At 52.1% G+C, this 115,343-nt stretch carries 97 protein-coding genes, 1 tRNA gene, 1 pseudogene and 1 riboswitch (1 of these 100 running past the window's edge); of the genes and pseudogenes, 50 read left to right on the forward strand and 49 right to left on the reverse strand.

Annotated elements, in window-relative coordinates; translation table 11 throughout:
- Window positions 1–66 precede the first annotated feature (66 nt).
- Both SH580_RS20015 and SH580_RS20020 read left to right on the forward strand, forming a co-directional pair.
- Window positions 67–142: transfer RNA gene (locus SH580_RS20015), tRNA-Thr, on the forward strand.
- Between the two features lie 205 nt (window positions 143–347).
- The gene (locus SH580_RS20020; RefSeq protein ID WP_319832587.1) at window positions 348–1,271 is read left to right on the forward strand and encodes an SRPBCC family protein; all 924 of its coding nucleotides are present in this window, start codon (window positions 348–350) and stop codon (window positions 1,269–1,271) included.
- 11 nt (window positions 1,272–1,282) lie between these two features.
- Here SH580_RS20020 and SH580_RS20025 read toward each other — a convergent pair whose 3' ends face one another.
- The 3 genes from SH580_RS20025 to SH580_RS20035 form a co-directional block, all read right to left on the reverse strand.
- A complete protein-coding gene (locus SH580_RS20025) occupies window positions 1,283–2,602 on the reverse strand; it encodes an alkaline phosphatase D family protein (RefSeq protein WP_319832588.1) in 1,320 nt (439 codons plus the stop codon).
- Window positions 2,603–2,648: 46 nt separating this feature from the next.
- Window positions 2,649–3,470 (reverse strand): hypothetical protein, encoded by an 822-nt coding sequence (locus SH580_RS20030; RefSeq protein WP_319832589.1) that lies wholly within the window; start codon window positions 3,468–3,470, stop codon window positions 2,649–2,651.
- Between the two features lie 80 nt (window positions 3,471–3,550).
- Entirely contained in the window at window positions 3,551–4,270 is a 720-nt protein-coding gene (locus tag SH580_RS20035; protein WP_319832590.1) for a hypothetical protein, read from the reverse strand.
- Window positions 4,271–4,551: 281 nt separating this feature from the next.
- Here SH580_RS20035 and SH580_RS20040 point away from each other — a divergent pair, with 281 nt between their 5' ends.
- From SH580_RS20040 to SH580_RS20115, 16 genes are all read left to right on the forward strand, one after another.
- Window positions 4,552–5,655: a M42 family metallopeptidase gene (locus SH580_RS20040; protein ID WP_319832591.1), complete on the forward strand. Its 1,104-nt coding sequence runs from the start codon at window positions 4,552–4,554 to the stop codon at window positions 5,653–5,655.
- Window positions 5,656–5,658: 3 nt separating this feature from the next.
- Window positions 5,659–6,111: an ATP-dependent zinc protease family protein gene (locus SH580_RS20045; RefSeq protein ID WP_319832592.1), complete on the forward strand. Its 453-nt coding sequence runs from the start codon at window positions 5,659–5,661 to the stop codon at window positions 6,109–6,111.
- Window positions 6,112–6,210: 99 nt separating this feature from the next.
- Complete coding sequence (locus SH580_RS20050) at window positions 6,211–7,404, forward strand: RimK family alpha-L-glutamate ligase (protein WP_319832593.1); 1,194 nt, start codon at window positions 6,211–6,213, stop codon at window positions 7,402–7,404.
- On the forward strand, window positions 7,394–8,464 hold the full coding sequence (locus SH580_RS20055) for a succinylglutamate desuccinylase/aspartoacylase family protein (protein WP_319832594.1): 1,071 nt from the start codon (window positions 7,394–7,396) through the stop codon (window positions 8,462–8,464). Before SH580_RS20050 ends, SH580_RS20055 begins: the two co-directional genes overlap by 11 nt.
- Before the next feature lie 10 nt (window positions 8,465–8,474).
- Window positions 8,475–10,610 (forward strand): heavy metal translocating P-type ATPase, encoded by a 2,136-nt coding sequence (locus SH580_RS20060; RefSeq protein WP_319832595.1) that lies wholly within the window; start codon window positions 8,475–8,477, stop codon window positions 10,608–10,610.
- A 559-nt stretch (window positions 10,611–11,169) separates the two neighbouring features.
- On the forward strand, window positions 11,170–11,823 hold the full coding sequence (locus SH580_RS20065) for a cytochrome c3 family protein (protein WP_319832596.1): 654 nt from the start codon (window positions 11,170–11,172) through the stop codon (window positions 11,821–11,823).
- Window positions 11,824–11,840: 17 nt separating this feature from the next.
- A complete protein-coding gene (locus SH580_RS20070; protein ID WP_319832597.1) occupies window positions 11,841–15,254 on the forward strand; it encodes a TAT-variant-translocated molybdopterin oxidoreductase in 3,414 nt (1,137 codons plus the stop codon).
- Between the two features lie 26 nt (window positions 15,255–15,280).
- Window positions 15,281–16,780 carry an NrfD/PsrC family molybdoenzyme membrane anchor subunit gene (nrfD, locus tag SH580_RS20075; RefSeq protein WP_319832598.1) on the forward strand — a complete coding sequence of 500 codons (1,500 nt, stop codon included), beginning with the start codon at window positions 15,281–15,283 and terminating at the stop codon, window positions 16,778–16,780.
- Window positions 16,780–17,310 (forward strand): DUF3341 domain-containing protein, encoded by a 531-nt coding sequence (locus SH580_RS20080; RefSeq protein WP_319832599.1) that lies wholly within the window; start codon window positions 16,780–16,782, stop codon window positions 17,308–17,310. The genes nrfD and SH580_RS20080 overlap by 1 nt, the downstream gene beginning before the upstream one ends.
- Window positions 17,311–17,319: 9 nt before the next feature.
- Complete coding sequence (locus tag SH580_RS20085; protein WP_319832600.1) at window positions 17,320–17,973, forward strand: c-type cytochrome; 654 nt, start codon at window positions 17,320–17,322, stop codon at window positions 17,971–17,973.
- A gap of 4 nt (window positions 17,974–17,977) precedes the next feature.
- The gene (locus tag SH580_RS20090; RefSeq protein WP_319832601.1) at window positions 17,978–19,249 is read left to right on the forward strand and encodes a hypothetical protein; all 1,272 of its coding nucleotides are present in this window, start codon (window positions 17,978–17,980) and stop codon (window positions 19,247–19,249) included.
- A 5-nt stretch (window positions 19,250–19,254) separates the two neighbouring features.
- Window positions 19,255–19,566, forward strand: a complete 312-nt coding sequence (locus SH580_RS20095) for a hypothetical protein (protein WP_319832602.1) — start codon at window positions 19,255–19,257, stop codon at window positions 19,564–19,566.
- A gap of 9 nt (window positions 19,567–19,575) precedes the next feature.
- Entirely contained in the window at window positions 19,576–19,797 is a 222-nt protein-coding gene (locus SH580_RS20100) for a hypothetical protein (protein WP_319832603.1), read from the forward strand.
- A 98-nt stretch (window positions 19,798–19,895) separates the two neighbouring features.
- Entirely contained in the window at window positions 19,896–21,362 is a 1,467-nt protein-coding gene (locus SH580_RS20105) for a cbb3-type cytochrome c oxidase subunit I (protein WP_319832604.1), read from the forward strand.
- Window positions 21,362–22,039 (forward strand): cbb3-type cytochrome c oxidase subunit II, encoded by a 678-nt coding sequence (locus SH580_RS20110; protein ID WP_319832605.1) that lies wholly within the window; start codon window positions 21,362–21,364, stop codon window positions 22,037–22,039. Before SH580_RS20105 ends, SH580_RS20110 begins: the two co-directional genes overlap by 1 nt.
- Window positions 22,039–22,794, forward strand: coding sequence for a c-type cytochrome (locus tag SH580_RS20115; RefSeq protein WP_319832606.1), 756 nt, complete (start codon window positions 22,039–22,041; stop codon window positions 22,792–22,794). Before SH580_RS20110 ends, SH580_RS20115 begins: the two co-directional genes overlap by 1 nt.
- 209 nt (window positions 22,795–23,003) lie before the next feature.
- On the opposite strand, the gene SH580_RS20120 is transcribed toward SH580_RS20115, so the two are convergent.
- From SH580_RS20120 to SH580_RS20130, 3 genes are read right to left on the reverse strand one after another with little or no spacing between them, the layout of a single operon-like run.
- On the reverse strand, window positions 23,004–24,569 hold the full coding sequence (locus SH580_RS20120; RefSeq protein WP_319832607.1) for a glycerol-3-phosphate dehydrogenase/oxidase: 1,566 nt from the start codon (window positions 24,567–24,569) through the stop codon (window positions 23,004–23,006).
- 57 nt (window positions 24,570–24,626) lie between these two features.
- Entirely contained in the window at window positions 24,627–26,135 is a 1,509-nt protein-coding gene (gene glpK / locus SH580_RS20125; protein WP_319832608.1) for a glycerol kinase GlpK, read from the reverse strand.
- Between the two features lie 31 nt (window positions 26,136–26,166).
- On the reverse strand, window positions 26,167–26,913 hold the full coding sequence (locus SH580_RS20130; RefSeq protein ID WP_319832609.1) for an MIP/aquaporin family protein: 747 nt from the start codon (window positions 26,911–26,913) through the stop codon (window positions 26,167–26,169).
- Between the two features lie 267 nt (window positions 26,914–27,180).
- Between SH580_RS20130 and SH580_RS20135 the strand changes: the two genes are divergently transcribed.
- On the forward strand, window positions 27,181–27,957 hold the full coding sequence (locus SH580_RS20135; protein WP_319832610.1) for a DeoR/GlpR family DNA-binding transcription regulator: 777 nt from the start codon (window positions 27,181–27,183) through the stop codon (window positions 27,955–27,957).
- Window positions 27,958–27,960: 3 nt separating this feature from the next.
- Here the strand turns inward: SH580_RS20135 and SH580_RS20140 are convergent, their stop codons facing one another.
- A complete protein-coding gene (locus SH580_RS20140) occupies window positions 27,961–28,989 on the reverse strand; it encodes an alkaline phosphatase D family protein (protein WP_319832611.1) in 1,029 nt (342 codons plus the stop codon).
- A 160-nt stretch (window positions 28,990–29,149) separates the two neighbouring features.
- Between SH580_RS20140 and trpS the strand changes: the two genes are divergently transcribed.
- A complete protein-coding gene (gene trpS / locus SH580_RS20145; RefSeq protein ID WP_319832612.1) occupies window positions 29,150–30,211 on the forward strand; it encodes a tryptophan--tRNA ligase in 1,062 nt (353 codons plus the stop codon).
- A gap of 12 nt (window positions 30,212–30,223) precedes the next feature.
- Here the strand turns inward: trpS and SH580_RS20150 are convergent, their stop codons facing one another.
- On the reverse strand, window positions 30,224–30,931 hold the full coding sequence (locus SH580_RS20150; protein ID WP_319832613.1) for a hypothetical protein: 708 nt from the start codon (window positions 30,929–30,931) through the stop codon (window positions 30,224–30,226).
- 131 nt (window positions 30,932–31,062) lie between these two features.
- On the opposite strand from SH580_RS20150, the gene SH580_RS20155 reads away from it, so the two are divergent.
- The 3 genes from SH580_RS20155 to SH580_RS20165 are packed head-to-tail and all read left to right on the forward strand — an operon-like array spanning window position 31,063 to window position 33,254.
- Window positions 31,063–32,292 carry an aminotransferase class V-fold PLP-dependent enzyme gene (locus tag SH580_RS20155; protein WP_319832614.1) on the forward strand — a complete coding sequence of 410 codons (1,230 nt, stop codon included), beginning with the start codon at window positions 31,063–31,065 and terminating at the stop codon, window positions 32,290–32,292.
- Window positions 32,293–32,310: 18 nt separating this feature from the next.
- Window positions 32,311–32,793, forward strand: coding sequence for a hypothetical protein (locus tag SH580_RS20160; RefSeq protein WP_319832615.1), 483 nt, complete (start codon window positions 32,311–32,313; stop codon window positions 32,791–32,793).
- Window positions 32,787–33,254 (forward strand): metallophosphoesterase, encoded by a 468-nt coding sequence (locus SH580_RS20165; RefSeq protein ID WP_345786235.1) that lies wholly within the window; start codon window positions 32,787–32,789, stop codon window positions 33,252–33,254. The genes SH580_RS20160 and SH580_RS20165 overlap by 7 nt, the downstream gene beginning before the upstream one ends.
- Before the next feature lie 29 nt (window positions 33,255–33,283).
- Here the strand turns inward: SH580_RS20165 and SH580_RS20170 are convergent, their stop codons facing one another.
- Entirely contained in the window at window positions 33,284–33,805 is a 522-nt protein-coding gene (locus SH580_RS20170; RefSeq protein WP_319832617.1) for a hypothetical protein, read from the reverse strand.
- Window positions 33,806–33,980: 175 nt separating this feature from the next.
- Between SH580_RS20170 and SH580_RS20175 the strand changes: the two genes are divergently transcribed.
- A complete protein-coding gene (locus SH580_RS20175) occupies window positions 33,981–34,745 on the forward strand; it encodes a PEP-CTERM sorting domain-containing protein (RefSeq protein WP_319832618.1) in 765 nt (254 codons plus the stop codon).
- Window positions 34,746–35,146: 401 nt separating this feature from the next.
- Here the strand turns inward: SH580_RS20175 and SH580_RS20180 are convergent, their stop codons facing one another.
- The 6 genes from SH580_RS20180 to SH580_RS20205 all read right to left on the reverse strand — a co-directional run bounded on the left by SH580_RS20180 (window position 35,147) and on the right by SH580_RS20205 (window position 42,104).
- Complete coding sequence (locus SH580_RS20180) at window positions 35,147–35,830, reverse strand: hypothetical protein (protein ID WP_319832619.1); 684 nt, start codon at window positions 35,828–35,830, stop codon at window positions 35,147–35,149.
- Window positions 35,831–36,116: 286 nt separating this feature from the next.
- The gene (locus tag SH580_RS20185; RefSeq protein WP_319832620.1) at window positions 36,117–37,151 is read right to left on the reverse strand and encodes a helix-turn-helix domain-containing protein; all 1,035 of its coding nucleotides are present in this window, start codon (window positions 37,149–37,151) and stop codon (window positions 36,117–36,119) included.
- Between the two features lie 97 nt (window positions 37,152–37,248).
- Window positions 37,249–37,611, reverse strand: a complete 363-nt coding sequence (locus SH580_RS20190) for a hypothetical protein (protein ID WP_319832621.1) — start codon at window positions 37,609–37,611, stop codon at window positions 37,249–37,251.
- Entirely contained in the window at window positions 37,611–39,341 is a 1,731-nt protein-coding gene (locus SH580_RS20195; protein WP_319832622.1) for a glycoside hydrolase family 52 protein, read from the reverse strand. Before SH580_RS20195 ends, SH580_RS20190 begins: the two co-directional genes overlap by 1 nt.
- A gap of 7 nt (window positions 39,342–39,348) precedes the next feature.
- On the reverse strand, window positions 39,349–39,975 hold the full coding sequence (locus tag SH580_RS20200; RefSeq protein ID WP_319832623.1) for a DOMON domain-containing protein: 627 nt from the start codon (window positions 39,973–39,975) through the stop codon (window positions 39,349–39,351).
- 71 nt (window positions 39,976–40,046) lie between these two features.
- Window positions 40,047–42,104: a sodium:solute symporter family protein gene (locus SH580_RS20205; protein ID WP_319832624.1), complete on the reverse strand. Its 2,058-nt coding sequence runs from the start codon at window positions 42,102–42,104 to the stop codon at window positions 40,047–40,049.
- A gap of 208 nt (window positions 42,105–42,312) precedes the next feature.
- On the opposite strand from SH580_RS20205, the gene SH580_RS20210 reads away from it, so the two are divergent.
- Window positions 42,313–44,349, forward strand: coding sequence for a beta-galactosidase (locus tag SH580_RS20210; RefSeq protein ID WP_319832625.1), 2,037 nt, complete (start codon window positions 42,313–42,315; stop codon window positions 44,347–44,349).
- 7 nt (window positions 44,350–44,356) lie between these two features.
- Here the strand turns inward: SH580_RS20210 and SH580_RS20215 are convergent, their stop codons facing one another.
- The 6 genes from SH580_RS20215 to nagB all read right to left on the reverse strand — a co-directional run bounded on the left by SH580_RS20215 (window position 44,357) and on the right by nagB (window position 50,376).
- Window positions 44,357–44,728 carry a DUF4010 domain-containing protein gene (locus SH580_RS20215; RefSeq protein WP_319832626.1) on the reverse strand — a complete coding sequence of 124 codons (372 nt, stop codon included), beginning with the start codon at window positions 44,726–44,728 and terminating at the stop codon, window positions 44,357–44,359.
- Entirely contained in the window at window positions 44,710–45,612 is a 903-nt protein-coding gene (locus SH580_RS20220; RefSeq protein ID WP_319832627.1) for an MgtC/SapB family protein, read from the reverse strand. Before SH580_RS20220 ends, SH580_RS20215 begins: the two co-directional genes overlap by 19 nt.
- Before the next feature lie 73 nt (window positions 45,613–45,685).
- On the reverse strand, window positions 45,686–46,039 hold the full coding sequence (locus tag SH580_RS20225; RefSeq protein WP_319832628.1) for a hypothetical protein: 354 nt from the start codon (window positions 46,037–46,039) through the stop codon (window positions 45,686–45,688).
- A 144-nt stretch (window positions 46,040–46,183) separates the two neighbouring features.
- On the reverse strand, window positions 46,184–47,032 hold the full coding sequence (locus SH580_RS20230) for a PIG-L deacetylase family protein (protein WP_319832629.1): 849 nt from the start codon (window positions 47,030–47,032) through the stop codon (window positions 46,184–46,186).
- Window positions 47,033–47,061: 29 nt separating this feature from the next.
- Window positions 47,062–48,453, reverse strand: coding sequence for a hypothetical protein (locus SH580_RS20235; RefSeq protein ID WP_319832630.1), 1,392 nt, complete (start codon window positions 48,451–48,453; stop codon window positions 47,062–47,064).
- A gap of 12 nt (window positions 48,454–48,465) precedes the next feature.
- The gene (gene nagB, locus SH580_RS20240) at window positions 48,466–50,376 is read right to left on the reverse strand and encodes a glucosamine-6-phosphate deaminase (RefSeq protein ID WP_319832631.1); all 1,911 of its coding nucleotides are present in this window, start codon (window positions 50,374–50,376) and stop codon (window positions 48,466–48,468) included.
- 59 nt (window positions 50,377–50,435) lie between these two features.
- Here nagB and SH580_RS20245 point away from each other — a divergent pair, with 59 nt between their 5' ends.
- Complete coding sequence (locus SH580_RS20245; protein WP_319832632.1) at window positions 50,436–51,350, forward strand: helix-turn-helix transcriptional regulator; 915 nt, start codon at window positions 50,436–50,438, stop codon at window positions 51,348–51,350.
- 15 nt (window positions 51,351–51,365) lie between these two features.
- On the opposite strand, the gene glsA is transcribed toward SH580_RS20245, so the two are convergent.
- The 3 genes from glsA to SH580_RS20260 all read right to left on the reverse strand — a co-directional run bounded on the left by glsA (window position 51,366) and on the right by SH580_RS20260 (window position 55,627).
- Complete coding sequence (glsA, locus tag SH580_RS20250; protein WP_319832633.1) at window positions 51,366–52,472, reverse strand: glutaminase A; 1,107 nt, start codon at window positions 52,470–52,472, stop codon at window positions 51,366–51,368.
- A 109-nt stretch (window positions 52,473–52,581) separates the two neighbouring features.
- Window positions 52,582–53,355, reverse strand: coding sequence for a M90 family metallopeptidase (locus SH580_RS20255; protein ID WP_319832634.1), 774 nt, complete (start codon window positions 53,353–53,355; stop codon window positions 52,582–52,584).
- 91 nt (window positions 53,356–53,446) lie between these two features.
- Complete coding sequence (locus SH580_RS20260) at window positions 53,447–55,627, reverse strand: TonB-dependent receptor (protein ID WP_319832635.1); 2,181 nt, start codon at window positions 55,625–55,627, stop codon at window positions 53,447–53,449.
- A 66-nt stretch (window positions 55,628–55,693) separates the two neighbouring features.
- Window positions 55,694–55,808: riboswitch (TPP riboswitch) on the reverse strand.
- Between the two features lie 113 nt (window positions 55,809–55,921).
- Between SH580_RS20260 and SH580_RS20265 the strand changes: the two genes are divergently transcribed.
- Window positions 55,922–56,263 (forward strand): zinc ribbon domain-containing protein YjdM, encoded by a 342-nt coding sequence (locus tag SH580_RS20265; protein ID WP_319832636.1) that lies wholly within the window; start codon window positions 55,922–55,924, stop codon window positions 56,261–56,263.
- A 37-nt stretch (window positions 56,264–56,300) separates the two neighbouring features.
- The gene (locus tag SH580_RS20270; RefSeq protein ID WP_319832637.1) at window positions 56,301–57,101 is read left to right on the forward strand and encodes a nitrilase-related carbon-nitrogen hydrolase; all 801 of its coding nucleotides are present in this window, start codon (window positions 56,301–56,303) and stop codon (window positions 57,099–57,101) included.
- A 14-nt stretch (window positions 57,102–57,115) separates the two neighbouring features.
- On the opposite strand, the gene hrpA is transcribed toward SH580_RS20270, so the two are convergent.
- The 6 genes from hrpA to SH580_RS20300 all read right to left on the reverse strand — a co-directional run bounded on the left by hrpA (window position 57,116) and on the right by SH580_RS20300 (window position 68,913).
- On the reverse strand, window positions 57,116–61,000 hold the full coding sequence (hrpA, locus tag SH580_RS20275) for an ATP-dependent RNA helicase HrpA (protein WP_319832638.1): 3,885 nt from the start codon (window positions 60,998–61,000) through the stop codon (window positions 57,116–57,118).
- Complete coding sequence (locus SH580_RS20280; RefSeq protein WP_319832639.1) at window positions 60,997–61,959, reverse strand: acetylxylan esterase; 963 nt, start codon at window positions 61,957–61,959, stop codon at window positions 60,997–60,999. Before SH580_RS20280 ends, hrpA begins: the two co-directional genes overlap by 4 nt.
- Window positions 61,960–61,975: 16 nt before the next feature.
- Complete coding sequence (locus tag SH580_RS20285; RefSeq protein WP_319832640.1) at window positions 61,976–64,894, reverse strand: FAD-binding and (Fe-S)-binding domain-containing protein; 2,919 nt, start codon at window positions 64,892–64,894, stop codon at window positions 61,976–61,978.
- A gap of 158 nt (window positions 64,895–65,052) precedes the next feature.
- Window positions 65,053–65,538, reverse strand: a complete 486-nt coding sequence (locus SH580_RS20290; protein WP_319832641.1) for an AP2 domain-containing protein — start codon at window positions 65,536–65,538, stop codon at window positions 65,053–65,055.
- Between the two features lie 190 nt (window positions 65,539–65,728).
- Complete coding sequence (locus SH580_RS20295; RefSeq protein WP_319832642.1) at window positions 65,729–68,059, reverse strand: ATP-dependent DNA helicase; 2,331 nt, start codon at window positions 68,057–68,059, stop codon at window positions 65,729–65,731.
- Window positions 68,059–68,913: a hypothetical protein gene (locus SH580_RS20300; RefSeq protein ID WP_319832643.1), complete on the reverse strand. Its 855-nt coding sequence runs from the start codon at window positions 68,911–68,913 to the stop codon at window positions 68,059–68,061. The genes SH580_RS20295 and SH580_RS20300 overlap by 1 nt, the downstream gene beginning before the upstream one ends.
- A gap of 54 nt (window positions 68,914–68,967) precedes the next feature.
- Here SH580_RS20300 and SH580_RS20305 point away from each other — a divergent pair, with 54 nt between their 5' ends.
- The 8 genes from SH580_RS20305 to SH580_RS20340 all read left to right on the forward strand — a co-directional run bounded on the left by SH580_RS20305 (window position 68,968) and on the right by SH580_RS20340 (window position 75,386).
- On the forward strand, window positions 68,968–69,906 hold the full coding sequence (locus SH580_RS20305) for a UDP-glucuronic acid decarboxylase family protein (RefSeq protein WP_319832644.1): 939 nt from the start codon (window positions 68,968–68,970) through the stop codon (window positions 69,904–69,906).
- Window positions 69,907–70,006: 100 nt separating this feature from the next.
- Window positions 70,007–70,177 carry a 50S ribosomal protein L33 gene (rpmG, locus tag SH580_RS20310; protein ID WP_154000792.1) on the forward strand — a complete coding sequence of 57 codons (171 nt, stop codon included), beginning with the start codon at window positions 70,007–70,009 and terminating at the stop codon, window positions 70,175–70,177.
- 131 nt (window positions 70,178–70,308) lie between these two features.
- A complete protein-coding gene (locus SH580_RS20315) occupies window positions 70,309–70,779 on the forward strand; it encodes a hypothetical protein (protein ID WP_319832645.1) in 471 nt (156 codons plus the stop codon).
- 24 nt (window positions 70,780–70,803) lie between these two features.
- Window positions 70,804–71,154: an arsenate reductase family protein gene (locus tag SH580_RS20320; RefSeq protein ID WP_319832646.1), complete on the forward strand. Its 351-nt coding sequence runs from the start codon at window positions 70,804–70,806 to the stop codon at window positions 71,152–71,154.
- A 42-nt stretch (window positions 71,155–71,196) separates the two neighbouring features.
- Window positions 71,197–71,850 (forward strand): MazG family protein, encoded by a 654-nt coding sequence (locus SH580_RS20325; protein ID WP_319832647.1) that lies wholly within the window; start codon window positions 71,197–71,199, stop codon window positions 71,848–71,850.
- 14 nt (window positions 71,851–71,864) lie between these two features.
- Complete coding sequence (locus SH580_RS20330) at window positions 71,865–72,581, forward strand: M48 family metallopeptidase (protein ID WP_319832648.1); 717 nt, start codon at window positions 71,865–71,867, stop codon at window positions 72,579–72,581.
- Between the two features lie 112 nt (window positions 72,582–72,693).
- The gene (locus SH580_RS20335) at window positions 72,694–73,515 is read left to right on the forward strand and encodes a hypothetical protein (RefSeq protein WP_319832649.1); all 822 of its coding nucleotides are present in this window, start codon (window positions 72,694–72,696) and stop codon (window positions 73,513–73,515) included.
- Complete coding sequence (locus tag SH580_RS20340; protein WP_319832650.1) at window positions 73,512–75,386, forward strand: ATP-binding protein; 1,875 nt, start codon at window positions 73,512–73,514, stop codon at window positions 75,384–75,386. Before SH580_RS20335 ends, SH580_RS20340 begins: the two co-directional genes overlap by 4 nt.
- A gap of 22 nt (window positions 75,387–75,408) precedes the next feature.
- Here SH580_RS20340 and SH580_RS20345 read toward each other — a convergent pair whose 3' ends face one another.
- Genes SH580_RS20345 through ffh form a run of 3 tightly spaced genes read right to left on the reverse strand, consistent with a single transcriptional unit; the run spans window position 75,409 to window position 78,298 of the window.
- The gene (locus tag SH580_RS20345) at window positions 75,409–76,473 is read right to left on the reverse strand and encodes a tRNA dihydrouridine synthase (RefSeq protein WP_319832651.1); all 1,065 of its coding nucleotides are present in this window, start codon (window positions 76,471–76,473) and stop codon (window positions 75,409–75,411) included.
- Window positions 76,474–76,483: 10 nt separating this feature from the next.
- Window positions 76,484–76,927, reverse strand: coding sequence for a bifunctional nuclease family protein (locus SH580_RS20350; protein ID WP_319832652.1), 444 nt, complete (start codon window positions 76,925–76,927; stop codon window positions 76,484–76,486).
- 6 nt (window positions 76,928–76,933) lie between these two features.
- Window positions 76,934–78,298 carry a signal recognition particle protein gene (ffh, locus tag SH580_RS20355; protein ID WP_319832653.1) on the reverse strand — a complete coding sequence of 455 codons (1,365 nt, stop codon included), beginning with the start codon at window positions 78,296–78,298 and terminating at the stop codon, window positions 76,934–76,936.
- A gap of 178 nt (window positions 78,299–78,476) precedes the next feature.
- Between ffh and SH580_RS20360 the strand changes: the two genes are divergently transcribed.
- Window positions 78,477–79,112 (forward strand): 7-cyano-7-deazaguanine/7-aminomethyl-7-deazaguanine transporter, encoded by a 636-nt coding sequence (locus SH580_RS20360; RefSeq protein WP_345786236.1) that lies wholly within the window; start codon window positions 78,477–78,479, stop codon window positions 79,110–79,112.
- 561 nt (window positions 79,113–79,673) lie between these two features.
- Here SH580_RS20360 and SH580_RS20365 read toward each other — a convergent pair.
- Window positions 79,674–81,257 carry an MFS transporter gene (locus tag SH580_RS20365; RefSeq protein ID WP_319832655.1) on the reverse strand — a complete coding sequence of 528 codons (1,584 nt, stop codon included), beginning with the start codon at window positions 81,255–81,257 and terminating at the stop codon, window positions 79,674–79,676.
- A 236-nt stretch (window positions 81,258–81,493) separates the two neighbouring features.
- Between SH580_RS20365 and SH580_RS20370 the strand changes: the two genes are divergently transcribed.
- On the forward strand, window positions 81,494–81,682 hold the full coding sequence (locus SH580_RS20370) for a transposase domain-containing protein (protein ID WP_319832656.1): 189 nt from the start codon (window positions 81,494–81,496) through the stop codon (window positions 81,680–81,682).
- A gap of 44 nt (window positions 81,683–81,726) precedes the next feature.
- Here the strand turns inward: SH580_RS20370 and SH580_RS20375 are convergent, their stop codons facing one another.
- The 3 genes from SH580_RS20375 to SH580_RS20385 all read right to left on the reverse strand — a co-directional run bounded on the left by SH580_RS20375 (window position 81,727) and on the right by SH580_RS20385 (window position 83,186).
- Window positions 81,727–82,434 (reverse strand): hypothetical protein, encoded by a 708-nt coding sequence (locus SH580_RS20375; protein ID WP_319832657.1) that lies wholly within the window; start codon window positions 82,432–82,434, stop codon window positions 81,727–81,729.
- Between the two features lie 84 nt (window positions 82,435–82,518).
- Window positions 82,519–82,929, reverse strand: coding sequence for a hypothetical protein (locus SH580_RS20380; protein ID WP_319832658.1), 411 nt, complete (start codon window positions 82,927–82,929; stop codon window positions 82,519–82,521).
- Window positions 82,926–83,186, reverse strand: coding sequence for a hypothetical protein (locus SH580_RS20385; RefSeq protein ID WP_319835041.1), 261 nt, complete (start codon window positions 83,184–83,186; stop codon window positions 82,926–82,928). Before SH580_RS20385 ends, SH580_RS20380 begins: the two co-directional genes overlap by 4 nt.
- Here SH580_RS20385 and SH580_RS20390 point away from each other — a divergent pair.
- Window positions 83,088–84,077, forward strand: a pseudogene (locus tag SH580_RS20390) (IS110 family RNA-guided transposase). The gene SH580_RS20385 and the pseudogene SH580_RS20390 sit on opposite strands and share 99 nt — an antisense overlap.
- A gap of 653 nt (window positions 84,078–84,730) precedes the next feature.
- On the opposite strand, the gene SH580_RS20395 reads toward SH580_RS20390, so the two are convergent.
- Complete coding sequence (locus tag SH580_RS20395) at window positions 84,731–85,981, reverse strand: hypothetical protein (RefSeq protein ID WP_319832659.1); 1,251 nt, start codon at window positions 85,979–85,981, stop codon at window positions 84,731–84,733.
- Window positions 85,982–86,379: 398 nt separating this feature from the next.
- On the opposite strand from SH580_RS20395, the gene SH580_RS22090 reads away from it, so the two are divergent.
- The 6 genes from SH580_RS22090 to SH580_RS20420 all read left to right on the forward strand — a co-directional run bounded on the left by SH580_RS22090 (window position 86,380) and on the right by SH580_RS20420 (window position 99,713).
- On the forward strand, window positions 86,380–86,646 hold the full coding sequence (locus SH580_RS22090; protein WP_345786208.1) for a GIY-YIG nuclease family protein: 267 nt from the start codon (window positions 86,380–86,382) through the stop codon (window positions 86,644–86,646).
- A complete protein-coding gene (locus SH580_RS20400) occupies window positions 86,624–86,749 on the forward strand; it encodes a hypothetical protein (RefSeq protein WP_319832660.1) in 126 nt (41 codons plus the stop codon). The genes SH580_RS22090 and SH580_RS20400 overlap by 23 nt, the downstream gene beginning before the upstream one ends.
- Window positions 86,750–87,190: 441 nt before the next feature.
- Entirely contained in the window at window positions 87,191–90,778 is a 3,588-nt protein-coding gene (locus tag SH580_RS20405; RefSeq protein ID WP_319832661.1) for a hypothetical protein, read from the forward strand.
- Window positions 90,775–92,787 carry a hypothetical protein gene (locus tag SH580_RS20410; protein ID WP_319832662.1) on the forward strand — a complete coding sequence of 671 codons (2,013 nt, stop codon included), beginning with the start codon at window positions 90,775–90,777 and terminating at the stop codon, window positions 92,785–92,787. The genes SH580_RS20405 and SH580_RS20410 overlap by 4 nt, the downstream gene beginning before the upstream one ends.
- Before the next feature lie 38 nt (window positions 92,788–92,825).
- Window positions 92,826–96,248 carry a hypothetical protein gene (locus tag SH580_RS20415; RefSeq protein WP_319832663.1) on the forward strand — a complete coding sequence of 1,141 codons (3,423 nt, stop codon included), beginning with the start codon at window positions 92,826–92,828 and terminating at the stop codon, window positions 96,246–96,248.
- Between the two features lie 27 nt (window positions 96,249–96,275).
- Window positions 96,276–99,713: a hypothetical protein gene (locus tag SH580_RS20420; protein WP_319832664.1), complete on the forward strand. Its 3,438-nt coding sequence runs from the start codon at window positions 96,276–96,278 to the stop codon at window positions 99,711–99,713.
- A gap of 55 nt (window positions 99,714–99,768) precedes the next feature.
- On the opposite strand, the gene SH580_RS20425 is transcribed toward SH580_RS20420, so the two are convergent.
- The 3 genes from SH580_RS20425 to SH580_RS20435 form a co-directional block, all read right to left on the reverse strand.
- Entirely contained in the window at window positions 99,769–100,185 is a 417-nt protein-coding gene (locus SH580_RS20425; RefSeq protein WP_319832665.1) for a hypothetical protein, read from the reverse strand.
- A 277-nt stretch (window positions 100,186–100,462) separates the two neighbouring features.
- Window positions 100,463–100,894, reverse strand: coding sequence for a Holliday junction resolvase RuvX (ruvX, locus tag SH580_RS20430; RefSeq protein ID WP_319832666.1), 432 nt, complete (start codon window positions 100,892–100,894; stop codon window positions 100,463–100,465).
- A gap of 34 nt (window positions 100,895–100,928) precedes the next feature.
- On the reverse strand, window positions 100,929–102,020 hold the full coding sequence (locus SH580_RS20435; RefSeq protein ID WP_319832667.1) for a mannose-1-phosphate guanylyltransferase: 1,092 nt from the start codon (window positions 102,018–102,020) through the stop codon (window positions 100,929–100,931).
- Window positions 102,021–102,209: 189 nt separating this feature from the next.
- Here SH580_RS20435 and rnhC point away from each other — a divergent pair, with 189 nt between their 5' ends.
- The 4 genes from rnhC (at window position 102,210) to tsf (ending at window position 105,246) form a co-directional block, all read left to right on the forward strand.
- A complete protein-coding gene (gene rnhC, locus SH580_RS20440; protein ID WP_319832668.1) occupies window positions 102,210–103,199 on the forward strand; it encodes a ribonuclease HIII in 990 nt (329 codons plus the stop codon).
- A 167-nt stretch (window positions 103,200–103,366) separates the two neighbouring features.
- Window positions 103,367–103,561 (forward strand): HesB/IscA family protein, encoded by a 195-nt coding sequence (locus tag SH580_RS20445; RefSeq protein ID WP_319832669.1) that lies wholly within the window; start codon window positions 103,367–103,369, stop codon window positions 103,559–103,561.
- 177 nt (window positions 103,562–103,738) lie between these two features.
- Window positions 103,739–104,617: a 30S ribosomal protein S2 gene (gene rpsB / locus SH580_RS20450; protein ID WP_319832670.1), complete on the forward strand. Its 879-nt coding sequence runs from the start codon at window positions 103,739–103,741 to the stop codon at window positions 104,615–104,617.
- Between the two features lie 35 nt (window positions 104,618–104,652).
- Window positions 104,653–105,246 carry a translation elongation factor Ts gene (gene tsf / locus SH580_RS20455; protein WP_319832671.1) on the forward strand — a complete coding sequence of 198 codons (594 nt, stop codon included), beginning with the start codon at window positions 104,653–104,655 and terminating at the stop codon, window positions 105,244–105,246.
- A 138-nt stretch (window positions 105,247–105,384) separates the two neighbouring features.
- Here the strand turns inward: tsf and trxA are convergent, their stop codons facing one another.
- The 8 genes from trxA to SH580_RS20495 all read right to left on the reverse strand — a co-directional run bounded on the left by trxA (window position 105,385) and on the right by SH580_RS20495 (window position 114,015).
- Complete coding sequence (trxA, locus tag SH580_RS20460) at window positions 105,385–105,702, reverse strand: thioredoxin (protein ID WP_319832672.1); 318 nt, start codon at window positions 105,700–105,702, stop codon at window positions 105,385–105,387.
- A gap of 23 nt (window positions 105,703–105,725) precedes the next feature.
- Complete coding sequence (locus tag SH580_RS20465; RefSeq protein ID WP_319832673.1) at window positions 105,726–106,337, reverse strand: hypothetical protein; 612 nt, start codon at window positions 106,335–106,337, stop codon at window positions 105,726–105,728.
- Between the two features lie 44 nt (window positions 106,338–106,381).
- Window positions 106,382–106,648, reverse strand: a complete 267-nt coding sequence (locus tag SH580_RS20470; protein WP_319832674.1) for a hypothetical protein — start codon at window positions 106,646–106,648, stop codon at window positions 106,382–106,384.
- Window positions 106,649–106,654: 6 nt separating this feature from the next.
- Window positions 106,655–107,431: a segregation and condensation protein A gene (locus SH580_RS20475; RefSeq protein WP_319832675.1), complete on the reverse strand. Its 777-nt coding sequence runs from the start codon at window positions 107,429–107,431 to the stop codon at window positions 106,655–106,657.
- A gap of 18 nt (window positions 107,432–107,449) precedes the next feature.
- A complete protein-coding gene (gene lptD, locus SH580_RS20480) occupies window positions 107,450–109,606 on the reverse strand; it encodes an LPS assembly protein LptD (RefSeq protein ID WP_319832676.1) in 2,157 nt (718 codons plus the stop codon).
- A 139-nt stretch (window positions 109,607–109,745) separates the two neighbouring features.
- The gene (locus tag SH580_RS20485) at window positions 109,746–111,038 is read right to left on the reverse strand and encodes an SGNH/GDSL hydrolase family protein (RefSeq protein ID WP_319832677.1); all 1,293 of its coding nucleotides are present in this window, start codon (window positions 111,036–111,038) and stop codon (window positions 109,746–109,748) included.
- 140 nt (window positions 111,039–111,178) lie between these two features.
- Window positions 111,179–112,744 carry an FAD-dependent oxidoreductase gene (locus tag SH580_RS20490; RefSeq protein WP_319832678.1) on the reverse strand — a complete coding sequence of 522 codons (1,566 nt, stop codon included), beginning with the start codon at window positions 112,742–112,744 and terminating at the stop codon, window positions 111,179–111,181.
- Between the two features lie 104 nt (window positions 112,745–112,848).
- On the reverse strand, window positions 112,849–114,015 hold the full coding sequence (locus SH580_RS20495; protein ID WP_319832679.1) for a substrate-binding domain-containing protein: 1,167 nt from the start codon (window positions 114,013–114,015) through the stop codon (window positions 112,849–112,851).
- Window positions 114,016–114,205: 190 nt separating this feature from the next.
- Between SH580_RS20495 and SH580_RS20500 the strand changes: the two genes are divergently transcribed.
- A protein-coding gene (locus SH580_RS20500; RefSeq protein ID WP_319832680.1) for an FAD-dependent oxidoreductase crosses the window boundary here: on the forward strand, window positions 114,206–115,343 show its 5' end (the start). The gene runs 1,217 nt beyond the window's last position; the window shows 1,138 of its 2,355 coding nt (coding positions 1–1,138); its start codon is at window positions 114,206–114,208; the stop codon falls past the right edge of the window.

The raw sequence follows: 115,343 nt of genomic DNA on the forward strand, positions 1-115,343 counted from the left end.
ACTCTCCTTTTGCTTGCATTCCTGGGAATCCGTCACAAATTTCGAACTTTAGATTTTTAATGGCAGGCCGAAGTAGCTCAGCTGGTAGAGCAACTCATTCGTAATGAGTAGGTCGTCGGTTCAAATCCGATCTTCGGCTCCATTTATGATAAAAGTCTTTGGTGATCGTCGGATCTTTGTGGGCCGGAGACTGTTTTTAATGATATTTGAGGCTCGGGGGGATCATGCTGCTAGGTTGGGTGGTTTTGTTGCGGCGTCTGTATTGGTGTATTGGAATTGCACTTGGGGCATTTCTCGGCCTGACTGGGGTGCCATTTGTGAAATGTTAATGTTGGAGAGGATCGAGTATGCCCAAACTGATGATTGAACGTTCTGTTGTGATTGAGGCTCCGGTGGAGCTGGTTTATGCGCTGGTATGCGATTTTCAACGATGGCCGGAGTGGTCGCCTTGGTTGAGTGCGGAGAAGGACGCTGCATTGTCTTTTGGCGATGATGGAAAATCGTATGCCTGGGATGGCGCGATTGTGGGGCGCGGTGAGATGCGAATACAGAATGCGCAAGTGAATGAATCTTTGCAGATGCAGTTGTCTCTCTTGAAGCCTTGGAAGTCGCAGTCGGCAGTCAGTTTTCGTTTTTCAGAGGAGAATGGCGGCACGCGTGTGGTCTGGCGGATGGAGGGCTCCTTGCCGTTTTTCCTGTTTTTTATGAGGCCGATGATGGAGACTTTGATTGGTATGGATTACGAGCGGGGGCTTGCGATGCTCAAAGACCTCGCGGAGCTCGGTGCGGTGCCGAGCACGATTGAGTTGCTTCCTGGGCAGACGCGAGAAAGCTGTCGCTATGTGGGGCTGGTGCGGACCTGCTCTTTGGCCGAGATGCCGGATTGTATGAAAACTGATTTCGGGCGCTTACAGGCTTTCTTTGAGGCGAATCAGCTGAGTTTGAGTGGAGGTGCTTTTTCGATCTATTCGAAATGGGATCTTTCCAAGGCAGAGGTGGAGTATTCTGCATGTTTTCCGGTGGCTTCCAAACCGGATGCTTTGCCAGCTGAGTTTGTTTACCGTGAGATGCCGCAGGTGGATGCCTATGTGGTGGAACATACGGGTGCGTATCGAAACCTTGGTAATGCGTGGTCGGCGGGCATGTTGCGCGGACGCCAGAAGGTGTTTAAGCAGAGTAAGAAAGTCTTCCCCTTCGAAGTGTATGTGACCGAAATCGACTCTGTGCCGGAGTCGGAGATCGTGACCCGGGTGTATTTCCCACTTGCTTGAATCCGGGGCTCTTAGTTGGCGGGCTGTAGTGAACTGGCGGGGATGTCGCGGCTCCAGAGCTCGTTGCCTTCCATGCTCATGACTCGAATGGTGAGAACGCGTTCTTCTTCAGGGCCGCTGAATTCGATCAGTGCAAAGTGGCGCTCAAAGGTGCTGCTACCGGGCTGGCGGAAGAAGTTGAGTTCGTCGGCGTTGTCACCTGGGCGAGCGGTAAGGGGGCCGACGGTTAAGTCGTAGAGGTTGTAGCTGTTGGCGTGTACTAAGCGGGTGAGTTCTCCGTAACTTTTGCCACCGCTGATGAAGAATAGGCCGGCAATGCGTTCTTCGCGCAGCATTTGTAAGAATTCGGTGTGCTCGCTCTCTGCGTAACTGAGGTTGCTGCGAGAGTCGGCGGGATTTAAAATTGGAGCGCCCGCGATGATGACTTTGAAGGTGGCAGTGCTCTGGATGAGTGCTTGGCGTAGCCAGGTAATTTGTTGTTGGCCGAGGATTTGGATACGGGTGGATGCATCGGGTGTATCGTTGCGGTAGCTGCGCACGTCGAGCATGAAGAAATCAACGTCGGCATAGCGAAACTGGGTGGCGACACCTTCAAGCTGGTCGACTGCGATGGGGCGTGGCCAGTAGGCTTCGAAACTGGCCTCGGCGATGGGGCGAGTGGTGCTTTGCTGGCCACCCTGTGGTGCGCCAAAGTCGGTTTCACTCCATGTTGCATAATGGGGAATGCTCTGGAGCAGGGCTTGGAGTTGTGGGATGGAGCGCGCATGGGCGAAGCGCTTTAAGTAGCCGCTGCGTGTGGTCCAATCGCTACGCCGGAGGTGTGCGGTGTTGCCGGCCCATACCATTAGGCTGGGCTGGGTATCTGCAATTGTGGTGAAAATATCGTAACCGCCACCGAGTGTCTGGTAGGGAGGCTCGAAGCCATCTTGGATGGCGTAATGGGCTCCGCCGACTGCGATTTTAAAATTGGGGGGTGGGCTGCGGTCGAAGTAGTTGGCCGGGCTGGTGAATTCTGCCGGACTGCTGACGAGTTCGCCATTGAGCTCGACGCGGTAACTGTAAGTTTGGCCGGGCTCAATCTGATCCAGAGTGGCGACGGCGGTGTGGGCATTGTCGGTATCTGTCTCGATTGGATTGCTCCAAACGAGCGAATCTTCATGTCCGTTTGCAGCATAAGCGATCCGCACGGTGGACGGCGCATCGGCCTGCACCCAGATCTTGGCCTCGCGCATCTCCAGATGGCTGAGCATGGGGCCATTGACTAGACTCGCATGAGTTGTGGCAGTGATGAGGCTGAGAATGAGAAGACAATTAGAAAAAATGCGGTACATTGGCATGGGATGAAACAGATACATTGGGGGTATCTATCGCGCGAGGTCAAGAAACCTTGATCTTGGCGTGGCGTGCGAAATGGAGGGTGTTGACCACACGGGCCACGAGTGGTGGCTGCGTCATCGGAGCGGTTCGAATGCCCTTTAATATATTGCCCAATAGTTGTTCGCGATCATCAGGTTCGGGTAAATAGCGATGGCGGACTTCGACCAGTTCGGGGCGTAGTTCTAGCCAGAGTGCTTTTATTTCGCTGACTCGGGGGAATGTGGCCACGCGGTTACTCAGTGCCTTGTTGGCACGCAAGTTTGGTGATTGATCCATCGAAATGCTGATATCTTCGAGGCATTGGCGTTCTTCGGCGGTCAGAGATTGCCAGCTAATGCCGCAGAGTTCACAGCGCGCTTGCGAGAGTAGGGAATGGAGCGCGCGCGGACGAATGCGCATGACCAATGCGACCCAGCGCAGGGGCCAGTTTTCGAATTCGTAGGCGATAAAGGCGAAACGGTTCTTGGGGGCCAGCAGTCGCAGTTTTGTGACCAGTGCTTCGGGCGATGCGAGGGGTCCGTTGTCGGGGGCATTATCCAGTAATGCGCTGGCAAGCATGAACTCGAAGTCCGAGACGCGCTCTGCGTAGGGCAGGTGCTGCCACAGTGCGGTAAAAACTTGCTCCACCCGGGCAAAACGTGTCGTGGGAGACTCGCGGAGGCAGCCTCCGAAGTAGACCAGTGAGAGGTCCAAATAATTCGCCGCGAGTGCGAGGTAGGCTTCAGTGTCGCCGGTTTTGGCCAACTTCAGATGCGCACGGCTGGCCTTGCGTTCAGGCGTCGCATGGGTCAACCGGAAGAGGTAGCTTCGTAGGGAGCTCATTACAGATCCATGTCGGGCATGTCGGGTATGTTAGGCATCTCAGGCATGTCGGGCATATTTGTCTATTGTCCAGACGGCGACTAGTCTTGATCACCCGGGCGGCGTTGGCACTCATGCCGGCAGTCGCCCATGACTCGTATCCAGAGCTCACGCAGGTCGAAGAGCCGGATCCGCGCTTCTGTGCGGAAACCATTGACCAAGGCCTCGTTGGGGTGAGTGAGCTGGTTGAGCAGGTGCAAAGTTTGATTCAGCGCGCTCAAGCTGTTCTTGAGATGGCAAATCGAGAGGCCGAAATCGCCGAGATCCAGGGCTTGGATCGAGAGTAGCACGTTCATTTCCGCCTGGTGCAGGCTATTGGCATAGTCCCAACTGAGCTTGGGGGAAATGGCGTATTCACTGTGCACCATGAAGTGCTCCCAGCTTTGGTGTAAGTAGCGATAGAGTGAGCGCGTGACCACGAAGACCGGGTGGCGGTGCAGCGTATAGGGCGCGCCTTCATTCTCATCGCCCTCATCATCGTCGTTGAGCGCGTTGGAGGGCTCGTCGTCGGAGTCCTGTGGGTTTTCCATGAAGCTGAACTCGTCGGTCATGGAGATGTCTTCCGCATCCCAGCCCATCAGAGACGCGACTTCGTCGAGGTGATTGGGCTTATCTTTCACGCTATTATAAATGCTGAGAAAGCGCACAGTATCTCGGTCGGAACCTTTTAGATAGTTTCGCCACTGGGACTCGCTCCAGTATGGTTCACTGGAGAATTCATCCCAGTCGCCTTCAGAATGGTCGAAATTTGGATCGCTCATAAGCAGCGGACATTCCGCATGGTGCTGAAATTTGCTCGTTTACTATTAAAAATCAACCCCCTTTTACGCATCCGGGACGCTTTTAATTGCTCGATTCAAGCTGGCTATAACGAAGCTGCTGGAAGTCAGTGGCTTCTAGAAATATTAGGTTAGGTATTTCAGGGGCATGATTCGCGCTGTAGCCGGAATACCGGGCTTGAGCGGGGGGCTCTCCTGGAATCTGGGGCATTTTTTATGCTAAATGATTTTGCTATCCGAAAACGAAGCGTAACAGTAGCCGTATGCCTAAAAAGAAAACTGCGAAGAAAGCCACCACTAAGAAGAACAAAGCTTACCAAGCTCCTGAGTTTTTGGTTGATCTGCTGGATGCACGATCACCGACTGGCGCAGAATATGAAGCGCAAGCAGTGGTCGATCGGTATGTTGAAGACGAAGTCGATGCCTACCGCCGCGACACTATGGGGAATCGTTTTGCGACGGTGAATCCGGAGGGAGACCCGAAACTGCTTTTTGCGGGGCATATTGATGAGCTGGGACTGATTATCACTTATATTAATGATCAGGGCTTTCTGTATTTCGACACCTTGGGCGGTCACGATAAGTCGATGATCTCGGGACGTCGTGTTTCAATTTTGACCAAGAACGGCATCGTCAAGGGGGTGACGGGGAAGCGGGCTATTCATTTGATGAGCCCAGAAGATCGTAAGAAGGTGCCAGAGACGCATGAAATCTGGATTGATATCGCGGTGAATAGTCGCGAAGAGGCCGAAAAGGTGGTCGGTATCGGAGATACCGCGGTGTACGATCAAAGTTTTGAATTGGTGCGTGGCAGTGTGGGCGTCGCGCGTGCCTTCGACGATAAGGCGGGTGCGTATGCGGTGATGGAAGCCGTGCGCCGCTTGGCGAAAGGCAAGCTGGAAGCACGGGTGACTGCGGCCGCCACCACGCAAGAGGAAATCGGCACTCGCGGGGCAATGACGGCGGCATTTTCTGAAAATCCAGACTTTGCGATTGCGGTGGATGTGGGGCACGCAACGGATTCGCCCGATTGCGATCATCGTAAATATGGCAGCTTCAAGCAGGGCGGTGGCCCGATCGTTTGTCGCGGTCCGAATATCAACCCAGTTATCTTCGAGCACATCATCCGTGCTGCGGAGAAGAATAATATTCCATACCAAGTCGAAGCCGATCCACGGCCGACCGGCACGGATGCGCGTGCGATACAAGTGGCTCAAGCTGGTATTGCCACAGGTTTGCTTTCGATCCCGCTGCGATATATGCACACACCGAGTGAAATGGTGGACCTCGAAGATATCGAGCACACAGTGCAGCTATTGGTCGCCGTGGCTAAGTCGCTGAAAAAGGGTGAGCGTGGCATCTGGTAAGTTGTGAGCACGAAGAAGCTTAAAATCATCGGCTGGAAGGAGACGGTCGACCTGCCGGATTGGGGAATCGAAGCGATTATTGCTAAAAGTGATACGGGTGCGCGGCGCTCGGCGCTGGACGTGAGCCATGTGGTGGAGCTGCCGGGGAATCAGATCCAGTTTGATATCGTGTTGGATCGTAAAGATCGCTCACGCACCAAGACGGTGGTGGCCCCCATCGACCATCAGACTCATGTGCGCTCTAGTAATGGGGAGCAACATGAGCGCTATTTTGTGCGCACAAACGTGGTGATTCATGGCCGCTTAAAGGAGGTCGAGTTCAGTCTGGTGTCGCGCGAGAGCATGGTCTGTCGCATACTTTTAGGACGAAAAGCGCTGGAAGGTGATTTTCTTGTCGATTCTTCGCAAAAACACGTCACAGGTCCACGCAGAAAAGTCCGTGATTTGGACGAATGAGTTTACTTTCCGGCTTTCGGCGGTTGTCCCTAACCGCCCACCGTCAGCGTTTGATACTATAGGCGATCAGGGACAGTCGTCGCTACTTAATCCGCATATATGAATATCGCTATCCTCTCTCGTGGTCCCAGACTATATCGGACGAAACGTTTACGTGAAGCCGCACTCGCGCGCGGACATAAGGTACGTATTTTTGACACACTTAAATTTGGCCTTTATTTACGGCAAGGCGAGCCGGACGTGACCTATGCGGGCAAGCCGATCACGCACTACGATGCGATTATCCCCCGCATCGGCACCTCGGTCACCTTTTACGGTACTGCGGTGGTGCGCCAGTTCGAGCAAATGGGCACTTTTTGCCTGAACACGGCCGAATCCATTCTAGCGTCGCGCGACAAGCTGTCCTCGATGCAGGCACTCAGTCGCCATGATATCGGGATTGCGGAAACTGCCTTTGTGCGCAATCAGAAGGATATCTTACAGGCGATCCAAGAGATGGGCGGCGCTCCGGTAGTGATCAAGCTGCTCTCCGGCACGCAAGGTGTAGGCGTGATTTTGGCCGAGTCCAATAAAGTGGCCGAGGCGATTATTGAGACGCTCTCCAGTGTGCAACAGAATGTGCTGGTCCAAAAGTTTGTCTCCGAGTCCAAAGGGCGGGACATCCGCGCTTTCGTGGTGGGCGACCGTGTGGTGGCTGCAATGCGGCGAACGGCTGTGGGGCAAGAATTCCGCAGTAATGTACACCGCGGTGGAAAGACTGAAGTGGTCAAACTCGACGAAGCTTACGAGCGCACCGCAGTGCGAGCGGCACAGATTCTAAACCTGAAAGTCGCGGGTGTGGATATGCTTGAAGGCAAAGACGGGCCGGTGATTATGGAAGTCAACTCTTCTCCAGGCTTGGAAGGCATTGAAGGGGCCACTGGTTTGGATATAGCCGGTGAAATTATCCAGTTCACTGAAGAGCAAATCAAGTTCGGTAACTTTAATATCCGCGAGCGCCTTTCGCTGACTAAGGGCTATACCGTGACTGAATTTAACGTTGCGCCCAATGCACCGATTGTGGGGCAAACGATCGAGTCCAGCGGCTTACGTGAGCGTGATATTGTAGTGTTGCGCCTCTCACGTGGCGGCGAGCAAATCGCGAATCCACGTAAAGAGCGTGAGATTATGGAAGGCGACTGCCTGCTCTGCTATGGCAGCCAGATAGCCTTGAGCACCTTTTTGCCGGAACGCTTGGCCAAGAAAAAGCGGCGTAAGCTGAAGAAGATGCCCACGGAAGGAGGTGCTTCGTAGTATGGCGCGTGCGCAGACATTTTCGATCGCGGGTGAACGCGTGCGTCCGGGGGAGTCCAAGGATGTGCGGCTTGAAATTTCGGAGACCTACACAGGAGATAAAATTTGTATCCCTTTACGCGTGATGCGGGCGAAGAAGCCCGGGCCGACTATTTTTATTACCGCTGCCATTCATGGCGATGAGGTCAATGGCACTGGTATCATTCACGATTTTCTTTTTGGCGAGACTGTCGCTTTAAAGTGCGGCACTTTGGTGCTGGCCCCGGTGGTGAATGTTTTCGGTTTCGAAACACACGAGCGCTATTTGCCCGACCGCCGGGATCTGAATCGTTCCTTCCCCGGTTCCAAGAAAGGGAGTCTGGCGGGGCGCATTGCAAACACCTTGATGACGGAGCTGGTGGATAAATGCGATTATGGTATCGACTTACACACCGCCGCAGCTCAACGCACGAATTTTCCCAACATACGAGCCGATTTGACAAATCCCGATGCGCGGCGCTTGGCGGAGGCCTTCGGCTGCATTATGGTGGTCGATGGCAAGGGGCCGCTTGGTTCTTTTCGCCGGGAATCGACGCGACGGGGCTGCCCTACAATCATTCTCGAAGCCGGCGAGCCCTGTAAGGTGGAGCCGAGTGTGTTGCAGATCGGCACTCAGGGCATTCGTAATGTATTATCCAGCCTCGGTATGATCGATGAGCCACAGGTCCGGCCTCCATTTTTGGCCAAGGTGCGTAAAATGCAGTGGGTGCGGGCAACTGTTGGTGGTATTTTGAAGTTTCACGTAAGCCCCGGTGATTTTGTGGAAGCGGATCAAGCGATTGCGACGAACTATAGTATTATGGGGGTGGAGCAAAACGTGCTGCTCTCGCCCAATAATGGCATTATTTTAGGCATGGCCACTATGCCCGCCGTAAAGCCTGGGGAGCCCATTTGTAATGTGGCGACTTTGACCGCACAGCAATTAAAACGTTACCGCAGCAAGTTGCAGCAAGCCCAAGCAGATCCGCATGCCCAAGCACAATCCGACCTCGCAACCAGTGTGGATGTAGTGGAGGCGTAGATTTTACGCGATGCCAGATAGCATTCAGTCCACTTCAGCGAAATCTGCGATCGTTTGTCGTGTCGAGGGGGAGTGCGATGATTTGGATTTGAAGCTGTCGCGGGCCTGGTTGCGGATCGCGATTGCAGGTGTGTTTGCGGGGCAGGGGATGGTATTTTCCCTGGCGCTTAATATGACGCCGCCTGCGTATGCTTCGCTGCCGTATTGGATCTTACACGGGGGGCTGATCTTCTCGTCGATCGTGGTGATGGCATTTTTAGGGGGCCCGCTATTTGCCTCGACTTGGGGTATGCTGCGGGGACGGCGGCTCTCGATCGAGGGGCTCTTTACGGTGAGTTTGCTCGGGGCGTTTGTGGGTTCTTTGGTGGGCTCAGTGACTGGGCAGGGCTCTGTGTATTATGAGGTGGTGGCAATCGTCATCGCAATTTACACCTTCGGTCGCATGCTGGGCGAGCGTTCGCAGTCGCAGATGAAGCTCGAAAGTGCCCGTTTGCGGGAGCGCTTTGATCGTGCGTTTGTTTGGCAAGAGGGCGGCGAGTGGCTGTCGCAGGCGGTCTCCGAGGTGCCGGTGGGGGCGCGTGTGCGTGTCGATCCCGGAGCGGCGTTTACCCTCGATGGGGTGATTTGCAGCGGTGTGGGCTATGTGCAGGAAACCGCCCTGACGGGGGAGCCTTTGCCAGTGGTGCGGCGTATGGGCGATCGTGTGCGCGCAGGTACTTGGGCGGTGGATAGTCGTTTCGAAATGAAAGTCGAGCGTGCCGCGGGCAGTCGTGAGCTCGACGAAATTTTACATGCAGTGGAAGCGGCAGATGGGCGACCTTCTGATTTACAGACTCAAGCGAATCAATTGATTCGGGTGTTTTTACCGGTGGTGGTCGGGGTGAGCTTTTCGACGGCGATCTTTTGGTGCTTTATGGGCACTTGGGTGGATGCTGTGCTGAATAGTATGGCCGTGCTGTTGGTGGCGTGTCCGTGTGCATTAGGGCTGGCCACGCCGGTGGCGATTTCGCAGGGACTGTTTCGTTTGGCGCAAATGGGCCTGGTCAGTCGGGAGGGCGCCTTTATCGATGCGCTGGCGCGCACGCGTCGGATCTTTTTTGATAAGACCGGCACCTTGAGTGAATCCAGCTTGCGAGTGACAGAGCTGTGGGTGGAGCCTGACTTGCCTGTGGATCGATCGAACTTGTTGGCGGCTGTTTTGGAGGCGGAGTCGAGTGTCGTGCATCCCGTGGCGCGGGCCGTGGTGCAGTATTTGCAGGCGAATGCGGGAGACGCCGCTGGCGCGGCATCGCTACGGGGAAAGGACGTCGCTGGCGGGGCATCGCTACGGGGAGGAGACGCCGCTGGCGCGGCATCGCTACGGGGAGGCGACGCCGCTGGCGCGGCGTCGCTACGGGGAAAGGGCACCGCTGGCGGGGCTTTGACAGATTTGCACTTGTTGAATGGGCAGGGGCTGGAGTTTCGCCTGTCTTTGGGGACTGCATTGCATGTCGTTCAAGTGGGGGAGGCCAGCCTGGTTGCCTCTGATGGAGCGCTGCAAGCTGTGGCGGCACAGTTGCATGCGCAGCAGGGCAAGCGCGTGTATGTCTTGGTCGATGGCCGGATTGTGGCGTGTTTTGTCTTGCAGGAGCGTTTGCGTGCGGGGGTTGACGATGTCTGGCGGCGCTTGGATGCGATGCGGATCGAGGCAGAGATATTGACGGGCGATCCCTTTCCCGAGTTGAGTGTGCCTGAGAATGTGCAGATTGAGTCAGGCTTGAGCTCGGCGGATAAAGTGCGTCGTGTGGATGCCTCCAGAGAGGCGCTGGATGCGCCTCTTTTTGTCGGCGATGGTATCAATGATGCCGTTGCGATGACACGGGCGAGCGGTTCGATTGCGATGCATTCCGGCACAGGTCTGGCGAGATCGGTTGCGATGGCACAATTGACGGCAGATCGAGTTGAAGTCATTCCACATGCGATTGGCATGGCGCGTGACATACACCGGCGCTTGCGGGGGAATCTAATCTACGCGATCGCTTATAATATTGTGGGGATGCTGCTGGCGTCTGCGGGGCTTTTGCATCCGGTAGCGGCTGCGTTGATTATGCTGGTTTCCAGTTTTTTGGTCACGGCCCGTGCGCTGAGCAAGTATTCGGGGGCTTGATGCTGAGCGCATAATTTGTGACAATAGTGTCACTTATGGTCCTTATGTAGTCTGCTTATTTTGCTCCGCCTGAGTTTTATGTGAATCTTAACATTTTGTGGCGTTGGAAGTGGCTTGAATTCTGAGAAAGCCTTATTTTATGCGGGTTGAGGGGCGATTGGCGCTTGCATTTATTGAGACTGATACTCATTCGCTACACTGATTGTCGGAATAAGTTCCACTCTTTTGTCATCTGTTGCAAAAAACGGTTGCCATGCCAATTAGCGGCACTTTTAACAGTGCATTTTTACGACGCATGGACAGCGAACCTACCACTAACCGAAAAGGATTTCTAAAACGCGCAGGCCTGGCAGTAGCTGGGGTCTTTGCCGTTTCGTCGATTGCGCGCTCAAGTCGCAGTGATCGCAGTGATCGAACACAAACAGCCTCGCAGGGCATATCATCGAGTGCAATGGCTCGGGTTCGCACAGCTAAGGGAGCTGTAGCGCGCAAGGTCTAAGGGAGCTCTTAACGAGCTCTCAATTATTTTAAGGTTCACCGAATTTACTAATTAGAAGCAATGGCGAATGTATTTCCTAAGTGGGTCAACACGATCCCGATTAAAGTAATTGTGGCAGTTATCCTGACCGTGACAGCGGTTACCTTGGGGGTGACGTATTATGCCACGCCTAAATACACGCGTGTGGGCTATGCTCCGGTGCAGCCGGTGGCGTTTAGTCATGCGCTCCATGCTGGGCAGTTGGACATTGATTGCCGCTATTGCCACACCTTTGTGGATCGTTCCGAGCATTCCAATGTGCCGGGCACCAATGTATGTATGACCTGCCACAGTATGGTGCGTAAAGACGATCCGATGTTGGCGCCGGTCAAGGCCAGCTACGAATCGGGCGAGCCGATCCCTTGGGTGCGTGTGCACAAGACACCGGACTATGTTTACTTTAATCACTCGGTGCACGTAAATCGCGGCGTAAGCTGTGTGGAGTGTCACGGTCGTATCGACGAGATGGATGTCGTGCAGCACGAGCAGTCATTTAGCATGTCCTTCTGCTTGGACTGTCACCGTAATCCGGAAGAATATATCCGTCCCACTGAAGAGGTCTATAACTTGGATTGGGAGCGTCCTGATACTGAAGACTTTAAAAAGGAAGCTGTTGGCTTTGTTCACGACTGGAAGGTCAATCCACCGCAAAGCTGTTCTGGCTGCCACCGTTAATCGATTTTATTTGAGCTATGAATAACTCTGAATTTTCAGGTCCTCGCTATTGGAAGAGCCTCGACGATCTTGCTGAAACACCCGCCTTTTCGGAATGGGTGGAGCGCGAGTTTCCCGCAGGTGCCTCCGAGATGGAAGGTGTCAATCGCCGTCAATTTATGAAGGTTATGGCCGCATCGTTTGGCCTTGCCGGTCTGGGGATGGCAGGTTGCCGTCGTCCCGAGCAAACAATCCTTCCGTATTCCAAGCAGCCGGAGAATGTGATTCCTGGTGTGCCGGTCTATTACACTTCCTCGCAGCCCGGTGCACGTGATAATGTGCCTGTGATCGTTGAGACGCATACGGGGCGTCCTACTAAGATTGAAGGTAATCCCAGCTACAAGCCATACGGCGGCGCTACTTCGGTTTACACTCAGGCGAGCATTTTGGATCTCTATGATCCGGATCGTGCGACCAAGAGCAGTGTCAGCGAAACTGCGGTACGTGATCGCCTCGCTGCCATCAACAAGGCGCATGCTGCCGACGACGGCCAAGGTCTGGTCTTCTTGGCTGAGCCGAGCACTTCGCCGAGTCGTGCCGCACTGGTCGCGCAGATTAAGAAAACTTTCCCTAAGGCGACTTGGACTGAATACACGGCCATCGATCAGAGCACTTCGGAGCAAGCTGCCAAGGCAGTCTTCGGACAAACGCTGCGTTCGATCCCAGAGTTTAGCAAGGCCAAGCGTGTGCTGTCGCTGGATGCCGATTTCCTTTTGAATGCCGATGCATCGATCGGTCTGGCTCGTGACTTCGTCAAGACCCGCAAGGTGCAGGACTCGAAGGATGCGAGCAAGATGAGCCGCCTGTATGCGGTCGAAAGTTCTTTGACTTCGACTGGCTCGATGGCGGATCACCGTTTGCGTCTAAGCAGCAGTCAAATGGGCGCCTTCATCGCGCAAGTCGCCCTCGCTATGGGCGTCAGTCTTCCAGCGAGTGCCAAGCAGGCTGCGGCATCACTCCACGTCGATGCGAAGTGGGTCGAGGAGTGCGCTTCCGATTTGGCTGCCAATCAGGGCCATGCGATCGTTGTGGCAGGTGAGCACCTGCCCCAGTCGGTGCATGCGATCGTGATTGCGATCAATGAAAAGTTGTCTGCACCTGTCAAATACCTGTCTGTGCCCGATGCCGCAGCGGGCATTGCCGATGCTGTCGCGCGCTTGAATCAGGGCGATGTTGAGACCTTGGTGATTCTTGGTGGCAACCCTGTTTTCAGTGCACCGGTCGATCTCGATTGGGCCGCAGCGCAAGCGAAGGCGGCCGAAAGCATTTACTTCGGTATCGAAAAGAACGAAACGGCGAAGGCCGCTAGTTTGGTGATCGCCGCATCTCACTACCTCGAATCCTGGGGGGATGGCCGCACATTTGATGGTACCTTGGTGCCTGTGCAGCCGATGATCGAGCCGCTATTCCCGACCTTTAGTGAGTTGGAGCTGTTGGCGCGTCTAGCCGGTGCGTCTACGACGGATGCGTATGCCATCGTGCAAGCCACATTCAAGGCTCAAGGTGGTCGTGACTTTAACAAATTCCTCAGCGATGGTGTGCTCGACGGGTCTGCATTCAAGTCTGTTAAGACAGGCGCTGCGGATCTTAGCGCAGCCGTGCTTGCTGCGGAAATCGAAGCGCCTGAACTCAGCGCCTCCAAGTTGGACGTGCGCTTTGCGGCGAGTTCGCATGCCGGGGACGGCCGTTACGCCAACAATGGTTGGATGATGGAGTGCCCGGACCCAATGACCAAGCTGACCTGGGACAATGCGATCCTGATCAGCCCACGTCTTGCTAAAGAGTTGGAAGAGCAGCAAGGCATCCAAATTTTCCCTAGCAAGAAGCCCATGAATAAGGACAGTGAGTTCTTCGAGGGCGCGAAGGGGATGCTGCAAACCAATAAGGCAGAGTTCAAACGCGGCAAAGAACAAGCGGTTGTCGCCGAGCTCACTCTGAATGGCCGCACCGTTAAGGGCCCCATTCACGTCGTGCCTGGTATGGCGAATTACACAGTCGTGTTGCCACTCGGCTTAGGTCGTGAAGTGGTCGGTCGCGTGGGTGCTGGCGTTGGTTTTAATGCCTATGCAGTGCGCTCTTCGGATGCACTGGGTGTCGCCACCGGAGCTGCCTTGCAACTGACTTCCGAAGTCAGCCCACTGGCTAATACACAGGAGCACTGGTCGATGGAAGGCCGCGCGATCGTTCGCGAGGGTAATGTCGATTACTATAAGAAGAACCCTGAATTTGCCAACAAGATGGGCGTCGAGTCACATGCACCTGCCAATTACGGTAAGGATGCGGGCAAGTCGCTGCAAGAAAAGTCCGTTGGTCAGTTCCGTGGTAACTCAGCCTACAAGCACCCCAGCTTTGCTGATCCTGCGCCCAATGTTAAAGTTTGGCAGGGCGAAGAGGCACGCAAAGAATATCCCGATATTCAACAGTGGGGGATGGCGATTGATTTGAACAGTTGCACCGGGTGCACCGCTTGTGTGGTCGCCTGCCAAAGTGAAAACAACGTTCCTATCGTCGGTAAAGACCAAGTCCTGCGTGGTCGCGAAATGCACTGGATGCGTATCGATCGTTATTTCTCGGCTGAAAAATACGACCAGACGGAAGTTCCCGAGGATGTGCAGGTCTCTTTCATGAGCGTCATGTGCCAGCACTGTGAAAATGCACCTTGCGAGCAGGTTTGCCCTGTGAATGCGACGGTTCACGACACTCAAGGCCTCAACACCATGGCTTACAATCGTTGCGTTGGCACTCGTTACTGCGCGAATAATTGCCCCTATAAGGTGCGTCGCTTCAACTTCTTTGATTGGAATAAGCGTCAGATCGGCGAAGTCTATAAGGGCCCACTCGGTCCGGTCGACGAGCCAGAACTGCATAAGATGCAAAAGAATCCAAATGTCACTGTGCGTATGCGTGGTGTGATGGAGAAATGCACTTACTGCACACAGCGTATCGAGTCCGCCAAGATCGAGCAAAAGCGTCTTGCGGGTGCCACGGGTAATATCAAGATTGCCGACGGCACAATCAAGACGGCTTGCCAACAAGTTTGCCCGACCGATGCGATCACTTTTGGTGACGTTTCGGATGCTAACTCTGAGGTGTCGAAAATCAAGGCGAGTGATCGTAATTACTCTGTCTTGGGCTACCTCAATGCACGCCCACGCACCACTTACTTGGCACGTTTGCGCAATCCAAATCCAAAGATGCCCGATGCATACAAGAAGCCATATGCCTATGCTCAATACGATGAGCGTTACGGCCACGGCAGCGGGGGCGACCATGGAGCCGGACACGGCGATGCCCACGGCGCGCACGATGCACACGCGACTCCCGGCCACGATGCACATGGTGCCGACGATCACTCCTCTCATCAACATGAAGCCGCACCTGCCGCTCACTAATCTCTAACACTTGCGAACCGATTCAAATGGCTACGACTACTCAAGATAGTTCAATGGATGCTACACAGGCCGCTTTGTTGGCCAAAGTGCAGCCCGCTGAGCTCCAAGAACAGCCCCTCGTTACGAACAACCGTGACTTCAACTGGGTAACTGACAAGATTTGCCGCATCGTCGAGACAAAGACCCCCACATGGTGGTGGATTTGTATGGCGGTTGCGCTCATGACAGCGTCCTTCACAGGCCTCGGCTTGCTCTGGCTCGTCAGCTCCGGTGTCGGGGTCTGGGGCTTGGCCAATCCGATCAACTGGGGCTGGGCGATTGTTAACTTCGTTTTCTGGATCGGTATCGGCCACGCCGGCACACTGATCTCCGCGGTGCTTTGTTTGTTGAAACAAGGCTGGCGGACCTCGATTAATCGAGCGGCGGAAGCGATGACCATTTTCGCGGTGGTCTGTGCGGGTATTTTTCCGCTCTTCCACGTCGGTCGTGTATGGTTCGGCTGGTGGCTCTTCCCGATTCCTAATTCCAATGGTATCTGGCCTCAGTTCCGTTCGCCACTGGAGTGGGACGTGTTTGCGGTCTCCACCTACGGCACCGTCTCTGTGCTCTTCTGGTATATGGGAATGATTCCTGACCTGAGCGTGCTGCGTGACCGTGCGGTGCAACGCCTCAAAAAGAACGCCTACGAAGGTGCGGGGGCATTGGCCAAGGGCATGGATATTTTCCGTAAAAACTTCTATGCGATCTTCGCCATGGGCTGGCGCAATGCGGGTAATCACTGGCGCAACTATGAAATGGCCTACCTGATTCTGGCCGGTATCTCCACGCCACTGGTTCTTTCCGTGCACACGATCGTTTCGTTCGACTTTGCCTTGGCGGTCTTGCCTGGTTGGCACACGACCATCTTCCCACCATATTTCGTGGCAGGTGCGATTTTCTCCGGTTTCGGTATGGTGCTGACGCTGATGCTCCCATTGCGTGCACTTTATGGCATGCACGATCTGATCACACAGCGTCACATCGACAATATGTGTAAGATCTGCTTGGGCACTGGCTCGATCGTCGGTTACGCTTATATCATGGAGTTCTTCATCGCTTGGTATGGCGCCAACCCATATGAAAGCTTCGCCTTCATCAATCGTGCCTTTGGTCAATACTGGTGGGCTTATGTGATGATGTTTAGCTGCAACGTATTCACGCCACAGTTGTTCTGGTTTAAGAAAGTTCGCGAGAACTGGGCTTTGGTTTGGGTCATGTCGATCTTCATTAACGTGGGGATGTGGTTCGAGCGTTTCGTGATCACCGTCACATCGCTGGCCAATGACTTCCTGCCTTCCAGCTGGGGTTACTACTCGCCAACAATGGTCGATATCCTGACATTCTTTGGCACCTTCGGCCTCTTCAGCGTCCTTTTCCTTCTTTTCCTACGCTTCCTCCCACTCATGCCGATTGCGGAAGTTAAATTCGTAATGCCAGCCGCCGACCCACATGGTCACCACGGTGACGCGAAAGGAGACCATCACTAATGTCTGAATCATACGGAATCATCGCGAGCTTTCCCGATACACCAGCTTTCTTCCACGCGGCAGAAAAGGTGCGGGATGCCGGTTACAAAAAGTGGGACACGTATTCATCGTTCCCTGTTCACGGTATGCCTGCTGCACAAGGCCAGCCACGCTCTAAAGTGCCTGTCTTCACCTTTTGTGGTGGCGTCAGTGGTTTCACTTTGGGCATGACGATTGTGTGGTTTATGAATGCATTTAACTATCCACTCATCGTGGGGGGGCAGCCATTCTTCAGTCCCGTCTTCCCGTTCCCGATTATGTATGAGCTGACTATTCTGCTCTCTGCATTCGGCACTCTGGGCGGCATGTTTATCACCAATTTGCTCCCGCAGCACTACAACCCACTCTTTAACAGTGACAAGTTTCTGGAAGTCTCCGGAGACCGTCTCGTCATCGCGATCGAAGCTCGCGATGGTCAATACGATCCTGTCGCCACACGCCGATTTCTCGAAGAGATTGGTGGAACCGACATTGAGGAGGTCTCAGCCTAGGACATCATCATGCGTATCTTCTTAACCATTTATGTTTTTGCGATCATCGCAGCGGTATCGATTCTCGGTTTTCGCGGCTCGATCAGCACCAAGCCGCCACTGGAGGTCTTTCCTGATATGGATCGCCAGGCGCGTTATAAGCCACAGGCAGAAAATGAATTTTTCGCCGATGGCCGCAACGATCGCTCTGTGCCCGCAGGCACAGTCGCTCGTGGTAATTACTTCAACCAAGTCGAAGTGTTCTCCGAAGACTTCGAAGACACTCGCCTCGGTGATACTGCCTTCAACCAAGGTAAGAATGCCGATGGTTCGCTTGTTAAAAAGATCCCCGTCGAAGTTAGCTACGAGCTGATCCAGCAGGGTAAAGAAAAGTATGACATCTTTTGTTCCGCATGTCACGGCGCTGCCGGTGATGGTAATGGAGTGACCAAGCCATACGGAGTGCTCGCAGCCAGCTATCATGATGCTCGTCTGCGCTCCGTCGAGGATGGTCACATTTTCGATGTCATCACTAATGGTAAAGGGCTGATGCTCCCTTTCAATGATCGTATTTCACCAGAAGAACGTTGGGCCATTGTCCTTTATGTTCGCGCTCTACAACTTTCGCAAAACGCGAATGTCGAAGAGCTGACCTCCGTACAACGCACAGAGTTGGGATTTTAATTATATGAGTTCGGATACAACTAACTCCAAAGGTAGTAACGTAGGGCTAATCGCTCTGGTTGTCGGCATCGTCGGCATCGTTATTGCACTCTTCGGTTTCAAGCAGGGGTGGGACGACGGTGACGTGCGTCCTATCATGAGCTGGCTCATCGGCATCGGCTTTTGGCTCTCGATCGCCATCGGGATGCTTTTCTTGACGCAAATCTGGTATGTCTTCCATGCCCGCTGGCCGACGATCATCCGTCGCCAATGTGAGCATGGTATGGCGGCCTTTCCTTACTTGCTGGTCCTGTTCTTGCCACTCTTGGCGATTCCATTCCTGCACGAGAATCCAGGTTTGCTCTGGAAGTGGATGGATGGTCACAACGCCTTGCCAGGCCACGGCACGGTCGGTGAAGATCCGCTTTATCAGTGGAAGTCGCCATTCCTGAACATTCCTTTCTTCGCGATTCGTGCGATTGGTATTTTCGGCGTCTTTATTCTAGTTTCGGGGCTCTTGCGCCGCTGGTCTTTCGACACGGATACGACCGGGGATATTAATAATACCCACAAAGCACGTCGTCTGTCGTCTTTGGGACTGTTCTTGACCTCGATTGCGATGACTCTTGGTGCGATCGACTGGTTTAAGTCACTCGAATACCACTGGTTCTCCACCATGTATGGTGTCTGGTTCTTCGCTGCGAGCATGCGTGCCGCGATCAGCACATTGTTGATTCTCTGTGTGATCTTGTCTTGGAAGGGATACCTGAAGGGCATCCTCAAGCAATCGCACCGTTACGACCTCGGTTGCTTGATGCTGACCTTTACCATTTTCTGGACCTATATTAGCTTCTCACAGTATTTCCTCATCTACAGTGCGAATATTCCGGAAGAAACCTTCTGGTATAATATCCGTGAAATGAACTTCGACGGCACTCGCAACAGCTGGTGGTGGGTGAGCATGGGCTTGATTTTCGGCCACTTCCTGACTCCATTCCTATTGCTACTTTGGTATAAGACCAAGGTGGTCGTCTGGCGCACAGTCATTGTGGCGGGTTGGATTCTAACCTTCCATGTACTCGATCTCTACTGGAACATCGTTCCCGGCAAGATGGTGACACCGGATCATGGACCCGGCTATCTCGTCCGCCAGTTTTCGATCTCACCATACGATATCGCCGCACTGATCGGTGTCGGAGGCATCTTCATCTTCGCAATGTGCCGTAGCATGGGGAAGGCCGAGCCGATTCCTGTTCGCGACCCTAACATCCTTAAATCTCTTAACTACAGCGAGTAATCACGATGTCAGCAACTCAAGTATCCAAGAGCAATTCATTGCTTTCCTTCCTCGGAGGTCTGGGCGCAATCCTGATTTTCGGCCTTATTCTCTTCGTCGCTTATTTGCCGAATCGTCCGGAGCCGGTCAATGCACAGGCCGGAATCGATCGTCAGGCTAAGGCCGATGAGGCGCGCGCCGCGGGCTTGGAAAAGCTCAGCAGCTATAAAGTCATCAATGCAGAAGCGGGCACTGTGGCAATTCCTATCGCGGATGCGATGGAATTGACCGTGGCTGCTTACACCCAAGCGGCACAGGAGGCGGACGGCGCCGAATAATTGACTGGTATGGACGTCGATAGCTATACCAGCATACTGCCACTGATCACTCTAGGAGTTCTTTTCTTCATTGTGGCAGTGAGTATGCTGTATTGGTCGGCTAAAAAAGGCCAACTGCGCAATTTCGATTCCCAAGCCAAAGTTATATTTACTGATGAGGAGCCGGAAGGCCAAGTTTCCGACTCTTTTCCAACCAAGAATAAGAAGAAAAATAAGAACAGAGATAATTAGGAATTAAGAATTACGAATTAGGTTGTTGTTTAATTTAATTCGTTAATTCGAGCATTCTTAATTTCCGAATTCTTAATTCCCAATTTTTAATTCACCTAATGTCCAACTCATCCAACGAAAGTCCGTATTCATCAAACAGCTTAGCTGTGCGGGCGGAATTGAGCGCAATCGATGCTTCGATTCGTTCAGCTTCTTTATTCTTTGTCATATCAGCAGTCTCCTGGTTGCTGATTGGCACTGTGTTTGCCTTACTCGCAGCCTTTAAAGCGCACGAGCCAGATTTTGCCAGCACCTACGAGTTTTTGACCTTTGGTCGCGTGCGCTCGGCTCACTTAAACGCGATGGCACTCGGGTGGGGGAATAATATTATTTTCGCGGTAGGTTTGTGGATCATGGCGCGTCTTTGTCGTGCGCCGATCAATCACAAGGGGATTCTGCTGATCGCTGGTATCTTTTGGAATATCGGCCTGACTGTCGGTATCTTTGGCATTCTGAAGGGAGATATCACTTCTGTTGAATGGCTGGAGATCCCTCATTACGCGACACCCTTGCTGGCGATTTCATACGCATTGATCGGTGTCTGGGGGGTATTGGCCTTTCGCTTCCGTAAAGGCGAGCACGTCTACGTGTCGCAGTGGTATATCCTGGCCGCATTGTTTTGGTTCCCGTGGCTCTATGTCATCGCTCAAACCATGATCATCTGGTTCCCCGCACGTGGTGTCGTGCAATCGGTGACTAATTGGTGGTTCGCGCACAATGTGCTGGGGCTTTGGCTCACACCCATGGCGCTTGGCACCGCTTATTATTTGATTCCGAAAGTGCTGGGCCGGCCGATCTATTCTTACTACTTGTCCGTGCTCGGCTTCTGGGCCTTGGCCATTTTTTACAATTGGGCTGGGGTGCACCACTTGATTGGGGGTCCGATTCCGGTTTGGTTGATTTCTGCAGGTATCGTAGCTTCGGTGATGATGGTGATTCCAGTCATCGTGGTCGGGATTAACCACCACATGTCGGTGGTCGGCCTGCACAAAGAAGTTTGGCGCAGCCCGACGCTACGTTTCATCGTCTTTGGTGCGATTTCCTATACATTGGTCAGTCTGACCGGCTCGGCCATGGCCTTGCGCTCCGTCAATGAAGTGACACACTTTACACATTTCACGGTCGGGCACTCTCACCACGGCGTCTACGCCTTCTTCACCATGATTATGTTCGGCGGCGTCTACTATATGATGCCCCGCTTACTCAAGCGTGAGTGGCCCTCCGCTTCCTTGATCAAGATCCATTTCTGGGCCTCTGCGATCGGTATCACTGTCATGGTGGTCGCCCTGCAAACAGGTGGCTGGATTCAAGGCCTTGAAATGAACAATGCGGAGATTCCTTTTCTCGAAACTGTTCAAAATACCATCCCGTGGTTAAAAGCGCGTTCCATTTCCGGAGTCATGCTCACCATCGGGCACATCGCTTTTGCTATTAATATCGCTTGGATGCTGTTTGCTGCCGGTGCTGTTCGCGCCAAGCAAGGTCCGACCCTCCTCGATGATTCTAAGGAAGGAGGCATCGTTTAATGAAAAACTTACCATTACTTTTTTGCGGCATCTTCTTTGCATTGGCCTTTTCGTTTACCGGGCTGATCTTGAGTAGTCACATTCAACTCGGCAGTCTGACTCGCACGACTGAAACATTAGTGCCTTCGGACGAGGATCCGACTGTTCTGGTCATGCCAGAAGGAGAGACTCTTTTCCCCGCCATGCCAGGCGGCATCGAGCAACAAGGCAAAGACGTCTACATCTCGATGGGCTGTATCTATTGCCATACTCAACAAATTCGTCGTTCTGGATTCGGTGCAGATATCGACCGTGGTTGGGGCTCGCGTCAAACTGTAGCCCGTGATTACATCACCCAGGATCGTGTTTTACTAGGCACGATGCGTGCCGGGCCTGATTTGGCCAATGTGGGGGGGCGTATCTTCCAACAAGGTGGCCGCGACTGGCACCATTTACACCTCTACAATCCACAAATCACATCCGAAGGTTCTACGATGCCTCCATTTGCATTTTTGTATGAACTGCGTGAAATCGATGGCACCGCTTCCGCGGATGCACTCAAGTTTCCACCGGATTCCAAGTATGCACCAGAGGCAGGTTACGAGGTCGTGCCAACACGTCGCGCCAAAGCCTTAGTTGAATATCTACTGAGCCTCAAAATTAATTACAGTCTCCCAGAGGCACCGATCAGCGAATAATGAGCGACCACGAACACAATTCCGGTTCCAATTCTAACAGCCGCGAGGCTCTGGAAAAGGCTGCTATGCAGGATGAGCACATGCAGGATGTGCATGCGCAGCTCATGCGTGAAAAAGAAGAGCCGCATGAAGGCTTTTCACCTGTGCCGATCTTCCTCATGTTCGTATTTGCCGCGCTTTGCTTTTGGGGTGGGGTGTATCTAGTCGAGTATTCAGGGAATTTTCAGGCCAACGCCTTTTCACCACACTTCAACCCGGCCGCTGGAGCGCCTAAGGCGGTTGAAATTTCGCTATATGACCGCGGTGCCAAAGTGTTTCGTAGTCAATGTGTCGCTTGTCACCAAGCCGAAGGTAATGGGGTGCCTGGGGTCTATCCACCATTGGCCGGCTCGACTTGGGTGACTGAACACCCAGAGGTCACCGCACGTATCTTGATCAACGGTCTGAACGGTAAGATTGAGGTGAAGGGTAATACCTATAACGGTAACATGCCTGCTTTTGGACCGGGTGGTCTGGCGCTCAGCGACAAAGACATTGCCGGTGTCATTACCTACATCCGTCAATCTTGGGGTAACGATGCATCTGAGGTCACTGTTCAAATGGTAGCCGATTATACTGCGACCTACAGTGCACGTTCCACTCCATGGACCGCAGATGAATTGAAAGAAGGTCTCGGCCCAATTCCAGCAGCCGCGGCTCCCGCAGCTGAAGCCGCCGCACCCGCTGCAGAAGAGAGCAGTGCTGCAGCGCACTAAAAAAAAAACGGTAGCGGGGCTTAACAGCCTCGCTACCGTGCGTGTGGATTTTGTTACTTGTGGGGATGACGTTTGCCATCCCGTTTCTTGCTGAAGAGCCAATCCTCAGCAGTTTGCTGACAGGTTAAGACATGATTGCTTCGTTTCACCTTATCGGCAGTTTAAATCTACATAATTTCTTAAACCGTTAATCGAGCTGCCCTAGGGCTCTAACTAGTGGGAAAGATATAACCTTGGGCGAGTTGGGTGTAGCTTTTAATTTGTTCGCTTTCCCATGCTGCATCGCGGCCGAGTTCCTTGGCTAAGATTTTGGCGACTACAGGGGCGGCTTCGATGGAGGCGCGGGCGTTGAGTAGGAGCGCGCGTGTGCGGCGTGCGAGCACGTCCTCGACGCTGCGGGCCATTTCTTCTCTGGCATGCCAGACGACTTCGCCTTGTTGATAGGGTAGCTTCGGATGGATTCTTTCGCTGAGTTCGGGATGTTCTTTGATCAAATCTTGTATACGTAGTGCGTCGGATCCGTAGCTAGCTAGATTGCTGGAGGGGGCCGCGGCACGTGTCCATCCATGGATTTGCATCTCCTCGGTTTGACAACGCTTGTGGTCGAGTCCACCCAAGGTTTCGGCTTGCTCGATCACATCTTCGGCCATCTTGCGGTAAGTGGTCCATTTACCACCTGTCAAGGTGATGAGGCCGCTGCCGCTGACGATGATGCTGTGATCGCGTGAGAGGGCTGCGGTGTCGGATCCGTCGCCAGCTTTCACCAGCGGGCGTAGTCCGGCGAAGATGCTCAACACGTCTTCAGGTTTCGGATCTTTGGCCAAGTATTTGCAGGCGTGGGTGAGCACGAAGTCGCGCTCTTCTTCGAGTGCGCGGGGTTCGAGGCTGTGAGTGTCGAGCGGTGTGTCGGTCGTGCCTACGATGACATGGTCATGCCATGGCACGGCGAAGAGCACGCGGCCATCGGCTGTTTTGGGAATCATGATCGCGGCATTGCCGGGGAGGAAGCTTTTAGGCAGCACGATGTGAATGCCTTGGCTGACAGAGATAATGCCCTTGGATTGCGGCTCATCCATTTTACGCAGGTCGTCGACAAAGACACCCGTTGCATTGATCACGGCCTTGCCGCGCACGGTGAACTTTGTGTCGTTTTCGATATCGTGTATTTCAACTCCGGATACAACGTCGTTCTCTTTGACCAATCCGACGCAGCGGCAGTAATTGAGCATGGCAGCACCGAGTTCTTCCGCGGTTTGTGCCAGATTGACGGCTAGTCGTGAATCATCGAACTGGCCGTCGTGATACACGACGCCGCCGACGAGTTTTTTTTGCTCCACAGTGGGGATTAGGTCGACAGTCTCTTTCTTACTGAGGTGGCGCGAAGGCGAGAGCCCCAGTTTGCCGGCGAGTTGATCATACACCTTCATACCGATGCCGTAGAAGGGGCCTTCCCACCAAGAGTAATTCGGGATGACGAAGGACTGCGAGTGCACCAGGTGTGGCGCGTTTTGAGTGAGACGGCCACGTTCGCGCAGTGCTTCTAGCACGAGGGAGACATTGCCTTGTTGCAAGTAACGGACGCCACCATGGACGAGTTTGGTGGAGCGACTGGAAGTGCCTTTGGCGAAGTCGGCCTGTTCGAAGAGGGCGACGCTGTGCCCGCGGGCGGCGGCGTCGACGGCGGCGCCGAGTCCGGAGGCACCGCCGCCGATCACGACGACGTCGAAGACTTTGTCGGGGGCTTGTGCGCGATCGAGTGAGATAGATCTTTTCATGATGTTCTTTCGTTGGAGATTTTGTTTTCTGTGGCGGACGAATGCTTTTGCAGCGGCCTATTCGTCGACTTCGTCTTCCCAGTTTTTGGAGCGTTCCAGGGCTTTGTTCCAGCCTGCGGTCAGTGGAGCCATGTCTTCGGCTTGACGTTTGGGGGTGAAGGAGTGGTCCTTTTCCCAACGCTTGGTGATGGCGTCGCGACTCTTCCAGAACCCGACCGCGAGACCGGCGAGATAAGCGGCGCCGAGTGCCGTGGTTTCGATACATTTCGGACGGATGACTTCGGACTGTAAGAGGTCGGCTTGAAATTGAAGCAGTGGATCGCTCTTACAGGCACCGCCATCGACGCGTAGTTCTTTGAGTGAAATGCCGCTGTCTTTTTCCATTGCGGTGATGAGGTCGGCGCTTTGGAAGGCGATCGACTCCAGTGCTGCGCGGCAGAAGTGTGCGCGGTTGGTGCCACGTGTGATGCCGACTGCGGCGCCACGCGCGTAGGGGTCCCAGTGCGGGGCGCCTAGCCCGGCGAATGCGGGAACCAGAAAGAGACCGCCTGCATCTTCGACGGTGGCGGCTAGTTCATCCAGTTCTTGTGCGGTGCGGACCAGTTGGAGCTCGTCGCGAATCCATTGCACCACGGCGCCGCCGATAAAGATGGAGCCTTCGAGGGCGTATTCCGTCTTGTCGCCGATGCGCCAAGCCACGGTGGTGAGTAGGTTATTTTTCGAACGGATCGGTTGCTCGCCCATGTTCATGAGTAAGAAGCAACCTGTGCCGTAAGTGTTTTTCGCCATGCCAGGGTCGAAGCAGGCTTGCCCGAAGAGTGCGGCATGTTGATCGCCCGCGATGCCGGCGATGGGCGCGCCTCCGGGGTAGAGGTTCTTCTCAACGTGGCCATAGACTTCCGAGCACGATTTGATTTCGGGCAACATGCAGCGCGGGACGTTGAAAAGTTCAAGCAGTTCGTCGTCCCAGCCGTCTTGGTCGATGTTGTAGAAGAGGGTGCGGCTGGCGTTGGTGATGTCGGTGACGTGTACCTTGTGACCAGTCAGTTGCCACACCAACCACGAGTCGACCGTGCCGAAGAGCAGATCGCCCGCTTCGGCTTTTGCGCGGGCCCCTTTGACGTTTTCTAAAATCCAACGCACCTTGGTTCCCGCGAAATAGGGGTCGAGGCGTAGGCCGGTCTTTTCGGAGACCATGGCTTCGATGCCATCTTCTTTTAGCTTGCGGCAGTAGTCTGCGGTGCGACGGTCTTGCCATACGATGGCGTTGTAAACGGGTTTGCCAGTGTGCTTATCCCAGACGATGGTGGTCTCGCGTTGGTTGGTGACACCGACCGCGGCGATGGAGTCGGAGGAGAGATCGGCGCGGGAAATGGCTTCGGCCGCGGTGGCGCTTTGGCTGGACCAGATCTCCATCGGGTCGTGCTCGACCCAGCCTGGCTTGGGATAAATCTGTTGAAATTCTTTCTGAGCGACGGCGACGACTTTGCCGTCGTGGTCGAAGATGATGGAGCGCGAGCTAGTGGTGCCTTGGTCGAATGCGAGGATGTATTTTTCTTGAGACATGGTATGGTATTTGGGTTGAGCTTGGGTTGAATTATAGAGCGGAAAAGACGAAGAGCTGTGCGCCGGCGATGCCGCCGAGGATGGGCGCGACAATGGGCACCCAGGCGTAGGCCCAGTCGGAGCTGCCCTTGCCTTTGATCGGGAGCAGGGCATGTGCGATACGTGGTCCCAAGTCGCGGGCCGGGTTAATGGCATAGCCAGTCGGGCCGCCTAAGGAGAGGCCGATGGCCAGAACCAGCACGCCGACGAGTAGGGGGCCGAACCAGGTGCCCATTGTGCTTGCCCATGCCAGTTGCGTGCTGTCGGCTCCCATGGCGACTTTGCCGAGAGCGAGCACACAGAAGACCAATATGATCGTCCCGATAAATTCGGTGATAAAGGCGGGCACCATTTTACGAATGGCAGGCGAGGTGCTGTGACAAGCGAGGATCAGTGCGGGGTCTTCGGTTTCTTCCCAGTGAGCGTAGAAGGTGAGATAGACCAGTGTCGAACCGATGAAAGCGCCTACAATTTGAGAGAGCACGTAGCCTGGGACGAGGGCCCATTCAAAGGCGCCGATGGATGCCAGGCCGATCGTGACGGCTGGGTTGATATGTGCGCCGGATACGCGACCCACGATATACACGGCGAGTGCCACGGCGAGGCCCCATCCGAGTGCGATGACGATCCATCCGCCATTATTAGCTTTGGATTTGGAGAGGACAACATTGGCGACCACTCCGTTTCCGAAGAGAATCAAGAGAGCAGTTCCGAGGGCTTCGGCAATATAAGGATGCATTGGGGTATTTTGGTTTTTGGGTTTTTATTAAAGAGGTAGGTGGTTTATTGAAAATGAAACTAAATATTATGCAAGTCATTTATTTATAGTGATTTATGTTATGATTTGAGTTGCGATTTATACTGTTGTCTCCATTTTATCTAGTTTGAAATTGGTCTTAGTTGCTACAAAACAGAAAAAAATCTTTGAATTCCAAGGTTTTACAGGTAATTTGCTTGGGATTTCCAATATCATTTTCGATTATTTATCTCAAACATCTGCGAAAAAATGTTACCTGCACAGCGCCAAGAATTCATATTACGCCGGATAGAGGCGGAAGGATCAGTGAAGAGTATTGAGTTGGCACGAGAGTTTGAAGTGACCAACGAGACCATTCGTAAGGACTTGGAGGCCTTGGCGGCGGAAGCACGTGTGATTCGGATACATGGAGGGGCGACACGTATCACCGATGCGCGTCACGATATGCCTCTACCGGCGCGTCAATCGATGAATCGTTTCGAGAAATCGATTGTAGCTCGTGCGGCAGTGCAAGTGATTGAGCCCAATGACACGATTTTTCTAGATGCCAGTTCCACCGTTCTGACGATGACGGATTACCTGCCCGCCGTGCCACTGACAGTTTTGACGAATGCGCACCATGTGATTGTGGCTCTGGGGGGGCGGGCGAACTATGACTTAATTTGCACGGGTGGTGCATACGAAGAGCGTTCTCGTTCCTATGTCGGTGCAATGGCTGAGGATGCCCTGAAGCGCTTTGTGATTAAATGGCTTTTTGTCGGTGTGGATGGTTTTCACCATCTACTGGGAGCTTCGGAGGTCAACCCCGGGCAGGCGGTCTTGAAGGAACGGCTGATTCCTCGCGCAGAGAACGTATGCGTGGTGTGTGATTCCACCAAATTGGAAAAGAAGAGTCCCTTTATTTTCGGCGAAATTAACCAATTTTCGGTTTTGGTTACTGATGATCGGGCGGATCCTGGAATACTGAAATTATATGAGGGTGCCGGTATGCGTGTGATTGTGGCGGAGTTGCCGCGTGACAAATGAGCATTAAAACGTGATCGAATACGAGTTGCTCACTTCGGCGGTCTGATCGATAATTTGCAATTCAACTGCGGGCTTTGAGCCGCTCCAGTCAATTCGCACCAGTCCAAATCCAAGTCCGGTTGCAACGTCGCCATTACGGTATTGGTTGGGTTCGCCTGGGAAGGTATCCCAAATATGAGTGAGTCCGCTGGACGTGATGTCGACCAGTGGGAAATCGAAAGCGTCGTCTTCCAATACGGAGATTTCGTGAATGTGTCGGTCGCCGCTAATGAGCACGGTGGGTTTGTGGCTTTGAGCGATCTGCTGGAGTAGCCATTCGCGGTCGGCGGGATAATCGGCCCATTTCTCGTATTTATGCTCAGATGAGATGATTTGCGTGCCGCTCACGAAAATGTGCAAATCTGCAGTGCTTTGCGCGAGAGCTCTTTCAATCCATTGGCGCTGCGTGTCGCCCAGTAAATCGGGCTGGTCGGATTTTCTGCTGGTGGCGAAGTAGCGATTGTCGAGCAGCAGTATTTTGGTGCGTTTGCCCTCGGGGCCAAAGTCGTAAGCGCCATAAATGCCTTCGCGCTGCCAGCGAGGATCATTGATCGGTACCTCCATGAAGCTGAGCGCGAGGTCCCTTGTGATTGCCTTTAGCGGGTAGGTGCTGACTGCGTTGTTCTTTCCGTAGTCGTGATCGTCCCAAGTGCCAATGATTGGAGTGTTCGCGCGAAACGCGGCGTAAGCGGGATGGGTATACTGGCTGGCATAGCGCTTGGTGATCCATTCACGGTTAACACTATATTTTTCCCTATGGCCGTCTGGACGCTCATACCAGTCTGCATAAATGTTGTCGCCACCCCAGATCCAGAGGTCGGGCTGCTGGTCGGCAATGATGGGCCACAGCGGCTGTGGCAACTCGTCTCGATTGCAGGAGCCAAAGGCGATGACTTCCAACGGGCTGTCGAAGTTATCGGGGAATTTTGCTGAGGCTGAAGAGAGCGCGAGGGCAAAAGTGGCGATGAGCAGAGTGTACATGGAGGAGCGCATGTCGCGAATCTGAATAATCTCGGATAGGTGGCAAGTTCGGAGATGTCGACACGCGATACAGTCGGCCGACGACGCTAAGTTGATTTGCGAAGAGACTCATTCATTTTACGGAAGAAGTTGGATTGACAAGCAGCCCGCCGCTGCCGTCAATCGCATGTCTATGAGCGAAGCAAAGCCAGTCATTCTCACCTGTGCCCAACCCACTGGGCAACTGACTCTCGGTAACTACCTTGGAGCCATTAAGAATTGGGCGACGATGCTCGACGACTACGAGTGCTATTTCGGTGTCGTTAATATGCATTCCATCACGGTGCCCTATACGCCGACAGATTTGCGTAAAAATACACTGTCGTGTGTCGCCCAATACATCGCATGCGGCTTAGATCCTGAGCGCTCAAATATCTTCGTTCAGTCGCACGTGATCGGACACACCGAGTTGGCTTGGTTGCTCAGCTGTATCACACCCATCGGCGACTTGCAGCGCATGACGCAGTTTAAGGAAAAAGCCGCTAAGCTCGGCTTCAATGTGGGGGAGGGGAACGACCTGAAATTTACCCACGAAGGCGCACGCGCCGGCGCTTCGGTCAACTCTGGGCTGCTGATGTATCCCGTGCTGATGGCGGCTGACATCCTTCTCTACAATGCCGACGCTGTGCCCGTGGGGAACGACCAGCGCCAGCACTTGGAGCTCTGCCGCGATCTAGCGCAGCGTTTTAATCACAAATACTCTGACACCTTTACCATTCCCGAGGCGTTCATCCCCAAAGAGGGCGCGCGTATCATGTCGCTACAAGACCCTGAGCGCAAAATGTCGAAGAGTGACGACAATCAAAACGCTACGCTTTACCTCCTCGACGAGCCGTCCAAGCTTAAGAAGAAGATCATGAGCGCGGTGACGGACTCTGGTAGTGAGATTGTCGCCGGCGACGACAAGCCCGGCGTTTCCAATCTGCTACAGATCTACTCCGCTATGAGCGGACGCACCGTTGCCGACATTGAAGAGTCGCTGAAGGGAGAGGGCTATGGCACCTTGAAAAAGGAAGTCGCCGACGCGGTGATCAGCGTGCTCGAACCCGTGCAAGCAAAGTATCACGACTTGATCCAAGATAAAGCGTATCTCGAAGGCGTGCTCAAATCTGGTGCCGAAGCCGCGCAAAAACGCGCCTACAAGGTGCTGGGTAAAGCCTATCGTAAGGCCGGCTTTGTGGAACGTCCGCGATAAAATTTATGTTTTCTATTCTGTTGATGCGCCTCCGAAGTCGACGACTTCTGGGTAGATCTGGCCAGTCGCTCCGATCTTAAATAGGTAAACTTTGCCTGTTTCCATGCGTGTGTAGATCGCATTGCCGAAGACCGCGGTGATGCCATATTGGCTGAGGCGCTCGGGATCGTTGGCGAGGCTCCAAATGGCCTCCCAAAACACTGTGCGATCTTTCACTTTCAACGATCTGCTGATCGCATGATAGCGCTCGGGCGCGTTGCCAGGTATCTGGATGGGCTCGCCTTGATCGGGTGCGGTTTGCTCTCCGTAGATACGCCGCCAAAGGTAGAGCGCTCGCTCTTTGCCAGCGCGCACATTGGCATCGCTAAATTTCACGATCAGGGCGTCGAAATGCACCACATTGCCCTGGATTGTATAAATGTGCTCATCGACGATCTCTTTGGGGTTGCCAGCAGCAGTTTGGACAAACTTCAGCACCGTGGTCAGCTGCCCCAGGGCATTTGTTTCCTGTGAAATCACAGTGGCAAAGCCGATCTGCTCCTCTTGGCTTAGGTTGGTGAGTGCCTTATTTAATTCATGATTCTCAGTGAGCAGGCTATGAATACTGGAACTAGAGAGATAAAATGAAAGGCCTAGTATCGCTGCGACTAGTAGGGCTGTGAGCCCCACTAGCATAGCCAGTATCTTTCCTCCATTGCGGTTGATCATCGTATAAGTCATGCGGATTCGTCTAAAAACGCCAACTCTATCTGAGCTGGTCTTATTATTTTGGTGTATCCGGATTGCAGGCTGTGACTTCTTTTACCTTTTCAGTTGAGATTCTTTCGCGACAAGCGACAGTTCTTTGCGTGATGACTGCATCAACATTTGATTACACCCGCGTGCGCGCGGATTTTCCAATTCTCTTTTCTGAGGTTCGGGGCAAGCCTTTGACTTATTTGGACAACGGAGCCACTTCGCAAAAGCCTGCCTCTGTGATTGAGGCGATCGATCGCTACTACCGAGCGGAGAATTCCAATATTCACCGAGGGGTCCACTATCTTAGTGAGAAGGCGACCGATGCTTACGAATCTGCACGCGCGAAGGTGGCTCAGTTTATTGCTGCGCCAGATCCCGACGAAATTATTTTTGTACGCGGAGCGACCGAGGGCATCAATCTAGTGGCGCATGGTTTTATAGAGACTCAACTTTCGGAGGGAGATGAGATTCTCATCACCCACATGGAGCATCACGCCAATATTGTGCCATGGCAAATCGCTGCCGAAAAGACCGGCGCCATACTCAAGGTAGTGCCGGTGAACGATACCGGAGAGCTCGATTTGGAAGCGTTCACGGACTTGCTTAGCGAGCGCACTAAACTGGTCGCAATGGTGCATGTTTCCAATGCCTTGGGCACTATCAATCCCGCGAAGGCTTTGATTCAAGAAGCGCACGCGCGCGGAGTGCCCGTGCTGCTGGATGGCTGCCAATCGGTGCCGCATATGCCGGTGGACGTGGCTGAGCTGGGCTGCGACTTTTTTGTCTTTTCAGGGCATAAAGTCTTTGGTCCCACGGGAGTCGGCGTCCTCTGGGGGAAGCGTGAATGGTTAGAGCGCTTTCCGCCTTATCAAAGCGGGGGCGATATGATTGAGCGGGTGGACTTCGATGGCACGACTTATAAGGGGATTCCTGGTAAATTTGAGGCCGGCACGCCTCACATCGAAGGAGTCATCGGTCTCGCGGCAGCGATCGATTATGTCAATCGCATCGATCGTGCGGGAGCACTTGCGCATGAGCAGGCCTTGCTGATCGATGCCACTGAAAAGCTTTCCGCTGTGGATGGTTTGCGTATTATAGGAACCGCGCAGCAAAAGGCCTCTATTCTTTCGTTTGTGATTAATGAGATCCATCCGCACGATATCGGGACTTTCCTGGACGCCGATGGCGTTGCGGTCAGAGCCGGGCACCATTGCACGCAACCACTGTTGAAGCGTTATGGCGTGCCAGCTACGGCCCGGGCCTCTTTTTCGTTTTACAATAACTTTGAAGATGTTGATCGTTTAGTCTCAGCTGTCACCAAAATGCAGCGTTTCTTCGGATAATTAATCGTATCGTTTGCTATGTCCTCTCATGAAGAACTTAAATCGTATGCCGCTCGTCTAGGGGAGGCTGAGTTTTCGGCGCGTATGGCTGCGGAAAAACACATGCGTGAACGCCGGGGAGAGGGGCAGGGCAAGGGCATTTTTCGTTTCGAGCACAAGTTTAATACGTATGCGGTGATACGTTTCTGCTTGAAGATGAGCGGCTTTTGGAACCGAGCTGTTCGTAACTATTTTGATATTCAAGTTGTGCGCCGCGAGGTGCATCTCGCCAAGCTTCCGCCTGAGTTCGATGGCTATACGATACTTCAGCTCACCGATTTGCATGCGGATTTACATGCCGATTTTCCTGCGAAGCTGAAGCAAGTGATCGCTCCTTTGGCCTATGATTGCCTGGTCATGACTGGTGACTTCCGAACCTGTATTTTGGGGATCATTCAGGTGCGACAGCGGCGACGATTGAGATCGTTTCCGATGTCAAGGCGCCTAAATATGCGATCTTAGGCAATCACGATAGTTTGGCGAAAGTTCCTGCGATGGAGGCAGCGGGCATACGCTTTCTATTGAATGAAAACGTCGTGCTCCGACGAGGTGATGCGGAGCTATATTTGATCGGTATCGACGATCCTAATTTTTATAAAACGCACAGCTTCGAGCGCGCGCTCAGAGGCGTGCCCGTGCAGGCGACTAAAGTATTACTATCGCACTCTCCGCAAACTCACGCCCTCGCGGCCGAGCATGGCATTGATTTTCTTATGGCCGGTCACACGCATGGTGGCCAAATCTGTATGCCTGGAGGGCATATTCTGATGCATGACGGCAGTTCGCCGCGTCATTTGCTCGCTGGGGCCTGGACCGAAGGTACGCTTCAGGGATATACCAGCCGTGGCACGGGGGCCAGTGGTCTACCGGCTCGGATTAATTGTCCCTCGGAGGTGACTTTACACACGCTGCGTTGCGGCTAAGTCTGCTTGAACTGACAGATGGCAGTCGCTTAATCTGCAACTTTTTCAGTATTTCCCAGTAATTCGGTCGATCCTGCCCGACGAAACATGAAAGGTTTGCGAATCCAGCCAACGATGCCGGATTCTTCTTGTTTGATTTCAGCTTCCGCTTCGTTGATTGCGCTCTCCCATGCCGAGCTGAACCCCGGAGCCCTGGCGTTCATCACGCGAATCGCTTTTTCATATAGGTGCAGGGTGCGAATTTCCACTCGTCCGGGCTTTTGCTTTAAGGCACCAATGGTTTGACTCAAGTTTTGGTTGGTTTGCTGCAAAGCTACCAGTTCCTCCTTGAGGGATTCATTACCCTTGGCGGTAATCTCCATTTGAGTGTGGAGATGTCCCTTTAATGTCGCAATTTCTCGATTTAATTGGGCCGCTTGCGCCGCAGTGGTCGAACGTTCTGCACGTAGCTTTCCGAGTGATCGCAACCAGATGATTAAGGCTGCGATCAGTCCTATACAAAGGCCGATGACCAAGGGATGGGTGAAAATGTTGATGAGCATTTCTTTCATACGATGAGAAAATACTGAAATTATGAGTTTTGGCGAATTAAACTATACACAGCTAGGTTGTATTCTTGTAAAAACCGCTTTTAGTTGGACGTGAAGGCGAATTTGATTGACCAATTTTGGATATAGGGGTAATTACCTATTTATATTTCGTTTAAATTACGTATTTTACTTGGGCATGAAACTTATAAATCGAGCGCTTACAACCACGACATTAGCACTTGCAGCGTGCAGCAGTGTTGAGGCCGCATTTGAAATGAATATTGTTGGTGTACTGCCTCCGACGGTGGGCACGGTGGAGCCCGGTGGCACTGTAGTGACGCCAGTCAATGGTGCGCAAGCTCAGTTTGAACTCAGTTTGTTGGATACGGATACAATGGCGACATCTACGGGCTATTTGCAGGTGACACTCGATAGCTTTACTTCGGATTTAACAAAACACAGTATCACCACTGGACAAGGGCATTCCGATCGTGTCGGCATTTTGATTGAAGGCGGAAGTAATCGTTCAGCGACCTACACTTTCAGTTTTTACCAAGACTCCGATTTTTTGGTTCCACTTGAGTTGGATTTTGTGATGCAGGTGGCTGACATTGATAGTTCAGAGCAATTTTCTGTGAGTGATGCTGCTTTTAGCGGATATACACTTAGCTCTGGTACGCAATTAGTAGAGTTGTATCCGGTCGCACCTGGTTTCATCGGCTTGACTAATTCTGCAGGGGAGAACCCAGATAAGGCAAATCCACAGGCTGCTGCAAATTTTCAGAGTATTGCAAATGTCAGTAGCTTTCAGGTGATCGTAGCGGGTTCGGCTACAGGCTACGGAAGCGAATTTCAATTCGACTTCACGCCCGACATTGTGGTGCCGGAGCCATCCACTTACGCATGCTTATTGGGTATTGTTGCGTTTTCGACTGTGGCGCTACGCCGACGTAGGTTCTAGTCGTATTTCAGATATTACAGCTCTTTTATAATCGAAGGCCACGGGGATCAATTATCTCCGTGGCTTTTTTTTGTATCTATGATACCCGTCGGTTGAAGAGCAGTATACTTTTATATGGATTAGCTTAAGCGTAGCGATACTTTAGAGCCTGATTCGTGGATAGAGGCAGGGGCTAGCCACGAATTATTATCTGATGAGGGAGAGACTGAAATCTGGCGGGCACATATTCCAATGCTGTCTGATTGGACGAAGGAGTTCTTTCAGATAGAAGTCGATAAGAAATAGTCTACTGACACCTTCACCTTGGATGCATGAAAAAGCCCCGTCGCTTTGTCGCGACGGGGCTTACCCTAATAACCCTATATGAAAAAGTCTTTAAGACTTTGAACTGTTTTCTACTGTTAGCTGCGGCGTCGAATCATGATGGAAGTCAGTGCTAGCAGGCCTGCGATGGCTGCAAAAGTAGATGGCTCGGGGATTTGTGTGAGTGTGACATTATCCACATAGACTGCGTTGCCCGCATCACGGCCAAACTTATCAACTCCGCCACTGTTATAGGTGTAAAACTTTAGCGATAGGCTGCTGTTGATATTCGCAGCTGTTAGTGTGGTAAATCCGATCGTTGCGAGGTTGAGTGATACGTGGGTGAATCCCGTGTCAGTTATGTTGAGATTGCTCACAGTTTGATTGACACTGTTTCCGTCAAATCTGACATCCAACAAAAGTGTTTGGGGTGAAGAGGTTAGACCCAGAGCCGATATATCAAATTCGAGGTTGTAGTCTGCTGCATTTTCGCTGGTTGCCAAGGTGCCCGTTGCTTGTTGGTTGGTGAACATGTTGAGTGCATATTGTTCAGGATCTGTCACTGCACTGGCATCAAACTCCAAGCTCAAGGCTGCGCCTGTGAGTCCATTGGTGTTGCCACTATCAGAGAAGGTGTAGGTGACTCCGGTCGCAGTAGTTGAATCATTCTGGCTGTAGGGGGAGAAGGTGTCGTAGTCGGTGCTGTAGATGGTTTGCGCCGACAAGTATGATACGCTGCCGATGAGCGCAATGGCTGTGAGTAGTGTGGATGTAGTTTTCATTATGTAGTTTATGTTGATTTTAGGGGATATATTGAAGTGAGATTCATGCACAGGTTGTGACTATTAATGAATCTAGACAGATGTGATTCGCGGTCAATCGCTCGACTGTTGCGAATAGATTGCCCATTGAGAGCGAGTTACTTACGGGATTTTACTCGCCTATCAATTGTGAGCACGAATCCGCTGTACTGCATCGCGATTTTGCGGGCTTGGAGGTGTCGACCTTAGCTTCCGTATTGCCAACGAATCTATTGTATAAGCATTTGGAAGTTGTTCTTTTTTGCGACTAATCGTCTTCCTGTTGCGTCACTAAGCGCGGAGCCATTTGTTTGAGTGCTGTGCCGTGTAATATACTGGAGGCCGCGGAGCGGCCGAGACGGCGATAGTCGTAGCGTAAACGTGTGTGCGGTGCTGTCACGATACCTGTGCCTTGGATGGCAACCATCTCTACGGTTTTTCGATCGGCCTCTCGGATGCGGGAAGCGAGGCCGAGGGCGGTGTTGTCCTCCGTACATATAAAGCAGCTATGCGGTGGAATTTGACGAACCAACTCGTTCACAGCTTTTTCGTCGTAATACGAGAGGCTATGAGTGGATAGAGTCGCTAGTGTCTCTTGCATTTGAGCCACACTGCGATGCAAGAGCGGTTCCTCGGGAGTGCTTTCAACGAGATAGACTTGATTGAATGCGCGCGATTGTACGTAGTCGGCTATGAGTTGTGCGCCAGCGGAGTAATTGGGTGTGATGACTTTGGCATGTGTTTCGGAGCCACTTAGCAGTTGTATGCATTGATTGCGTGGAAAGGGGATCTGTTCGAGCGCGGCATCGCACCATAGGTGGTCAAAGATAAACCCAGCACAGCCTTTGGGAATTGTTCTAAGCAATTTTTGCAGTTCGGATTTTTGTTCCGCTTCGGTTGCAATAATAGCTGGTTCCAGCTCAACGGGCACCTGCACAAGTGTGGGGGAGGAGTGTAAAATGAGGGGGCTGCCATTCGTCGTGCAAATTTCAGTGACACCTTCGAAGATTTCTTGATAGAGCTGGCTCCAGTCCTGAATTTGTCGACCGATAAAGCAAATCGGCTTACCTTGCAGTGTATGACTCTGTGCACTGGCGGGATAAAATCGACGGTTGGGACCTTGCCATACATAGCCCTCAGCTTCGAGATCGTGGAGGAGGCGAAAGATGGTGGTCGAGTGTAAATCGAATTGATCGGCCAACTGCCTTAAGGAGGGCAGAGGTGCATTTTCTGCCAGATTTTTTACTAGATCGAGTATGCCAGCTCGGGCGGCTTTGGTGTACGTTGTGAGATTGCGTGGCATATCTAGATTGATTTTTGCTAGTCTTTATATGCAACTAAACTGGTTTGTTGCATTTAGCAATTAGCGGCAAAATATAATCATTATCAATTAGGATCGTTTATTCAGTCAGCCACAGAATATTAGTGACAATGCGTGGGTAGTAGAGGCTGGCCATGGCCTTCCCACTGCTGAATTGATCGGAGCATGCATTGAAGGTGGAGCCGAAAATTTGCCAGTCCATGTGAGCTTGGTCGTGGGCAGCTTGCTCTTGACCAAAGTCGATGCCAAGCACGCTGCGCGCTACATATTGGCTGAGACAGATTTTGCTCATCCATGAGTTGTCGGCGGTGCTAGAGAGCTTCCATCCCTGATCGGGATAGAGGCATATGCCGGGTTTAAATATCGCGAGAAAGTGACGTTTGAGGGTGGCAATGAATGCTCCGTGGGGTCCTTCCAAGGCGATGGCATCCTTTAGGCCCATTACTTGGGGAAGACCAAACCCTCGATGGCTGGAATGATTGCGCTCTGATTGTCGTCTTCGAATACTGCGGGGATATAGCCTAAAACATCGTCCCATTTGCTCATGACGGTGGCGGCACACAGTTTGGCGGAGGCTGTGGCTTGTTGTGCGAGCACGGTTTCGTCGGTTTGTCGGAAGAGCTCGGCGAGCGCGAGATAGGCCGCCCATGATTTGACTGCGAGATAGAGATTGTTACGTGCCTGGCCGAGCGAGCTGTCGAGTGAATCGTAAGTGGTGATTTCGCCGCCTCCGTTACAACGGCTGGATTCGCAGCCCATCACGCCTGTGCGTTGTGTGGGGTCTGGGTGGTCGCGGTTGAGCATGGAAGTGTAGCTGTCTTTGACTGTCTTTAAATGACGCGTCAGAAACGCACGGTCCTGACTCTGACAGACATAGACGCCCGTGCAGCAGATCCAGTTGACGAGCTGCTCATGTGTCATGTAAGAGAAACAGCGACGGTCGATGCCACTGATTTCATAGCTAGAGTAACCTTCGGGGGAGAAGTTGTTGTGATTGCCTTGGTCGTGGGTAAAGCTAATGCCGCCAGGGTAGGTCGTGTCGCTGTTGGGGAGTCGAACTTCATCGTAGTACGAGTAGCGCTGTATGAAGGTTTCCAATACATTTTTCACTGTCCATGGAGAATAGCGCATCTCGTAGAAGAGCATGTCGACGGTTAGGTCGAAAGTGTTATGCATGCGGTATTCTCCTTCATTTACATTCCAGAAGGGTTTGCCGGAATCGTCAAACCACTGGGTGGAGCCGTAGTAAGAGTGAGAGGCATGCGCGATTAGAAATTTCTGTGCATCGCTGAGTGTGGCGGCCTCCAGTTCGGTATCACGTTGAGCGGCTTGTTGGTAATACCAATCTTTATGTTCGAGTGCGTATTCCAGCACATCGCGTAAATTGGTAAAGAAGCGTGTGTACCAGTAGGGCATTTCGAGACCTAGTGTGGCGGTGCCGGAACGAAAGGTGCCGAGACTGATATGCATCTCGCGGCACTCACCAGGAGCTACAGCCATCATGAATCCGTAACTGCCTCCGAAGCGTGGTACGAGTTGCGTGCCATCGGGCTTTTTAGCCTTAGATAAGTCAAATGTCTGTAGTGGTTCCACGAGGGCATCGGTGGCGAAGCCGAGATTTCCATTGCCGAAGAGGAAACCAGTGAACTTGCCGGGTTCGTGGATGGGCATCGGACAGCCGTGTTCGCCCAGTGCGAAGAGTGCCGTTTTAGTTTGCTTCCCTTGGCGGTTGTCGACTGTGAGTTTGGCAAAGACGACAGGGCAGGCCGCACGCTTATTTGTGGCTTGATCGGCTGTACTAGGGTCGGGTAAGTCCCCAAAGGGAGAGATGACTTCGAAGTGAATGTCGTCGGTGATGAAGTGATCGCTAGCAAAGCGATAATCGCGGGTGATGTCTTTAGCCTCTAGCACTGTCAATGCATCATGGCAGGTCTCGGGCTGGTTTTGGTGATCGAAGCGTGCGATTTCCGAATTGTTCATGTGCTCAAAAAAAGGTAGCACAGTGATTTGATCATTCACGATGGTGCCCACGTAGACTGCGCCGTCCGCGGGTTGCCCCTTTTCCAGAGCCAGGCCGCCAGGGGCTCCATGCATGCCTAGGGTGAACGAACTGTGTGCGCCCACAGCGGAGTGTTGGGCATGGAAGGAATTTTTCTCGGTGGGGAGTCTCATAGGAAAGCTATTGGGTTAGCACGATGCGGTGCCAGTCTGCTGGGATGTGAAAAGTAATAATTTCGCTCTGTACATGAGGAGAGCTGGCCGAGAGCGTCGCTTCACGTCCCGGTGCACCGTCGTAGCGAGCGAATGCGATTCGGAGTGAGGTGCCTGGCTGAAAGCTTGTGAGACCTAGCACACTGGGAGGGATTTGTAGGGCGGCTTGCCAGCCGTCTTCGCTGGAGTTAGCTTGTGCATCGAAGCCGACTGGGGTGACTAGCCAGTGATCGATGGATTTCCATTCGCCCGTAATTGGATCGTTGCCGGGCACGTTGGGTTTATGTGCATGGAAGCGAGTGTTGGCGGGTGTTATGTGCAGCTCAAAATAGTCTTCATGTCCTTCGATTTGTAGGAATACCTCAAACACATCGCCGAGCTCCCACATGTGTTGGTTATCGGCGGCGGAGGTGGTGTAGATGTCATCATCGTTGAGCATGGCATTGATGATGAGTGCTTGAGGTGTCCAATGAAGCTCGATTGCGCCCTCGCGGAAATCGTCTTGCAAGGAGTCAAACCATGGTTGTGAAAGTTTAAACGTTTCCACTTCGTTCGCTGGCAGTAAGAAGGTGTTTGTAGTGGGTGTATTGTTCATCGTAGTACAAGCGGTGAATAAGAACAGGCAGATGAGCGTTAAAAACGCGCTGTATATGCAGTGAGTGCGTGTCATGAGTGTTTGTCTGTCAGGTGTTTTTCCACTGTGCCGTCATCGTTCTCATCACGTTGAATTGTTTTTAGGCGCAGGAACATTCGTTTGAGATCGAATGTGCCGCAAATTAGGAACCAGACGGTGGTGATCGCACCCGCGATACCGGTAAACAGCAGATTGAAATACCACCAATTCGCCCACCAATCTTCCGACCATTTTTGAAAGATTTGCCATACGCAAATGGTGACGAAAGAGAAGAAAAAGAACGCCACCCAGGCGAGTTGTAGCACGTAGACGAACTTGTCGCTCTTGGTGAATTCTTTAGTAAAGCCCAAGGCCGCCAAGCCAGTGCTGGGAGGCACGATATGGTCCGGGCCTTCGGGATCGACACCTGAGTATTTGCCTCGATGTAGTAATTCGTCCATTTCGATCTCGGGATTCGGTGCCATTAAAGATACGATGATGTATGCCGCGATGGCAGTGAGTGAGGCGAGGAAACCCAGCTGCATGCCATTTAGCCAGAAGGTTTCCGGCAGCTTGGTCAGCCATTCATTTGTGGCATAATTTTCTTTAATTACAGGCAGCAGCTTGGGCCATAGCACGTTATTAATCAGCACGCCACTGACTGCCAGTGAAGAGCCTGTGATCATTGCGGCCCATGCGCCCGAAGTGGTGCCGCGTTTCCAGTATAGTGCGCCGATTAAAACAGCACCACCGCCACCGAGGAAAATGGCACCAGTAACCTGGAAATACATTAGAATGAACTCTTTTAGCGGAAACAGCATACTGAAGCACCAGCCAAAGATGGCGACGCCAATGATGGAGCGTTTTAGCCAGCGTAGGTGTTTTTCCGGAGTCAGCCGATCCTGATGTCCTCGTAAGCGGCGCCATGGCATGAGCACATCTTGAATAAAAATACTCCCCCAAGAGTGCAGGTAGGTGGTGTCTGTACTGACCGCGGCCATGATCATGACGGAGGCAAACAAGCCCATGATCCCGACTGGTAATACGTTTGAGAGCGCCACAGTGGTCGTTAGTTGCTTCGCGAGTTGTGCATCTCCCAGGCCGTCGAGCGTTGCTTGTGTGGCCAGCGTGGCGGCTTGGTGGATGGGTGCATTCATGAGCACGTAGGCGCAGATGGCTGCCAGTGGGATGAGTAGATAGGTCACTCCCGATCGAAATTGGGCCAGAATTCCGGCCATCTTCGCTTCGTGAGGATTGATTGCCGAGCTGTTGTAGCCCTGTGTGCCTTGCCATACCATGAAGTTATAAATCGTGATGAAGAGCATCATCATGAAGAAGCCGATGTTAAAGTCTGGTAGACGTCCGATATCGAAAGGGTTGAGCTTGGATTGGCCTTCGGGCGCTTGTTTTAGAGTTTCTACGATGACATCCCAAGGGAACAGCAGCAACATGGTGACGAGTAAGGCTAGGAAAATAATATTACTCAGTTGCCCTTGGATGAAGTCGGTCACCATTACAGAGATTTGCCCGCCGCTCAGTGCGATCATGACTGCGAAAACGAGCTCAATGGCCATGACGATACCAAGTGTCAGGTTTAATGTCAGGCCCAGTCCAGGGACTTCGAATGTGTGTACTGGGAGATCGAGGAAATAGATGAAGAAGCGGGCGGTAACGGCAGGGAAAATGCCGAAATTCAGAATGCCACTAATCCAGCACAGCGAGCCTGAGAAGACTCGAAATTTTCGGCTGTAGCGCTTTTCCATTAATTGTGCCAGCGTCATTGAGCGCGTTTCACGGTAGCGATAAATGATCCAGCCTGAGAGTGCGAGAATCAGGCCCAGAGGGGCCATCATTTGCCCCCAAAAGCCAGCAGAGAAGCCTGCTTGGTAGACTTGTTCCCATTGTGCAACGATTGTGATTGCGCCCAGTCCCGACATTCCAGAGGCCAGTGTGAGTAAATAGCGACCTGCGCAACGATTGGCTGATAGGAAGTCGGCGACACTACGGGTATAACGGCGGGTATAGATCGCGGCTCCGACCACGATCGCTAAGATCACGCCTACGATAGTCAGGTCAATGGCGCTCAGGTTGGTAAGGGCTAAAGGAAACATTGCACACATGTTGCCGTTTAGACCCCTAGGTGATCAAATCTTATACTGTTGCAAATAGGGCGCTCCGTGCTGTGTATTTGATTGATGCGGCGAATTGAGTCTACGTAGGGGGCTTACTGGTGAAGTCCGCCCCGTATATGCGGTCTGCATCAGTTGGCAAATTGACTGCGGGCGTGATTAATCCCGCCGCTTACGATTTTAACATACCATGAATCAGCTTAGCTTACCTCGTCACCAAAGGCCTTCGACATTTGACCAGTTTCTTTTTGGAGCCTGTTATTATCCCGAGCATTGGGATCGCTCTTGGATCGAAACCGATGCGGCCCTCATGGCTCAGGCGAATGTCAATGTCGTGCGCATGGCGGAGTTTGCCTGGACTTTGATGGAGCCTAAGCGAGGTGCGTTTGATTTCAGTCTGTTTAAAGCGGCGGTGCAGGCTTTGAAGGCTCAAGGCATCGACACTATCCTGTGCACGCCGACAGCGACGCCTCCGCGTTGGTTGACCCGGGATCATCCCGAATGGATGCGTGTGGATCGCAATGGCGTTCCTTTTTCACATGGCACCCGTCAGCATTGTTGCACCAATCATCCGGAGTTTCGCGCGGAGTCGCGCCGTATCACACGTGCTATGGCCGAGGCTTTTAAGGATGATGCGGCGGTAATCGGCTGGCAGACCGATAATGAATTCTACTGTCACGTGGACGAATGTTACTGTGAGAGTTGTCAAATTGCTTTCCGTGATTGGCTTCGTGCGCGATACAATCAATCCATTAAAGAGTTAAACCACGCTTGGGGCACTCTCTTCTGGAGTCAGCAATACGACGACTTTACAGAAATTGAAATTCCTAAGAAGTGGCGTCAGCCCGCTCCTTGCAACCCGAGCGCATTACTGGACTATCGTCGTTTTCTGAGCGATTCGATTACCTCCTTTCAACGTGAACAAGTCGAGATACTACGTGAGGTAAATCCCAGTTGGTGGATCACCCATAATGGTGTGTTTTATAATATAGATTATTATACCTTCGCCGAAGATTTGGACTTCTTGTCGGTGGATGTGTATCCCGCTTTTTGGGGCACTAAGCCTGAGTGTTTCATCGGGGCAAGTCAGCTCAACGAGCGTTGCCGTCAGGCGACCGGTACCTTTCTGGTGCCGGAGCAATGCGGTGGGCCTGGCGGGCAGCTTGATTTTTTGCAGCCCACACCCGAACCTGGGCGCATGCGTTTGTGGGCTTATCAATCCATCGCACATGGTGCCGATGGTATGTTACATTTTCGCTGGCGCACGTGCCGTTACGGTGCTGAGCTGCATTGGCATGGTATTTTGGATCACGACAACGTGCCACGCCGTCGTTTTGAAGAATTTACTCAGGAGGGGGCAGAGCTTAAAAGGATCGGTAGTGAGATCCTGGGTACTACCAAGCGCGTGGATGTCGGTATCAGTTTTGGCTATGAGCAAGATCATGCGCATGCCGTTATGAACTTTTCGAGGCCACAGCCCGATGCTCAGCGCGAATTAATATTGGCAGAATTGATGCGGCGTAAGATCGCAGTCGGTTATGTGAATGAAGCCGACAGTTATGCGGGCTTAAAAGTGCTAATCGTGCCATCAGCTATCATTCTTGATACAGTGCGTGCCAAGAAAATCGAAGCCTTCGTCGCCGCGGGTGGGGTGCTCTTAGTCACTGCGACAACGGGGCAACGTGATGTGAATAATCATGCTATAGAGCAAACGCTGCCCGGGTTGTTAAGTGAGGTGCTTGGAATCACTGTGGAAGAATTTGGCAAAACCGAGCATCGCAAAATGTGCCTGAAAGGGGCTGGTATCGAGCTGCCGGCCGATTATTATGAGATCATAAAATGTGTGACTGCTGAGCCGCTGGCGCATTGGCGTTTTGAAGCCAACCCTGGCTCTGAAGCCGCTGAGGGAACAGTGGGGCTTTCTTGCAATGAATTTGGCAAGGGCAAAGCCTTCTATTTCGGCAGCTTTTTGAATGCGAGCAGCGCCTCCGTTTTGTTGCAGATGCTTTGTGAACAGGCTGGTATCGAAACCCTGGGCATGACGGATACCAATGTCTGCATCATTGAGCGTCGTGCAGCAGATCGACGCTTAACCTTTGTTTTAAACAATTATCCTGAAGCTAAACTCGTTCAAGCGTTGCCTGTGGGGGATGAGTTGATTACGCAAAAATTTTGTAATGGTAGTTTGACTGTGCCTGCGTTTGGAGTCGCAATTGTGCGTTCTTAACTTTCAGTTATACTAGGAAGAGTGCTCCGACGCCAGCTAGGCTCATGCCACCAAATGCGAGTAGGATTTGCTTACGCAATGCCGGAGTGCCAAGCGCGATGACTAGGCCAGCCTTCAATAGGGTATTGGCGATGGCGGCAATTAAGATTGCTTGGGTGGCCAAGTTTAAGGCAACGGTGCCCTCTTTGAGGTTTTGCGTGATGGAGAGTGCGATGGCGTCCATATCGGTCAGGCCGGAAATAAAGCTGAGTGCCAGCAGTCCGTCGCTGAGGTCAGACGCGCTGAACATTTTTACCAAGAATGAGATCGCTCCATAAATGAGGGCGAATTTGATGGCAATGGAGAGGCCTAATGGATTTTTCAGATTGGGCACCTCCATTGACCGGGGGAAGCTTTTTTGAATAGTTGGGCAGTTAGGGCATAGAGCACTCCTGGCAGTGCCATCAAAGTGAAAGGTAACCAGAGCGCGTTGAGTAGGTCAGGATAGATTAAAACGAGTAGTACGAGCACCCGCGCGAGCATAATGGTGCAAGCCATGACAATGGCCAGGGCGAAGCTGCTGGAGAGTTCGGGGTAGGTCTTGGACTCCCGACTGAAGGCGAGGGTCGTGGCTGTGCTGGAGGCTAGACCGCCGACGAGGCCAGTTAATATTACACCGGCGTTGGCGCCGAGCCAACGCATTAAAATGTAACCTGCAAATCCTAAGCCAGAAATTAATACGACCATCCACCAAAGTGAATAAGGGTTGATCGCGGCATAAGGGCCATAGCCTTGATTAGGTACTAGAGGAAGGATCACGCCTGTGACGGCGACAAAGCGCAAGGTGGAATGTATGTCCTCTTTCGTGAAACCACGTGTCCAGCTATGACTGAATTGTTTGAGCCCGATTACCAGCATCGTGAGGGCGGCTAGCATGACGGCAAAGAGTAAGTGCTGCCAATAAACGAGCGCACCTAGAAACAAGGTAATTAAAGCCGCGGCACCAGTCGTTAGCCCGATGCCAGCATTTTGTTTGTCTCGTAGACCTTGCAGGAAGATATGGCCGCCCACCAGAGCGATCGCTAGCAAAAATGTGGCGCTCTGATGAAGGGCCGAAATATATGCGGAGGTATAGCCAATCAGTGCCCAAAGCATAAAGGTGCGCAGGCCTGCGTAGTTTGGCTCAGATTCAGGAGAATCCTGTTGTTCGGCCCATTGCCGGATGAGGCCAATTAGGGCCCCTAGGCTTGCGCTGACGATTAAAGACTGAAGCACGTTATCCATTGAAAATAATGACCCTCCATTCGGTAATTTTCAAGTTAGTGCTTCGCGGTGTTAGCGTCAATGTTTGTCGTGCTTACATCTCTAGCATTTGTTGTACTTCGGATAGGCTCTCTTGGAGGATTTTGACCGCTTCGATGGTGGATATGATGCTGAGCCATGTCAGTAAGACTAAGCCGATGGTCAGGCCGATTTTCCATCGTCGATGTAGGTTGGGATGCCACCAAATGAGTGGAAGTCCTAGAGGGCCGATGCAGGCTAAAATGAGGATTAGATAGCTTTTCCGAAAATACCATTTATGCGCTGGCTGTGTGGGCGCAGCATCATGCATTATTGGTGGACGGACTGAGGCATCTAAAAACTCGCCACAATGTTTACACTTAATCGCAGCATCTTGTATTTCTTCCGCACAAAAGGGGCATGATTTCATTGCAGGCAATGTCAGCGACTTTGCTGCCCGTAGCAACTTATAAAAAATTGCAGGGAAGGTCCCGCTTCGAAGAACCGAGAATGAGTGTAGCCTTAAGACTCAGCTTGGGGTAGCGCGGCTTCAGCTTGAAGTGCCGCGAGTGCTTCAGAAGTATGCGCTCACTTGCTTTTGCACATCCTGTTTAAATGCTTCTATGAAGCTTAGTATGTAGGCTTCGGGGGAAAGGCTGTCGTCGACGATCAGTGGTGTGAGGTCGACCCCGAAGGCGACGCTTTGAGCATTGTCCACGGAGTGACTGTCGAAGAAGGTCGCGTTGGCTCGGCGGCGACCTTCCACTGCGAGGTCGTAGCGTTTGCCTCCACTGATTTGTGAGACGAACAGGCCGTTTAGTTTTGTCGCGAGTTCGGTGCGCGCGCTGAGGTCCATGATGATTTTTTGGCTATCGGCCAACCAATCGAGATTGCGCCAGACTTCGCAGCCGATCAATTGCTTTGGACGCTGGTCTTGAGGGAGGCGACGAATGGCTTTGATTAAAGAAGCCGCCACGGCGATGTGAGTGCTGTGCTTATCGGCCAGGTTGTGGGTGTAGACGACTTCGGGCTGCGTGGCGCTGAGGATTTTGACTAAATCGTTTTCGATATCATGGTTGTCAGGATCTTTGATGCCAGAGCTCGACAGGTGGAGTTGAGCCATGAAGCTATAGTGCCCGACTCGTGCCGCCTCGCGCTGTTCCTCGGCACGGATGGCTTGCATCTCTTCGTCGGTCACGTGGGCAAATTCGCCGGTGCGAGCACTCCCGGCGCCATTGGTGCAGGTCACGCCGCCAAACCATTGGTTCTTGTTATCATAGCATTTAAGAATGCCGTGCATCGCCATAAACTCCAGATCGTCTTGGTGGGCGCCGACACCGAGGTGGGTCGTGCGGGCCAGTGCCTCCGTGCTGGAGTCTGGAATGTAGAGATCGGAGCCTTGTTGAGAGAACTGTAAGTGCATGCTTATGATTTGAGTTGTGTGAGGGATACTTAGTTGATTTTGGGCAGTGTCGCGGCGGCGATTGCTTGCCCGTGGCGTTTCGTTTTTTCGTCGGGTGTTTGAAATTGAATTGTTTTGGACAATTCTGGAAACTCTAGGTCGAGCACGCGGCGTGCGACTTCCATGATCACGTCGCCGCCCTGACCTGAGCTGACGCGCCCGAGAAACAGTAGATGGCGAAACTCATAGAACTCTGCAAAATGAGCGATCGTATAGCCAAAGTAGGTGCCGATGCTCTGATAAATTGTGAGTGCGCGCTCGTCGCCTTCGGCCATCTTAGTCTGTACGACTTCGAGTTGTTCCGGTAGGCCGAGCCCTTCGCTGACTGTTATGCCTGATCGCGGAAGTAAGCGGCCGAGCGCCTGTTGTGAAAAATACTGCACGCCACAACCATCGTCGCCGCTCCATTCGTCGGTGGCTACGCCATCGCGGTAGTCGACTGGTACGAAGGCGAGTTCGTTAATCCACCCCGTGACGGAGCCCTGCGGGTTGATATAGCCCGCAGCGAGACTGGTTCCCATAGAAATGCCTAGCACTGCACTGTCGTTAATTGCCATGGCACCTGCCATCGCTGTTACGTCGCCGTCGTTGGCTAACTCGAATGGGATGTCATTCCATTCGGCCTTGAGCTCGTAAAAGAGGGGACGAATGAAGTCTTTAAAATCCTGTGGGCTGATGCCGCGATACAGCGAGCCGACTCTAGGTACGTTGTTGATATAGATACCTGCAGCGCTGCCACCAATTGCATCGACTGAGGGCAGGTGTGCGGCGGCTCGTTGGAGACTGTCTTGGATCCCCGCACGGTGATAGGCGGGATCGCTCTCAAAATATGGGCTCCACTTTATTTCTTCGGAGAAGACAACCTCCCCGTCAATCATGGCAGCGCACTTGCGATCGCTACCTCCGAGGTCGAAGCCGAGGCGATTGCCCTTGAGCGAGCCTACGCCTCCAGTCGCGGGTGGAAGCACTTCTTTTAAATCGGAGTGGTCCGCGTTTTGAATTGTAAATTTTTGATCGAAGCATGTCTGGCCCATGAATTCGTAATCAAATTGGCGAGCGCCTTGGGCTGAATAAATAGACTGCAGTTGCTCCACGACTTCGGGGGCATTGCTGATGCGCACCTTGGAGCCGCCCCATGCCCAGAGTAGGAATTTTACAGTGCGTTCGCAGTATTTGAGTGTGTCGGCAGCGTTGTTTGGCGAGACTGGTAGTAGCGTGGTGTCATAGATCCAGGTGGTGCCTTCCGGCCGGTCGATGGCGATTCGGATCTTGCGGCTATTCGGTGCGGCCAGGGCCGCCTTTAAATAGGCGCGATTCCATAGCACAGCTGGCACGAATTCCGAGTCGAGTGGTGGCTTACAAAGTGGTGTGATTTCAATCATCGGATGTGGTATTTATTTGCTATAGCGTTTGAAGCATTCGATGGCTTCGTATTCTGCCAGTCCGAGTGCGTCGTAGATTTCAGCGGTGCCGCAATTGATTTCGCGCGCTAGATCCCAGCTGTTACTACTCTTTTTACTCGCTCTGCCTGGGCTTTGGCTGCGCTGTGTTTGATGCTGGTAGATGCCTTGGATCTTATTTTCGAACTCATCTGGTGAGAGTGGCACCGCCATGTCGATTTCGTGTGCCTCCCACTCATCGGCCGGGCCTTTATATAGCCAGATGTTACAATCTTTGAACCACTCTGAACCCGCACATTGCTCGAGTGCCGCGCTTAGGATTTCAAAGCTTAAGGCAGGCACCGAGAGTGGGTCGTGTCCGTACCCGGTGGCAAAGATTTGGTGTGGTTTGACTGTTTCTAACAGTTCACACATTTTCGCGATGTCCGCCTGAGTCACGATAAAGCGGCGGTAGCGACCTTCTTCGTAGAAGGGTAGATCCATGAAGTGTAAACTCTCTGTGTCGATGCCCAGGGTGCGTGCCGATGAGCGTGCTTCACTGCGACGGATGAGACCTTTGAGTTGGCGTATTTCACTGGTATCTGCGCCGAAACTGCCTTTTTCGTTGAGTTGTGTTTCGACCGTGGTGGCGTAACTTAGATCGGCTTCGCCGATACGGTCAGTGCCGAGTTCAATCATGAGTTCGATCGCGCGACGTACTTCTGTGTCGGGCACAGCCAGATTACCAGAAGTTTGGTACGCGATGGTGACCTGATTGCCGTGCTGTTTTAGACGATTGATGGTGCCTCCCAGGCAATACACATCATCGAGTGGTTCCGGACTTAAGATCAAGGAACGCTTAGGATATGGAGTCGCGCGTTCCGGGCGGTGACTATCGTCTGCGTTTGGTTTACCACCTGGCCAACCGGTAATGGTGTGTTGAGTGACGTTGAACAGTCGTATATTTAGATCGTATGCTGGACCTTGTTCGACCAGCAGGTCGGACATGCCATTCTCAGTATAGTCTTCGTCGACCAGTTTGAGTAGTGATTTGCCTGTCTTTTGGGCCAGCCAGAGCACCGCCTTGCGAGTGGTTTCTTCCGTCCATTCGATGCGGCCGACCAGCCAAGGGTGGCATTGACGCGTGAGTTGGCTCGCGGCGGCCTGGTCGATGCAAAAGGTGCAATTGTTATGCTGTTGCAGGAAGGTGGCGGGAATCGTTTCAGTCTGCTTGCCTTCGACTGTTTGTGCCATGATAGACGCTTTACCCTCACCCCATGCCAATAGGAAGAGTTGGTGAGCGGCCAGGATGGTGCCGACGCCCATGGTGATGGCGTGGCGCGGCACGTTTTCCTCGCCGAGGAAGTCACGTGCGGCGTCGCGACGGGTTAAATTGTCAAGCGTGACCAAGCGGGTCAAAGTTTCAGGTCCCGAGCCTGGCTCGTTGAAGCCGATATGTCCCGTGCGTCCGATGCCGAGGATCTGGATGTCGATACCACCTGCGTCGGCGATGGCTGCTTCATAATCTTTGCATGACTGGAATACCGCGTCGCGGTCGACGAGACCGTCAGGCACATACGTATTCTCCGGCTTGAGGTCGACATGGTCGAAGAGTTGGTCTTGCATGAACTTGCGGTAGCTCTCCGGGTGGTCTCCTGCGAGCCCGTAGTATTCGTCCAAATTGAAGGTAATTACATTGGCAAAGGAGAGCCCTTCTTGCTGGTGCCGGCGAATGAGTTCGCGGTAGAGGCGCACTGGAGTCGAACCCGTTGCGAGCCCGAGAACCGTAGCCTTGCCCGCCGCGTTTCGCTGCTGGATTAAATCGGTGATCGCATCGGCGACCGTCAGGCAGGCTGCATCGGCGCTTTCGTAGATTTGAGTGGGTATGCGTTCGAGTTGGGTGAGTTCAGATACCAGATGTGTCATGCCTGTGATGATATGATTTTTGTTGTGTTAATTACTTGCTTAAATCGGAGTATTTTTTGATGATTTCGGCGATGGATCGCACGCTACAGGTATCAGAGGTATTTCCGTCTCAGATTAGTGATCCGAAAAGTTACTATGAAGGGGCGGATCAGCCTAATCGTATCATCTGTAGTAATGTGATTGTCTTCGAGCGCTTGAGTTGGAAGTCCTTACAGCAGCCGCATGTGGGCAATCGGATGCACCACCGCTACGTGTTGATGCGGGTGTTGAGGAGTGCGGGCGTGGTCAGTGTCGATGGTCAAAATTATCAACTTGATGTAGGCGATGCCTTGTTGGTCACGCCGTACCAGTTTCACCACTATATTGAGATCGAGTCGGATACGTTGCGCTGGTTATTCATTACCTTTGAGTTGGAACAGGGGCAACCCGCCTTGGCCGATTTGAGTTACCGTCGTTTGCGGCCCGATTTACTAACGCATCAGCTGTGGGGCGAAGTTGCGCATTTATGGTCAAGTGATACAGCAGCAAGCAGGCTTGAATTAATTCCTACCTTGGATCGCTTATTGGCCCGTTTACATGCGACCACTCTTCGTTTGCCACAGGTGGAAACGGTGGGCGCGACGACTGGCAACGGCTGGATTGCGCAGGTCGAAACTCTGATCATACGTTCTGTAAGAGAAGGGTGGACCTTTGAAGAAGTTGCGCAGCGAGCCGGCTTTTCGGAACGTCATTTGCGTGAACGATTCGAGAAGCAGATGGGGCTTTCACTGCGTGATTATCGTAGCAACTATCAGTTCCATACCGCGATCTCACTGATGCGTGATGCGAAATGTAGCTTGGCAGATGTGGCTGAGTTGAGTGGTTTTAATTCGCAGTCGGTGTTTACACGTTTTATTCGACGCATGGCGGGCTGCACGCCCCGTGAACTGTGTCGGCAAGTCCGCGAAGGTCGCTATGAACAGAGCTCAGAGTGAGCTCAGAAATGCGCATCACTCTTCTGGATTGGCACCGTAGAGGCCTACGCCCAATTCGCCGGCGATGAAGCGGATCGCCTTCATCGCTTTGATTGAATTGCCTGCTTGATTGACGCGTGGCGAAAAGGCAGCAATTGCAAATTGTCCGGGCACGATGGCCACGATGCCTCCGCCGACTCCTGTCTTGGCGGGCAGGCCAGCACTGTACATCCATGCGCCGGACTCGTCGTAAAAGCCTGCGGTTGCCATAAGTGCCAACAGTTCGGGCACATGCCTACTATTGAGGACGAGCTTCCCAGTCAATGGATTGGTGCCTGCATTGGCTAAAGTTGCGCCCATGATGGCGAGGTCCTTGGTGTTGACCCCCAGAGAGCATTGTTGAGTGTAGACGCGCAATGCTTGCTCGGGATCCGAGTAGAGGCGATTGTAGTTATAGAGTAGGTTGGCGATGGCGCGATTACTCCATGCGGTCTCATATTCGGATTGGTAGACTTCGTCTAGTAAGGGCAATTCAGTGCCTGCGAAATTTTCGAGATTCTCTTTGATTTGTGCCCAACGGTCGCTTTCGGACTCAGCCTGAATGAGGCTAACCGCTGCGATCGCGCCGGCATTTACGAGAGGGTTGGCTGAACGTTGCTCATAGAGCTCTAGAGCCATTTTGGAATTGAAGGGGAGGCCCGTGGGTTCGACGCCGATCTTATCCAGCAATGCTTGTGGGCCCATTTGCTGCATGACTAGGGCCGCCGTAAATGGCTTGGATACGGATTGGATGGAAAATTTGTAATCGATGTCTCCTGCGGTAAATAGCTGGCCGTCCTTGGTGGCGATGACGACGCCAAATAGATCACTGGGTACTGTCGCTAGAATGGGAATATAATCTGCGTTGGCACCATCCTGTAAGTCTTTGTATTTGGAGTAGGCGACATCGACCACGTTTTGTAGGTCGAGTTTGTCGGTGCCCACCTGCCTTGATTCCGCGAGTTGTGTGGCGCCGGCGATTAGCTTGGCCGCGTGGCAAGTCTGCGCACTCAGTAGGGCCAGTAAAATGAGGGCGTTCAATTGTTTCCAGTAGGATTTCCAGTTGAGTGGCTGGCGGGGCGGCGTATTTGAAGGTAATTTCATCCCCGCACTAAAACAATCTTGGTTCTAGAGGCGAAGAGAAAATTGGAGCTAGATCAACCTTGCAAGAGCAGTTAGAAGACAGATGTCAGCACTTAGGGGTATTATTATTTTAAAACCAACTGGCAGGATCTAGTTGATAGAAAGTTTCCAGTTCTTGATAGAGCTCGGGCTGCTTCTTTTTAAGTTGTCGCGGCTTTTCGAAGAAGGTCTCCGTGGCGACAGCAAAGTATTCGGCGGGATTGGTGGCACCGTAGGGATCGAGCAGGGTCTTCTGGCGGTGTCGGACTCGGTCGATGAATCTATTACAATGTTCGCCCAGGACCTTGGCCCAGGTCTGGTAGGCCTCTTGACTTGGCAACAAGGGCACGCCGTCGGTATCGCCATCGCGTGAGTCGAGTTGATGGGCAAATTCGTGGAAGGTCACGTTATGTCCATCATAGATGTTCTCTGCGCCCCGTCGGACCGAATCCCAGGCGAGTATGACCGTGCCATTGGCCCACGATTCACCTAGGCATTTGACTTCGCGGCTAATGATGGTGCCGCCAGGGCCGATTGTTTCGGAAGTGGTGGTGAATGCGCTCGGGTAGAGTAGCACGGTATTGAGTTCCGGATAGGGGCGCTCTGTGTGGTTGAGCACGAGAAGGCACGCTTGCGCGGATACGGTGAGGATCATCTCATCGTCCAGTTCCAGGCCATTGCAGCCCTCGAAAAAGGTGCTGGCTACGAATTGCCCAATCTTTTGATGCAGTCGCTCGCGTAATTCCAGTGGGAGCAGAGGGTAGAGCGGTAGATTTGTTTGTAGGTAGCGGACCCATTCGTCCTTAAAAACGATCTCGGCAGGGGCATCGGTGAAGAAGTCTTGGAGTTTTTCTAGTAGGCTCATTGGGGCGGTAATGAAGTCAATTTTCGCGTAGAGGGCGAATGAAAAAGCCCCGCTCGTTGGAGCGGGGCTTGGAGATGATTCGTGATGGTGATTACCAGCTGTAGTTCGCGGTCACGCCGAAGGTTCGGGGATCGGCCAAACTTTCGTAGCGTTTGATTCCACCGTCCAAATTGTTAAAATAGAATATGCGCTTGGTATACTCTTCATCGAATAAGTTTTTAGCCCAGAGGGTGACAGTCCAATTATCCCATCGGTAACCTAGGGCTGCATTGACGACGGCAAATGAGTCGCGTTTTTCGTTATGGCTATTGGATTCGTAATAATCATCTTTGGCGACTATCTGGGCGTTGCCAAAGAAGCCATCGCCGCGATCATAGGCAAGTCCAACGCTATAGGAATAGCTGGGGGCATTCGCCAAATCGCGCGAGTCTACGGTAATAGTTATTGGATCGTCATCACTGTCCACATCTAATGTCTCATCCACCTCTTCATCGGACTCGAGTGTGTCGTATGCATCACGATCGCTTCCTAAGAGACCTAAAGTCGCATAGAGTGTCCAGGCTTCATCTATATACCATGTAATTTCAGATTCGAGACCATAGTGAGCGGCATTGTCTCCGTTGACCGTGAGATAACGGAAGAATCCGCCTGAGCCCTGAGAGTCACGTAATTGTGCATCCTGGCGTTGGAGATAAAACCCGGTGAGACTAGAAATTATCCGACCGTCGAACCAATGACTGCGTAGTCCGAGCTCGAAGTTATATAGGGTTTCATCTTCATATGTTTCAGGATCGAAATCTAATCGAAACGCACCGGAATTGGCACCACCCGATTTATATCCACGAGCAGCACTGGCAAATGCGGTATGATTGTCGTTTAGATCATGTTCAAGTGTTAGCTTGCCACCGAATAGGGTGTTGGACTCTTCAAAACTGTTTTTGCCGTCAATTAATTCGGTATAATAGTTATTGATTGTATTTGTAGTGAAATCCACTTGGTGATGCTCCAATCGCAGGCCTATACTTAGGCGTGTTGAGTCCGAAAAATTGTGTGCGAATTGCGTGAATATCGCAATCGTTTCGCTGTCGTATTCAGACTCGATATAAGCATCATCGGCCCAGCCAGCGTAAATTTCGTCATAATAGATGCCGGAGTTTTCATTCATTGCGTGGTAGTAAAGCCCGATGGTCCAGCGATCGATCCAGCCCAAGGCATTTTCCTGCTCATTGGAATCGAGTCGCAGTTCTTGAGAAAATACATCACGGTCACGCTCAGTTGCTAAATAAGCTTTATAAGTGGCTGGCAGTGTGGGGTCTTTATCTATGATGTTTGACCAATCCGAATCAAAACTGTAAAGCGAATCCGAAGTCGTATAGCTGGTGATGCTAGTCAAGGTCGCATTTTCTAGACCAGCCCAAGTAATGCGAAAGCTACTACCGAAGGTCTCCTGCTCGTCATGGCCTGGTTCATCTGAATCGGTTTCTGACGGGTGATTCGATAGGTTGAACTCATCGAAGCCATTATCGACATCAGCATAGAATAGGGTTGCATCGAATTGCCAGTCATCGTTGGCGAGCCAGCGAACTTTTAAACGCGTCGTGAGTTCGTCGCGGGCATTCGTGTCGTCCTGATCGAGAAACTGGTTCTCGCGGAATCCATCCTGCTCCAGTTGATGCACGGATAGGCGGAAAGTCAGTTGCTCCGGGTCTGATTCGATGAGGGGACCACCGACTGCGATGCCGCCTGCGCGAAGGTTGTCATTGCCGACGGTGGCTTCGATTTGGCCAGTCCAGTAGGGAGTGGGCTCGTTGCTTACAATGCGAACGACACCACCCGCAGCGTTGGCACCGAAGGCGCCGGCTTGAGGGCCACGCAGCACTTCCACTTGTTCTACATCGAAGAGATTACCCACGGTGCCGACTCCGGTTAAGTCGAGGTCGTCGATCAAGAAGCGCACCGATGAATCCGGGGTCTCGCCTTCATACTGTGAATTTTCTCCGATGCCACGAATTTGGATGTAGCGTGGGCGAGACGAACCGCCGGTCCAGGTCAGATTGGGGATCGAGTTGACCACATCCTCGAAATGCTGGACTCCATTGTTTTCGAGCGCGGCCTGCTCGATTACAGTGACACTGGCGGTGGTTTGCTGAATGTCAGACTCCCATAACTCGCCGGTCACGACGGTGGTGGGCAGTATTTGAACATCCGCTTCTTGGGCGAAGGCGGCGCTGCTGATACTTAGTAGCGTGATGGCGCTGATGTATTGTTTCATTTTGGATCTCAATATTAGTGTTGTTGAGATCCGGCCTTGGGCGATTGAAGGTGAATCGCTCAAAAAAGGACGATCCATTCCTTTTCCTACGCCGGTGTCAACCGGATCAGGTTCAAAGGGATCGCTTCGGCACTATTCGAAGACATCTCAGACCCATGACAGGTCACCCCTAAGGAAGACCGCTAGACAAACGGGGCGGGCGTATCTTTGTCAAGTGCTAGTATTTAAGTGCAGTGTTGTGCCATGCGATTTTCAATGCTTGCCTAGGCTCCGGTGATGGGGTCAGCTAGTGCAATGTCTGAATTACCAAACTGTCCTAAATGTGACTCTGAATATACCTACGAAGATGGTAGCTTGATCGTGTGTCCCGATTGCGGGCATGAGTTTACGCTCGAATCTTTGCAGGAATCTAAGCAGGACGTGGTTGAATTCCGCGACGCTTTCGGTACGCCGCTGGCAGATGGCGACACCGTGACCGTGATTAAAGATCTCAAGGTGGGGGGCACTTCGTCCACGCTCAAGATCGGAACTAAGGTTAAGAATATCCGATTAGTCGGCGGAGATCATGATATCGATTGTAAAATTAAAGGCTTTGGCGGCATGAAGTTGAAGTCTGAATTTGTAAAGAAGGCCTGAGGCGCCCAGTTCAGATGGTTTCAGTTTCGAACAGTTTATGATGCACGTTTCTCTAGCACAATTTGAAGTTGCTCGTGCCGATGCGGCCGCCAACTTGGCGCGCATTGCTGAGCTGGCTGCAGAGGCCAGCGCGGCTGGTTCCGACCTGTTGTGCTTACCTGAAATGTGCACGACTGGTTTTGACTGGGCCTACAATCGAGCTCATCTGAGTTTCGCGGCCGAGGATGCGGCAAATGTGGCAGGATTCGCACAACAACATGGGATCGCGATTTGTGGCTCCATGTTGGAACAGACTGAGTCGGGAAATGCGGCAAATTGTTTTCATTACTTTGACGCTCGAGGGACTGTGTGCGCCCGTTACCGCAAACTGCATCTTTTTACGCTATTTCATGAGGAGCGTCATGTCGAAGCAGGCCATGAATGTGTCTGTTTCGATAGCGATTTTGGTCCGCTAGGCGCTGGCATCTGTTACGACTTACGCTTCCCCGAACTATTTCGGAGAAATACCGAAGCTGGCGCGCGGTTGCATCTCTTACCGGCTGCCTTTCCGCATCCACGTTTGGAACACTGGCGCACGCTAGTGCGTGCGCGTGCGATCGAGAATCAAACTTACTTCATCGCGATCAACCAGTGTGGGGTCGAAGGTCATGATCGCAGCGTGGGCGAAACACAGTATTTCGGACACTCCATGGTCGTCGACCCGTGGGGGGAGATCGTGGCGGAGGCCGGAGAGGATGCCTGTCTCCTGCAAGTGGAGATCGATCCATCTCTGGTGAGCCAGGTTCGCTCCAAGCTGAGCGCTTGGGAGGATCGCCGGGCGGATTTGTTTAGCTTCTAGTTAGTCGTGCATTGTTAGCTTTTAAGCTGTTTGGTGATCGCTTCTGCGAGTTGCTCCAGTCGTTTTTCAGAGACTTTTTGAGCGGTGCCAAGTTCTTGCGCGTAGATCGACACGCGAAATTCTTCGAGCAAGATTCGGTAGGGCTTGACTAGGGGGGCTTGGGCTTTCTTGGCGAGCGTTTCCAATGTGGTCAGTTTATTTTCAAAGGGGGCAATGCGTTGCGATTTTTCGATGTCACGTTGGATGCTTTCTTTGGCACGTTGGGCGCGCCGCATCATTGCTTTTAGGTAGCGGGCGATATGCTGGAGTTCGTCGAACTCGTAGTGATCGAGTAAGTTTGCGGGCGCGATTTGCTCCAGGTGGGCGCGCATACCGGGGTAGATAATGGCTTGGCTGGTCTTCTTTTGTTCTAGCAGTAATTGCACAGCCTCGCGTGCTTCCAAGATGGCGCGCAGGTGATCGGTGAGCTTGAGTGTGATGCCTTTGGATGTGTGGTTGGCATGTTGCAAGGTCTTTTGAAAGTTGGCTTCTCGGAGGGGTAATAAGTTTTCGGTTTTAAATAAGTGGCGTCGTAGATGTGCCCACGCGGGGTCTTTGATACGATCATAGCCGCCGAGTTGAATGAGTAAAATGCCGAGCTTCTTTAGCTCTTTCAGGTCGCGGCGTATCCACGCGATCTCGCGGCCCATACTTTGTTCGGCGAGTTCGGGCCATGCTTTTGCGGTGTGCTGCCGTGCTTGATCCCGGTCGGGACAGAGCCTGAGATGTATCTGGTTGCGCTCGCTGACGAGGGCTGGATATGCTTTGAGTGGTAAGCCAGACTCGCCGCTGAGATCAATGCATTCGGGGGGATTTCCGAAGTTCCATGTGTTCAGATTCTCGCGTTCGTGCTGTGCTGCGGCGGCTTGCCATGCGGGGATTGCGTCCAGACCATTACCGGCGGCGGTCTGTTGGCTCTTGGATTTGAGTTGCTGGCGTAGGTTGTCGAGATCGCGGCTTTGCGCTAAGGCGTCGCCTTTAGTATTCTCAATTTGGATACGTGGCTTGAGGTGTTGGGGGAGTTGAGCTTTGCTCCATTGGTCTTTGTAGGTTTCGATGCCGTAGGCACTGCGCAGTAATTCGCTGAGTTGCTCGGTGAGTGGCCGCTCACTGGGCTTCAATTTCGACTTGAGCTCGCTGGCGCGCTCCTTGAGTGGGTGTAAGCGAATACGAATTTGCTTGGGCAGTGCGCGTAGTAAACATTCGATTTTTTCTTCCAAGTGTCCGGGTACTGCCCAGTCGAGTGTGCCTTGTTGAATGGCATCGACTTGCGCCAGTGGTAAGCGCAGGGTGACGCCATCCTCTTCACTGCCGGGTTCGTTGCGGTATTGGAGTGGGATTTCGCTGCCACCAAGTCGAAGTGCACGTGGAAAGTCTTCGGTTGCGATGTCGCTCTCATCGGGCGGCAAAAGATCGTCTTCGTGAGCTTTGAGGAAATCGAGTGAGCCGCCATGGTGTTTCTTTGCGTAGCTACGCAGTTCGGCGAAAGAGCCGACTGCGTCGAGTCGCTGACGATAGAACTGGAAGAGCTGATCCTCGATCCACAAGGTGGAACCGCTGCGACGACGTGCGAGTTCTGATTCGGCCGCTTGCTGGACTTGAGCGTTCTCTTGGAAGAATTTGGGGCGCTCTTTTATGCCACCTTCAATCAGGCCGTTGCGGATGAAAATATCGGTGGCTTCCTCGGGGTTGATCCGGCTGTAGCTGACCTGATTGCGTTGGATCTCCAGCCCGAAGAGTATGCGGCGCTCTTTGCAGAGCACGGCGGCCCCTTTACTACTCCAGAAGGGCTCGGAGTGTCGTATTGAGAGGAGGTCGCCAGCGAGTTCTTCGATCCAATCGACTTCAATTTTGGCTGCGGTGCGGGCAAACAAGCGGCTGGTTTCCATCCATTCGCCGCAGACGATCCATTCGGGCGCTTTGGTCTTGGCGGGCTTGGGCTTTGTCTTTTTTGCGTAAGCGGCTTTACGCTGCTTCTTGGCGGTGTCGTGATCGAATAGTGCGGAGCCAGGGAAGAGCAAGGCCTTGCGATTGCGGGGACCACGATAAGTGTGCTCTTCTTCTTTGTGGGCAATATTACTGAGCAGGCCCGTCAGAATGGAGCGGTGGATGGCCGCGTACTCGCTTGGAGAAAACGTCGAAGGTAGAACGCTTAGTTGTGAATTTTGAGTGCTTGCCTGCTGCTTCTTCGGGCTGGACCGTTTGGCCTTGGAGCTTGGACGTTCCTTTAGAATTCGTTCCAGTTGGTGGTGGATGTCGCGCCACTCACGCATGCGTTGGTACGCGAGGAAGTGGCTTTTGCAGAATTTGCGGAGTTTGTTCTGCGATAGGCTGTCTAACTTTTCGTGGTAGCTGTTCCAAATGTTGAGTAGGGTGAGAAAGTCGGACTCAGGGTGGGTGAATTGCTTGTGCATCTCGTCCGCCTCCTTTGCGAGTTCCGCGGGGCGCTCGCGCGGGTCTTGTATTGAGAGGCCGGAGGCTATGACGAGCACTTCGGGCAGTGCTCCCTCACGCTGGGCTTGGAGTAGCATGCGTGCAACGGTGGGGTCGACCGGGAGTTGCGCCAGGCGGCGCCCGAGTTTAGTCAGGCGGTAGGCGGCTGGATCGGGATTGCGTTCGTCTGCTTGAACCGCGCCGAGTTCGGCGAGTAAGCGGTAGCCACCGACAATGGCATTCTCGGCAGGTGGATCGATAAAGGGAAAGGTACGAATGTCGCCTAGTTTAAATGCCATCATGCGCAGGATGACAGAGGCCAAGTTGGATCGATGGATCTCGGGAGTGGTGTAGCGTGGGCGCGCTAAAAAGTCCTGTTCATCGTAGAGGCGGTAGCAGACACCGTTGCTGACACGGCCACAGCGACCTTGGCGTTGATTGGCGCTGGATTGTGCGATGGGCTCAATGGGGAGTCGCTGAGTGCGCGAGTGGGGACTGTAGCGACTAACGCGCGCCAGACCTGTATCGACGACATAGCGAATGCCGGGGACCGTGAGTGAGGTTTCCGCAATATTGGTTGAGAGGATGATGCGGCGCCGCCCGCCGGGGTGGAAAATGCGCTGTTGGTCGGCATTGGCGAGGCGGCCGAAGAGGGGGAGTAAATCACACTGGCGCGCGGGACTGTCTTCAAGTTGGCGGCGGAGTTCGTGGATGTCGCGTTCACCGGGTAGGAAGACAAGAATGTCGCCTGGGCGGTTGTGCTCGATGATTTCGGTGATTACATCGGTGGCTGCATCGATGTAATCGCCTTCGTCGTTATCGGCTGGTGGGCGATAAAATGTATCCACTGGATACATACGCCCGGAGACTTCAATGATGGGTGCATCGTCAAATGCCTTAGCAAAGCTGGCCGTGTCGATGGTGGCGGAGGTGATGATGATCTTGAGATCTTTACGCGTGTGGGTGAGCTGGCGCAGGCAGCCGAGGATAAAGTCGATATTGAGGCTACGCTCGTGTGCTTCGTCGATGACGATGGCTTCGTAAGCACGGAGCATGGGGTCGTCCTGCAGTTCGTTGAGCAGGATGCCATCGGTCATCACCTTGATCACGGTGTTGGCCTGAGTCTGATCAGTGAAACGAATTTTGGCACCGACTTCATTGCCATATTGGACGCCCAGCTCTTCGGCGATCCGTTGTGCGACTGAGAGTGCTGCCACGCGGCGTGGTTGGGTGCAACCGAGATAGCCCTTTTTGCCGAGGCCACATTCTAATAGAAATTTCGGGATTTGCGTGGTTTTGCCCGAGCCTGTTTCACCAGCGATGACGACGACTTGATTCTCGCGGATGGTACGCACGATTTCTTCCCGTCGCAGATGGATGGGAAGCTCTTCGGAATAGCTTGGAACGGGGAGTGTCGCTTCGATCATTGAATGTATTTATTGAGCAAACCAGCGTAGCAGGCGGGCATGAGTGGCGGCGTTGTCGTGCTCGTTGCCGGATAATTCGAAGTGCGCAGCTTGACGTATAAAAAGCTCTTTGGGGCCTGATAGGCTATTGTAAACGGCGAATTGGCCCGGGGGGGCACAGCGGGGTCGAAGGTCGCTGCTGCGACAAATACTGGTATTTGAATGTGCTTGGCTGCGATGGCGGCATCGAAGTAGCGGAGCACTTCAAGCACTTCGGGGTGCCCCTCTTTGACGTGCTTTTGCACGGATTCTCCACTGCCGACACAGGGCAGTTCGACGCGCAAGGGGTGATTCCCGAAACTGGGAATGTCTAAAAAGGCTTTTTTGAAACGTGAATCCCACGGCAGCATGAGTGCGCCGATACCGCCTCCGAAGCTACCTCCTAGATAGTAGAGTTTATCTGCGGTCTGGGGGTAAAGGCTTTCCAGCACGGAGGCCGCCAACCAATAGTCGACCACACTGCCCAAGTGAGAGTAGGAGTCTTTAGATTCGATGCCGACCATGACGTGTCTATGGCCATCGCCGGGGTAGGTCTGATGCGGCGAAAGTTGAAAGCCGCGTACGCAAGGGTAGATGCAAACCGTATTTTTGATAGGCTCTTCAAAGCCCGGTGCGTCGCGTCCGCCATAGCCGTGCCCGACGACCGTGGCGCGCTCGATTGGCTCTGATTGGGGCACGGTTATCCATGCGCCGATACGCACGCCATCCCAAGAGTCGTAGCTCACTCGATAGAGCTGAAAGGCCGCATCCGGGCTCTCGATTTCTTTGCGATCAATGTTGAGCGGTATTTGGCGTGCTTTCGCATACTTGTCTTGCCAGAAACTTTTAAAGTCGGCGGGCTCGGCGGGCGCGGTGACGGCGAGTAAATCATCGAGTGTATAGCCGTAAGTGGGATCGAATGGGAAATCGTGTGCGATCATGGGTCTTATTTGAAACTTATATTTGATTGAGTGCGTTAAAAAGGATTTCGGCCGGATGAAGTGCCGTGCGTTGGGTGCCGTCGTGAATTTGGTGGCGGCAGGAGGTGCCTGTCGCGGCGATGAGGACATCCTGGGCTTGTTCTCTGATGGTGGGGAAGAGCACCAGTTCGCCGATTTTCATCGAGAGTTCGTAGTGTTCTTTTTCGTAGCCGAAGGAGCCCGCCATACCACAGCAACCGCTGGGGATCATGTGGACTTTATAGCCGGTTGGGATTTGCAGTGCGCGCACGGTGGGCACCACGGAGGCCAAAGACTTTTGAAAGCAGTGGCCGTGGAATTTGATTAATTGCGGTTTGCCTTGGAATTGATCGCTGCGAATGCGTTCTGCTTCAAATTCGCGCACGATAAACTCTTCAAACATTAGGCAATTGCTGGCAAGTGTGCGAGCCGTTGTTTTGAGTTCGCCTTCAGCTAGATCTATATATTCATCGCGAAAGGAAAGAATGGCTGAGGGCTCGATGCCAATCAGAGGACTGTCTTCTGAGATCAGAGGCGCGAGTTTTTGTACGTTGGTATTGGCGATTTCTTTAGCTTTGCGCACCAGTCCCTTGGATAGCCAAGTGCGGCCACTTTCCAAGTGCTCTGGTATACGCACCGTATAGCCTAGACGTTCTAGTAGCTGAATTGCTTTTTGTCCCAAGGGCACATCGTTGTAATTGGTAAACTCGTCGCAGAATAGATAGACTACTTTATCGGTGTTGGATTTGTCGCTTTTCTGTTTTTTGTTATGCCACTTTTTTAGTGTCGTGCTGTGTAGTTTAGGAATGGTGCGGTCTGGGTGGAACCCGACGATACGATTGAGAGTTTTACGAATGCCGGTGGTGCCGAAAGCGGCATTCCACGCCCATGGTGCCAGCGATGCCAGGCGACTGGACTGGCTGTAGTTTGCAATCATTTTGGTGCGCAGTGGCACGCCATGGGCATCGTAGTAATGCTGTGAGAATTCGGCTTTGAGCTTTGCAATATCGACATTGGAGGGGCACTCCGACTTACAGCCTTTGCACGAAAGGCAGAGATCGAGCACCTCTTTGGCGGCGGCATTATCAAATGGTTTGAGCGGGTTGTCCGGATGTGTCAGTGCATGTCGCAGTATATTGGCACGGGCGCGGGTGGTTTCTTTTTCGTTGCCGGTGGCCATGTAGCTGGGGCACATCGTGCCACCAGCGAGAAAGCCTTTACGGCAGTCTCCGGAGCCATTGCAGTTTTCGGCTGCGCGCAAGACGCCCTGACTACTGGAAAAATCGAATATGGTTTCGTACTCCGGATTTGGCTTGTCCGGGCCATAGCGCAGGTCGACATCCATTGGCTTGGCATCGACGATTTTGCCAGGATTGAAGATATTATCAGGGTCGAAGGTGGCCTTGATCTCCTTCATCATCGCGTAGCATTCTTGGCCAACCATGAAGGGGATAAATTCGCCGCGCAGGCGCCCGTCACCGTGCTCACCGCTGAGTGAGCCCTGATACTTCTTGACCAGTGCGGCGACGTCTTCGGCGACGCTGCGGAAGGTTTTCAAGCCCTCGGTCGTTTTTAAATTGAAGAGTGGGCGTGTGTGTAATTCGCCCGAACCCGCGTGCGCGTAGTAAACGCAGTCGCGGCCATGCTTCGTTTTCATCAATGTGTCGAACTCTGCGATGTAATCTGCCAGTTGAGATACATCGACGGCGGTATCTTCGCAAACTTCGCGCGGTTTGGCATCGCCGGGGATGTTACTGACGAGGCCCTGACCTGCCCGGCGCAGCTCCCAGACCTTGGCCTCATCGGCACCAGTGAGCACCGGAAATGCATAGCCCTTGCCTGTGGCTTTAATGTCGGCGATGACCTGTGCGACCACCAGATCCAGTTCGGCGGCGCTTTCACGGCGGAGGTCGACGACCAAAATCGCCCCCGGGTCTCCTTCTACGAAGAAGCGGTTTTTGAGCTGTTCTCGATTGCGCTTGGTGGCTTCGAGGATGTGACGATCGATTAATTCGACGCCGAAAGGTGTGTGGTTGAGCGCGGGCATGACGGAGCGCAGCGCTTGGTCGACATTCTCAAAATGAGCGCAAATGAGCGCACTGTGTGCGGGGGGCAGGGGATTGCAGTCGATTAAAAATTCGGTTCCGAAGAAGAGTGTGCCTTCCGAACCGGCGATTAGTTTGCAGAGGTTGAAAGGCTTGTCGGAACTTGGATCGAAGACATCGGCGTCCATTAGCAAGTCCAGTGCGTAGCCAGTGTTGCGACGTGGGATGCTGCGTTTGGGGAAATTTTCCGTAATTTGCGCACGGTGTTGCGGGGCGCCTAGCAGGTCACGGCATTTGCGGTAAATAGAGGCTTCCAAGCTATCGCCTTGGCATTTGCTTTCAAATGTAGCGCGGTCAACAGCTTCGAAGCTCACCCAGGAGCCATCGCTCAGATAGCCACTGGCGGCGAGCAAGTGTTCACGCGTCGAACCGTAAGCCAGCGAGTTCGAGCCGCAGGAATTATTGCCCACCATGCCACCGATCATGGCACGATTGGCGGTGGAGGTTTCTGGTCCGAATAGCAGGCCGTGTGGCAGTAAGGCGTGGTTGAGCTCATTGCGCACAACGCCTGGTTGCACCCGTGCGGTGCGGGCAACCGGGTCGATTTCAAGGATTGCGTTTAGGTGTTTGCCTGCATCTACGACAATGCCGGAGCCGACTACTTGGCCTGCCAGCGAGGTGCCTGCCGTGCGCGGGATAAGGTTTAGTTTTTTCTCACGCGCATATTGAATGAGCTGACGTATGTGTTCGCCTGTTTCAGGGAAGGCGACCGCATGGGGCAATTCTTGATATTCCGATGCATCGGTTGCGTACAGCGTGCGCAGGGTAGTGTCGGTGTGGTAATCGAACTCAAAGTCTTCAACGGTTTTCATAATCGAAGTGAACTGTTACACATGAGAGTTGAGTAAATATCCACCTTGAATAATAAAAAAATACAAACTTCGCTACTGTTGCGAATAGGAGTTTGCGTAAAAAAAAGCGCAACCCTGAGGTTGCGCTTAGTTTTAGATAAACGAAGGTTTTTTGTGACCTACTGTGCCTGCTTACGCTTGCTCAATTGGCGATAGAAGTTAGCTCCATGGATTTCGCGCATTTTATTGCGACGATGCTCGACGGCTAGTTTGAAAGCTTTTTTCTCGCCGTACTTCTTGATCGAAAAAGAGGTGCATTTTTGTACGCCTGGTTCTGGGCGCCAGCTAACTGAGTAACACTCGTGTTTTGTGCCGTTAGGTCCGATCTTAGTGGTGCGTGAAACGCCCAATTCCCCAGTTGTGTTACGTGAATCAGAGACGACAATGCGGCGCTGGCGTGGCTTTTTGGGAATGGCTTCAAGCTCTGCATTCAGCTCATCGCGATACGCTTTAGCTAGCTTTTGGGCCTTTCCTTTTCCGCCGCATTTGCGATCACTGAATAATTTTGAGTAGGTCTTGCCGTTGCGGTAACCGCGAACGAACCAACCATGTGTCGAACCTGAGTCGATCCGACTAATACCTTTGTTTGCTTTTGAACGTGCCATGTGTGTGTGTGTGTGTGTGTGTGTGTGTGTGTCGAAAACAAAACCAGTTCTTACTGGTTCCGTTTCCAACGGTTTAATTTGGTAGTGCGATTAGTAATTACAAACAAAATCACATTTTGCAAATCGTTGACCAGTGTTTTAATTAGTAGCGTGTAATTCAACAGTTAAATTGTTGCTTTTTGACTAATTTTTATGCTTCCAACCATAATGATAGCGCTTCGTCATTATGTAGTTGATACTCGCTTTGATATTCAGGAGCGAGTTCGTGCAGATAGGCGTTTTCGGCAAAGCGCCTGCAGTGTAGGAGCACTCGGGCAGATTGTCCCGGGGCTCGTACGATACGACCGAGTGCTTGATGGATACGTCGCATAGCTGGGCGTATATATATGTCTTGAAAGGCATCCTCACGTGAGAACCCCGCGTGATTTTCGATGCGTGTTTTTTGTATTAAGTTCACTTCGGGTAAGGCTGGGCCGACGATCATGATGTGATCCACTGCACCTCCGAGTTGATCAATACCTTCGGCAAAGCTACTTCCTAAGATTAAAAAAATAACGTCCACGGTTAGTAAGCATTCAGCGATGAATGATGATTGTTCTGCTAGATCGACGCCACGTGGTTGACGCTGGACACGTAGTTCGGGAGCTAAGGCTGCGAGGTAAGTTTGTATATTTTCTGCGTATTGATAGGATGCAAAAAACACAACAATTGGTACGCCGGGACTATGATAGCTAAACTCTGCGACCGTGCGTGCAGTTGTTTCGTAATAGCGTTCGCGTGTACGTAAGCGCGTATCTACGCGACAATCGATGGCTACATTGTAGGCTTCGTCGCGCCAAGGTGCCTGTGCTTGAGCGACCGTTACGGCGTCTTTTGCGAGTCCGCAACTTTCACGGAAGCAATCGAAGGGAGCGAGTGTGGCCGACATCATGACGCAGCCACCAAAGGGTTTTAGGCACTCTGCGATCCATTCGCTGGCGTCGAGACAGGTGGCACGCAGGAGTCCAGCGCGTGGTGCCCAGTGGAGAAACTGATGTGCGGGCGCTGCGAAGCTCTCGGCTAGTTGCGGAATAGACCATATTAATTGGATCGCAAAGGGAGCGGTCGCTTCGTAGTCGAAAGCTGCCGATGTGAGTTGGTTGGCAAAGTCTTCGCAAAGATCCTGGCCCATGTAGAGCTGGTTTCCTGTCAACGCTTGTTCCGGGGACAGGCTGTCAATCCAACGGCAGAGTTCGTTTGCGGTGGCTAACAAGTTGCGAGGTGCGCCATGGTCGCGCAGTTCTTCAATCGCAAAGAGTAAGTCTGGGCTGGAGAGTTCAATACTTAGACTGTCGGCCGTGCGTTCGGGCAGGTTATGCGCTTCATCGACGATCAGTAGCGTACGTTCGGCATCGAAACTAAGCGCGTCTAAAAATACCGATCGGCTGTCGGGGGAGAAAATGTAGTTGCTGTCGCCAATCCATATTTCGGCAAAGGGCAGGCAGGCTTTGGTTATGCTATACGGACAGATCCCTGTTTCGGCTCCGATCTCTTTGGCACGGGGCAGATCCAGGGTACCGTTTTGGAAGAGTTCATCGATTTGCAGTTCCGCAGCCTGCCAGTGTGGGTCGATTTCAAGATCGCAACGCCCGTCGCCCGTACAGCTATGACGCTCGCTATCGATTCGATGCTCATTGCGGTTACGCATTTGAATATAGCGCATTTCGTGACCGATCATTTGCTGGAGTTGGCGAATGGTCTCAAGTTGCCCCGTGGATTTACTACTTAGATAAATGCATCGATCATAGAGACCATCCTGCATATGTTTGAGTGCATGTTCGAGGATGATCCCCGTCTTACCAAAGCCAGTGGGGGCTTGCGTGAGTACGACACGCGCCTGTAGGGCAGACTGGTGTAAAGTTTGGAAGAGTTGTGCCTGACCTGGGCGTAATGTTTGAAATGCAGCTTGGATCTGCGCATTGCGTAGACGGTTGAGGCTGCTGCGCCGCTCATCCAGAAAAGGGCGCAGTTGCTCTAGTTGATATTCGAACAGGGCATGTTCGGATGACTGCAACAATACGGATTGCTTAGCTCCGTTTTCGATATTGATGAACTGTCCTTCCGCAGTAATCGTTTGGTCGCTAAATTCGGGGAGCAGTTCTAGCATCGACCGATATGTGGCGGCTTGTGCAAAATAGTCCGAGTAGTCTGCGATTAATGTTTCATCAGGTGCGGGGAGAGGACTGCGGATGGTTTTGACCTCTCTGATTAGAAAACCATGGGTGGTCGGCAATAGCTGATCGATGCGACCGCTGATTTTAAATAACCAGTCGCGATGTTGCCAGTTGGCATTTACGCTGACTTCGAAGCGAGCATCGCTGTGCTCTGCGTGGCTCATCGCCTCTGCACTCTTGTGCCATTGTTGGCCGACTGCAGCTCGCCAGGGGCTATGGCCATGGCCACGGGCGCTTGGTTGGTTGCGAAATATCGCCAGTTCGCGCACGCTCAACCGCACGCAGCGTTGCATCGGATCGATCTGCATTAATCTTTGACGGTCGGGCGTTGGCGCAAGGTTGGGCTGTGCAACTGCGGCATGTAAAAAGAAAAGTCGTTCAGATCTTGGTTGATGCTGATTTGTTCCAATTTAATACGACCGTAGATCGCATTTTCTGCCAATAGTTCGATTTGCGAGGGTAATAGGATCCCATCCACGGGTTTAAATTGTGTGGCTTGATAATCTAACTCTACTTGCGTGCCCGCGAGTTCTCCGAGTCCGCCCCAGCGTGTAAGCAGAGATTTATCTTTATCAAAATAGAACCAGCTCGGGCTGTTGTTCTTGCCGTAAGCTTTAATCGCATGGGCGGGCCGTCCGCCAACTTTGGCGTTGCCTTTGTATTGAAATACATAGTCGGCGCTTGTTGGTAAAGTGAAGGGTTGCATTAACCAACGGTAACTAGCGAAGTGTTTGCTGTTGATTCCACTATAGGCTTGGGCTTCTTGTTGTTGAGGTGCTAGCACTTGTGTCCATGTTTGTAGGCCATCGTAAGCAAAAACTACACGGTGATCACGTCCTAGATGTGTCCAGTGGTAGGTCAGGTGGCGCTTGCCATCTGCCGTCTCAATTAAAATGAAATTTCGCAGTAAGGTGGACTCCTTGATGGTGCCTCGGGCGACTAGATTGAGGAGCGGCGACTGTGCTTTTTGCAAGCCAGTCACAGTTAAATAGTTCTGAATCAGTTGTTCGCTGGCGCGATCACTTTGAAGAGGGCGCGCTTCAGTCGCTGCAAGTCCTGTTGTATGTGTGGCCCCGAGTAGGGTTAAAACAAACAAGGGAGCCATGACTCGCCAGACTAGATTACAGGTGGCTTGGCAGAGGATTGACTTTTTAGTTCTCATATCGTGACTTCGCATACTCACTTCATTTTTATAAATCACAACTCGTTAATTTTTATGCGTATTCTCATCACCGGTGGTGCCGGATTTCTTGGCAGTCATCTGTCCAAACGATTGCTCCATGAAGGGCACGAAGTCATTTGTATGGATAATTTCTTTACGGGGCGTAAACGCAACATTTTGCCTTTATTGGAGAATCCTGCATTTGAGCTGATGCGGCACGATGTAATTGATCCATTTAAAATTGAGTGTGATCAAATCTATAATTTGGCCTGTCCGGCTTCGCCTGTGCATTACCAGTATAACGCAATTAAGACGATTAAGACTTCGGTCATGGGAGCGATTAATTGCTTAGGCCTAGCCAAGCGCGTCGGTGCGCGTGTCTTTCAGGCGTCGACTTCTGAGGTCTATGGCGATCCTTCAGTACATCCTCAGCCTGAAGCCTATTGGGGCAATGTAAACCCGATCGGCATCCGCTCTTGTTATGATGAGGGCAAGCGTTGTGCCGAAACACTTTTTATGGACTATCATCGTCAGAATGGAGTGGATGTACGCATCGTGCGTATATTTAACACCTATGGCCCTAATATGTGTCCAGATGACGGTCGTGTCGTGTCTAATTTTATTGTGCAAGCTTTACAGGGGCGCGATATCACCGTTTACGGGGAAGGCCAGCAGACGCGTTCTTTCTGTTATTGTGACGATCTGATTGAAGGCTTCGTGCGTTTAATGGATCAGAGTGAAACGGTCGGCCCGATGAATATTGGAAATCCCGGGGAATTTACGATTCTGGAACTGGCGGAGAAAGTCATTCAGATGACGGGAAGTTCGTCCAAAATTATTCATGAAGCGTTGCCAGCGGACGATCCGAAACAGCGCCAGCCTGACATCACTCAGGCTCGTGAAGTGCTTGGTTGGGAGCCTCAGTATTCTTTGGATGAGGGGCTACAGCCGACTATCGCGTATTTTGATCAGCTACTCTCGGAAGGTTCGTGAAGTTGAGGTCGGGTGAAATAGCTGGAAAAAAGGGTTGCTTCGTGGAGGGAAGCACCTACTTTCCGCTGCTTTTTCCAAAACCATCAACAAAAGTTTAGTCATGCCCAGAGAGCACATCATCTTAGAATGCACCGAAGCCCGCGCTGAGGGGAAACCTGTATCACGCTACATGTCCACACGTGACAAGAAGCAACAGCCCGATCGTGTCGAGAAGAAGAAGTATAACAAGTTTCTTCGTCGCCACACGCTGCACCGCGAAATCAAGGGATAATTCCCTATCATTGCGATTGGCTTCATGAACGCCAATTTTTCTAAACCCGCCTTAATGGCGGGTTTTTTGTTGGCTGAATAGTATTGTCAAGCGGGATTCGATCAGAACGCTGGTGAGTCTACTTCCTAACCATGAATAAGACGAATTTTTTTCAATGCTTACTCTCGACGCTTCGCGAAGAAGCGCTCAATGCCGTGAATGCATCCAAGGATGCCGCGGCGTATGCGACCAATGAGGAGTCGCGTGCCGAGTCTCAGTGGGATACGCAAGGGCTGGAGGCTTCCTATCTCGCTGCGGGACAAGCGGGGCAGGCCAGGCAGTGGGCCGAGGCGATTGAAGAGTTGCAATCTGAGCGCGAGGAGCTCTTGAAGCGGAAGACTCAGGTCTCTTTCGGTGCGCTATTTTGCTGTGATTTTGGAGATTCGGTCGAGCATTTCTTTTTTGCAGGCACCGCTGGGGGGCAAATTATTTTTATGGAAGGCTATGATGTGACTGTGATTACTGCCCAGTCCCCCCTGGCAGGACGGCTATTGGGGCGTAAAGCCGGGGATTCTTTTCGCTTGGCCAATGGTTCTATCGGGCAGGTCTTGACGGTTGAGTGATTCTACATCCATCTGTTGGGTGGTATGAAGATTTACACTTATAAAAATTGTGGTACATGTAAGAAAGCGACGAAATGGCTCGATGCACATGGCATCGCCTACGAGGAGTTGCCGATTCGCGAAACCCCACCGACACCGGCGGAGCTTGAGCAGATGCTGAGTTATCAGGCGGGCGACTTACGCAAATTGTTTAACACCGCAGGGGGCGATTATCGTGAGTTGAATATGAAGGAGAAACTGCCCACAATGTCGCAGAGCGAAGCGATCGAGTTGCTTGCCGGGCGTGGTAATTTGGTAAAGCGTCCCTTCGTGTTGGGGGATGGATTTGGATTGCTTGGGTTTAAGGAAGGGCTGTGGGCAGAGACATTCGCCTAAGATGCGCATGTGTAAAGTAAAGCGATTGACCGAAAAAATATTATGAGTGCGATAGAAGATTTAATACAAACCGTAGCCGCTTTAAGGGAACCTGAAACCGGATGTCCTTGGGATATTGAGCAAGATCACCAATCCATTGCGGAGTGTCTGGTCGATGAGTGCTGCGAACTGCTGCAGACGATTGACCGTCTGGATATGGATCACATGGAAGAGGAGTTGGGCGATGTCTTGCTTCAAGTAGTGATGCACGCACAGATGGCGCAAGAAGCGGGGCACTTCGACTTCGAGAGTGTGTGTCGTGAGGTGAATGAGAAGCTCATCCGTCGTCATCCACATGTCTTCGGTCAGGGAAATCTCGATTCCTCGGAGGCCGTTCTGGTTCAATGGGATCAGATCAAAGCCGCCGAGCGTAAGCGAGGGCCTGTGCAATCGGGTAAATTTAAGGACCTGCCCAATCAACTGCCTGCTTTGATGTATGCCAAAGATGTCTATCAGCAGATCCAGAAACAGGAACTGCCAGCGGAGGACGTGATCGATCAGGCGGCGATCGATGCCAAGGCAGCAAGCATCGAAGAGGCGAGCTTGGGCAAGCAGCTCTTTGAAATCGCGGCCGCATGCCGTGCTAAGGGGATCGACCCGGAGTCGGCACTACGTCGCTATGCACAACACGTCGTCGATACTTTGGAGCAGCGTTAGCGCGAGCTCGTGACATGGAGTTTTTAAGCGCCAGTGGACGCCGTGTGCCTGTGGAGGTGTGTCGGCGCAAAGGCACCCGCCATTTGCGCTTGCGACTGGGCCATCAGAATCAAGTGGTGGCTTCCGTGCCGTGGCACATCAGTGACCGTGGCGTTGCCAAATTTATTGCTACGCAACGAGATTGGATCGATGCACAACTGGCAAAGGTGCCCAAAGTCTCTACGCTGAGTGATTGGCTTGAACGGCACCCACAGATGAGCGCCAGTGGTGATGTTTTTCAAATCCGGATTGAGTCGAGCACGCGCGCAAAAGCTGATTATTGCTTCGATGGTGGAGCTTCGGTGCTGGTTTTGAGACTACCTGTGGCCGAAGAGTGCGCATTGCTTGCTTTAACACGCCGCTTTGCCAAAGATGCGCTTGTTTGTCGCGTAGCGTACCAGGCTAAACGCTTGGATCTCGAATATAGTGGGCTGTCAGTGCGTGATCAATCGAGTCGTTGGGGGTCTTGTTCCAGCCGTCGTGGCATTTCACTCAATTGGCGGCTTGTACTGCTGCGCCCGGAACTGCAGGACTATGTGATATTGCATGAACTCGCACATCTGAGTGAAATGAATCATGGTCCACGCTTCTGGGCTTTATTGGACAGTTACGATCCACAGCGAGTCACCCATGAGGCTGCTCTGGATGCGATCGGCTCGGAGCTCATGAGGGTGGGGCGCTGTTGCAAGTGAGGAATATGTTCTTTTACTGCTTTTTTATAGATTCTGTCACTTAACCTTGCACCCTAGGGGATAGACTCTACTAATTCGAACAATTGTATACATTGACATTTAGCATCATCTCATGAATTCGACTGATCATCAATGCTTGTCGCTGAGTGCGTTAATTCTCGCATTCACTACAGGTGTATTTTCCTGTATCGCGATTGCGACGGTGTTGATCGTCTTGGGCGTCACTGACTTGGAAGCTTACGTCTTTGCTGGGCTGGGAGGCTTCACGGTGGCGTGCTTTGTGTGGATTGAGCGTAGTTTGACTTCACAGTTAAAAGAAAAGGAACGTCAGCTGGCACTAGCACTCGCGTCGAGCCAGGATAATCAGAATAAACTGTATTCCCGCTCATTGGCTTGCTTTGTTCGTTTTGATGCGGGCACCTTGATCATTGATCAAGCCAGTCCAGGATTTATAAAAATGCTCCGCATGCCGACAGATTCCGTACTTCGCGGGCAACGTCTGGAAGAGGTTCTAGGAGTGAATCCACTTAAGTTGGAATCAGTGGTGGATTCTATCAAGCAGGGCGAGTCCTCGGTCAAGCAACCGAAGGTCGAAATTTTGAGTGCCGATGGATTCTCAACTCATGCTTTAATTAGCGGACAGTATTTTCCTAAAGAGCATATCGTGGAAGCCGCTTTTTTTGTGCCTCCTGTTAAAAATGCCGAACGGGTGGCCGATTTAGAGGCCGCGCAAAAAGACTTGGACCGTTTTCGCAAGGGGATGTTTCGACGTGAGACGCGCATTCTCGAATTAAAAGAAGAGGTCAACAATGTTTGCCGCGAGGCGGGTTTTCCTATGCGCTATCAAACGGATAATTCTTCGGATGATAGCAAGCTTGAATTGCCGGCTGCGCAGTTCAGCCAATCTGTTGCAAGAAGGGGGCGTGCCACTTGAGTAAACGCACACGCAGCATCGCACGTATGGTCTATCTCTATGCCGCACTGCCGATCATGGCGGTCGTCATAGTGATTGTTGGCTGGATGGTTTCCGTCCGTTTTACTGATTATGTTGAAGAGCGGGCTCTATTGATGGAACAGCTCAATACCATGGTCTCAAATGTTGAATTTAATCCAATCGAGCACATCGACGAGATTGAGTTTATGCGGGAAGAAAGAAGTAAAACGCATCAGCAAGAGTTCTTCCGCAGTATGGCGCTGGCCTTTGCGATATTGTTATTTGGAGTTGCTGTGCCATTTATGGCTACACGTTATTTTGTACAACGCTTACAGGCTAACCTTGATTTGCTAAATGATCGTTTGGATAGCATTGGCACTGGAGCTTCGGCGCTGATGCCGCAAACTTTCGACTTCGAAGAGTTCGACCGCCTCTCGGAAACACTTCGTAAAATTACACGTAATCATGGCGAGACGGAACAACGTTGGAAACATGCTGAAAAAGAACTGATCTCCGCTAATTTAGATTTGATCGAGCAGGCTAATGAACTGAAGAAGGGGCGTAAAGTCGCGCTCAGTATGATGGAGGATGCGGACAGCGCCAGAGATGAACTGGAACTCGTTAATCAGCGCTTGAATCAAGTGTTGGAGCAAGCGAAACAATCCGCCCATGAAGCAGATAGTGCCAACCGTGCTAAGAGTGATTTTCTGGCTACCATGAGTCATGAGATTCGCACACCTCTCAATGGGATCATCGGTTTCGTTGAAATGCTTAGCGATACCGAACTCGATGAAGAACAAGAGGACTATCTGGCCACCGTTAAGACGAGTAGTGAGGCTCTGATGTCTTTGATCAATGATGTGCTCGACTTCTCCAAAGTCGAATCGGGCAATCTAAACTTAGAAGCACGGGATTTTTCACTCCTACCAGTGATTCGGGAATTGAGTTCGATGTTTTTCACCCAAGCTACAGAGAAGGGCTTGAGCCTGAATATCAATGTGGACGAAGATGTTCCGCGTAAGATTCGAGGCGATGAAACACGCTTACGTCAAATTTTAACCAACCTGCTTTCTAACGCAATCAAGTTTACGGAGAAGGGTGAGGTCTCGCTCAGCATCTGCACGCACTATATCGATTTTGAGAGTAATCAGGTCGACCTTGAATTTGAGGTCAGGGACACTGGCATCGGAATGACCCGTGAGCAACTTGGCCAACTCTTTAGACCATTTTCGCAAGGAGATAGCTCGACCACTCGTAAATACGGAGGAACCGGGCTCGGCCTAGCCATTTGTAAACGTCTGAGTGAGGCGATGGGAGGTAAAGCATGGGCTACCAGTCTGCCTGGCGAGGGCTCTTGTTTTTTTAGTCGTGTGCGATTCGAAATCGTCTCCTTGAAGGACTCGCGGCCACCAATTCCGATACCAGCCAAAGCTAAAAAAATGCCAAATTTAGATAAGACAAAGCAATCTTTAGTGGCCGAGCAATTGCCACTAAAGATTGCAGTCGCGGAAGATAACTTAGCTAACCAACGAGTGATTATGATCATGCTGCGTCGTTTGGGATGGGCTGCTGATTTTGCGGCGAATGGTGAAGAATTATTAGAATTAGTGCGTAAGCAAGATTATGATCTAATCTTTATGGATCTACAAATGCCTTTGATGGACGGTCTTGAAGCAACGCGTCAACTCCGCCAGGGGGCCGCTGGTGAAACTGCCAAAGATGTCAAGATTGTGGCATTGACGGCTAATGCGCTTGCTGGAGACGAGGCCCGTTGCCTGGAAAATGGTATGGACGCCTATCTTAGCAAACCACTGCGACTAAACCTATTGAAGCAAACTATTTTGCGTCTATACGAAAAGCAGGAGGTGTAGACGCCTCTATTGAATTTAGCTATTACAGCGAGCAGCCACGCGAGGTTTCGCAGTTTGGGCGAGCGACCAGTCCTTTAATCGGTTCATCTGGGAAAGGTAGGTCGGCGCGGCCCTCATTGATCAAATGCTGATCGCAAATCGCGTCTAATTCAGATTTACTTCGTGCGCGGCGCATGTCGTGCAAGAACTGGCCGTCTGTGTCGACTCCGAGTCCGACGAAGTTCAGAAATTTCTTCATGTGGTTGATGTGGTATTGCCCGTCCACATTCGGGCGACTTGTCGCTACGATCAGGTCTTCAATATATGCACGTACATCGCCCAGTGTCGGTTGAAAGATAGGCTGTCCCGCAAAGTGCTCGCGGTGCTGGCGGAAGATCCAAGGATTGCGGATGCACGAGCGGCCGATCATCAGTCCTGCGCTGCCTGTGTGGTCGAGCACCCATTGCCCTTTAGCCACAGAGGTGACGTTGCCATTGGCCAGCACCGGGCAGGCGAGCCGCTCGACTGCCCGTTTGATATATTCGTAGTGCACTTCACTGCGATAAGCCTCTTTCACTGTGCGCGCGTGTAGACTCAGTAGATCTACTTTATGCTTTTCGATCAGATCGAGGATGCGTTCAAAATGCTGGTCACTGTCGAAGCCGATCCGCATTTTTACGGTGAAACGCCCTTTGATGGCTCCGCGCAGGCAGTTGAGCACTTCGTCCACTTTTGAGGGCTCGCGTAAGAGCCCACCGCCCACGTTTTTCTTGTAAACTTTGGGCGCGGGGCAGCCCATATTCAGGTCGATACCGGCGACTGGAAGCTGAGCAGATTCGATTGCTTCGACCGTACGTCTTAGGTCTGGTAAACTTTCTCCAATAAGTTGGGCGAAGACTGGACGACCGGTATTATGCTGGCACACCGCGTCGACGATGTGTTGTTCCAGTGTTGAGTGGCCATGCACGCGAAAATACTCCGTAAAAAGCAGGTCCGGAGCGCCATACTTGCCCAATAGACGCATAAAGGGCAGGGTGGTCACATCCTGCATGGGGGCTAGAGCCGTCCATGGTTGACCAGCAATCAGAGGTGCAGGGAGTGGACTCATGCGATCGGGGCTAGGAGCCTTGGTCCAGAATTTTTGCTAAGATTTCAGTCATGTCATCAACAGAATCGATGACAGTTTGAGCGACATAGATCGGTTTTCCGGAGGCGAGGGCGATGACCATGGAATCACTGGGTCGGGCGTCCAATTCGATAATCTTGTGGCCGAGTTCGTTTTCCATCGAGAGGATCAGGCGCGCATAGAATGTGCCCTGGTCCGCATGGTTGATCACCACGCGCTCCACTTCAGCTCCGAGGCCATCCAGCATTGTTAGCATGAGGTCGTGCGTTAGCGGGCGTTCGGCTTGAACCCCATCGATCGCACGTTGAATGGCTTCGCCGATGCCTTGATCGACATAGATGACGAAGGTTTTTTCATCGTTACCAAGGAAGATGGCACAACCGCTGGAGGTCGGCATCACCCCTTTAACGAGAACTGGGACGACTTGTTTATCCATTTGAAATTACATTCCCGGTAGGTTGGTGGGCAGGCCGCTTGAATCGTTGCCCATTTGCGCCTTCATCGCCTTCATCATTTTTCGACCTTTACCCCCACGCATCATCTTCATCATCTTTTGCATTTGAGTAAATTGTTTGAGCAGCGCGTTGACATCACGCACTTGCACGCCCGAGCCGTTGGCGATGCGTTTTAGGCGGCTGCCGCGAAGTAGGCGAGGTTGGCGGCGCTCCTGCACGGTCATCGAGAGAATGATCGCTTCTGTGCGTGCCATCTTCTTTTCCTCCTCATCTCCGATTTCGACACCACTCATACCGGGCATCATGCCCACCAGAGAGCCCAGAGAGCCCATTTTTTTGACCTGCTGCATCTGGGATAAAAAGTCTTCGAGATTAAAATCCGCCTTACGCATCTTTTCGGCCATGCGTTCCGCTTCATCCTGATCGATCGTTTCCTGTGCTTTTTCCACCAGCGATACCACATCGCCCATACCAAGAATACGGGAGGCCATGCGGTCGGGGTGAAACAGGTCAAACTCGTCTGACTTTTCCCCCGTGCCCATAAACTTGATCGGCACATTAGAGATCGACTTCATCGAAAGCGCTGCACCGCCACGGGCGTCGCCGTCGAGCTTGGTCAGAATGATTCCCGTGCATCCCACTGCCTCGTGGAAATGCTTGGCGACATTGACCGCCTCCTGGCCCAGCGCCGCGTCAGCGACCAACAGAATTTCATCCGGTTGCACTTCAGCCTTCAAGCGCTTGATCTCTTCGATCAAGTTTTCGTCGATTTGTAGCCGACCAGCGGTGTCAAAAATAATGAGATTTGCGTCGGCTTCCTTGGCTGCTTGTAAGCCGCGCTTGCCGATCTGGACTACGTCTTTCTCTTCGCGGTCACCGTAAAAGGTGCAGCCTTCGTTCTTGGCCAGCATTTCGAGTTGGTCGATTGCCGCTGGACGATACACATCACAGGCGACCAAAGCCGGACGATAATCACGCTTCTTGGCCATGTAGCGTGCCAGTTTGCCACTGCTGGTGGTTTTACCCGAGCCATGCAAGCCCACCATCATAATGCGCAGAGGCTTTTTATCTTCGAGTTCTGTGGCGCCTTCCCCGAGCAGTTTGACCAGTTCGTCGTGAATGATCTTAATCACCTGTTGGCCGGGCGTGACTGATTTGAGCACTTCTTGCCCCACACACTGCTCTTTTACCGTGGCGACAAATTCGCGCGCTACTTTAAAGTGTACATCCGCAGAGAGCAGCGCTTGGCGCACCTCTTTGAGCGCTTCGGCCATATTCTCTTCGCTCAGTTTGCCGACACCCCGTAAATTACGAAGTGCACTGCCTAGTTTATCTGTTAAATTTTCTAACATAATCTTTCTGCCTGTATTGCCTAAGTCTACGCTTCAGTGCTGGCAACGGGAAAGTTTGCGAGAATTTCCAGCCTATTGTGGACGTATTATGGGCTAGTTCAGATTTGGATCCTCACCGAGCAAACAAAAAGCTCGGCGTATGTCTCATATGCTGCCAGAGAGTCAGCTTTTCTTAGATATGCAGTCCTCAAATCCATCCACGCACAGTCTGGTGCGGCTCATTGCTTTGCACGTCCTCTTCATCGCGGCCAGTAATTATTTGGTGCAGTTTCCGATTCAAATTTTCGGTCTCCATACCACTTGGGGGGCATTCAGTTTCCCATTAATTTTTCTGACGACTGACTTAACTGTGCGCATCTGTGGGGCTGAATTGGCGCGTAAGGTGATCTTTATCGCCATGTTTCCAGCCTTATTGCTTTCGTACCTCATATCTGTGCTGTTTCTGGACGGGGCCTATCAGGGGGCGGGGCAGTTGCTCGTATGGAATGCTTTTGTGGCACGGATCGCAGTGGCGAGTTTTGCGGCCTATGCGATTGGGCAACTGTGCGATGTCTTGGTTTTTAATCGACTCCGCCAGCGTCGGCAGTGGTGGTTGGCTCCTGCGGCATCGAGTGTGTTTGGGAATGCGGTGGATACCGTTGCTTTTTTTGCGATCGCATTCTATGCGTCCAGCGATGCGTTTATGGCTGCGAACTGGACGGAAATCGCCGCAGTCGATTACGCTTTTAAATTACTCATTAATATTCTGTTGTTTCTCCCCGCATACAAGGTGGTCTTACGTCGCTTGCAGCGGCGATTGGAGTCGCCAGCTTAAGGGGGCCTTCCGTTATCGTCATAATCTATCTGAGACTCCACTTTTTGAGTCAGACAAAGGACGATATTCACTATCGTATTTTATCATACTATAAGAATAACGGAATGAGCCGAATGGCACGAACTTAAGGGTTTTGACGCTAAAATTGTAGGGGCTTCACTTGGATATTGTCTCAATAAAGCGACATCTTCGAATTCTTAGACAGCAAGAGGCCTAAGTCTTACAACTTCGGCTACAATATTTACTTTATGTAGCCGAAATCGTGAGATTTTGAACCATTTTGATCGCAAATCTGAGTTATAATTTATTATTGAGACAGTTCACTAGTGAAGACCGCGTCTGAAAAGTCGCTCGGCAGCTAGATTCTATGCGGCGTGCCACAAGTGGCAGCCCTACGTTTTACATGCATCTGGAGTGCGACGCAGCATGGTAGGGGTTGATCACAAAAGAACGATAATGATGGGCGATCATTATCATTTGTGTATTGAGACACCTGAACCGAATTTGGTGGACAGGGATGTGCTGGGACCGGTCTACCGCTATATTCATCTACACTATGCGCTAGGGGAGTGGGGGCCCGTCTTTAGCGTCTGATTGTATGCTGCTTTCCTGTGTTGGGGACCTGCCGCTGTGTGTGGCGCGATAGAGTGTCGCGCGGGTTGATTTACCCGTTCGACGCAGCATTTCATACGGGAACGCTGTCATCCGGCGCATGCCCATATTGAGGCCCGAGGTGCGTTGGAGTGTATTGCGGACGGAGGCAAACACTTGGTCGCGGATTTCGGCCTCGCTGACGGTTCCAGCTTCATCGATAAGTGAGAGTCGGTGCCATGCATAGAGCCCGGTAAGTGCTGCGATACAGAAGACGAAATCAATGCCTCGTAGGTTGAGCGCTGGGATCGCGACCGCACCGCCTGGCAGTGCGGTGTCTGCGCTATAGAAGATTTTGATACTGATCTCTTTGATGGCAAAAAAGCTGCCGATCAAACCGCCCACGATTGGAGCGATGGTGGCGGCCAATCCCGCGAAAAAAGCATTGGTTCCGAGGTAGGCGGTGGCCTTCCCGTGTGGTGCTAAGCGCAGGGCTATGTTGGCCGCGCACAGGTTAAAGCCCGCCGTTGAAATGCCGCCCACGATATGGATCACAATTAACAGTGGAATCGTGAGGCTATGTCGCTCGGGAAGTGTGGTGAAGGGGTAGAGCAGTAAGATGAAAATGAAAAGTGGCACCGACACCGCGAGCACACTTTTATTGCTGTACCGGTCGGCGATCGCGCCCCATACTTTGAAGAAGTAAATGTTCGTTATTTGACTGAGCACCGCGAGCATGATGATGCCACTCATCGGTATGCCGATACGGTTCAACATATAGACGGTAAAGAAGGCTCCTGACATAATGACTGTGAAGCTCCATGCACTGGAGAAGAACAACAAACGGCGGAAGTTGTGATCTTTGATCGGAGCCATTAGGGAGCGGAAGAAGTTCGAGCCAGCTTCTGGCTTGGGCATCTGTGGCTCTGGCACGTGGGTGAGCAGTCTAGCGCCATAGAGTCCGAACATTGCGGCCCCCATGAAGATCATGGCGTAGGCATAGGACGCTTCGCCGATGAGCGTAGTCAAACCATCGACACTGAAGCCAGCGATCAGGCTCAGCACCGCGCCTAGGGCAGTCGCGGCAGCCAGCCTTGAGGCTAGGTAGCGGCCCATTGATTGAGCGGGCACGATGTCCTTCATCCAAGAGTTCCACGAACAACCGGCAAATGCGCCACCCACGAAGAAGGCGATCATAAAGAAGGTGAATAAGAAGACGCGACTGCCCTCGGGGGCATATAATGGAGTGAGGGCAGCAGCCACCAGAGACAGTCGTGAGGCCACTGCAAAAATGACGGTCAGCAGTTTACGTTTTCCAATCTTCTCCACGGCGAGGATCGCGGGAATCTGAGCCATTTGTGCCATCGGTGCGAGACTCGCCAATAGGCCAATCACGAAGTTGTTCGCGCCCAAGGCAAGTGCCATACCGGGCAAAAAGGCTCCTGTCACCAGTAGGGCCATCGCATGCGAGCACAGTCCGTCGTAGAAGAGATATTTGAGTCCCTTTGCGCGTTCGGAGTCGGATAGATGATGTGTCGGTGTATACCAAGCCATTCTTAGGCATGTTGCACATAAGGGGCCAGATCGCAACGAGGCTTAAGTCTTAAAGGGCAATCGCGGGCATAAGGGAAAACCCACGAAAGAGTGGAGGGTTTTAGTAAAACAAGATAAATTGGACTGACCCTTTTTGTTGGCCCTTTTTGTTGGCCGGGACTGACCCTTTTTGTTGGCCGACCCTTTTTGTTGGCCTTTTTGTTGGCCGACCTACAAAAATTGGAGCTAAGAACTGGATGTTCATTGGACATCCAGACGCAGGACAGAAAAGCGCCGTCATTTACTCTCTACTACAAACCTGCACCATCCACAATATCAACCCATACGATTATCTCACTGATGTATTGGCAAAATTGATCCCTCACGATGGCGGTCCTCCTGAGACGATCTTAGAACAGCTGCTACCTCAGAACTGGAGCAACTAGCGCAAGCTAAAAGATGGAGGTCAATGTTCGGACGATGACTGATATTAAATTTCCTGTTCAATTCTTTGCTTCTTTAAATTTAATATTTTTTCAGGGGAGAACCCCATGAATTTGTATAGGATGAAGTCTGCAATTTCTAGTGCGTTAATTGGCAAATCAAGGTATTTATCTTTAATTTCAGAATGGTTAGATTTCCAGAAGTCGACAACAAGTAAGAATGCTACATGGATTCCAACTTTCGATCTGATTTTATATAGCTGTTTTGCTCCGAGTCTGAAGCTTTCTGATCGTTCATGCAGTGCATCGATCTCATTAACTCTTTGCTGTCGGAGTTTGATCTCCCTGATGAGGTCTTCTTTTTCTTTCTTTAACGTGTCGGCTCTTGCTGTGTCTTCTAGGGATTGATCATAAATTACATTAAAGGATTTGATGTAATCTTCTTTCTCGATTTCCGAAATAACCCACTTGTAGAATTTGATTTCATTTGTCTTTTTTTGGAACTCTGACGAATCGAATTCGAGTGTTCCGTTTGCCATTTCAATAAGTGGTCTGCGGAGATTTTCAATCATGCTTTCAACGTCACATTTTGGAGGAGCGAGCCGAATAAATTTTCCTTTAGAGGGTTGATTTAACTTTTCTCTGGTGTGTTTCCAAAGCTCCCATTCTTCGTGTTGCTCGAAGCTATCAAATATGTTGTCAAATTCGGAGATTTTCTGCGTCCAGTCAGAATTGATGAATTCGTAGGTGTCCATTTTTATTTTTTGTCGAACGTAGCTGTGGCACGGAGTGAGCGACGAAGGAGCGAACGAAGTTGACCACCAGCGACTGGTTCGAACTTATTTCGATAGGTTAAATTTCAGTAGAAGGTCTTCGATTTTTATGACCTGACCATCCAGCGAATGCTCGGTATTAGCGAAATCGATGGAAACATTGAATTTGTCGGTATTATTCCAAAACCTTTGCTTATCTTGGTCTTCCATTTGATCGTAACGATCTGAGGGCATAAACTCTTTTTTGATCACGATGGAATGCGAGTTATTAGTAGTAAGTATCCTTAGTTCGTTTTCAGTTGCAGCACCGAGTGTTCCCTTGAGCGCTCCGCTTTGCTCAGCTGCGATCAATTTCTCAAGCTCTTCTTTTGTTTGCGCACCTGTGCTTTGTTCTATTCCACGGAAGATTAGCGAACCTCCATTAACTTCGTGAACCATGAATGATTTAATGTTACCTGTGCTTATTTCTATTTTCATAATTTATTTTCGAACGTAGATGGGATGAGAAGGTTTGAGGCCGCGCCAGCGGTCTGGGATCTTGTTCGTCTATGAAAACTAAACAATACAGAACGATAATCGGCGTCGACCTCGGCGATAAAAAACATCATGTTTGCGTCACTGACAAGGACGGAAACATCCTTTGCGAGAAAACGGTAGCTAACAATAAGGAGCGCTTGTCCAAGTTCGCCCATGAACATCGCGGCGCTCTTTTCGCGATCGAGGTGGGCACGCATAGTCCGTAGATTAGCCGGTTGATCGAATCGAGCGGCTGCAGCTGTCTCGTTGCGAATGCGAGGAAGCTGCGTGCGATCTACCAGAACGATCGCAAATGCGATGAATATGACGCCCGTATGCTGGCAAAGCTGGCACGGGTGGACCCCGAACTGCTGAGCCCGATCCAGCATGGATCGGAGGCACGCCAGTTGCACCGCTTGAGCATTACCCTACGTGACTCCTTGGTTCGCCAGCGGGTAAACATCATCAGCACCATACGTTTCTCCCTCAAATCCCTAGGTGTGCGTATCTCTGGATGCTCGACGCCGTATTTTGCTGGCCGCTGTCGTGCGGAACTCGAGGGCATGCCCTTGCTGGAGACCTTGGAAGCGTCTCTTGATGCTATCGAAGGATTGAACTCGCAGATTAAAGCCCTGGACAAGCAAATCGCTAAGACCGCAGCAGAGCATTACCCAGAGACTAAGCTTCTAGAGCAGATTGGAGGCGTCGGTCCGATTACTTCTTTGAGCTTCGTGTTGGCGATCGGCCAACACGAGCGCTTTGAGGATCCTCGTAACGTGGGTGCTTACTTTGGATTAGTGCCCCGGCGTGATCAATCGGGACAGGGCGATAAGCAACTCCCGATCAGCAAAGCTGGCAATCGAGAGATGCGTCGATTGTTAGTGCAATGCGCCCAATATATTATGGGAAGCTTCGGACCAGACTGCGACCTGCGTAGCTATGGACTCAATCTGGCAGCTAAAGGAGGTAGGTCAGCGAAGCGAAAAGCGGTGATTGCGGTCGCCCGCAAACTGGCCGTGCTGATGCTCATGCTATGGAAAACTGGACAGCCTTACGATCCGCTACGAAATGCGCCCATTCCGTCGCCTCTGAGTAAAGAGACTGCATGAACTAAACATAATTTTTTTATGGATAAACCAAATCGAATTTTCCGGGGTCACTGCGGCCAGTTCTCAGCATCAACGAATGCGTAACGTAGATAGCAGCCCCCAATAACTTTTAAACAGAAAGCGGAATCAATCGTGCAGCGAGGCTCAAAGCCTTATAACTAGACTGCGAATGGAAGCGCGATTCCGTTTATCCAATATTACAAACAAAATTAGCGATAAACACTCAGCAAAAATGAATTTTTGATCTTTACTTAGAAAACCTTCTCATGGAAGAGATCAGCGGATGCGAGCCGACTGATTTTGATAAACACTGGCGGCGATACTCGCATTCGCTGGATCGACTGGATCTATGCTTTATTGGGTCTGTTGGCAATCAGTTGAATCAACTGAATCTTTAAGCTGCTGTTTGATTTCTTTTTGTATTCGCTGAAGTCGATAGGCAATCCATAGTGTAAGTAAGATACCAACCATTGGAATCGCTCTCACCCTGAGGCCATCCGAATTTGACAGTTCACTTGAGGCCCAGAGCCAAAGGGCAATTAGGCCATAACAAAGTAATTGTGTGAATTGAATTTTCATCTTTTCCTATAGATCGTAGAGATGTATCGATGTAGTGGAGGCGGAGCCGTAACGGAATTGATACGATCGACTGGTTAGGCCATTGCGGCTGATCCAGCGATTATTTGCTTAGCAATCTCTTCGACCAAAATGATCTCCGAGCGAAGCTTCTCGAGATTCGTTGAAGAAGCGACAAAGGGGATGGCCTTAGACTCATCAAAGTCCGGGTTAGAATGAACTATTGAACACCTGAGAGCATAGATTCTAGTTGTGAGCGTTTGGAAAAATCTGGAATCAGATTCGAATGAAATGCCTGATAGCTTAAGCTCCTTAGAACATTCAAGGACGCATTCTTGCTCGAAATGGTCGAGAACATCTAGTTCATCAAGAGCCGCTCTGATGTCTGCCTGTTCTACATATTGGGTGAGGACACGCTGAACCTTAATCTTATCGGAGGAATGCTTATCTGATTCCTTTCTTAGGACTTGAACACACTCTCGGATGTATTTGTCAGATTTCGCGTGAAAATCATGTTTAGCTAACATCCGTTTCACAGCTTCTGTAACCGATCGATATGCTGATCGATCTGCAAAGAACTCAAGAATGTGAAAATAGCACAGAAACTGAAATGGAAGATAGTCTGTCCGTTTGGCCAGTCGGTAGTATTGTAGAAGTTCAGGTGCGTATTCCTTGTAAATCAGATTAAGCGGTTCTTGCGGCAAGCTGGTTCGAGGGCGAATACGTCGACGCATCATGCGTCTCACAGCATCCACTCTTCTTGGAATTAGCCCGAATCCATATGTTAGATCTAGATCGTATAGGACTGAATCCAATATAGATTCAGTGTCCTGCTCTAGGGAATCCTTTAAGTATCGTCTTGCACCTAGACCAGTAATCGAAATCTGAAACCCTCTCATGATGTATGAACCTCTTCGGCGCGAGACAAGGTAAGCCACATCTCCAAGAAGCGTATCTTCTTCGATTGGTTCGATTTTTATAGATATCGGCTTACTTCCATATGAGAGCTTCAATTCGATAGGATTGCTATGCTCAGACCTGCTTGAATAGACGGGTGTCTCAGGACGAGCAAGAATATGGATTCCATCGTCGTTACGGTAGCCGAGAAGATCACTCATGAGAGTGCACTCGGATTCAACCACACGCTGTAAGTATTCGATGTCCTCTTCTTTTCGAATATGTATTTGGAGGTCAGGAATACCCTTAATACCCTTGATGTAGAAGTAGGTATAGACTTCTTCTCCTTCATCCGAGACGAACTTTCTTTCGACCTTTTCGAAGGAGAGACGCTGATGGGCTTCAGTGAATGCTTTTAGTTGCGTTTCCATTTATTCATTTTTGCCTAACTTAAAGTGTTATATCATTCACTCAGTGAATGATAACTCGGGTTGGTGTTTTGTTTGATTGTGAGGTGTTTTTCGATGGAACCGTTTGATTTGTATGACTGAGGCTTTAGTTCTGTCGGCGGATTGCGGTTGACTGAATAGTCAGTAGGTAAGTCAAAATTATGTGTAATATCAAGATTTTGTTTCCGGCGATTCGTGCACTCAGCGGTGGTTTTTGCTTGCCATTAAGTGAATATTTGAGCACCAATAGATTTGTTGTGAAAACCATACATTTTCCCCGTTGGGCTGAGGTATTGGCCGCGTAAAAAGGCTTCGCCTCACCACGTAAAGAGCAGAGCTCACGTGGCAGGCGGCGGTTATTCTTTTAGGGATGATCAGTTATGTTCTATGTTTACGTGCTGCAGTCTCAACTCGATCAGGGGCTTTACATCGGTTATACTGTCAATTTGCGTCGCCGTCTATTTGAGCATAATACTGGTGAAGCAACCGCGACTTCTTTTCGAAGACCTTGGAAGCTCATTTATTATGAGGCGTATTTGATTGAAGAGGACGCAATGGGGCGAGAGCGCTTTTTGAAGAGCGGAGCAGGCAGGCGTCATATTGACAAGCAATTGCGTCGCTATTTTGAGCGACATCCTCGAGCTTGAACCGCGTGAGGCGCAGCCTTTTACGCGGGAGACGACGCAGATTTACACGCATGTGATGCAGAAGCCTGGGGTGGGGGTGCGCAGTCCACTGGACAGTTTGTGAGTGTCAGCAGTTCAAGCGCCATCAGACGGCAATCTTGTAGTTGCTGTCTTCTAGGATTATGGTTTGCTCTGCGATCAAGTGCTATACGCTGGCTTCGCAGACTTGGGCGGTTTTTGGGTGACGCGGGTGAAGCTGAAGTGCTTGGCGATCTCTCTTGAAAAGTCTTCTGCGGGGAAGTTGATGTTTTTTTCTAAGGTATCGAGGTCGGTGTTGCTGAGTTTGAGCTGGGGGACGTCTCGCAGGCTTCAGTCGCTCGAACGGGAACTAGGTTAATCGCTGACTCTGTCACTTTTTGGCTAAATACTATATTTTGAGGCCGTTTGTGCTGGACTCGTATGAGGTGTTTCGGCTAGGTGGGGTAAATAAGTTTTATTTATTAAATGAATAAGACTCCTTACTCTTAGACCAGCTAGGCCGTCTCGGCGTTCCTAGTTATTTGCTATGAACGATTTAGTTATGTGCCGACTACGTCTCCTCTCTTTTTTATACCTTCTTTTTTCCATATCTGCACCGGGGTTATTCGGGCAGATCCAAAACACTTATACCTCTGGGACCATCGAACGGGTGGAGTTGAGTGCGGACACTGTGCTCTACGCATCGCGTTCATCTGACGATACGATCGAGGTCGAGGTGGACGTTTCCTTTAGTCGTCAGAGTGGTTTGGTCTTGGGCACCAATGTGTTTACAATGCGTTTGCAGTTGCTGGACGACGAGGGGGCCGTGCTCCAGTCTCAGGATGAGTCGATCGGCGAACGCACGACGGCTACAGTGACGCCGGTGACCTTTAGTTATAGCATCGAGCCGGAAGCGCAGTTGGATGTGAATAAGCGTTATTATATACGAGCACAGTTGTATCGAATGGGCACTGGGGCGTTTCCGCGCTTACAGGCTGTGAACTCGCCCATGAACAGTTCGTCTTCGCAGTTTTTTCATTTCGTGAATACGCAGAGCTCGGATGCGGCTTTAAATGTCTTGTTCGACTACGATGAGGTTGAATGGCAGCGTCTTTTCGCGATCCGCACCAGCGAGACGCAGCAGACTTTTCAAGTGGATGTCATCGGCAATATCTATCGCTACGATGGCTATTCTGCATCGAATGGCTCAGACGATGTTGAGTTTGTGTTGAGTTATGAGCTCGTCAATGGAGTGACCGATGAGGTGGTGGCGACGGCATCTAATGAGAGTCGTCAGACAGTTTCTCTGGCTCGCTATTATATTCATTATGGCAGTGGACTGCTTTATCCCAGCACTGTGCAAAACCATGCCTTCACGATTGATATCGAACCGCTGGAGCAGCTGGATTCTGTGAACGATCATTTTTACGTGCGGGTGACTGCGGCGCATATTGAAGAGGCGGGTGAAGATCCTGTGATTGCGGGGCAGAAGCAGAGTATGTCGCATCGTTTGCTGCATTTTAGTGGCGATCTGGAATTTAATGGTTTGGCGACCACCTTTACGGAGGTTTCGAATACGCCCACCGCTTCCGTTGGTGGGATTAATTACGTCAATACTTGGCTGCAAGTGACTAATAACTCAGGCAGTGTCAGCTCTTGGGACATCTACCAGTTCGGGAACGATGAACAGCTGAGCGAGGTCCGTTTGATGTCGAATGGGCGTGCCTCGGTGCAAGTGGGAGAGGTGGCGCTGGGCACTGTTGCAGATGTCGAATTTGACGATGTGATTAAAGCAGCGGGCGATATTAAGTTTGGCTATCAGAGTCTAAAATTGACGCCTTCGGGGCCGGTTTCCGGTGAGCAGTTGGATGGTTCGCCGACTACGGCGATCACGTTATTTTTGCCGACAGGGCTGGGCTATACTAAAGATGATATCTTGCTCAATCAAAAGCGCTTGTTGGATTTGATCCCCATGCCTGGGCCGGTGGCGCTGGATAATTTATTTAATCCCATGGAGTCATTTCAGGCTACGCCCAGTGGTCGAACCTGGTTGCACCAAGAGGGGCGGCCTTATGGGATCGAATTTGATCAAATCTCCTTCGACCCGGCCTTGGGAGAAATTAGTGTGAACCCGGTGGATGTGGTCTACAATCAAGCGGATGCCTTGGGCGCATTGGAAGCGCACTCGGGAGATTTGGAAGCGGTCTCTATGGCGGTGAAGCCATCCAATGAGCAGTATTATCGTTATGCGACTTCGGTGGTGGGGCAGGTGCAGATTCGCGCTGATTTCAACGGATTGGCCTTGGTGAGCAGTCAGCTGAGTTTGAGTGCGGGGGAGTTTTCGCCTCACTTCCCGCTGTCGGGGCTCTTACGCTGGACGGGCACGGGCGATATTTTCCAAGTCGATAGTTTGATCGATCCCTCCCAGAGTTTCTTGCGAGGGGTGCAAGCCGTGCGTATGGACTACCATCAGAGTTGCCCGGATGCATTTTGTGGCTTGGGCCAGCCGCCTAGCGAGTTGCTGACTTGGATCGCTGATGGCAGTCAGTTGTCGTTCACTCCCGATGGTGGCTTGTCAGGCTCCGGGGACTTACTCAAAGAAGGCCTGGACTGGGGCTATTTGGAAACGAAGGGGAATGGCGAGGAACTCTATGCGCATCGCACGGGAGCTTTTGACCGCGGCCAGTTCTTGATCGCCGGGCACGCACTTATGGGCCTGTCTGATGTGTGGAATTCGTCTCCGGCGACTTCGAAATACGATTTTGATCACAGCCCCAGCGTGCTTTTGTTGGCGGGCTATGATCGCAACCTAATGCAACACGAGCGCTTCGGCACGAACGAGTATTTGTTGGGTGTGGGGGATTATCCCGGCCTGAATTTTCGTGTTTCAGATTTTTCTGATTTGGAGGGCTACAGTCGTATTGGCCGGCCGGATGCGTCGATTCCTGATTTTGCTTTTACCCCTGATGTAAATGCCAAATATTATGTGCGTCCTGCAGGGGTGAGTGGGGTGCATGAAGCGCAAGATGATAGCTTTGATTCTAGTCTCACGATTTATGGCTATCCATTTAAACTCGATAACTACGGGTTGTCTTTTCTGGATAGTGAAAACCACGAGAGCCAGACCAATGGTAGCTTGTCGGTGCCGGAACCTGCGAATTTCAGCCAATCGTTCTTAGAGCTTTCATTGTCCTGTGTGGGGGAACTAGAGGAGGCCGAGTTGGACCCTAGAGATCTTGGTGAGAAAACACTGGAGTATTGGAATGGTGCCTTTGAGCCGAAAACCATGCGCTTTTTAGCACCAGTGGGGGATGATGTTTGCCTGCGCACCGGTGATCCGATTCTTGCGATGGGGCTGACGACCGAGGTTGCCCATGTGGATGCTGTGTTATTTGGCGAGATGGGTTTCTTCCCGGATGGCGAAATCGCCGCTGCGGCGGACGGCTATCCAGTGGACTCGCGCTTCTTATTGCCCGCTCAATTGGAACTGGATGGGCCGAGCGGTGAGGCGAGCTACACCATGACACCGGTGAGCGCGCTTTATTTTAATGATCACGCCGAAGGTCCGGCCGAGCGGGGCTTTGCGACCTTTGCGGCGACTCAAGATGTGCCTTTCTTTGTCGATGTCTTGGTGCAAGTCATGACCAGTGCAGATGCGGATAGCAGCGTGCAATACGATGTGGTGGGAGGCTGGCCCACCCAGGGGTGGACAGAGGCGGGAGCCTCCTATTTTACGCATGCTGAGTTTGACGGTGGCAACATCGGCTGGCCGACTGCTTCCGCTGCGGACTTGAGCAGTTACGATGACTACCGCCGTCCTTCTTCAGCCGTTCCGAGTGCCTACACACCGCTGGCTTTACAGAGCTTCTTTGGCGTATTGGATTTTGAATACCCCTTGAAGTGGAACACTTCCTCGCGTTACTACCGCTCGTATAGCGCGCAGAATGACAATTTGATGGTGCTTAATATCGAGCACTCGGTGGACTACTTAAGTGCGGAGCACATCGAGGTATCCTTTGGTGTGCAATATGACGGGCTGCCGCAGTTGAATCTATCGAACATGCTGTTCTCTGGGCCGAGGATCAACTCGGTGCGGGCCAAGCCTTCGTCGAAGGTGCGCAGGAGGAGATCGTGAACTCGATCGCAGGGGGCATCGATGGCGTGGCTGAGATGTTAAACGATCGCATCGATACCTTTTATGCGGAGTTGTTTGATCGGATCGATGATCTAGTGCTGGACCCCTTGTATAATGAATTGGGGGCCGAATTTGAAGCGGCTCTAGCGATTGCGCAGAATAATGGGCCAGATTTGTTTAGTGATTATCGGACGACTTACGCCGACCCCTTACTGGATCAGTATGTCTATGATCCCGACAATCCGGATAGTGGCATATTATTCGCGCAGTTGGATCAACTGCGAGGGAAGCTGGACGCACCCTTTGGTATTGTGCAGGAAATCGATAAGCGGCTGGCCAAATTGGAGCAAACACTGGTTGCCATTACGGGGCAGCTGTATGTGACACAAAACGGTATCGAGATTGATTTGCCGGAGGTTGATATCGAGCGTATCGTGCCGGGCATCTTAAGTAAGAACGGTGACGGGAAGCGCGATGTGGTGGTCAATATTGTGACCGCGCTGATCGGTGAACTGGTCGAAGACCCACTCGGAGCGGCGATTGCCGAGCAATTGACCGAAGGCGAGACCGCGATCCAACAACAATTGGACGAGCTTTTAGCCGAAGCCGAACCGACCTTGGCTGAAATCGAAAAAATCGTGAATGACCTGCGTGAAGAAGTCACCATGATCCGAGGGAAACTCGCAGAGGCGGGGGAGATACACGATGCATTGACCGCGATCCTGGATGAAGCCGAAATGGAAATGAGAGCTGTGGCGATGGAAGTTCGCGCGACGGCAGACGAATTCCTCGATGAGTTGGAAGCAGAGTATGCGCGCCTCTACCCGACAGAGCAACTGGAGCAGATCCCGAACCCCTTTGAGGAGTATCCTCGCGAAGAGGTGACAGCTCTATTGCGGCAAAAGCTAGTCGATGAGGTCGGTGCAGCGCCCTTCGTGAAAAAGATTCAGTATACGCTGAAGCAGTATCTATACGATCTCAATGGCACGGTCGAAAACACCATCGACAATGTATTTGCCGAGGTGAATGTGATCATCCGTGAGTTAATTTCGGAGACGGTCGTCGAGTTGGAGAAGGAAATAAATCCGATGCTGAGCGATTTGAGCGATACCGTGGGCTCGGGGCAAATCGATGGGGTGGCTCACTTCCGTGGCGACGCACTCACACGTTTGCGCTTGGACGGTAGCTTTGAGTGGCAAGTGCCGGAGCCCTTGCAGTTCCGTGGATATATGGAGTATTTACAGCTCGATAGCGATGCGCCCGGCAGTTGTGGCGGCGATTCTGGTGATAAGTTGACCGAAGTCTCGATGGGAGCTTTGGATATTCCGTTGGAATGGATTTCGCCGGGCATGCGGGCCGATGTGGGGGCCAAGTTTAGTATGATCTACGCTGCTGAAGCGGATCTGCCAGTCTATCCCGCGGGGCTCGCTGGGTCTTTTCAAATGACCGGCGGCGAGCTTGGCTTTGAGGCCTTTACTATATTCGATCTTAAAGCAGCGGTCGCTTTTGGCCTGCATGAAAATTACATCGCTGCAGGGGCCGGCATGATTATTAGTAGTTATGAGGCCTCCGGAGGGATCTTCCTCGGGAAGTCTTGCAGCGCGGACCCCATCTTACTGATTGACCCGCTCGCAGGTGAGGTGCTCGGCGATGGCGTATTCCTCGGCGCGTATGCCTATGGGGAGGCTTGGATTCCGATCAGTGAGGCTGCGTTGGGCATTCCGGCCAGTTGTATGTTCCGCGTTTCGGCAGGCATCGGAGCCGGTGTCTTTTACTTCGTCGATGGACCTGTCTTTGGCGGACGTATGCTAGTCGGAGCGAGTGGTGAAGCACTCTGTGCGGTCTCGATTCGGGGAGATGTCAGCCTGGTGGGCGTGAAGGATGGCGGTGAGTTCCGCTTCAATGGCCGCGGGCGCCTGCAGGGCAAAGCGGGGCCGTGTCCGCTCTGTCTCAAGTTCTCAAAGACTGCCAAGGTCAAATACGATAGCAAGTGGAGCGTCGATCTGTAGCTCACATCCGAATTTTTAATTTTAAAATCAAATTTCTTATGTTCGCAATTATACTACGCCGCTTAGTTTGTTCTCTGCTACTGGCTACTGTGTCTGCCTGGCCGCTGGCTTCCTTTGCCCAAGATCTGGAGCAGCTGACCTTCACGCTCGGAACGACTGGCCGTGATGCCAACGGGGCTGACTTTGGCTATATGGTCTTGCAGTCTCAAGAAGCTGAAGCGGTGATTGGCCGCCCGTATGCAATTTATGAAAAAGCGGCGGACTTCGCGACCGCTGCGCCGTTTCAACTGCGTGCGGTGATCCAACTGCAGACCGACCCTAGAACCATTCGTTCAATTTTGAAGGCATCTGAAAAGGTGGATGAAGATTTCGCGATGCTGGAACAGCGGGTGGATGGCTATTTCGAAGATGTCGACATCTCGACTTTAGGGGCGACTGGCGGCGAGCCCGACCTGGCGGAAAAGGTATCGATTGCGGTGCGGAGTGCACAGGCCAATCCATCGCTATTTGAAGGCCTATACTTTCTCGGACGCTTACACCCAGGTATCAATTGTGTGTTGGGTCTCGCTTACTTCGGTGAATTGAACCAGCCGCTAGTCACATGGGAGCTGCGCGAGTGGAACCCAAGCTCGCGTGAGCCGGAGGATGTGGTGGGCCGTGTCTTAATGGACTTGAGCGCCGCGAGTCCGAGCTTGGGCTACCCGCCGCTACCTGCGCCTGGCAAACCGGTGGATGTGCCTTTTCCTATTTCAGAAACGACTTACGAGAACGATCCACGCGGACACTTAAATGTGCGATTGCGCTGGCACACTCCCGAGGACTTGCGTCAGCAGTCACTATTGGCGATTGGATATAATGTGTATCGTCTCGCTAAGGCGGATGCGATTGGTCTTGGCTGGGTGCGTGAGGGGGACGCTGTATGCCCGGCCCCGTCGGTCGCGGATGCGCGCATGCTGTTGGAGGCAGGTATGCTGGTGCAAACAAATGTGTATCCAATCATGCCGGTGACGGATTTAAGCGAGGCCGAGTCTGAAGATCGCAGCGATAGCGAGACCTTCTTCACCGCCGATGACGATGACCGCTTCGAGCCCGGCGCTGAAGATACCTTCGGCGATGGGGACGAGTTCTACTATTTTGCCGGAGCGCAAGATCTCTTGCGTCGTCCCGGTGAGTTGTCCGATGGGCACTATGTTAAAATTTGTGATCAAAAACCACCGCTGCCAATTGATGAAGTTAAAGTGCGCAATCATTTCGTGGCATCGACCAATCCTGCCGAAATTCAAGCTTATAGTGGGGAGCAACATCTTGAAGTGCAGTGGCGCCAGCTCGAGTTCGACGGTGAGGAGCCTCTCGACAATTATAAATATTACATCTACCGCTGGGACAGCCCACAGGAGATTCTGGAAAAGTCAGCCAACCCACTGGCCAACTTAGTGGCGGGCCCGATCGATCACGATACCAGCAAAGAGTGGAGGAGCTGGATCGATACTTCTTCGCCACTAAATCCGGACGCACCGAACATGGCTGATGATGCGGGGCGCACCTATTTCTACACCGTGCGGGTGGAAGATAACAGTGCTTGTGGCGGTAACATGAGCGCCAATAGCGCTTCAGCTTACGGTGTCTTGCGAGACCGTCGTCCTTTGGCAGATCCGAGTGGTCGCATCACCACGCGTTGCTTAAGCTTAGAGATCGCAGGAAAGGGCACAGAGTTATTTCAGCGAAATCCGGATGACCTGAGCGCCAAGCCCATCATTCGCATCGCGGTCACTCGTTCGAATCCGGACATTGAATGGGCGAGTGTAAATATCAATTTCGGCAAGAATACCGAGTTAGACCCCATCGATCTTGAGAGACGTTATTTCGCCGAAGGTGAGAATCTCGTGATTTTCGATTATCAACCCGCAGCAGTGCGCAACGAGGTGCGAGTCAACGTTCACGGTGGGGATCGCTTTGGCAATATTAGCAATACAGCCTTGTTAATCCTCGGCGATGTGAACCCCAACAGTGCCTACTATGGCGTGGAGTATCTGTATGAGTTGAGTCATATCGAAATTTTGACCGATGACCGAAACTGTGGCCCACACATCGTGGTAGACACTAGCGCGCCCGGAGGGCTACTGGCCAAGCCAACGCTCGAATTATTCATGCCAGAGCGCGCGCGTGAGTATAAGTTGTATCGTCGCATCAATAACGGGGACCTGTCTTTGATACAACAAGGGCAGACCGAGGACTTGTTTACTGATTTGGCTGATTTCGAATATGCCGACTATGCCTTGCCCAATGCGCCGATGTATACGATCTGCTATTTCCTGCAGGTCTTTGACGAACATGGCAACGCCAGTGCTTTAGTGCCGGTGGATGAGTGTATCGAATTTATTCGCGAATATCCCGCGCCGCTGCTAGCGCAACCAGAGCTCTATTCCGGATCGAACGGGCAATCGATGGCACGGCTGACCTGGTATTGCCCACCAGAAGCCGTGGATAAATTTGAACTGTGGATTGCGAGTGACGATGCCGTCAGTCCCGGTGATGTGGGGGATGCGCTCAGTGAGCTGACCGAATTCGGAGCACGTCATATTCAAAATGATGCCCGCACATATTATATTTACCAAACACGTCGTTTGGCGACTGTGTTTGGGCAGACTGCGCCAGAGTTTAGCGTCGATTTGGAATTAGATCCAAACAAGGTTTACAGCTTTCTGGTGCGTGCCGTTTCCGCCGAGGGCTTGGATTCACGCTTAACCGGTCCATTCAGTAATCTACAGACGATCGCATGGACGCAGGGCGGCTCGGAGAATGGGCCAAATGTTGCCTGGCCCGATCGGGATCTGCCCGGACTGCTGGAGGAGAATTTGGAAGCCATGTTTACCAGCGAATTTGGAATGGAAATCCTACGAGACGACGTGAATGGGCCAATGCCGGCACTGCGGATCGGAGCGTATCGCTTGGTGGATGAAGAACTGGATGAAGTGATTCAATACGACAAAGAAGCCAATATAGACGCGGATTTTCCGACATTTCTGACACCGCCTGGAGATCCGGTGGCTTACACCGCGCATCGGATCATTGAGCGCAGGACTGGTCAGAGCGATGTGACAAAGTCGATTTTCCCCTTTGCATTGTATCGCTATCGAGTCGATGCACCTCTCGTGCGGGAGCCGAGCAAAAATGTAGAGCAAGTGTCACCAATGATGCGGGAGATCGCCTACGAAGGCGGCGTCATTTATGATATCGGAAAGACCGGGGGCGATGTGATCGAAGTCTCACGAATTCGGGACCCCTATCTATTTGCTGAAGTCGTCGATACGTATAGTGGCAACGGCCCGACGCATCATCTCTACATGCGTGATTTTACACCGGTGCAATTTGGCGGGACTTACCAATACCTGATGGTCTTTTTCACTGAGCGTGGCGAGATCGAAACAGTGCTACCACTCAATACCATTACGATTCAATAGAGTCATTTTAAGATAAGGAATATTGTTATGTTTAAACGTGTTTTAGCGCTCACAAGTTTAGCCTGGATCTCTGCGACAACATTGATGGGGCAGGGCTTGGTGCCCTTAGTCTATGAGACGAAGGACGAATGGTTGGTCGACCTACCCGCAGGGGATTTTGGCTATAGCGCTCAAATGATAATTGTCGATAAAGCCACCGGTTTGGTGCGCTCTTACGAGACTTATGATTCTGCCAGTGACGGCTTTATCAGCGAACCGTATTGGCAGACCGGAGAGCGCATGGATGCACCTGTCTCGACACTCTCCTTGTTGTTGGAATCGTATTCCACCCAGTTGATGCTACCCAAAGCGCTCAGCAATCGAATCAAAACTTACTATAGTGGCGGTTATGAGGGGGAGTTTAATTTCAAAATTGTGGGCGTCGGTCCCGAGGCTGCATTGAGCTTCCCCGCGGCACCGGACCAGGAGCAATACGAGCCGATGGTGCTGGTTCAATCAGGGCTCAATAGTCCGCCGGCTACCATTCAGCATGAGCTGTTGGTAACTGGTATGGAGGCCGCCTATGAAGTCTCGCTTCCGATTGCTATGCCTGCCTTTGAGCGTTCGCTCACCTTTCCAGTCGATCCGAACCTGGTATTTGATGGAGGCAATGCGCTGGTCGCGATGATCTCCGAGGGGCAAGTCTCCTTACGAGAGCCGATTAAAAATGGGCTAAAACTGCTAAACTCAGAAAATTTCCCAGCAGCTGGGCAATTAATCTATGGGGACTTTTTACAAGGCGGTGATGCTAATCAACTGCTCTGCTATGCTCTCAACGATACCAATTTATACCTCTACGTGATCAAGGAAGTGGCAGGGGAATGGCAACTAACGCCACCACTGGCTTACGATCTAGGATCGCCGATACAAATGGCGACGCGCCTCGTGTTGGATGGACAGCTACTGGTGGCTGTGCAATATGTGGGCAGCAATCAAATCGATCTGCTGGACTTAGCTGATGAGCGCATCGTCGATCAATTGACCATGAGCAACCTCAATGGCGCGCTCACCGGAGTCGTCTCGATGGGGGGCGATCGCCTGCTGATTTTCAGCGGAAAGGGCGGGGTGACCGATCAATATGAACTCTTCGGCTCTGATGGCAGCGGCGGCCTCAAATCGCTCTTTACCGGTCAAGTGCCCATAGATGGCTTCAGCGTTGATGCGAGCAAGCAGAAGCGCCCAAATCTATTTTTCTTTGATGCGTCTCCACTCGGTTCTTCAAACGCACGTTTGCTCGGGTGGCTCTCTGCTTGGGGAGATATTGCCTGGGCCTCAGAGCCCATCTTATACCCGGGAAGTGTGACCTATGACACTTGGGTCGATTGGGGCGCGGAGGACGGCTTGCAGAAAAGTTATCAATCCAGTTCCTATGCCGGCGATGAAACCAACAGCGTTTTAACCAATCAAATCAACTCCAGTGCCAGCGTATATGCGCTCAATCTCAGTGGAGAAGAATTTTCAGCCTTGTTCGCAAGCTGGAGTCCCAAGCCCGGCACTTACGATCAGTTGGCACTCATTGAGGCCAGCTTCCCTGAAAATACAGAATTGTATTATCGCGGCAGTGAGGACGAAGCCTGGCAGAGCTATAGCAGCCCCTTCTACCCGAGCGGGGAACAAGTCAGCCTCTCCTATTACATTCAGACTGCGAGTGGAGATAAAAGTCCGATTAAAACGGTTAACTACAATTTCACGCTCTCCGCATTCAACCGGGATAGCAATGGCGATGGCATCCCCGATTATGTGCAAATGGCATTGGGAGGCGATCCATTTGGCACCGGAGATTCCGATGGCGATGCTGCCAGCGATTTAGATGAACTACTGGCCAATACTTCGATAACAGATCCCACCGAAATGCCCGCCGAGGATTCTGAACTCAATCGGGGCTATTACGAAACTTTGCAAGTGGTCAGTCGCAACCTAGCCAAGGAGCCTTGGTTTACCGGATCGACCGGCTACGTAGATCGCTTGACGGGTGCGCGCCTTGGCCAGGCATCCGTTGCGGAAGGCAGCCGCTTTGCCGTCTTTGATCAAGTGCCGCTGGTATTTCCTGAAGGCGTTATCGCAGTCTCCACAGAAGCGCGCTATTTAATTCTCTCCGAGGGAGTGGCCGAGCCCACTGGCTTTGAGCAGCTGAAGCTCTTGCCTCTGGATAGCAGCGAGCTATTTGAGATCGATGTCAGCTATACCGGAGGATCGCTCTCCGACGCGGCCAGCGAGTGGCTGGATGAACTGGGCGAATACTCGGCAGGTGAGCAGACGATTCGTGAACTCAGTTTGAAGGTCGATGATACCGCTTTTGCGATCGCGATGGAGTATGCACTCGAGCAATACTTTAAGTTGCAGGCTTATCTACCATCCGATGCGCAGTTGACACTCTTTCCCAATCGCACCGGCGATGACCGTTGGACCTCACTGTCCGAGATCGCCACTCTAATGGACGAAAGCAATGGCGAGCCCGAGTTCTCAGTAGATGAACTCTGGGACGGTCTGCAGATTGAAGCCAGCTACAGCGCAGCGGCAGCTGTCGCGATTAACTGGGTGGAGTGGACTTATTTCTGCCGCGAAGTCTATCAGGGCTATACCGATGCACAAGTGGCCCACATCACCGGGCAGGGCCCCGTAGACCTACTGCGCGCAGTCTTACGCGAGCAAGCAGTCTCCGCTGAACTGTTAGACACACTCGGCCTCCAGTTGGACGCGATCGGACCCGCGCTAGCCGAAGGGCAAGGCCTCGCAGCGAGCTTTGTTTACGACGACGTGCAGCTCTACGAGTTGACCGTCGAAGAGGCCAACGCCGACGGTTGCTTCCTTGCCCGCAACGCATTTGCGCAGCAATACGCACTCTTCGATGCCTACGGGGAACGCTACATCTCCAGTAAAAGTATCGATCTATTACCAGAGACCCAGATTCGCGTATACGGCGTGCTCCGCGACGACTTTACAGCTTGCGCAGGCACCGCCTTGGAAGTGCGGAGCTTTCAAATCGTTGAAATGCCCGAACTCGTCGCCAACGATAGCGACGGGAACCTCTTGGATGATAACTGGGAGCTCTTTTGGCTCGGCGAGGGCGGACACGATCCTTTTGCAAGTGTCGATGGCAGCGGCTACAGTCTATTGCAAAAATTCCTCGGCGGCCACAATCCGGCCGACTCCAGTGATGTGCCTGCCGCGGCAATCGAAGACCTCAGCGCGCCAGACATCCGCATCCACATGAGCGCTACGAACGAAGTGACACTTACATGGGAATGGCCCGGCGCGTATAGCGACTCCATTCAGTTCAAGCTCATTCAGTCTGACGAGCTCGGCAACCTCAGATCCGTCACGCCCACATCGGTTAACTACAACCGCGTCGGTGACGCCCACACACTGGTGCTAGGCGTGCCCGCCGGCGATGCCCGCTTCTTTAAATTAGTGATGTCATTGTAGTCAGACGCTGCCCGCAAGCGTTGGGCAGCGTCCGCTCCGTGGGCGAGGGCTGTTATTATGGACAAGCCGCCGCATGATTCGCATTGCGGCGCCAAATTAGTGCACACAGCCAAAAGGCAAAAACAATCGTTTCAGGATCTGGATAACTGCCGGAGATTTGAACGCGGCGCGTGAACGCGTGGGCCGGCTTGATACGCGCTTGGCAGCCCATTCCGCTTAACAGCATGGTGCGACCAAAGGCCGATTTTGCTGAAAGCTCCATGGCCCCTGACTCAAGTTTGATGTCAAATCCGCGCCGGAGCATGCTGATTCTTGATGCCTCGGCACAAACCTTGTCCTCCTTGATTAATTCCCATGTCGGTGTAACGAAGCCCGATTTCTTGATCGTATAGAGCTGACCATTTAGCTCGAAGCGGCCCGATTCGCCCGCCCAGTTAAAGCGGAGCCCCGCATCAATGCCGCCACCCTGCATTGTATAGTTCCAAGATAAGACATTTGGTTGGCATTCAATCATCGCGTTATTAAAGTATATCTAACGCATGATAGGCAAGTTTTTATTCTAGCTGGTTATCTTGAGGTCTTCTGACTGCTCTTTCTGGAATGGTCGATGCGTCGGGGGTGTTTTTATACCAAGCAGGGGCTGAAATCGGGAGCAGGGCTTTGGGGATCTATGCGCAGTTCGATCGCAGGTGCGCGAACGTCAAACGTTCAATCTTGTATGTGAGTTTCACGCGTGGGGCGAATTTTCGTTAGCTGCCTTGCGCTGCGTTGGAAATATTTCGTTCTTCGATGAAGTCTTGTAAAATGAGGGCCGCGGCTCGGGAGTCGATCTCACCGCTTTGGCGGCTGGGCTTTTTCTTTTGGCCTTTGAGCCCTTGTTCTACGGAGTGACTGGAGAGGCGTTCGTCTACCCGGTGAATGGGCAGCCGAAAGCGCTTTTCGAGCTCTACGATAAATTCGTCCACTTCTCTGGCTTTAAAGCCGACCGAGCCGTCCATGTTGAGCGGGTAGCCGACCACGAGCTCTTGGGCGCGGCGTTGCGTGATCATCGTCTCGATCTGGCGCATGCGCTCCTTCTTGGAAGGCGCGACGGCCGCCGGTAGTGGCATTGCAATACCGATCTCGTCCGCGAAAGCGAGTCCGATACGCTTCTCGCCCCAGTCTATGCCGAGATAGTTCACTGTTTCGGAATGAAGAATTAGAACTTACTAAAAGCTACATCAGGCGCTTGTAGGCCTCTTGGACGCCGATTTTATTGACGAGAGCTTTGATTTCCTGGGCTTTGTCTTTGTGACAGACCAAAGTGGCGTCGTCGGTTTTGACAACGATGAGATCTTTGACGCCGAGTAGGGCAACGAGGTGTGTGTCGTCGCGGCAATAGACAATGTTGTCCTGAGCGTCGGAAAGTTCGGCTTGGCCGCGTACGACATTGCCGTCGGGGTCAGCGGGGTAGTGGCGTGCGACAGCGGGCCATTCGCCGACATCGTCCCAATCAAAGCCGGACTCGACCATGACGACGTTGTTAGCCTTCTCAATGATGGCATAGTCGACCGAGATTTTCTCGAGACTTGGGTAGTGTTCTGCGAGTAGTGAGTCGATGTCTGTGCCAGCAGCGAGGCCTTGGTCGATGTTTTGAAGTGCTTGCCAGAGGCTGGGGGTGCTTTTTTCGAGTTCGGCAACAATGGAAGGCACGGACCAGATGAACATGCCGGCATTCCAGAAGTAGTTGCCTGCCTGCAGGTAGTTTTGTGCTGTTTGGAAATCGGGCTTTTCGACAAAGCGTTGTACTTGGTAGACGGGACGCTCGGCATAGTCGCCCATGGCAGCGCCTTGTTGGATGTAGCCGTAACCAGTCGCCGGGAAGCTGGCAGTGATGCCGATGGTGGCGAGCACGGGCTGGGCTTCGGCGGCCGCAAAGGCGCTTTCCAATGTGTCGCGCAGACCGGCTGCATTATGTATGACGGCGTCGGCTGGAAGCATGGCAAAGCTGGCCTGAGGATCTTCGCGTCGCACGAGTATGGTGGCCAGTCCGACAGCAGCGGCAGTGTCGCGGCCAATGGGTTCGCCGATTACTTTGTTGGGATCGAGCTCGGGGCAGACTTCCAATACCGCATCGCGTTGCTCGGCGTTCGTGATGACGAAGACGTCCTTGGCGGACACTAGCCCGGCGAGGCGGTCGATGGTCTGTGCCAACATCGCCTTGTCGCCGACGATGGGTAAGAGTTGTTTCGGGCGTGCGATGCGGCTTTCCGGCCAAAAGCGTTCGCCTCGGCCACCCGCCATGATAACTACAAATCGTTTAGACATAGCTGCAGATTTCATTCGATCCGAAGAATGGCAAGAATCGAGTTGTTCGATTTTTACATTTGAGGACATCGAATATTTGGACGAAGATTATTTGTCAGAGTGAGTGCCTGCTAGCTCATGAGTCTTTCAGATCCTGTCTTGATCTCCGTGGCGCAATCCTATGATTTAGCGCATTCTCCTATTATCTATATGCCGAAGAAAAAATCCAAATCGATCGAAGACGAAGGTCCAAAGAAGAAGATGATGTATACCATCAAGCTCGATGATGAGAAGATGGATCAACTTGCGGACTTGCTGGAAAAGCAGACGGGGGGCGCATGGTTCCCGTATGATGTCGCCTATTCGTTATTTGCGTTCAAGGGGGAGAAGGTGAATGTAGTGGGGTATCAGAGTGGTAAGCTGGTGGTATCCGGGAAGAATACTGAGGACTTTGTTCGCGACATTCTCGAAGCGCAAATTACGGGAGATCCACGTCTGGGATACGACGAGGTGCATAATCCCGAGTGGTTTACCTTACATGCTGGTTGCGATGAGAGCGGAAAGGGGGATTTATTTGGACCGCTGGTGACTGCATGCGTGGTGGCTGATGGGGATATGGTGCGGCATTGGTTGGAGCTGGGGGTGGCTGATAGTAAAAAACTGACCGATGGCAGTATTTTGAAGTTGGATAAGGAGATTCGTAAGACTGAGGGGGTGGTGATCCAGACTGCATTCGCACGGATGCCCAAGTATAATGAGCTCTATAACAAATTTGACCGCAATTTGAATAAACTACTGGCATGGTATCATGGGAAATCCTTGAACCAAGCTTTGGACGCACGGCCTGCGCCTTGGGGCTTGCTGGACCAGTTTACCAAACAGAAGCTGGTAGATGCATATGTAAAAGATCGCAAAGACTTTAATTTGATCAGTCGTACCAAAGCCGAGTCGGACCCTGTGGTCGCCGCCGCATCGATTGTGGCTCGTGCAGTCTATGTGCGCGAAATGAAGCGGCTCTCGGATGAAGTGGGAGAGCCTTTAGTGAAGGGAGCCAGTGGCCAAGTGCTGGCACAGGCTAAAAAGATTGTCGCTGAAAAGGGGGCCGATGCCCTGCGGAATTTTGCGAAAATGCACTTTAAGACGGCCTATGAAGCGCAAGGTTTGGAGCCCCCCGCCAAGCCGAGTTGGTATAAGTATTAATCGTGCTGATTGACAGGCTGGGGGAAGATGCTTTGCGTAGGTAATATGATTACTTTAACTGACAATGCCGTTTCGCAAATTCGTAAATTAGCCGCCGAGAAAGCTGGTGAGGGGCAGTTGCTCCGTATCTTTGTCGAAGCTGGGGGTGCTCCGGTTTTGAGTATGGGATGTCCTTTGAGGCGAAAAAAGAGGAGGATCAGGTGCTGGAGAGTAATGGCATCTCTTTTTTAGTGGATCCGACTAGTCTCGATTATCTGGACGGCAGTGTGGTGGACTTCGATGATGGCCTGAGTGGAAAGGGCTTCGATATCCGGAATCCCAATGCGACGAGCACCTGTGGTTGTGGTCGTTCATTTAATTAAGTGGAAAACATAAAAAACACGGCCTTTACACTTGCCTTGCGCAGTGCGATTGGTATCCCTCTGCGCTTCTCATTCTAGAATTGAGTGTGAAACGGGGCATTTCGTCCCATTAACCAAACATATAACTAAAAGAAACATCGTTTCTCCCAGAGTGGTTATCTGGGCTTTGAAAACAGTATGAATATTACACCAAAAGACCTTCTCGACGCAGGCGTACACTTCGGGCACCAGCTCCGCCGCTGGAATCCAAAGTCGAAGCCCTACGTCTACGACAATCGTAACGGCATCTCTATCATCGACTTGGCGCAAACTCATGCGCTGCTTGAAAAAGCTTATGCCAAGGTCGAAGAAGTCGTCGCTTCCGGTAAAGATGTGCTTTTCATCGGCACCAAGAAGCAAGCGCAGGAAATCATGCGTGAAGCCGCGACAGCCTGCCAAATGCCTTTCTGCGTGAATCGCTGGATGGGTGGAGGTCTCACCAATTTCACGACCATCAAGACTTCGCTGGCGAAATACCGCAAGTTCTTGAAAATGGACCAAGACGGCGAACTTGAGAAGCTTCCTGGTAAGGAAGAAGCTGCGATCCGTCGTCAAATGAGCCGCATGAATCGTAACTTCGAAGGTATGCTCGAAGTTTCTGAATTGCCAGCAGCGGTCTTTATCGTAGACACCAAGAATGAAGAAATCGCAGTCGCTGAGGCGAATCGCCTTGGAATTCCTGTGATCGGTCTGGTGGACACCAATTCGGACCCCACAGTGCTCGATTTCCCCATCCCTGGTAATGATGACGCAGTCAAGTCGATCCGCATCATCGTGGAAACCATCTTGGAAGCGGCTCAAAGTGGTCTTGCGCAACGCGAAGCTAAGAAGGTTCAGAAGAGCGCAGGCCCTATTATCCGTGAGCAAGTCTTCGAGCAAGAGGGCGACGTAGAAGTCACGCTCCCCGCCGGATATGGTGAGGATGACAAGCCAGCTGCTGAAGCTGTAGCGACACCTGTTGCTGAAGAAGCACCTGCAGCTGAAGCCGCTCCAGAAGCGACTGAAGAAAGCAAGTAATTCTCCAAATCTGAAACTTATAAGATTTAAATAATATGAGCGTACAAATTAATGCAAAAATGGTTGGCGAACTGCGTGAAAGCACAGGCGCTGGACTGATGGATTGTAAGAAAGCTTTGGTTGAGTCCGAAGGTAATTTCGAAGCAGCTGTTGAACTCCTTCGCAAGAAGGGCATGGCCACTGCCGCTAAAAAAGCAGGTCGTGACGCCAGCGATGGTTTGATTGACACTTACATCCACCTCGGTGGTAAGGTCGGTGTGATGGTTGAAGTTAGCTGCGAAAGTGATTTCGTTGCCAAGACTGATGACTTTAAGCAATTCGTGAAAGATATCGCGATGCACATCGCAGCCGCGAGCCCCGTTTGCGTTTCTCGTGACGATATCGATCCAGCAATTGTGGCTGCAGAGCGTAAAGTTGCTGAAGGCCAAGCTGAAGGTAAGCCTGCACAAGCGATCGAGAAGATCGTTGAAGGCAAGCTGAACAAGTTTTTGAGCGAGTCTTGCCTATTGGAGCAAGCTTTCGTGAAGAATCCTGATCAAACGGTTCAAGAGCTATTGACTGCAATGATCGCCAAGATGGGCGAAAATATGCAAGTGAAACGTTTCGCTCGTTTCCAAGTCGGCGCGTAAACAGTTTAGGTTTTTTATTTTCAAGCCCCGCATCTTAACGGATGCGGGGCTTTTTTATTTAGAAGTGAGACAAAAAAAACGCATCCTTACGGATGCGGTTTTTGTTTTGAGAAAACTGACTTTTGCAGAGCGTGGATCTTAGACCAGCTTGGCCTTGAGATCGTCTTTTGAAGTGAGGCCGACTACGGTTTCTGCGACGGAACCACCCTTGAAGATCAGGATGGTTGGAATTGCGCGGATCTCGTATTTGCTGGCGATTTCGCTGTTGTTATCCACATTGACCTTGCAGATTTTAACGGCGTCGCCGAGTTCTGTAGCGAGTTCTTCGAGGATAGGAGCGATCGCCTTGCAGGGACCACACCATGGAGCCCAAAAGTCGACAACGACTGGGGCAGAGCCGCCGGCCACTGTGGAATCAAAATTAGAGCTATCGAGTTCTGTGATGTTATCGGACATAATGTCTTTGTTTATTGACGTGTTTATTTTAGGAAAGGGAGTGTGTCTTGTAAGAGCAAGACTGCAAATGCGATCGCCACGGCTGCCGCGACGGCATCGATGATGAGGCCGACGACGCTGGTGCCTTTGTCTTCATCGATGGTGATGGACGGCTTACTTGCGGTGGACTGGGGGGCCGCGGCCTTAGGCGTCGCCGGTTTGGGGGCGACAGGCTTTGCAGCGGCGGGTGCAGGCTTCGCAGCGGCTGAAGGCGCGGTCGCAGGCTTGGCTGGAGCGGCCGGAGCGATGGGTTTGGCTGGAGCGGCCGGAGCGACGGGTTTGGCTGGAGTGGCCGGTGTGGGCTTACTCTCAGCGAGTTCCTCAAATGAGAGTGTGGGTTTGGCCGGTTTTTTCGGGGGCGTTGGTTTGGCGGGGGCGGCTGGCATCGCTGGTGTTGCGGATACTTTGCGCTCAGCAAGTTCTTCGAAGGAGGGCACTGGAGCTGTTTTGGGGGCAGCCGGTGCAGCTGGAGTGACTGGAGCAGCTGGCTTTCTCGGGGCCGCAGGCTGTGAGTGGGCTGCCGTTCCGTTGACTGTCTTGCCGGCTTCGTTGTTAGCTGGGGTGTTGGCTGAATTTTCGTTGTTGGGGTCTGTCATAGTGGGAGTAGGCTATGTGAGCTTTGCTGCCTGTCAAGTGGACCTTAATCAGGTGTGTTATCTTTAATGATGTCGCTGAGTTCTTTTTTGTCCACGGTCTCGAGGGTCTTGCCCTTGCGGTCGAGGGTTTCAAAGGTTTTCACCACAGTCTCGGTCATGCGCTCATGTGTTTCTTGAGAGCCGCCCACGATGGCGAAGCGCTCTGCTTGTGTGATACGCTTGTGGCCGTCCTTGTTGTCCAGGCCGACTCCGATTAGGTGAGCAGCGGGCTTTTTGGAAGGTGAGTTGTGATTGTTACCGAGACGATTCATTGGAAATTAATCAAACTTGGGTGCGGTGAGGTCCGGGTGTTCGACACGCATACAGCAGATGTCGCCGAAGGCCTGGTCTTGTTGAATTGAAATCTTATTTAAACGGGTTAATTCGAGCACGGCAAGGAAGGTTGCAACAATTGTGGTGATCGTTGTGGTGGACTCGAAGAGTTCTGAAAATAGAAAGCGGGGCTGATGCCGTATACGCAGGAGCACGATTTCCATTCGGTCGGAGACAGTGACTTGCTCGGCATTGATTTGGCCTTCGTCGATACGTTCGGCTAGGCGGCGTAGAACTTGGTTGAATGTGTTCCACAAGTCGACCCGATCGACGGGTTTGAGGGGGCGCTCAATCGCCTCGACGGCATCTTTGGGGCCAATGCGGGCGATGAGGTCGTTACTATTAAGGATTAGCTTACGGATATCTTCGGCAGCCTCTTTGAATTTGCGGTATTCGAGCAATTGCTGAACCAGTTCCCAGCGGGGATCGATATCTTCTTCCTCGACGTCTTCATTGGCGCCTTGATCCTTTTTGGGGAGCAGCATACGGCTCTTGATGTACATCAAGGTGGAAGCCATCACGAAGAATTCGCCCGCGACTTCGAGGTCGAGTTTTTCCATCGAGCCGAGAATTTCAATATATTGCTCGGTAACGCGTGCGATCGGTATGTCGTAAATGTCGACTTCACTGCGTCGGATGAGGTAAAGCAATAAGTCCAGTGGCCCTTCAAATGCGGGCAGACGAATGGAAAAATCGTGATCCGGGATGAGTGCTTCTTCCATGTCTGGGGGGCGAGTGTATTATTCGCCGCTGGCGAGGCGCAGTTGGAGTTGAAATTCAACATCGCTCTCGCGACTGGCATCTTCGCGGAAGGTGATGGCGTAGACCAGCTCCCAAGTGCTGCCGATACGTGTGCGTAAGCCTAGCTTAATCTTGGTGAATTCACCTGTGTCAGCGTCAAAATTGACATCGGAGAGGAAGGCATAGCGTTCGTTGATGCGGTAAATGAAATCCAATCGATATTGATCGATCCGTTGATTGAGTAAGTCGGTGGATAGGCCGAGTTCCCAAACCTCGCCACTCTGAATGGTGGTGCGGGTGCGTAGTTCTTCGAGCATTAAGCTCTCGGTTTTAAAGCGGCTCGCTAGGTCAAATTTGAGCCATGGTGCAGGGTTGAGCACCAGTTCTACCCAGGTGGCATTGAAGGTGTCTTCTTGGTCGCCGTCGTAGCGAAGGCTCTTTTCAAAGAGAATGTCTTGATAGAAGTTCAGTGCTGCTAGGGTGCGGGAGCCGTAGCCTTGGGCGCGTGTTTGGAATAGATTTTCGACTCCGAGTCGAACCAAGTGTGTGTCGGCTATTTGGTCGACGTTACGCAAGTCGCTGAGATCCAGTAGGGGCCGCTGCAAGTCGAATACCTCGCGGTCGATGGTGGCGATTTCGTTGATGTCATCCGGGTCAGAGAAGTAGCGATAGCGCAGCACGGGACGTACGAAATGGCGCAGGCCGTCGATGCCCCAGGTCTTGTTGACTGTGGGGTAGCTGGCGTAGGCACGGGCTTCCAGGTCGAAGCCGAGCTCGTAGATGTCGCGACTGAAGCTGTCTGCGTTTAAAGTGGCAGGCGGTGTGAAAAATCCAGGATCGAGTTGTTGGTTCTCATATTGTGTGAACCATGCGCCGGCCAGAGGCTTGAGTGTGAGCCAGTCGGTGAGCAGAAAGGGGCGTTCGATGCGGTAAGTCAGGTCGAAGCGGTCGGATTCTCCCTCAACGGTGAGTAAAGGGGCACTGTCGCCAAAGTCTTCGCTTAGGTGCACGTAACTCGCCGAGGCGCGGTGGTATGCGCCTGTATTGAAAATGGGAATTGGCAACAGGTCGAAACGGATTTCAGGGCTGCGTTCTTGTACGGTCTGAAATTGATTGGGATCGAAGCGTCCGAAGGCCGAGATTAGGTAATTATCACCGGCGTAGACGGCTTCTGCGAAGGAGTCGGGGCGTTCATTATCGCTATATATGTCGTCGCGGAAATCACGCGTGACTTCTGAGTCGGACCAATAGCTGATGGAGGCAGTGCCAGTGAACCGTTCGCCGATGTGGTGTTTGTGGCGCCATTCGGCAAATCCGCGTTCGGCGTCAATTGGGTTGTCGAAGGCATCCAGCCCCCGCTCGGACTGGCTTCCATTGTCGTGGATGGCCCCAGTGCTGAGGGCACCGACTATGCGTTGGCTGGAAGTGTTATAGGTGTATTGTGCGGTGGGGCCGGCTAAGACGCCCCGTTGGCTATAAACATCCAGATTGGCCCCTGCGCGTAGCCACGAGTTCACTGGAAATAAGGTTGTCGTTTGTAAGTAGTAGCCCAGTTCGCTGTCGGAGCCTGCGTTGAGGTCGACCATGTAGGGGGAGCCGGCTAAATAGTGTCGGTAGCTCGGGATATAGAAAAAGGGCACAGTTCCGAGACGAAAGGTGGCACCATCCATGGAGACATATTGCTCCGTTTCGTTGCTGATATAGCGTACTTCGTTGGAGCTAGCGCTGAGTCCGAATTGGCTGGGGGCTCCGTAATAGAGTGTCGCGCCGTTGATTGTGGTGTCTTCGGTGGTGCCTCCGGCGCTGACGCCTGTCACGTAATAAGGCCATTGCCCTGTGCGTAGTAGATCGACTGAAAAAACGTTCTGTTGGCCATCGTAGCTGAGTCGATCGGCTAGCAGACGTCCGCCGTCGCGTGAAATGACCACGTTGCCATCGGCATCTGCCAACGAATATTCCTGGTAATAGGTGATTCGATCCGCTCGAATCCGGGTATGATCGAAGTCGAGACGGGCATCGCCGCGGGCGACCAAGCGTTGCGAAGCTTCATCGAACTCTAGGGGTTCCAGAGAGCTGAGTTCAGGTAGAGCCGCATTCAACGAAATTGAAAGCGTCAGAGAAAAGAAAAGTGAGGTATTCCGAGCGTTAACTAGCACGGGGCGGGACTATGAGCCGCGTGTTTTGAGTGGACAAGTCTTTTATACCTCATGTGTGCACTATACTGATTGCTTGCGGAGGCCTGGTTCAATGGCGGCGAGGCGTTGTTGTGATTTTCGTAAGCGCTCGCCATCGAATTTATTCGACGGATTCAATGACGATGCGGTGCTGGACAGGCACGACTTTTTGAGCGGTTGCTTCGACACGTTCGGCGGCGCGTTCGATGATCTTCGTTTTTTGCCAGGCAAAGAGTTCAGGCTTTTCATTGAAGGCTTCCGGGAAACCTTGTTCCCAATCCAAGAGCATCTTCAAGTGCGGACGAATGGTGCGAGATTCGTAGCCTTGTTGTGCATGGAGGGCGGTGACGACTTTTCTGAAGGCGGGATAGAAGGGGCTGTTCAGAAACTCGTCGGCGAGGTTGATGCCTTGCGCTAGTTCGGCAGCGGAGAAGACCTTGCTGTCCTCGCCCCAGGTCACTTTCATTTGTTGCGCGGGCGCATGCTTCACTACCAGCATGTATCGGTTGAGTTCTTGGTTGAATGGGATAAACTCCAACATGCCGATGCTTGAGTTGGGACTGCTGGGATCGCCGGCAAAGCAGAAGGGGTAGCGCGTGGATTCCAGATCAATCGCCCCGAGTTGAGCAGACAGAATGGTGTGGCCGGATGTGGCGGTGGCGGTGTCAGTTTCGGCATCGTACGTGATGGTGCCGATCTGGCCATCGCAACCGAGCGCTTTCAAAAATGCGTAGGACATGATGAACTGACCATTATCACTGGCGTGTATGCCATCGCTGCCAGCCACGTAGTATTCGGGGCCATATTTGGCTTCGGCTTGATGAATGACTTCGAGCATGGGGGTGTGAATGTCGACAAAGATCAGGTTGTTGTGGGCTGCGATTTCGCGGGCAATGTCTGATAAGCTGCTCAGCGTTTGGTTGTAGATCTCGGCCGTCGTTGGCCGCCCTGAACGTGAAAACGTTTGCGGATCGACCGCGCCGGGACCGCCGAGCACGATGCGCCGCACTCCAGCAGCACGGAGTTCGTCGATGTATTTTTGAGTGGATTCACGAAAACGAAGAGCACGATCATCATTCAAAGCTTGATAGCCACCATCGTTCATTCCGTAGCAAGTCGTTACCACGTCCGGTTGAAAGGGCAGTACTTCGGAAATTAAGCGTTTCGAGAAGATGCTGGCGTTTTCACCACCTTGGCCGAGTTGCATGCTGCGCAGACCGCTTTCTGGTTGGCACATTAAAAAATACGCTGCCATGTTGACGGAGTATTTGCGTTGCTCGGTGATCGAGTCGCCGCAGATCGCGATCAAATCGTTCTCTTGTAAGGCGGGTGCAGCGCTAGTGATTGAGGGGAGTGATAAGGAGATGCTCAGTTGTAAACAGAGCAGGTTAAAGCAGGTTTTGTAGTGGATCATTTCGAATGAAAGGGTGGGGCGTGCTGGTGGGGACAGGAATCAAATTGACGACATAATACGACGTCGAATTAATGGTTTGTCAATTTTGTATTAGAGGGAAATAGTTGGCCGAGCATAGCAAAGCTAGGTGGGCCTCAGAATTATTCGCCCGCTTGGATGTCGTTAACCATCGGGACTGGTTCGACGATTTGATTGACTTGGCGTAGGCGAGATTTGAGCTTGGTATAGGAGACCGCTTGCACATCGACACGGTTTTTAATCGCAATTGTGGCTGCTTCAACAGCGGACTGTGCCAAGATCATAAAGACAGGTTCCATCCGGATGGAACCAAAAGCTATGTGCGATGCCGAGAGGCAGTAAGGAACGAACAGGTTGGTGCATTCTCCACGTTTGGGTACGATACACTGGTAGGAGATAGGATAGGGCGGGCCGGAGTGGATTTGTACATCGCCTTCGTTGCGAACTTTGCCGTCGACGACGATGCGGCGGCAATTGTGGGAGTCCATTACGTATGCGGCGAGTCCGATGGCATCTGAAATAATTTCGTAACCGGTGCAGTGATGTTCGGTCATGACCACATCGCTAACCATTCGTCGTGCCTCGCGGACATAGAGAGCGGGAGGGAAGTGATCACTCTCCTTGAAAGCCTCTGCGTTCCATCCGAAGGTGCGGAAGCGATTTTGAAAGCTCTTGTCGACCGATGGGTCAGTGAGCCAGAACCATAGCAGCCCTTTGGTCCAGGTGACGTGTGCTTGAAAGATTTTTTCCCGTTCGGCGTAAGAGGCTTCAGGGTAGTCGTGATTCATACCGATGTAGTCGGAGGAAATCGCACCCCAATTGTTCATGTCGTATACGTCGTTGACCAGGCGGTCAAATTTATCGAATTCCGGGATGTAGCCGGCTTGGCAATAGCGACGTAATAGCTCGTAATCAGCTGGATTGTAATTTTCCGGCTGGGTGAATGGCACGCGTTTAGTGGCGTCGTCGGTCAGGCACAGCCGGAAGTTGTAAGCTTGCACACGGTGGTCGCCTTTACCCTGTTGGTAGGGGCCATCGTCGATGCCTGGCAGCAGACCACTGGCGGGATCGCCGGGGACTATGTATGGATCGACATCAAAGTTGAACTGATGCTTGTCCAGCATTTGCTGGCCATTGTAGGTTTCTCCATAGACATCATTATCTTCACGTCCAACGGTATAGCTGACCCCAGCTTTCGCCATTAGGTCTCCTTCGTAGCTTGTGTCGATAAACTGTTTTGCCTGAACGGTGATTCCGTTTAGAGTCGTGATCTGTTTTATGCGGCCCTGGTGCATTTGCACGGTGTCCAAAAAACTGCCGAAATGGCATACGATGTTCATCTCATCGAGCCATTCTTCGAAAACACTGCGGGCCACTTGAGGTTCGAAGAGCCATGCTTCGTCCTGCCCATACTTCTTACCCATGCGTTCATAAAACTGGCGTGCGAGCCCACCAATGGCAAATTTGTTGCCGATGTCGCTGTATCCCAGGCCGCCCGAGGTGAGTCCTCCTAGATGATTGCTTGGCTCCAGTAGAGTGACCGTTTGCCCATTTTTACGCGCAGTGAGTGCGGCAATGACTCCGCCAGAGTTGCCACCATAGACACAGATGTCGGTCTTAAAGGTGCGCGCGGCTGAGCGCTTGGGAGCTTGGTCGTCGTTTGGCTGAAAGGATTCGGCTTGAATCATGTAGTGAGTCTCTAGGGTGTTTCTGATTTTATCAATCAAAGATACTTGGTAATCTTAAGCATTCATTTAACAAATTTATGCATTTTGTTAGAATGTCGTGAAGTTTAGAAAGATGTCTTGCAAGCTTTTCCAAATGCGGCGGGCGTTTGATTATGATGTTTTTTGAATAGTAATTCCAGTGAGCGTGTGGTTGAGAAGCCGCAGGCCTGGGTGATGTCTGCCACCGTTCGGTTCGTGTTGGCGAGTAAGTGTTCGGCTTCTTCCAGCCGACGTAGATCGATTAACTCACGTAGTGATAGGTTGGACTCTTCGCGTATTTTACGCTCTAGTGTCCGGCGTGAGATCGGGCAGTGTCGGAGCCATGTTTGCACATTTAGTTGAGCGATGGGGATCGCGTGGAAGGCCTTGATCATCGGCTCCAGTTCGGAGTTGGTTGTTATTTGGAGGAGAGTTGAACGGCGGCGGTTCACGCCTACTGGGGAAAAGGGGCGCGGCAGTTGGGGCGGTTTGCCCAGTTCCAAGGCTTCAACCCACTGTGCCGCTGCTTTGCCGATCTCTTTAAATCTCAGCACCACGCTATCTAGATTAGGCCAAGCGGCCATGCATATGTCAGATTCGTTATTGGTGCCGACGATCCCGAGCTTGCCTGGGATTTTTATGTTCTTACGAAAGCACGCTTCAGTAATCCAGAGTGCAATGAAGTCGGACCATGCGTAGATGCCAGTGGAGGGGGGCAGGTTATCCAGCCACTTTTCCAGAGCGGGATCTTCTGCGGCATAGAGGCGTGAGCGTGAGCCACCTTGGGGGCTGTCTGTGTAGAGGATGACTTTGATACCGGCTGCTTGCATGGATTGGCAAAATCCTTGCATGCGGCGCACCGAGCCAGTGTGATTCGATTGGTAGATACACGCGGCATTCCGATATCCGGCTTTGCGTAAGTGGGCGGCAGCCGTGGCGCCTACGGCATATTCATCCATCCCGATCCAAGGGAGCTGGCCGGTATTGGAGAGCGACATCGTGTAGAGTATGTTGATGTTTGTGTGGGCGCATCGCTCGATTGTTTGCGACTCAGAGGTTAGAATCATGGCATCGGGTTGCCATTTTATGGCCGCTTCCAGTCCTTCTGGGCTGCTGTCTGCCTGCATGACTAGCCAATCTTTGGTCGGACGGATCGTGTGGTAGAACCCTGCTAGGAAATCTCGGGCAACTGAGTATTGGGTGTTTAAAGATAGGACGACTCGGAAGTGTTTCTTTTTGGGGTAAGGATGCATTTTTCTTCGGTCGGGGTGACGTGATTGTATGCGAAATGGATAAAAAGTATCTTGCTCTAAATATCGTTCGAGGCAACTTTTATCCTGTCTATACCTACTTAATAAACCCAGCAAGATAAGCAAACCGGCGAGCGATAACCGGAGGCCGTGTGATTGCCCGTAAGCACGAATACTTTGCGAGCAAATACCTATGAAGCAAATTGAAGAACATTATGATGTCGTCGTATGTGGTGGCGGTTTAGCTGGCTTGAGTGCTGCGGTCGCGGCGGCGCGTGAAGGTGTGCGAACTTGCTTGATCCAGGATCGCCCGGTGTTGGGAGGGAATTCGTCGAGTGAAATTCGGGTGACACCGCATGGTGCGGCCGCCTGTCATGCGTATGCTCGTGAGACGGGTATTCTTTCTGAATTGTTGATCGAGGAGCGCGCAAGGAACCATCAGGAAACGATGGAGACTGGCGGAATGAACAGCGTGTGGGATATGGTGCTCTATGATCTGGCGGTGAGTACGCCTAATCTTAGCTTACATCTGAACACGAGTATTTTGAATGTCGTTATGCATGGGGCTCAAAATGGTTCGGCGCCTGTTGGTGCATCGGAGCCGGCACACATACAGCATGGCTACTATCATCGTCCAGCTTGTAATACATCGAATCGTATCGCAGCGGTACGTTGTCAGGTCAATCATGCGGAGCTGGACTTGCTGATCGGAGCTAAGATCTTTATCGACGCCAGTGGTGATGGAATTGTGGCTGATTTAGCGGGGTGTGAGTGGCGCATGGGTGCTGAGAGTCGTGATGAGTTTAATGAGCCCCATGGCTTGGATCAGGCATCGACGGGAGTGATGGGGAATTCGATCCATTTTCGCACCCGTGATACCGGGCGCCCGTGCGCATATCGACCACCGTCTTGGGCGGTCGAGCATCGGGATGCGAAGTATTTCCAATGTCATAAACGCTCGTATCAGGATGCTCGTGGTGGATTTTGGTGGTTTGAAATCAGTGCGCCCTGGCATACGATTTACGACAGTGAGAAAATTCGACATGAATTAACGCGACACGTCCTAGGCATTTGGGATTGGATGAAGAATCGTGATCCTGAAATGAAGGAAAAATTGGTGAACCACGCGATCGACTGGATTGGCCAGGTGCCTGGAAAGCGGGAGAGTCGCCGGATTATGGGACGCTATTTGTTGACCGAGAATGATGCACTGGAGAAACGTGCATTTGAGGATGAGATCGCCTATGGTGGCTGGTATGTGGATTTGCACCATCCTGGGGGATTATTATTGGATGGAAGCGAAGGTGAAGTGCCGGAAGAGCATTATAATC

This window comes from Coraliomargarita algicola (assembly GCF_033878955.1).
Taxonomy (GTDB): Bacteria; Verrucomicrobiota; Verrucomicrobiia; order Opitutales; family Coraliomargaritaceae; genus Thalassobacterium; species Thalassobacterium algicola.

What these genes read in the sequence shown, in the direction of transcription:
- SH580_RS20020 (WP_319832587.1), top strand. Translation starts at nt 348, where the DNA reads ATGCCCAAACTGATGATTGAACGTTCTGTTGTGATTGAGGCTCCGGTG.
- SH580_RS20025 (WP_319832588.1), bottom strand. Translation starts at nt 2,602, where the DNA reads ATGTACCGCATTTTTTCTAATTGTCTTCTCATTCTCAGCCTCATCACT.
- SH580_RS20030 (WP_319832589.1), bottom strand. Translation starts at nt 3,470, where the DNA reads ATGAGCTCCCTACGAAGCTACCTCTTCCGGTTGACCCATGCGACGCCT.
- SH580_RS20035 (WP_319832590.1), bottom strand. Translation starts at nt 4,270, where the DNA reads ATGAGCGATCCAAATTTCGACCATTCTGAAGGCGACTGGGATGAATTC.
- SH580_RS20040 (WP_319832591.1), top strand. Translation starts at nt 4,552, where the DNA reads ATGCCTAAAAAGAAAACTGCGAAGAAAGCCACCACTAAGAAGAACAAA.
- SH580_RS20050 (WP_319832593.1), top strand. Translation starts at nt 6,211, where the DNA reads ATGAATATCGCTATCCTCTCTCGTGGTCCCAGACTATATCGGACGAAA.
- SH580_RS20060 (WP_319832595.1), top strand. Translation starts at nt 8,475, where the DNA reads ATGCCAGATAGCATTCAGTCCACTTCAGCGAAATCTGCGATCGTTTGT.
- SH580_RS20065 (WP_319832596.1), top strand. Translation starts at nt 11,170, where the DNA reads ATGGCGAATGTATTTCCTAAGTGGGTCAACACGATCCCGATTAAAGTA.
- SH580_RS20070 (WP_319832597.1), top strand. Translation starts at nt 11,841, where the DNA reads ATGAATAACTCTGAATTTTCAGGTCCTCGCTATTGGAAGAGCCTCGAC.
- nrfD (WP_319832598.1), top strand. Translation starts at nt 15,281, where the DNA reads ATGGCTACGACTACTCAAGATAGTTCAATGGATGCTACACAGGCCGCT.
- SH580_RS20080 (WP_319832599.1), top strand. Translation starts at nt 16,780, where the DNA reads ATGTCTGAATCATACGGAATCATCGCGAGCTTTCCCGATACACCAGCT.
- SH580_RS20085 (WP_319832600.1), top strand. Translation starts at nt 17,320, where the DNA reads ATGCGTATCTTCTTAACCATTTATGTTTTTGCGATCATCGCAGCGGTA.
- SH580_RS20090 (WP_319832601.1), top strand. Translation starts at nt 17,978, where the DNA reads ATGAGTTCGGATACAACTAACTCCAAAGGTAGTAACGTAGGGCTAATC.
- SH580_RS20095 (WP_319832602.1), top strand. Translation starts at nt 19,255, where the DNA reads ATGTCAGCAACTCAAGTATCCAAGAGCAATTCATTGCTTTCCTTCCTC.
- SH580_RS20100 (WP_319832603.1), top strand. Translation starts at nt 19,576, where the DNA reads ATGGACGTCGATAGCTATACCAGCATACTGCCACTGATCACTCTAGGA.
- SH580_RS20105 (WP_319832604.1), top strand. Translation starts at nt 19,896, where the DNA reads ATGTCCAACTCATCCAACGAAAGTCCGTATTCATCAAACAGCTTAGCT.
- SH580_RS20110 (WP_319832605.1), top strand. Translation starts at nt 21,362, where the DNA reads ATGAAAAACTTACCATTACTTTTTTGCGGCATCTTCTTTGCATTGGCC.
- SH580_RS20115 (WP_319832606.1), top strand. Translation starts at nt 22,039, where the DNA reads ATGAGCGACCACGAACACAATTCCGGTTCCAATTCTAACAGCCGCGAG.
- SH580_RS20120 (WP_319832607.1), bottom strand. Translation starts at nt 24,569, where the DNA reads ATGAAAAGATCTATCTCACTCGATCGCGCACAAGCCCCCGACAAAGTC.
- glpK (WP_319832608.1), bottom strand. Translation starts at nt 26,135, where the DNA reads ATGTCTCAAGAAAAATACATCCTCGCATTCGACCAAGGCACCACTAGC.
- SH580_RS20130 (WP_319832609.1), bottom strand. Translation starts at nt 26,913, where the DNA reads ATGCATCCTTATATTGCCGAAGCCCTCGGAACTGCTCTCTTGATTCTC.
- SH580_RS20135 (WP_319832610.1), top strand. Translation starts at nt 27,181, where the DNA reads ATGTTACCTGCACAGCGCCAAGAATTCATATTACGCCGGATAGAGGCG.
- SH580_RS20140 (WP_319832611.1), bottom strand. Translation starts at nt 28,989, where the DNA reads ATGCGCTCCTCCATGTACACTCTGCTCATCGCCACTTTTGCCCTCGCG.
- trpS (WP_319832612.1), top strand. Translation starts at nt 29,150, where the DNA reads ATGAGCGAAGCAAAGCCAGTCATTCTCACCTGTGCCCAACCCACTGGG.
- SH580_RS20150 (WP_319832613.1), bottom strand. Translation starts at nt 30,931, where the DNA reads ATGACTTATACGATGATCAACCGCAATGGAGGAAAGATACTGGCTATG.
- SH580_RS20155 (WP_319832614.1), top strand. Translation starts at nt 31,063, where the DNA reads ATGACTGCATCAACATTTGATTACACCCGCGTGCGCGCGGATTTTCCA.
- SH580_RS20160 (WP_319832615.1), top strand. Translation starts at nt 32,311, where the DNA reads ATGTCCTCTCATGAAGAACTTAAATCGTATGCCGCTCGTCTAGGGGAG.
- SH580_RS20170 (WP_319832617.1), bottom strand. Translation starts at nt 33,805, where the DNA reads ATGAAAGAAATGCTCATCAACATTTTCACCCATCCCTTGGTCATCGGC.
- SH580_RS20175 (WP_319832618.1), top strand. Translation starts at nt 33,981, where the DNA reads ATGAAACTTATAAATCGAGCGCTTACAACCACGACATTAGCACTTGCA.
- SH580_RS20180 (WP_319832619.1), bottom strand. Translation starts at nt 35,830, where the DNA reads ATGAAAACTACATCCACACTACTCACAGCCATTGCGCTCATCGGCAGC.
- SH580_RS20185 (WP_319832620.1), bottom strand. Translation starts at nt 37,151, where the DNA reads ATGCCACGCAATCTCACAACGTACACCAAAGCCGCCCGAGCTGGCATA.
- SH580_RS20190 (WP_319832621.1), bottom strand. Translation starts at nt 37,611, where the DNA reads ATGGGCCTAAAGGATGCCATCGCCTTGGAAGGACCCCACGGAGCATTC.
- SH580_RS20195 (WP_319832622.1), bottom strand. Translation starts at nt 39,341, where the DNA reads ATGAGACTCCCCACCGAGAAAAATTCCTTCCATGCCCAACACTCCGCT.
- SH580_RS20200 (WP_319832623.1), bottom strand. Translation starts at nt 39,975, where the DNA reads ATGAACAATACACCCACTACAAACACCTTCTTACTGCCAGCGAACGAA.
- SH580_RS20205 (WP_319832624.1), bottom strand. Translation starts at nt 42,104, where the DNA reads ATGTTTCCTTTAGCCCTTACCAACCTGAGCGCCATTGACCTGACTATC.
- SH580_RS20210 (WP_319832625.1), top strand. Translation starts at nt 42,313, where the DNA reads ATGAATCAGCTTAGCTTACCTCGTCACCAAAGGCCTTCGACATTTGAC.
- SH580_RS20215 (WP_319832626.1), bottom strand. Translation starts at nt 44,728, where the DNA reads ATGGAGGTGCCCAATCTGAAAAATCCATTAGGCCTCTCCATTGCCATC.
- SH580_RS20220 (WP_319832627.1), bottom strand. Translation starts at nt 45,612, where the DNA reads ATGGATAACGTGCTTCAGTCTTTAATCGTCAGCGCAAGCCTAGGGGCC.
- SH580_RS20225 (WP_319832628.1), bottom strand. Translation starts at nt 46,039, where the DNA reads ATGAAATCATGCCCCTTTTGTGCGGAAGAAATACAAGATGCTGCGATT.
- SH580_RS20230 (WP_319832629.1), bottom strand. Translation starts at nt 47,032, where the DNA reads ATGCACTTACAGTTCTCTCAACAAGGCTCCGATCTCTACATTCCAGAC.
- SH580_RS20235 (WP_319832630.1), bottom strand. Translation starts at nt 48,453, where the DNA reads ATGATTGAAATCACACCACTTTGTAAGCCACCACTCGACTCGGAATTC.
- nagB (WP_319832631.1), bottom strand. Translation starts at nt 50,376, where the DNA reads ATGACACATCTGGTATCTGAACTCACCCAACTCGAACGCATACCCACT.
- SH580_RS20245 (WP_319832632.1), top strand. Translation starts at nt 50,436, where the DNA reads ATGATTTCGGCGATGGATCGCACGCTACAGGTATCAGAGGTATTTCCG.
- glsA (WP_319832633.1), bottom strand. Translation starts at nt 52,472, where the DNA reads ATGAAATTACCTTCAAATACGCCGCCCCGCCAGCCACTCAACTGGAAA.
- SH580_RS20255 (WP_319832634.1), bottom strand. Translation starts at nt 53,355, where the DNA reads ATGAGCCTACTAGAAAAACTCCAAGACTTCTTCACCGATGCCCCTGCC.
- SH580_RS20260 (WP_319832635.1), bottom strand. Translation starts at nt 55,627, where the DNA reads ATGAAACAATACATCAGCGCCATCACGCTACTAAGTATCAGCAGCGCC.
- SH580_RS20265 (WP_319832636.1), top strand. Translation starts at nt 55,922, where the DNA reads ATGTCTGAATTACCAAACTGTCCTAAATGTGACTCTGAATATACCTAC.
- SH580_RS20270 (WP_319832637.1), top strand. Translation starts at nt 56,301, where the DNA reads ATGATGCACGTTTCTCTAGCACAATTTGAAGTTGCTCGTGCCGATGCG.
- hrpA (WP_319832638.1), bottom strand. Translation starts at nt 61,000, where the DNA reads ATGATCGAAGCGACACTCCCCGTTCCAAGCTATTCCGAAGAGCTTCCC.
- SH580_RS20280 (WP_319832639.1), bottom strand. Translation starts at nt 61,959, where the DNA reads ATGATCGCACACGATTTCCCATTCGATCCCACTTACGGCTATACACTC.
- SH580_RS20285 (WP_319832640.1), bottom strand. Translation starts at nt 64,894, where the DNA reads ATGAAAACCGTTGAAGACTTTGAGTTCGATTACCACACCGACACTACC.
- SH580_RS20290 (WP_319832641.1), bottom strand. Translation starts at nt 65,538, where the DNA reads ATGGCACGTTCAAAAGCAAACAAAGGTATTAGTCGGATCGACTCAGGT.
- SH580_RS20295 (WP_319832642.1), bottom strand. Translation starts at nt 68,059, where the DNA reads ATGCAGATCGATCCGATGCAACGCTGCGTGCGGTTGAGCGTGCGCGAA.
- SH580_RS20300 (WP_319832643.1), bottom strand. Translation starts at nt 68,913, where the DNA reads ATGAGAACTAAAAAGTCAATCCTCTGCCAAGCCACCTGTAATCTAGTC.
- SH580_RS20305 (WP_319832644.1), top strand. Translation starts at nt 68,968, where the DNA reads ATGCGTATTCTCATCACCGGTGGTGCCGGATTTCTTGGCAGTCATCTG.
- rpmG (WP_154000792.1), top strand. Translation starts at nt 70,007, where the DNA reads ATGCCCAGAGAGCACATCATCTTAGAATGCACCGAAGCCCGCGCTGAG.
- SH580_RS20315 (WP_319832645.1), top strand. Translation starts at nt 70,309, where the DNA reads ATGAATAAGACGAATTTTTTTCAATGCTTACTCTCGACGCTTCGCGAA.
- SH580_RS20320 (WP_319832646.1), top strand. Translation starts at nt 70,804, where the DNA reads ATGAAGATTTACACTTATAAAAATTGTGGTACATGTAAGAAAGCGACG.
- SH580_RS20325 (WP_319832647.1), top strand. Translation starts at nt 71,197, where the DNA reads ATGAGTGCGATAGAAGATTTAATACAAACCGTAGCCGCTTTAAGGGAA.
- SH580_RS20330 (WP_319832648.1), top strand. Translation starts at nt 71,865, where the DNA reads ATGGAGTTTTTAAGCGCCAGTGGACGCCGTGTGCCTGTGGAGGTGTGT.
- SH580_RS20335 (WP_319832649.1), top strand. Translation starts at nt 72,694, where the DNA reads ATGAATTCGACTGATCATCAATGCTTGTCGCTGAGTGCGTTAATTCTC.
- SH580_RS20345 (WP_319832651.1), bottom strand. Translation starts at nt 76,473, where the DNA reads ATGAGTCCACTCCCTGCACCTCTGATTGCTGGTCAACCATGGACGGCT.
- SH580_RS20350 (WP_319832652.1), bottom strand. Translation starts at nt 76,927, where the DNA reads ATGGATAAACAAGTCGTCCCAGTTCTCGTTAAAGGGGTGATGCCGACC.
- ffh (WP_319832653.1), bottom strand. Translation starts at nt 78,298, where the DNA reads ATGTTAGAAAATTTAACAGATAAACTAGGCAGTGCACTTCGTAATTTA.
- SH580_RS20360 (WP_345786236.1), top strand. Translation starts at nt 78,477, where the DNA reads ATGCAGTCCTCAAATCCATCCACGCACAGTCTGGTGCGGCTCATTGCT.
- SH580_RS20365 (WP_319832655.1), bottom strand. Translation starts at nt 81,257, where the DNA reads ATGGCTTGGTATACACCGACACATCATCTATCCGACTCCGAACGCGCA.
- SH580_RS20370 (WP_319832656.1), top strand. Translation starts at nt 81,494, where the DNA reads ATGTTCATTGGACATCCAGACGCAGGACAGAAAAGCGCCGTCATTTAC.
- SH580_RS20375 (WP_319832657.1), bottom strand. Translation starts at nt 82,434, where the DNA reads ATGGACACCTACGAATTCATCAATTCTGACTGGACGCAGAAAATCTCC.
- SH580_RS20380 (WP_319832658.1), bottom strand. Translation starts at nt 82,929, where the DNA reads ATGAAAATAGAAATAAGCACAGGTAACATTAAATCATTCATGGTTCAC.
- SH580_RS20385 (WP_319835041.1), bottom strand. Translation starts at nt 83,186, where the DNA reads ATGCGTGCCCACCTCGATCGCGAAAAGAGCGCCGCGATGTTCATGGGC.
- SH580_RS20395 (WP_319832659.1), bottom strand. Translation starts at nt 85,981, where the DNA reads ATGGAAACGCAACTAAAAGCATTCACTGAAGCCCATCAGCGTCTCTCC.
- SH580_RS22090 (WP_345786208.1), top strand. Translation starts at nt 86,380, where the DNA reads ATGTTCTATGTTTACGTGCTGCAGTCTCAACTCGATCAGGGGCTTTAC.
- SH580_RS20405 (WP_319832661.1), top strand. Translation starts at nt 87,191, where the DNA reads ATGAACGATTTAGTTATGTGCCGACTACGTCTCCTCTCTTTTTTATAC.
- SH580_RS20415 (WP_319832663.1), top strand. Translation starts at nt 92,826, where the DNA reads ATGTTCGCAATTATACTACGCCGCTTAGTTTGTTCTCTGCTACTGGCT.
- SH580_RS20420 (WP_319832664.1), top strand. Translation starts at nt 96,276, where the DNA reads ATGTTTAAACGTGTTTTAGCGCTCACAAGTTTAGCCTGGATCTCTGCG.
- SH580_RS20425 (WP_319832665.1), bottom strand. Translation starts at nt 100,185, where the DNA reads ATGCAGGGTGGCGGCATTGATGCGGGGCTCCGCTTTAACTGGGCGGGC.
- SH580_RS20435 (WP_319832667.1), bottom strand. Translation starts at nt 102,020, where the DNA reads ATGTCTAAACGATTTGTAGTTATCATGGCGGGTGGCCGAGGCGAACGC.
- rnhC (WP_319832668.1), top strand. Translation starts at nt 102,210, where the DNA reads ATGCCGAAGAAAAAATCCAAATCGATCGAAGACGAAGGTCCAAAGAAG.
- SH580_RS20445 (WP_319832669.1), top strand. Translation starts at nt 103,367, where the DNA reads ATGTCCTTTGAGGCGAAAAAAGAGGAGGATCAGGTGCTGGAGAGTAAT.
- rpsB (WP_319832670.1), top strand. Translation starts at nt 103,739, where the DNA reads ATGAATATTACACCAAAAGACCTTCTCGACGCAGGCGTACACTTCGGG.
- tsf (WP_319832671.1), top strand. Translation starts at nt 104,653, where the DNA reads ATGAGCGTACAAATTAATGCAAAAATGGTTGGCGAACTGCGTGAAAGC.
- trxA (WP_319832672.1), bottom strand. Translation starts at nt 105,702, where the DNA reads ATGTCCGATAACATCACAGAACTCGATAGCTCTAATTTTGATTCCACA.
- SH580_RS20465 (WP_319832673.1), bottom strand. Translation starts at nt 106,337, where the DNA reads ATGACAGACCCCAACAACGAAAATTCAGCCAACACCCCAGCTAACAAC.
- SH580_RS20470 (WP_319832674.1), bottom strand. Translation starts at nt 106,648, where the DNA reads ATGAATCGTCTCGGTAACAATCACAACTCACCTTCCAAAAAGCCCGCT.
- SH580_RS20475 (WP_319832675.1), bottom strand. Translation starts at nt 107,431, where the DNA reads ATGGAAGAAGCACTCATCCCGGATCACGATTTTTCCATTCGTCTGCCC.
- SH580_RS20485 (WP_319832677.1), bottom strand. Translation starts at nt 111,038, where the DNA reads ATGATCCACTACAAAACCTGCTTTAACCTGCTCTGTTTACAACTGAGC.
- SH580_RS20490 (WP_319832678.1), bottom strand. Translation starts at nt 112,744, where the DNA reads ATGATTCAAGCCGAATCCTTTCAGCCAAACGACGACCAAGCTCCCAAG.
- SH580_RS20495 (WP_319832679.1), bottom strand. Translation starts at nt 114,015, where the DNA reads ATGCATCCTTACCCCAAAAAGAAACACTTCCGAGTCGTCCTATCTTTA.